This is a genomic window from Microbacterium resistens, from assembly GCF_031456305.1.
In the GTDB taxonomy this organism is placed as follows: Bacteria; Actinomycetota; Actinomycetes; order Actinomycetales; family Microbacteriaceae; genus Microbacterium; species Microbacterium resistens_A.
Window position 1 is genome coordinate 1 of record NZ_JAVDUM010000006.1, and the last position, 113,257, is coordinate 113,257.

General features: G+C 71.1%; 100 protein-coding genes and 1 tRNA gene (1 of these 101 cut by a window edge). 59 read left to right on the plus strand and 42 right to left on the minus strand.

The features are described from left to right. Positions 1–203 precede the first annotated feature (203 nt). On the plus strand, positions 204–1,040 hold the full coding sequence (locus tag J2Y69_RS07920; protein WP_310019330.1) for a TrmH family RNA methyltransferase: 837 nt from the start codon (positions 204–206) through the stop codon (positions 1,038–1,040). A 164-nt stretch (positions 1,041–1,204) separates the two neighbouring features. Further along, positions 1,205–1,789 (plus strand): TetR/AcrR family transcriptional regulator, encoded by a 585-nt coding sequence (locus J2Y69_RS07925; RefSeq protein WP_310019332.1) that lies wholly within the window; start codon positions 1,205–1,207, stop codon positions 1,787–1,789. Positions 1,790–2,061: 272 nt separating this feature from the next. On the opposite strand, the gene J2Y69_RS07930 is transcribed toward J2Y69_RS07925, so the two are convergent. Further along, positions 2,062–2,949 carry an aldo/keto reductase gene (locus J2Y69_RS07930; protein WP_310019334.1) on the minus strand — a complete coding sequence of 296 codons (888 nt, stop codon included), beginning with the start codon at positions 2,947–2,949 and terminating at the stop codon, positions 2,062–2,064. Positions 2,950–3,004: 55 nt separating this feature from the next. Between J2Y69_RS07930 and J2Y69_RS07935 the strand changes: the two genes are divergently transcribed. Continuing rightward, positions 3,005–3,385 carry a MerR family transcriptional regulator gene (locus J2Y69_RS07935; RefSeq protein ID WP_310019336.1) on the plus strand — a complete coding sequence of 127 codons (381 nt, stop codon included), beginning with the start codon at positions 3,005–3,007 and terminating at the stop codon, positions 3,383–3,385. 34 nt (positions 3,386–3,419) lie between these two features. Then, entirely contained in the window at positions 3,420–3,854 is a 435-nt protein-coding gene (locus J2Y69_RS07940; RefSeq protein ID WP_310019338.1) for a YkvA family protein, read from the plus strand. A 117-nt stretch (positions 3,855–3,971) separates the two neighbouring features. Here the strand turns inward: J2Y69_RS07940 and J2Y69_RS07945 are convergent. Both J2Y69_RS07945 and J2Y69_RS07950 read right to left on the minus strand, forming a co-directional pair. Further along, positions 3,972–4,045 (minus strand) — tRNA-Gly (locus tag J2Y69_RS07945). 112 nt (positions 4,046–4,157) lie between these two features. Beyond that, positions 4,158–5,033: an AraC family transcriptional regulator gene (locus J2Y69_RS07950; RefSeq protein ID WP_310019340.1), complete on the minus strand. Its 876-nt coding sequence runs from the start codon at positions 5,031–5,033 to the stop codon at positions 4,158–4,160. Positions 5,034–5,254: 221 nt separating this feature from the next. On the opposite strand from J2Y69_RS07950, the gene dcd reads away from it, so the two are divergent. The 3 genes from dcd (at position 5,255) to J2Y69_RS07965 (ending at position 7,934) form a co-directional block, all read left to right on the plus strand. Next, positions 5,255–5,860 carry a dCTP deaminase gene (dcd, locus tag J2Y69_RS07955; protein WP_310019342.1) on the plus strand — a complete coding sequence of 202 codons (606 nt, stop codon included), beginning with the start codon at positions 5,255–5,257 and terminating at the stop codon, positions 5,858–5,860. A gap of 5 nt (positions 5,861–5,865) precedes the next feature. Then, on the plus strand, positions 5,866–6,651 hold the full coding sequence (locus J2Y69_RS07960) for a hypothetical protein (RefSeq protein ID WP_310019344.1): 786 nt from the start codon (positions 5,866–5,868) through the stop codon (positions 6,649–6,651). 95 nt (positions 6,652–6,746) lie between these two features. Next, positions 6,747–7,934 (plus strand): MFS transporter, encoded by a 1,188-nt coding sequence (locus J2Y69_RS07965; protein WP_310019346.1) that lies wholly within the window; start codon positions 6,747–6,749, stop codon positions 7,932–7,934. 251 nt (positions 7,935–8,185) lie between these two features. On the opposite strand, the gene J2Y69_RS07970 is transcribed toward J2Y69_RS07965, so the two are convergent. Together J2Y69_RS07970 and J2Y69_RS07975 are read right to left on the minus strand one after the other, a co-directional pair. Beyond that, the gene (locus tag J2Y69_RS07970) at positions 8,186–9,127 is read right to left on the minus strand and encodes a helix-turn-helix transcriptional regulator (protein ID WP_310019348.1); all 942 of its coding nucleotides are present in this window, start codon (positions 9,125–9,127) and stop codon (positions 8,186–8,188) included. Between the two features lie 223 nt (positions 9,128–9,350). Next, positions 9,351–10,142: a MarR family winged helix-turn-helix transcriptional regulator gene (locus J2Y69_RS07975; RefSeq protein ID WP_310019351.1), complete on the minus strand. Its 792-nt coding sequence runs from the start codon at positions 10,140–10,142 to the stop codon at positions 9,351–9,353. A gap of 87 nt (positions 10,143–10,229) precedes the next feature. On the opposite strand from J2Y69_RS07975, the gene J2Y69_RS07980 reads away from it, so the two are divergent. Then, on the plus strand, positions 10,230–10,874 hold the full coding sequence (locus J2Y69_RS07980; protein WP_310019353.1) for a MarR family winged helix-turn-helix transcriptional regulator: 645 nt from the start codon (positions 10,230–10,232) through the stop codon (positions 10,872–10,874). Between the two features lie 700 nt (positions 10,875–11,574). On the opposite strand, the gene J2Y69_RS07985 is transcribed toward J2Y69_RS07980, so the two are convergent. Both J2Y69_RS07985 and J2Y69_RS07990 read right to left on the minus strand, forming a co-directional pair. Then, complete coding sequence (locus J2Y69_RS07985; protein ID WP_310019355.1) at positions 11,575–12,993, minus strand: MFS transporter; 1,419 nt, start codon at positions 12,991–12,993, stop codon at positions 11,575–11,577. A 29-nt stretch (positions 12,994–13,022) separates the two neighbouring features. Beyond that, positions 13,023–14,570, minus strand: a complete 1,548-nt coding sequence (locus J2Y69_RS07990; protein ID WP_310019357.1) for a nucleobase:cation symporter-2 family protein — start codon at positions 14,568–14,570, stop codon at positions 13,023–13,025. A gap of 431 nt (positions 14,571–15,001) precedes the next feature. On the opposite strand from J2Y69_RS07990, the gene J2Y69_RS07995 reads away from it, so the two are divergent. The 3 genes from J2Y69_RS07995 to J2Y69_RS08005 all read left to right on the plus strand — a co-directional run bounded on the left by J2Y69_RS07995 (position 15,002) and on the right by J2Y69_RS08005 (position 17,673). Further along, entirely contained in the window at positions 15,002–15,877 is an 876-nt protein-coding gene (locus J2Y69_RS07995; RefSeq protein ID WP_310019359.1) for a hypothetical protein, read from the plus strand. Between the two features lie 234 nt (positions 15,878–16,111). Then, positions 16,112–17,050 (plus strand): helix-turn-helix domain-containing protein, encoded by a 939-nt coding sequence (locus tag J2Y69_RS08000; RefSeq protein ID WP_310019362.1) that lies wholly within the window; start codon positions 16,112–16,114, stop codon positions 17,048–17,050. Between the two features lie 62 nt (positions 17,051–17,112). Beyond that, positions 17,113–17,673 (plus strand): ATP-dependent endonuclease, encoded by a 561-nt coding sequence (locus J2Y69_RS08005; protein ID WP_310019364.1) that lies wholly within the window; start codon positions 17,113–17,115, stop codon positions 17,671–17,673. Between the two features lie 21 nt (positions 17,674–17,694). On the opposite strand, the gene J2Y69_RS08010 is transcribed toward J2Y69_RS08005, so the two are convergent. Next, the gene (locus J2Y69_RS08010; RefSeq protein WP_310019366.1) at positions 17,695–18,669 is read right to left on the minus strand and encodes a serine protein kinase RIO; all 975 of its coding nucleotides are present in this window, start codon (positions 18,667–18,669) and stop codon (positions 17,695–17,697) included. A gap of 426 nt (positions 18,670–19,095) precedes the next feature. On the opposite strand from J2Y69_RS08010, the gene J2Y69_RS08015 reads away from it, so the two are divergent. The 12 genes from J2Y69_RS08015 to J2Y69_RS08070 all read left to right on the plus strand — a co-directional run bounded on the left by J2Y69_RS08015 (position 19,096) and on the right by J2Y69_RS08070 (position 33,027). Continuing rightward, positions 19,096–19,557: a DUF3817 domain-containing protein gene (locus J2Y69_RS08015; protein WP_310019367.1), complete on the plus strand. Its 462-nt coding sequence runs from the start codon at positions 19,096–19,098 to the stop codon at positions 19,555–19,557. A 186-nt stretch (positions 19,558–19,743) separates the two neighbouring features. After that, on the plus strand, positions 19,744–21,609 hold the full coding sequence (gene dnaK / locus J2Y69_RS08020; RefSeq protein ID WP_310019369.1) for a molecular chaperone DnaK: 1,866 nt from the start codon (positions 19,744–19,746) through the stop codon (positions 21,607–21,609). Then, complete coding sequence (locus tag J2Y69_RS08025) at positions 21,609–22,214, plus strand: nucleotide exchange factor GrpE (RefSeq protein WP_310019372.1); 606 nt, start codon at positions 21,609–21,611, stop codon at positions 22,212–22,214. The genes dnaK and J2Y69_RS08025 overlap by 1 nt, the downstream gene beginning before the upstream one ends. Before the next feature lie 8 nt (positions 22,215–22,222). After that, positions 22,223–23,203, plus strand: coding sequence for a DnaJ C-terminal domain-containing protein (locus J2Y69_RS08030; protein WP_310019374.1), 981 nt, complete (start codon positions 22,223–22,225; stop codon positions 23,201–23,203). A gap of 124 nt (positions 23,204–23,327) precedes the next feature. Further along, positions 23,328–23,786, plus strand: coding sequence for a heat shock protein transcriptional repressor HspR (locus J2Y69_RS08035; protein ID WP_310019376.1), 459 nt, complete (start codon positions 23,328–23,330; stop codon positions 23,784–23,786). A gap of 514 nt (positions 23,787–24,300) precedes the next feature. Beyond that, positions 24,301–25,680 carry an ABC transporter substrate-binding protein gene (locus J2Y69_RS08040; RefSeq protein ID WP_310019378.1) on the plus strand — a complete coding sequence of 460 codons (1,380 nt, stop codon included), beginning with the start codon at positions 24,301–24,303 and terminating at the stop codon, positions 25,678–25,680. A gap of 82 nt (positions 25,681–25,762) precedes the next feature. Continuing rightward, positions 25,763–26,689, plus strand: coding sequence for a carbohydrate ABC transporter permease (locus J2Y69_RS08045; protein ID WP_310019380.1), 927 nt, complete (start codon positions 25,763–25,765; stop codon positions 26,687–26,689). Continuing rightward, positions 26,689–27,582, plus strand: a complete 894-nt coding sequence (locus J2Y69_RS08050) for a carbohydrate ABC transporter permease (RefSeq protein ID WP_310019383.1) — start codon at positions 26,689–26,691, stop codon at positions 27,580–27,582. Before J2Y69_RS08045 ends, J2Y69_RS08050 begins: the two co-directional genes overlap by 1 nt. 53 nt (positions 27,583–27,635) lie before the next feature. Next, positions 27,636–28,754, plus strand: a complete 1,119-nt coding sequence (locus J2Y69_RS08055) for a DUF4185 domain-containing protein (protein ID WP_310019385.1) — start codon at positions 27,636–27,638, stop codon at positions 28,752–28,754. Positions 28,755–28,903: 149 nt separating this feature from the next. Further along, on the plus strand, positions 28,904–30,622 hold the full coding sequence (locus tag J2Y69_RS08060; protein WP_310019387.1) for an ABC transporter ATP-binding protein: 1,719 nt from the start codon (positions 28,904–28,906) through the stop codon (positions 30,620–30,622). Further along, positions 30,619–32,397 (plus strand): ABC transporter ATP-binding protein, encoded by a 1,779-nt coding sequence (locus tag J2Y69_RS08065; protein WP_310019389.1) that lies wholly within the window; start codon positions 30,619–30,621, stop codon positions 32,395–32,397. The genes J2Y69_RS08060 and J2Y69_RS08065 overlap by 4 nt, the downstream gene beginning before the upstream one ends. Positions 32,398–32,589: 192 nt before the next feature. Continuing rightward, positions 32,590–33,027, plus strand: coding sequence for a DoxX family protein (locus J2Y69_RS08070; protein ID WP_310019391.1), 438 nt, complete (start codon positions 32,590–32,592; stop codon positions 33,025–33,027). A 121-nt stretch (positions 33,028–33,148) separates the two neighbouring features. On the opposite strand, the gene J2Y69_RS08075 is transcribed toward J2Y69_RS08070, so the two are convergent. Then, positions 33,149–34,282: a glycoside hydrolase family 172 protein gene (locus J2Y69_RS08075; RefSeq protein WP_310019393.1), complete on the minus strand. Its 1,134-nt coding sequence runs from the start codon at positions 34,280–34,282 to the stop codon at positions 33,149–33,151. Between the two features lie 164 nt (positions 34,283–34,446). Between J2Y69_RS08075 and J2Y69_RS08080 the strand changes: the two genes are divergently transcribed. Further along, positions 34,447–35,424: a LacI family DNA-binding transcriptional regulator gene (locus tag J2Y69_RS08080; RefSeq protein ID WP_310019395.1), complete on the plus strand. Its 978-nt coding sequence runs from the start codon at positions 34,447–34,449 to the stop codon at positions 35,422–35,424. 51 nt (positions 35,425–35,475) lie between these two features. Here J2Y69_RS08080 and J2Y69_RS08085 read toward each other — a convergent pair whose 3' ends face one another. Together J2Y69_RS08085 and J2Y69_RS08090 are read right to left on the minus strand one after the other, a co-directional pair. Beyond that, entirely contained in the window at positions 35,476–35,973 is a 498-nt protein-coding gene (locus tag J2Y69_RS08085; RefSeq protein ID WP_310019396.1) for a hypothetical protein, read from the minus strand. Between the two features lie 224 nt (positions 35,974–36,197). Beyond that, positions 36,198–36,530: a hypothetical protein gene (locus J2Y69_RS08090; RefSeq protein WP_310019398.1), complete on the minus strand. Its 333-nt coding sequence runs from the start codon at positions 36,528–36,530 to the stop codon at positions 36,198–36,200. 235 nt (positions 36,531–36,765) lie between these two features. Here J2Y69_RS08090 and J2Y69_RS08095 point away from each other — a divergent pair, with 235 nt between their 5' ends. The 3 genes from J2Y69_RS08095 (at position 36,766) to J2Y69_RS08105 (ending at position 42,627) form a co-directional block, all read left to right on the plus strand. Then, on the plus strand, positions 36,766–38,337 hold the full coding sequence (locus J2Y69_RS08095; protein ID WP_310019400.1) for an FGGY-family carbohydrate kinase: 1,572 nt from the start codon (positions 36,766–36,768) through the stop codon (positions 38,335–38,337). Next, the gene (locus tag J2Y69_RS08100; protein ID WP_310019401.1) at positions 38,334–40,928 is read left to right on the plus strand and encodes a GH116 family glycosyl-hydrolase; all 2,595 of its coding nucleotides are present in this window, start codon (positions 38,334–38,336) and stop codon (positions 40,926–40,928) included. Before J2Y69_RS08095 ends, J2Y69_RS08100 begins: the two co-directional genes overlap by 4 nt. Positions 40,929–40,995: 67 nt before the next feature. Further along, the gene (locus J2Y69_RS08105) at positions 40,996–42,627 is read left to right on the plus strand and encodes a fucose isomerase (RefSeq protein ID WP_310019403.1); all 1,632 of its coding nucleotides are present in this window, start codon (positions 40,996–40,998) and stop codon (positions 42,625–42,627) included. 220 nt (positions 42,628–42,847) lie between these two features. Here J2Y69_RS08105 and J2Y69_RS08110 read toward each other — a convergent pair whose 3' ends face one another. After that, the gene (locus tag J2Y69_RS08110) at positions 42,848–43,423 is read right to left on the minus strand and encodes a TetR/AcrR family transcriptional regulator (protein ID WP_310019405.1); all 576 of its coding nucleotides are present in this window, start codon (positions 43,421–43,423) and stop codon (positions 42,848–42,850) included. A gap of 72 nt (positions 43,424–43,495) precedes the next feature. Here J2Y69_RS08110 and J2Y69_RS08115 point away from each other — a divergent pair, with 72 nt between their 5' ends. Continuing rightward, entirely contained in the window at positions 43,496–44,065 is a 570-nt protein-coding gene (locus tag J2Y69_RS08115; protein WP_310019406.1) for a dihydrofolate reductase family protein, read from the plus strand. Between the two features lie 124 nt (positions 44,066–44,189). On the opposite strand, the gene J2Y69_RS08120 is transcribed toward J2Y69_RS08115, so the two are convergent. Further along, positions 44,190–44,780 (minus strand): hypothetical protein, encoded by a 591-nt coding sequence (locus J2Y69_RS08120; protein ID WP_310019408.1) that lies wholly within the window; start codon positions 44,778–44,780, stop codon positions 44,190–44,192. Positions 44,781–44,957: 177 nt separating this feature from the next. On the opposite strand from J2Y69_RS08120, the gene J2Y69_RS08125 reads away from it, so the two are divergent. Both J2Y69_RS08125 and J2Y69_RS08130 read left to right on the plus strand, forming a co-directional pair. Then, positions 44,958–46,184: a glycosyltransferase gene (locus tag J2Y69_RS08125; RefSeq protein ID WP_396653060.1), complete on the plus strand. Its 1,227-nt coding sequence runs from the start codon at positions 44,958–44,960 to the stop codon at positions 46,182–46,184. 2 nt (positions 46,185–46,186) lie between these two features. After that, the gene (locus J2Y69_RS08130; RefSeq protein WP_310019411.1) at positions 46,187–47,413 is read left to right on the plus strand and encodes a glycosyltransferase family 4 protein; all 1,227 of its coding nucleotides are present in this window, start codon (positions 46,187–46,189) and stop codon (positions 47,411–47,413) included. Here J2Y69_RS08130 and J2Y69_RS08135 read toward each other — a convergent pair. Then, positions 47,389–47,547: a hypothetical protein gene (locus J2Y69_RS08135; protein WP_310019413.1), complete on the minus strand. Its 159-nt coding sequence runs from the start codon at positions 47,545–47,547 to the stop codon at positions 47,389–47,391. The two genes, J2Y69_RS08130 and J2Y69_RS08135, sit on opposite strands and share 25 nt — an antisense overlap. A gap of 110 nt (positions 47,548–47,657) precedes the next feature. On the opposite strand from J2Y69_RS08135, the gene J2Y69_RS08140 reads away from it, so the two are divergent. Next, positions 47,658–48,635, plus strand: coding sequence for a GlxA family transcriptional regulator (locus tag J2Y69_RS08140; protein WP_310019416.1), 978 nt, complete (start codon positions 47,658–47,660; stop codon positions 48,633–48,635). 312 nt (positions 48,636–48,947) lie between these two features. Here the strand turns inward: J2Y69_RS08140 and J2Y69_RS08145 are convergent, their stop codons facing one another. Then, positions 48,948–49,652 (minus strand): NRDE family protein, encoded by a 705-nt coding sequence (locus J2Y69_RS08145; protein ID WP_310019418.1) that lies wholly within the window; start codon positions 49,650–49,652, stop codon positions 48,948–48,950. Positions 49,653–49,867: 215 nt separating this feature from the next. On the opposite strand from J2Y69_RS08145, the gene coaBC reads away from it, so the two are divergent. Next, positions 49,868–51,106 carry a bifunctional phosphopantothenoylcysteine decarboxylase/phosphopantothenate--cysteine ligase CoaBC gene (gene coaBC, locus J2Y69_RS08150; RefSeq protein WP_310019421.1) on the plus strand — a complete coding sequence of 413 codons (1,239 nt, stop codon included), beginning with the start codon at positions 49,868–49,870 and terminating at the stop codon, positions 51,104–51,106. A 549-nt stretch (positions 51,107–51,655) separates the two neighbouring features. Next, complete coding sequence (locus J2Y69_RS08155) at positions 51,656–53,836, plus strand: ATP-dependent Clp protease ATP-binding subunit (protein ID WP_310019423.1); 2,181 nt, start codon at positions 51,656–51,658, stop codon at positions 53,834–53,836. A gap of 217 nt (positions 53,837–54,053) precedes the next feature. Here J2Y69_RS08155 and J2Y69_RS08160 read toward each other — a convergent pair whose 3' ends face one another. The 3 genes from J2Y69_RS08160 to J2Y69_RS08170 form a co-directional block, all read right to left on the minus strand. Then, entirely contained in the window at positions 54,054–55,571 is a 1,518-nt protein-coding gene (locus tag J2Y69_RS08160; protein ID WP_310019425.1) for an APC family permease, read from the minus strand. A gap of 38 nt (positions 55,572–55,609) precedes the next feature. Beyond that, positions 55,610–57,493, minus strand: coding sequence for a hypothetical protein (locus J2Y69_RS08165; RefSeq protein ID WP_310019427.1), 1,884 nt, complete (start codon positions 57,491–57,493; stop codon positions 55,610–55,612). A gap of 81 nt (positions 57,494–57,574) precedes the next feature. After that, positions 57,575–58,165, minus strand: coding sequence for a nitroreductase family protein (locus J2Y69_RS08170; protein WP_310019429.1), 591 nt, complete (start codon positions 58,163–58,165; stop codon positions 57,575–57,577). 200 nt (positions 58,166–58,365) lie between these two features. Here J2Y69_RS08170 and J2Y69_RS08175 point away from each other — a divergent pair, with 200 nt between their 5' ends. Next, entirely contained in the window at positions 58,366–58,719 is a 354-nt protein-coding gene (locus J2Y69_RS08175; RefSeq protein ID WP_310019432.1) for a hypothetical protein, read from the plus strand. A 60-nt stretch (positions 58,720–58,779) separates the two neighbouring features. Here the strand turns inward: J2Y69_RS08175 and J2Y69_RS08180 are convergent, their stop codons facing one another. From J2Y69_RS08180 to J2Y69_RS08200, 5 genes are all read right to left on the minus strand, one after another. Continuing rightward, positions 58,780–59,853, minus strand: a complete 1,074-nt coding sequence (locus J2Y69_RS08180; protein ID WP_310019719.1) for an ABC transporter permease — start codon at positions 59,851–59,853, stop codon at positions 58,780–58,782. 38 nt (positions 59,854–59,891) lie between these two features. After that, positions 59,892–60,788, minus strand: coding sequence for an ABC transporter ATP-binding protein (locus J2Y69_RS08185; RefSeq protein ID WP_310019434.1), 897 nt, complete (start codon positions 60,786–60,788; stop codon positions 59,892–59,894). 278 nt (positions 60,789–61,066) lie between these two features. Then, positions 61,067–62,245 carry a benzoate/H(+) symporter BenE family transporter gene (locus J2Y69_RS08190; RefSeq protein WP_310019436.1) on the minus strand — a complete coding sequence of 393 codons (1,179 nt, stop codon included), beginning with the start codon at positions 62,243–62,245 and terminating at the stop codon, positions 61,067–61,069. A gap of 66 nt (positions 62,246–62,311) precedes the next feature. Beyond that, a complete protein-coding gene (locus tag J2Y69_RS08195; RefSeq protein ID WP_310019438.1) occupies positions 62,312–63,145 on the minus strand; it encodes a response regulator transcription factor in 834 nt (277 codons plus the stop codon). Further along, positions 63,142–64,416, minus strand: coding sequence for a sensor histidine kinase (locus J2Y69_RS08200; protein WP_310019440.1), 1,275 nt, complete (start codon positions 64,414–64,416; stop codon positions 63,142–63,144). Before J2Y69_RS08200 ends, J2Y69_RS08195 begins: the two co-directional genes overlap by 4 nt. A gap of 584 nt (positions 64,417–65,000) precedes the next feature. Between J2Y69_RS08200 and J2Y69_RS08205 the strand changes: the two genes are divergently transcribed. Both J2Y69_RS08205 and J2Y69_RS08210 read left to right on the plus strand, forming a co-directional pair. Then, complete coding sequence (locus tag J2Y69_RS08205) at positions 65,001–65,453, plus strand: VOC family protein (protein WP_310019721.1); 453 nt, start codon at positions 65,001–65,003, stop codon at positions 65,451–65,453. A gap of 1 nt (position 65,454) precedes the next feature. Next, positions 65,455–66,138, plus strand: coding sequence for a winged helix-turn-helix transcriptional regulator (locus J2Y69_RS08210; RefSeq protein WP_310019442.1), 684 nt, complete (start codon positions 65,455–65,457; stop codon positions 66,136–66,138). Between the two features lie 190 nt (positions 66,139–66,328). On the opposite strand, the gene J2Y69_RS08215 is transcribed toward J2Y69_RS08210, so the two are convergent. Together J2Y69_RS08215 and J2Y69_RS08220 are read right to left on the minus strand one after the other, a co-directional pair. Next, positions 66,329–67,153, minus strand: coding sequence for an HAD family hydrolase (locus J2Y69_RS08215; protein ID WP_310019444.1), 825 nt, complete (start codon positions 67,151–67,153; stop codon positions 66,329–66,331). 1 nt (position 67,154) lies between these two features. Beyond that, on the minus strand, positions 67,155–68,003 hold the full coding sequence (locus J2Y69_RS08220; RefSeq protein WP_310019446.1) for an exodeoxyribonuclease III: 849 nt from the start codon (positions 68,001–68,003) through the stop codon (positions 67,155–67,157). Positions 68,004–68,117: 114 nt separating this feature from the next. Between J2Y69_RS08220 and J2Y69_RS08225 the strand changes: the two genes are divergently transcribed. Then, positions 68,118–69,155: a DUF389 domain-containing protein gene (locus J2Y69_RS08225; protein WP_310019448.1), complete on the plus strand. Its 1,038-nt coding sequence runs from the start codon at positions 68,118–68,120 to the stop codon at positions 69,153–69,155. Between the two features lie 133 nt (positions 69,156–69,288). Continuing rightward, positions 69,289–69,741 carry a DUF6611 family protein gene (locus tag J2Y69_RS08230; protein ID WP_310019451.1) on the plus strand — a complete coding sequence of 151 codons (453 nt, stop codon included), beginning with the start codon at positions 69,289–69,291 and terminating at the stop codon, positions 69,739–69,741. Between the two features lie 414 nt (positions 69,742–70,155). Here J2Y69_RS08230 and J2Y69_RS08235 read toward each other — a convergent pair whose 3' ends face one another. Beyond that, entirely contained in the window at positions 70,156–70,698 is a 543-nt protein-coding gene (locus tag J2Y69_RS08235; RefSeq protein WP_310019453.1) for a YbhB/YbcL family Raf kinase inhibitor-like protein, read from the minus strand. Between the two features lie 259 nt (positions 70,699–70,957). Between J2Y69_RS08235 and pyrE the strand changes: the two genes are divergently transcribed. Both pyrE and J2Y69_RS08245 read left to right on the plus strand, forming a co-directional pair. Beyond that, on the plus strand, positions 70,958–71,473 hold the full coding sequence (gene pyrE, locus J2Y69_RS08240) for an orotate phosphoribosyltransferase (protein ID WP_310019723.1): 516 nt from the start codon (positions 70,958–70,960) through the stop codon (positions 71,471–71,473). 154 nt (positions 71,474–71,627) lie between these two features. Further along, complete coding sequence (locus J2Y69_RS08245; protein ID WP_310019455.1) at positions 71,628–72,557, plus strand: ROK family protein; 930 nt, start codon at positions 71,628–71,630, stop codon at positions 72,555–72,557. A gap of 861 nt (positions 72,558–73,418) precedes the next feature. On the opposite strand, the gene J2Y69_RS08250 is transcribed toward J2Y69_RS08245, so the two are convergent. The 4 genes from J2Y69_RS08250 to J2Y69_RS08265 are packed head-to-tail and all read right to left on the minus strand — an operon-like array spanning position 73,419 to position 75,874. Further along, positions 73,419–73,574, minus strand: coding sequence for a hypothetical protein (locus J2Y69_RS08250; RefSeq protein ID WP_310019457.1), 156 nt, complete (start codon positions 73,572–73,574; stop codon positions 73,419–73,421). Next, complete coding sequence (locus J2Y69_RS08255; RefSeq protein WP_310019459.1) at positions 73,571–74,143, minus strand: YdeI/OmpD-associated family protein; 573 nt, start codon at positions 74,141–74,143, stop codon at positions 73,571–73,573. The genes J2Y69_RS08250 and J2Y69_RS08255 overlap by 4 nt, the downstream gene beginning before the upstream one ends. 1 nt (position 74,144) lies before the next feature. Then, positions 74,145–74,999, minus strand: a complete 855-nt coding sequence (locus J2Y69_RS08260; RefSeq protein WP_310019461.1) for an HAD-IIA family hydrolase — start codon at positions 74,997–74,999, stop codon at positions 74,145–74,147. A 44-nt stretch (positions 75,000–75,043) separates the two neighbouring features. Then, complete coding sequence (locus tag J2Y69_RS08265; protein WP_310019463.1) at positions 75,044–75,874, minus strand: alpha/beta fold hydrolase; 831 nt, start codon at positions 75,872–75,874, stop codon at positions 75,044–75,046. 62 nt (positions 75,875–75,936) lie between these two features. Between J2Y69_RS08265 and J2Y69_RS08270 the strand changes: the two genes are divergently transcribed. After that, positions 75,937–76,674, plus strand: a complete 738-nt coding sequence (locus J2Y69_RS08270; protein ID WP_310019465.1) for a response regulator transcription factor — start codon at positions 75,937–75,939, stop codon at positions 76,672–76,674. Positions 76,675–76,687: 13 nt separating this feature from the next. After that, entirely contained in the window at positions 76,688–78,178 is a 1,491-nt protein-coding gene (locus J2Y69_RS08275) for a sensor histidine kinase (RefSeq protein ID WP_310019467.1), read from the plus strand. A gap of 15 nt (positions 78,179–78,193) precedes the next feature. On the opposite strand, the gene J2Y69_RS08280 is transcribed toward J2Y69_RS08275, so the two are convergent. Further along, complete coding sequence (locus tag J2Y69_RS08280) at positions 78,194–79,399, minus strand: alpha/beta hydrolase (RefSeq protein WP_310019469.1); 1,206 nt, start codon at positions 79,397–79,399, stop codon at positions 78,194–78,196. 240 nt (positions 79,400–79,639) lie between these two features. On the opposite strand from J2Y69_RS08280, the gene lysX reads away from it, so the two are divergent. Beyond that, entirely contained in the window at positions 79,640–83,026 is a 3,387-nt protein-coding gene (gene lysX / locus J2Y69_RS08285) for a bifunctional lysylphosphatidylglycerol synthetase/lysine--tRNA ligase LysX (protein ID WP_310019471.1), read from the plus strand. Here lysX and J2Y69_RS08290 read toward each other — a convergent pair. Both J2Y69_RS08290 and J2Y69_RS08295 read right to left on the minus strand, forming a co-directional pair. After that, the gene (locus tag J2Y69_RS08290; RefSeq protein WP_310019473.1) at positions 82,977–84,308 is read right to left on the minus strand and encodes a heparan-alpha-glucosaminide N-acetyltransferase domain-containing protein; all 1,332 of its coding nucleotides are present in this window, start codon (positions 84,306–84,308) and stop codon (positions 82,977–82,979) included. The two genes, lysX and J2Y69_RS08290, sit on opposite strands and share 50 nt — an antisense overlap. Further along, complete coding sequence (locus J2Y69_RS08295; RefSeq protein WP_310019475.1) at positions 84,305–85,120, minus strand: DUF998 domain-containing protein; 816 nt, start codon at positions 85,118–85,120, stop codon at positions 84,305–84,307. The genes J2Y69_RS08290 and J2Y69_RS08295 overlap by 4 nt, the downstream gene beginning before the upstream one ends. A gap of 520 nt (positions 85,121–85,640) precedes the next feature. On the opposite strand from J2Y69_RS08295, the gene J2Y69_RS08300 reads away from it, so the two are divergent. Continuing rightward, entirely contained in the window at positions 85,641–86,525 is an 885-nt protein-coding gene (locus tag J2Y69_RS08300; protein WP_310019477.1) for an alpha/beta fold hydrolase, read from the plus strand. A 202-nt stretch (positions 86,526–86,727) separates the two neighbouring features. Next, positions 86,728–87,903, plus strand: a complete 1,176-nt coding sequence (locus J2Y69_RS08305) for a low temperature requirement protein A (protein ID WP_310019480.1) — start codon at positions 86,728–86,730, stop codon at positions 87,901–87,903. Between the two features lie 65 nt (positions 87,904–87,968). Here the strand turns inward: J2Y69_RS08305 and J2Y69_RS08310 are convergent, their stop codons facing one another. The 4 genes from J2Y69_RS08310 to J2Y69_RS08325 form a co-directional block, all read right to left on the minus strand. Then, positions 87,969–88,202 carry a hypothetical protein gene (locus J2Y69_RS08310; RefSeq protein ID WP_310019482.1) on the minus strand — a complete coding sequence of 78 codons (234 nt, stop codon included), beginning with the start codon at positions 88,200–88,202 and terminating at the stop codon, positions 87,969–87,971. A 73-nt stretch (positions 88,203–88,275) separates the two neighbouring features. Next, positions 88,276–88,908: a metal-dependent transcriptional regulator gene (locus tag J2Y69_RS08315; protein ID WP_310019485.1), complete on the minus strand. Its 633-nt coding sequence runs from the start codon at positions 88,906–88,908 to the stop codon at positions 88,276–88,278. Between the two features lie 526 nt (positions 88,909–89,434). Then, positions 89,435–89,785: a hypothetical protein gene (locus tag J2Y69_RS08320; protein WP_310019488.1), complete on the minus strand. Its 351-nt coding sequence runs from the start codon at positions 89,783–89,785 to the stop codon at positions 89,435–89,437. Positions 89,786–89,837: 52 nt separating this feature from the next. Continuing rightward, on the minus strand, positions 89,838–91,259 hold the full coding sequence (locus J2Y69_RS08325) for an Nramp family divalent metal transporter (protein ID WP_310019490.1): 1,422 nt from the start codon (positions 91,257–91,259) through the stop codon (positions 89,838–89,840). 126 nt (positions 91,260–91,385) lie between these two features. On the opposite strand from J2Y69_RS08325, the gene J2Y69_RS08330 reads away from it, so the two are divergent. Beyond that, positions 91,386–92,018 carry a TrmH family RNA methyltransferase gene (locus J2Y69_RS08330; RefSeq protein ID WP_310019492.1) on the plus strand — a complete coding sequence of 211 codons (633 nt, stop codon included), beginning with the start codon at positions 91,386–91,388 and terminating at the stop codon, positions 92,016–92,018. A 465-nt stretch (positions 92,019–92,483) separates the two neighbouring features. Here the strand turns inward: J2Y69_RS08330 and J2Y69_RS08335 are convergent, their stop codons facing one another. Genes J2Y69_RS08335 through J2Y69_RS08345 form a run of 3 tightly spaced genes read right to left on the minus strand, consistent with a single transcriptional unit; the run spans position 92,484 to position 95,844 of the window. Further along, positions 92,484–93,506 carry a Gfo/Idh/MocA family protein gene (locus J2Y69_RS08335; protein ID WP_310019495.1) on the minus strand — a complete coding sequence of 341 codons (1,023 nt, stop codon included), beginning with the start codon at positions 93,504–93,506 and terminating at the stop codon, positions 92,484–92,486. Beyond that, the gene (locus J2Y69_RS08340; RefSeq protein WP_310019497.1) at positions 93,503–94,636 is read right to left on the minus strand and encodes a Gfo/Idh/MocA family protein; all 1,134 of its coding nucleotides are present in this window, start codon (positions 94,634–94,636) and stop codon (positions 93,503–93,505) included. The genes J2Y69_RS08335 and J2Y69_RS08340 overlap by 4 nt, the downstream gene beginning before the upstream one ends. Continuing rightward, on the minus strand, positions 94,633–95,844 hold the full coding sequence (locus tag J2Y69_RS08345) for an ROK family transcriptional regulator (RefSeq protein WP_310019499.1): 1,212 nt from the start codon (positions 95,842–95,844) through the stop codon (positions 94,633–94,635). The genes J2Y69_RS08340 and J2Y69_RS08345 overlap by 4 nt, the downstream gene beginning before the upstream one ends. A 202-nt stretch (positions 95,845–96,046) precedes the next feature. Between J2Y69_RS08345 and J2Y69_RS08350 the strand changes: the two genes are divergently transcribed. From J2Y69_RS08350 to J2Y69_RS08385, 8 genes are all read left to right on the plus strand, one after another. After that, a complete protein-coding gene (locus J2Y69_RS08350; RefSeq protein ID WP_310019504.1) occupies positions 96,047–97,291 on the plus strand; it encodes an ABC transporter substrate-binding protein in 1,245 nt (414 codons plus the stop codon). Between the two features lie 53 nt (positions 97,292–97,344). Continuing rightward, positions 97,345–98,247, plus strand: coding sequence for a carbohydrate ABC transporter permease (locus J2Y69_RS08355; RefSeq protein WP_310019507.1), 903 nt, complete (start codon positions 97,345–97,347; stop codon positions 98,245–98,247). Next, positions 98,244–99,116: a carbohydrate ABC transporter permease gene (locus J2Y69_RS08360; protein WP_310019510.1), complete on the plus strand. Its 873-nt coding sequence runs from the start codon at positions 98,244–98,246 to the stop codon at positions 99,114–99,116. Before J2Y69_RS08355 ends, J2Y69_RS08360 begins: the two co-directional genes overlap by 4 nt. Positions 99,117–99,182: 66 nt before the next feature. Beyond that, entirely contained in the window at positions 99,183–100,217 is a 1,035-nt protein-coding gene (locus J2Y69_RS08365; RefSeq protein ID WP_310019512.1) for an NAD-dependent epimerase/dehydratase family protein, read from the plus strand. Continuing rightward, positions 100,217–101,281, plus strand: coding sequence for a dihydrodipicolinate synthase family protein (locus J2Y69_RS08370; RefSeq protein ID WP_310019514.1), 1,065 nt, complete (start codon positions 100,217–100,219; stop codon positions 101,279–101,281). The genes J2Y69_RS08365 and J2Y69_RS08370 overlap by 1 nt, the downstream gene beginning before the upstream one ends. Continuing rightward, complete coding sequence (locus J2Y69_RS08375; RefSeq protein WP_310019517.1) at positions 101,278–102,282, plus strand: hydroxyacid dehydrogenase; 1,005 nt, start codon at positions 101,278–101,280, stop codon at positions 102,280–102,282. Before J2Y69_RS08370 ends, J2Y69_RS08375 begins: the two co-directional genes overlap by 4 nt. A gap of 2 nt (positions 102,283–102,284) precedes the next feature. Continuing rightward, positions 102,285–103,232 (plus strand): Gfo/Idh/MocA family oxidoreductase, encoded by a 948-nt coding sequence (locus J2Y69_RS08380; RefSeq protein WP_310019520.1) that lies wholly within the window; start codon positions 102,285–102,287, stop codon positions 103,230–103,232. A gap of 92 nt (positions 103,233–103,324) precedes the next feature. After that, entirely contained in the window at positions 103,325–105,478 is a 2,154-nt protein-coding gene (locus J2Y69_RS08385; protein WP_310019522.1) for a peptidase C14, read from the plus strand. Between the two features lie 34 nt (positions 105,479–105,512). On the opposite strand, the gene J2Y69_RS08390 is transcribed toward J2Y69_RS08385, so the two are convergent. After that, positions 105,513–106,247 (minus strand): GntR family transcriptional regulator, encoded by a 735-nt coding sequence (locus J2Y69_RS08390; protein WP_310019525.1) that lies wholly within the window; start codon positions 106,245–106,247, stop codon positions 105,513–105,515. Between the two features lie 286 nt (positions 106,248–106,533). Here J2Y69_RS08390 and J2Y69_RS08395 point away from each other — a divergent pair, with 286 nt between their 5' ends. Beyond that, the gene (locus J2Y69_RS08395) at positions 106,534–107,865 is read left to right on the plus strand and encodes an MFS transporter (protein WP_310019528.1); all 1,332 of its coding nucleotides are present in this window, start codon (positions 106,534–106,536) and stop codon (positions 107,863–107,865) included. A gap of 150 nt (positions 107,866–108,015) precedes the next feature. Here the strand turns inward: J2Y69_RS08395 and J2Y69_RS08400 are convergent, their stop codons facing one another. After that, on the minus strand, positions 108,016–108,873 hold the full coding sequence (locus tag J2Y69_RS08400; RefSeq protein ID WP_310019531.1) for a PaaX family transcriptional regulator C-terminal domain-containing protein: 858 nt from the start codon (positions 108,871–108,873) through the stop codon (positions 108,016–108,018). A 103-nt stretch (positions 108,874–108,976) separates the two neighbouring features. On the opposite strand from J2Y69_RS08400, the gene J2Y69_RS08405 reads away from it, so the two are divergent. From J2Y69_RS08405 to J2Y69_RS08420, 4 genes are all read left to right on the plus strand, one after another. Further along, a complete protein-coding gene (locus J2Y69_RS08405; protein ID WP_310019536.1) occupies positions 108,977–110,254 on the plus strand; it encodes an MFS transporter in 1,278 nt (425 codons plus the stop codon). A 54-nt stretch (positions 110,255–110,308) separates the two neighbouring features. Beyond that, positions 110,309–111,589, plus strand: a complete 1,281-nt coding sequence (locus J2Y69_RS08410) for a Gfo/Idh/MocA family protein (RefSeq protein ID WP_310019537.1) — start codon at positions 110,309–110,311, stop codon at positions 111,587–111,589. Next, positions 111,586–112,455 (plus strand): SMP-30/gluconolactonase/LRE family protein, encoded by an 870-nt coding sequence (locus tag J2Y69_RS08415; RefSeq protein ID WP_310019539.1) that lies wholly within the window; start codon positions 111,586–111,588, stop codon positions 112,453–112,455. Before J2Y69_RS08410 ends, J2Y69_RS08415 begins: the two co-directional genes overlap by 4 nt. Positions 112,456–112,701: 246 nt before the next feature. Continuing rightward, positions 112,702–113,257, plus strand: partial view of a hypothetical protein gene (locus J2Y69_RS08420; RefSeq protein ID WP_310019541.1) — the start only. Its footprint extends 908 nt past the window's final position; only the first 556 of its 1,464 coding nucleotides appear in the window; it begins with the start codon at positions 112,702–112,704; its stop codon lies off the right edge, out of view.

Sequence of the window (113,257 nt, forward strand, 5' to 3'; positions counted from 1 at the left end):
CCCGCGCGCCGGCCCCGGGATGCGGCCGGGTTGGGCCCGGCCCTGTTACCCCCGCCCCCGGCCCAAATGGGCCGGCGCCCCACGCCGGGGCGCGCCACTTTCCGCGACCGGAAGGCCGATGCCGGCCGGATCAAGGCGGACCGGGCCGAGGTCGCGGCGGGCCGGGCCCCGGGGAGGGGCGACCGGCGGTCTACGCTGGGTGTGTGCCTCAAGGAACCGATCGACAGCCCGTGTCCGACGGTCGGGAGCAGCCCGGCGGCACGACCATCGACAGCGTCCGCCACCCCGCCGTCCGGCGGGTCGCCGACGTCCTGCGCACGGTCTCGGCCCATCCGCGCACGCTCCTCATCGACGACGAGGAGAACATCGAGCAGGCGATCGCGGCGGGCGTCTCGATCGACGCGCTGTATGCGACGCCCGGGATGGCCGACGTGGCCGAGCAGCTGCGGGAGAGGGCCGGGGCTGCGCTCCACATCGTCGCCGACGACGTCACGAAAGCGCTGTTCAAGGCCGAGAAGCGCACGCGCGTCTTCGCCCTGGCGAAGGCGCCGAGGCCGGCGGCCTGGCAGGACGTCGCCGCACGCCGCGGGGACATCGTGGTCCTGGACGGAGTGCGGATCGCCGGCAACATCGGCGCGATCATCCGCTCGGCCTGCGCGTTCGACGCCGCAGGCGTGGTGCTCCTCGACAGCGGGCTGACCACCGCCTTCGACCGGCGCCTGATCCGCGCCAGTCGCGGGCTCACCTTCGCGATCCCGCTCCTCCTCGCCACGGGCGCCGAGCTCGCCGCCTTCCTCCGCGAGCAGGGCATCCCCCTCGCGAGCCTCGCTGCCGATGCCGACTCGCCGCTCCGGACCATCGGCGAGGTCGACGGGCGCCTGGCGATCCTGATGGGCTCCGAGCGCACCGGAGCGTCCGAGGAGCTCGACGGCATGGCCGGGCGGCGCTACTCGGTGCCGATGATGCCCGGAGTCGAGTCGCTGAACGTCTCGGTCGCGGCCGGCATCGCCCTGTACGAGCGCCGACGCCTCTCGTCCTAGCGCCGTCCCGTCGGCCCTGCGCGCCCGCCCCGCCCGTTCCCGTCGCAAAAAGTGCCGCTCGGACGGCCGAACGGCGGCACTTTTCGCGACGGGAAGGGTTTGGCGACCGGGCGTCACCTGTCGAAACGCGAGCGCGGAGCCTCCGCCCACGTTATGGTTACGGCGTGCAGAGTAATCAGATCGGCAGGCCGTACGTGCCTGGCATCACGGAGGCGCTCCTGCACGCCGCCGAGCGCATCATGGTCTCGGAGGGATTCTCCGCCCTCACCGTGGACCGTCTCGTCACCGAGATCGGGTCCACGAGGCCGACCTTCTACCGGCGTTTCCCCAACATCGCCCACCTCGCGCTGGAGGTCGTTCGCAAGCGATTCGGGACCGGGACCCCGGTGGACACGGGCTCGCTGGCCGAAGACCTGCTCATCCTGCAGAGGGAGGAGATCGCGATGTTCGCGTCGCCCCTCCTCCGCAACAACCTCCCGGGTCTTCTGGACGCCGCCCGCACCGACGCCTCGGTGCGCACGCTCTACGAGACGGAGTTCATCGGACCCCGTCGAGCCAATGTGGCGAGGGTGATCGCCGCCGGCGTCGAGCGGGGCGAGGTGCCCGAGGTCGACGACATCGACTACGTCTGCGACTTGCTGTTCGGGCCGGTCATCGTCCGGGCGCTGCTGCCCGTGGGCGCCGCGCTCGACGACCGGCTCGCGCGGGAGACCAGGGACTCCGCGATGGAGCGGCTCCGCAGGAGCTGACGGCTCGCGGCGTCAGCTCCTGCGCCGCTTGTCCGGCCCGCTCCGGTCCCGACAAGTGCCGCCCGGACGCCCGGCCAGCGGCACTTGTCGCGACCGGAAGGGTTTGGCGTTGGCCCGGAGGTGCGGGCCATGCGTCCCGTCGCAAAAAGTGCCGTCCGGACGCGGTGCGGACGGCAGATTTCGCGACCGGAACGGTCTGAGCGGCGGGAGGCAAGCCGGGCCGGGCAGGCGCGGCAGCGGGAGACGGGGCGGGTGACCGGAGCCGCCTGCCGTCATGCAAGGAGTCGGAGGTGCTCGGTGGAGAGGCGCACGGTCTGAGCCGCTGTGTTCTCTTCCAGATGCGCGATCGACGATGTTCCCGGGATCGGGATGACGTTCTCGTTTCGGTGGAGGAGCCACGCCAGCGCGACCTGTGAGCGCGGCACACCCAGCTCTCGGGCAACGATGTCGACAGTGCTGCCGGTGCGAGCGAGCTCCCCGATCGCCAGCGGGAAGTACGGCAGGAAGGCGATGCCCCTGTCGGCCGCGTGATCGATCACGGGGTCGTGCTCACGATCGGCGAGGCTGTAGCGGTTCTGCACCGCGGCGATGAGGGTGACCCGCCTCGCCTCGTCCAGTTCCCCAACGGTCACTTCGGAGAGGCCGATGTGCCGGATCTTCCCCTGTTCCCGGAGCTCCGCCATCGCACCGACCTGATCGGCGATGGAGTACGTCGGGTCGAGACGGTGCAGCTGCAGCAGGTCTATCGAGTCGACCCGTAGCCTGCGCAGACTGAGCTCGACCTGCTGCTTCAGATAGTCAGGGTGGCCGTGGGGGACCCACGTGGTCGGCGTCGGTCGGAGGAGCCCGACCTTCGTCGCGACGACCACACCATCGGGATAGGGGTGCAGTGCTTTGGCGATGAGCTCCTCGTTCCCGCCGAGCGCATATGCGTCGGCGGTGTCGAAGAGCTGCACGCCGAGGTCGACGGCACGCCGCAGAACGGCGATCGCATCCGCGGCATCGGCGCTCGCCCTCCAGATCTGCGCTCCCGCCTGAGTGCCGTCTCCGCTCGCATCGGTCAGGCGCATCGTCCCGAAGCCGACTCGCCTGACGGGCAGGTCGCCGCCGATCAGGAAGGATCCGTGGTCCGACGAGGTTTCACCATCGTGAGTACTCATGAGACGACGCTATGAGGTGACGCTAGCGTCACCTGCAAGTCAGTGGAGGCATCGCATGGAGCAGGGGCTCGGACGTCAGGCCACGATCGGTATCGGTGAGCTCTCCGCGCGCACGGGAACGAGCGTGCGTGCGCTGCGGTACTACGAGCAGCATCGACTGCTCCAGGCCACCCGCACCGCCTCCGGGCACCGAAGGTTCGGCCAGGATGCCGTAACGGTCGTGCAGCGGATCCGGATGCTCTTGGATGCCGGGCTGCCGCTCAAGACGGTCGGCAGCGTGCTCGTCTGCTTCGAAGGAGGCACGGCGCTGCATCCCTGCGTCACGACGTATCTTCGCGATCACGAGGCGGTGATCACCACCCGCGTGGCCGCCCTCGAACGACAGGGCGAGGCGCTCCGACATGTTCAGAGCCTTGTGTCCAGCTCTCCGGCATGAGTGGAATGGTTGAGCACGAGCAGGAGGGAGTGCGATGCCTGAATGGCTGATCGTCCTGCTCAGCGTGCTCGGCGGGATCGTCCTGTTGTGGGCGGTGTTGGTCGGGTTGCTCTGGGTGCAGCAGCGGCGCACGGGAACCGCTGTCGACTGGCGCGCGATGATGCGACTGGTGCCCGACGTGATCCGATTGGTGAAGCGGCTTGCCACCGATCCATCGGTGCCGCGAGCGGCTCGGTGGTGGTTGCTGGGGCTGCTGGGCTATCTGTTGCTGCCGTTCGATCTCGTGCCGGATTTCATCCCGGTGCTCGGCTTCGCCGATGACGCTGTCGTGGTGGCCATCGTGCTGAGGTTCGCGATCCGCCACGCGGGGATGAGCGCGGTCGAGCATCACTGGCCGGGCAGCCCGGAGGGGCTCAAGAGCGTGCTGACGCTTGCCGGGCTGCCCTTCGAGCGCTCCGCCGAGCGTTGACTAGCCTCCCCCTGGAAGGAGGCGCGGGGATGACCGCTGATGAGCTTGCGGGCACAGCGGGCATATCCCGAACGACGCTGCACTCTATCGAGCACGGCAGCGCCAGCACGTCACATGTGGAGGGGCTGACGGGAATCGAACCCGCGTCATCTGCTTGGGAAGCAGAGGCTTTGCCATTAAGCTACAGCCCCGTACTCGTCCTGCACGAGTGGAGTCGTGCCGGGACGGGCATCGCAAGCCTACCGGGCGGGTGGGGATGGGGCAAACGGGCCGAAGCTCCCCACACCGGCCCCGGGGCAGGCCTCAGGCCGCGCGGTCGCGGCGGAGCCGGCGCGGGGTGGACAGGTTCTCCCGGGCGAAGCCGCCGCGCATCGCGGTGGCATCGGTGAACCCGGAGTGCTGCCCGATCTGGTCCAGCGTGAGGGAGTCGTAGTCCGGATCCCGAAGCATCGTGAGCGCGAGCTCGACCCGGACCCGTCGGAGGAACCCTCGGGGCGTCACATCGCGCCCCGAGAACGCCCGCTGCAGATGGCGCTCGGAGACGCCGAGCTCGGTCGCGAGCGTCGCGACCGTGTAGCGGGGGTCGGTCGCGTTCACGCGGATCAGGTGCTGCGCCCGCTCGAAGAGGGTGCGGTGCGGTGCGGTCCTCTGGACGACGTCGGTGGCCTCGATCACGAGCCCCCACATGCCCTCCAGCAGGAGGCGTTCGAGGATGTACATCGAGACCGGGGCGGGCGTCGATTCCCGCAGGCCCTCGACGACGGCGCCGAGGAGCGAGCGGAACGTGCGCGTGAGCATCGTCTCCGGGATGCGGTCGGGGAGTGCGATGTCGTGTCCGGCGAGCTCACGGATCGCGTTCCGGGGGAACCAGACCACGGTGCCGACTCCCGGCCCGATCTCGCCGGGCCTGCCCCGCCCGTCCACGGCGAAGAGCGGGGACGTCACCGGACGCTCGGATCCCTCCTCGAGGACCGCGGGACCTTCGACGTCCGGGAGCACGAGAGCGGAGCAGGGGCCTGCTCCTTCGGGCAGATCGGCGATGCGCCCTTCGTCATCGAGGTCCTGCCACGAGATGCGGCGGAGCGTGAGGCTCCGGCACCGCAGGGTCTGAGCCGTGCCGGGGCGCGGTCCGCGGGGTGCGCCGTTTCGTGCCCAGGTCGGCGGGATGTCGTTTTCCATTCGTTGCCCCCAAGTCGTCCGCGTACAGGATCGGAGCCTGTACGGAAGAAGAAGACGCGCGACGTGGGGAGAGCGGGGGCACGACGCGGCCGTCTCTACGGTTTCTAGCAGGAACAGGGAATCCGACCCTCTGTGACTATGTGCAATCCCGTAGAGTGCGCGGAATCCGACCTCCGAGAGTGGGTGAACACGACTTCCAGGGACGCGGATAGGCTGTTCCCGTGCTGCTCTCCGATCGGGATATCCGCGCTGGACTCGATGAGGGAAGGATCGGTCTCGATCCGTTCGAACCCTCGATGATCCAGCCGTCGAGCATCGACGTGCGCCTGGACCGCTACTTCCGTCTCTTCGACAACCACAAGTACCCGTTCATCGATCCCTCCGAGGACCAGCCGGAGCTCACCCGGCTCATCGAGGTCGCTCCCGACGAGCCGTTCATCCTGCACCCGGGCGAGTTCGCCCTCGGCGCCACCTTCGAGCGCGTCACGCTGCCCGACGACATCGCCGCGCGCCTGGAGGGGAAGTCCTCGCTGGGGCGTCTCGGCCTCATCACCCACTCCACGGCCGGCTTCATCGACCCCGGGTTCACCGGACACGTCACCCTCGAGCTGGCGAACGTCGCGACACTGCCGATCAAGCTCTGGCCGGGGATGAAGATCGGGCAGCTGTGCTTCTTCCAGCTTTCCTCGCCCGCAGAGAGCCCGTACGGCTCCGGCCCCTACGGCAACCGCTACCAGGGGCAGCGCGGGCCGACCGCCTCGCGGTCGTTCCTCAACTTCCATCGCACGGATGTCGGCACGACCGACGTGGGCGCGCACGGGGGCTGAGCTCCGTGAGCCTCTACGACGACGATCCGTCGACCGTCTACGACCCGCCGCCTCCGCCGCCGTCGAGCGTCCCGCAGGTCGGGACCGATGACGCCCCTCCCGGGCCCAGCGCCGACGAGCTGAGGACGAAGCGCCGCAGCAGGGCGATCGTCATCACCGTCATCGCGGTCTGCGCGACCCTCCTGATCGGGGCGATCCTGACGATCGTCCTGCTCACATCGGGACTGGTCTCGATGATCGCCGATCGGCCGGCTCCGGCGCCCGCGCCCGTCGCCCAGACCGCCGAGCCGACATCGGATCCCGAGCCGAGCCCGACGCCGACCAGCGCGCCGCCGACACGGGCGAGCGGCGAGGGGTGCAGTGCGCTCTGCACCTCGCTCGAGTCCGAGGCGGGCGGATCCGTGGGCTCCTGGACGCAGGAGATCGCCTGGGCGAACGCCGCGCCCGAGGTCGGAGCGCAGGACGCGGCGACCACCGTCTACTCCTCCGCGGCGGGGCGCGTGACCTTCACGGTGCTGCAGTTCCCGGACGACGAGGCGGCCGCCGCGGCCGCCATCGCGCTGCGCACGCGGCTCGGCGACCCGAGCTTCGACACCTCGCTGTTCACGGACGGCACCGGCAGGCGCTACGACTACGACGGGACGCTGGTGAGCCGCGTCCTCTGGCACGCCGACGCGCAGTCGGAGGCGCACACGCCGGGACGGCTGTACCTCACGGAGTCCTCCGCCATCGAGAGCGACGACTTCGCCGCGCAGCCGGCCTTCCTCCTCTACAGCGCGCTCCCCATCTGACGGGCGGCTCTGACCAGCGGCTCTGGCGGACGATCCGTCGGAATCGGCGGACGTGCGGTCGGGCGCGGAGCGGCGAGAGGCGCGAGCCTGGAACCATGACCACGACCGCGCCCGTCCCCATCGCTGAAGCCTCCACGAGATCACGCCTCCCCTACGGCGCTCTCCTCGCGATGATGGGGATGAGCTTTCTGCTGGTCACCGCGGAGTTCCTGCCCAATGGGATGCTGACCGAGATCGCAGGATCCGTCGGTGTCACGCCGGGGCAGGCCGGGCAGATGGTCACCGTCACGGCCCTCGTCGGACTCGTCGTCGCCCCGACGATCGGCCTCGCGCTGCCGCGTCTGGACCGTCGGTCCCTCCTCGTATGGATGGCGGTGTTGGCGACGATCTCCAACGCCGTCGTCGCGATCGCGCCGAACCTGCCCCTGCTCCTGCTCGCGCGGGTGCTGCTGGGCGCCGCGATCTCCGGATTCTGGACCATGTCGATCACCGTCGCCGCGCGGATCGCGGGCCCCGAGCGCCTGGGCCGTGCCGTGATGTTCACGACGGCCGGCCTGTCGCTCGCGACCGTCGCGGGCGTGCCGATCGGCGTCATGATCAGCGAGGTGCTGGACTGGCGCAGCGTCTTCGGCATCGCCGCGGTCGCCACCGCGGTCCTCGCCGTCCTGCTCCGGGTCCTGCTGCCCACCGTGCCGGCCGAGAACGCGGCGAAGCTGTCGGTCCTGGTCGAGACGGCGCGGCGGCCCGGCATCGGACTCGGTCTCGGCGGGCACATCCTCGTGGTGCTCGGGCACTTCCTCGCCTACACCTACATCCGGCTGTCGCTGGACCGGGTGGAGGGGGTCGACGCCGGCACGGTGATCCTGCTGCTCGCGCTGTTCGGCCTCGGCGGCTTCTTCGGGAACCTCGTGATCGGCGTGATCATCGACCGCACGTACCGCGTGTTCGCCGTCGTCTCGCCGGTCGTGATCGCGGTGATGATCCTGCTGATGCTCGTCGGGTCGGGCTCCGTGTGGGCGATCGGCGCCGTCACCGTCGTCTGGGGCTTCTTCTTCTCCTCCTGGCTGCTGATCGTCAACACCTGGGTCGGGCACCGGCTGCCGGACCGGCTCGAGGCGGGCGGCAGCATCATCGTCGTCGGGTTCCAGGCCGCGATCACGATCGCCGCCGGGGTGGGCGGAGTCCTGGTGGACGGGGTCGGCATCGTCACCGTCTACCTGGTCGGCGCGGTCACCCTGGTCGTCGGGGCGGCGCTGTTCGGCCTCGCCAATCGCGCCCGCTGATCGGGGCTGGGGCCGCTCCATCAGGTCGGACCGATCCACTTCTGTCGGCCCGGATGTGCTGATCGGTCCGGCGCAGGTGCGTCTGCCCGACGCGGCGACCAGGTCGACGGCGCGGGGCGGGCCTTCCGCCGGGTCTGTGCAGGGAAGGATCGATCCACTCCTGTCGGACCGAATGCCCCGATCGATCCGACAGGAGTGCATCGATCCGACAGGAGCGCATTGAGCCGAGCTGAAGCGGCGGAGGCGCGGGGTCAGGCGCGGGAGGTTCGCCAGGCGCTCGGGGTCATCCCGGTGTGCCGGCGGAAGGCGCGGCTGAAGCCCTCGTCCGAGGAGTATCCGAGCTCGCGCGACACCGCGCTCACGCCCAGGCCCCGGCGCAGGAGCTCCTGCGCCGAACGCATGCGGACCTCCGCGACGTAGCCCAGGGGCGAGCGGCCGAGGGCCGTGCGGAAGCGCTCGGCGAAGACTGAGCGCGACATGGCGCCGACGGCGGCCAGTCCCTCCACCGACCAGTCCCGGCCGGGTTCGGCGTGGATCGCGTCCACGACCCGATCCAGATACGGATCGTTCGACACCGACGGCCAGCCGACCGGTGCGCAGCCGTTGGCGGACCACGCGCGGATGGCCGACAGCAGCACTGTTCTGGCCATCGTCCGGCAGATCACCTCGTCGCCGCGTCGTTCGGGAACCTCGGCCGCCTCGCGATCGATGCCCATGTGCTCGGCGAGCGCGGCGGCCGCCGGCTCCAGCACCGAGAAGCCGCGGACGTTCGCGAGGTCGGGGAGCAGATCAGCCACGTGCGCGGCGGCGTCGGCGAGATCCAGGGTCGACATCAGCACCGTGGCCCCCGGCGATGCATGCACGGAGATCGCGCGTCGCCCTGCGGAGAGCAGGACATCGCCGGCGGTGAAGATCGAGAGGGATGCCGCGGAGGACGGTGGACGGACCTCTTCACGGCCGGGCACGGTGCAGGAGGTCCCGAGTCCGTGTTCGACCCGTACGATCCCGGCGATCACGTAGATCAGGGTGACCGCGCGGGCGGGGACGGCAAGGATCTCCTGCTCCCGCGTGGTGATCCGCTGCTGTCGCCGGATCCGGACATCGACGGCGGAGAGGAGCTTCTCGATGGCTTCGCCCGTCCGCTCGTCCTGCGCGCGGGCGGGCGCTGGGGCGGGCGGGGCGATTGCGCTCATGGAGAACAGAACCGGATCGCGTCTCCCGCTATTCCGGTGCGGTGCTTCCGGCGACGCGCGATGCCCTCCGACCGGGTCGGGTGGCGCCGTGGATGTGCGTCGGGGGATGTGCGTGGAGAGGTGCATGACGGAAGTGACTGGCCGGAGGCGGGTGGCCAGGGACAGGCCGGCGCCCGCCCGGCCGCGAGGGTCGAGACGGGCGCCGGGCGGTTACGCGGCACGCTCAGCCGCGCAGGTGGATGTGGATCGGGCGGCCGCGGTGGCCCCAGCCCGCTGCGGGCCCCGGGCGGTGGTGCCCCTGTCGGTCCGGGTGCTCCTGACGATCCCCGCGGGGGACGTCGTATCCGCGGCGGTCCTGCTCGCGGTGCCCGCGGTGGTCCTGCTCGTGCCGGTGTCCGTCGAAGGCGTCGCGCCCGCGACGGTCCTGCCCGCAACGACCGTGCCCATGGGGGCCGTGCCTGTGGAAGCCGTGCTCGTGGTCGTGCTCCTGGCCGCGCTCTCCGTGCGTGCGGGGATCGTGGCCGCGGTCGTGCTCGGGGCGTCCGGCGAAGGGGTGCCTCCGTCCGCGGTCGGAGCGCGGGAGCCGGGTGCCCTCGTGCCAGCCGAGCTCGCGGGCGATCTTCTCGAGGGCGGTCGCCATCGCGGCGAACTCCTCCGGATCGACCGCCGACGCCACGCGGGCGCGGATGGTGTCGACGATCGTGGCGAGGCGCTCCTTGGCCGCGCGGCCCTCGTCGGTCAGTGTCCAGTCCTCGCCCTCTCGGGCGACCCAGCCGAGCTGAACGATGCGGCGGAGCTTGCCGCCGCGCAGGGGGCGATCGGACGGGACGGTGCCGTCGACGAGGTTGAGCAGCCTCCAGTCGCGGCGGGTGATCCCCTCGCGATCGAAGGCGGCGGCGAGCTCGGCGGCCATCAGCCGGTCGACCGCGGTGATCCAGTAGCCGAACGGGCGACCCGGAGTGGGCGCGGGCTCGGTGGTGGGCAGAGATTCTGGTGTCGTGTCATCGGTGTTCATGGGTGTTTCCTTTACTTGTCATGTTGCATGTACATGCAGTGTGACATGCGATTCAATCGCATGTCAAGTCACATGTAAAATTGCGGGATGAGCTCACAGGATTCCGGACGGTCGGAGCGGGAGAACGCCGATCCCGTCGATGCGATCACCGCCGCGCTCGCCCGGCTGCGCGGTCGTGGCGGCCGCCGGTTCGGGCCCCACGAGCACCCGGATCCGGAGGGGCACGGCGGGCACGGCCCTCGGCATGCGGATCGCCATGACGGGTTCCCCGGGGGGCCGTGGGGAGGGCATCGGGGGCGCCGGGGGCATGACCCGCACGATCTGCACGATGGCGATGAGGGTCGTCGGGGGCGCGGCGGGCGGCCGGGCATGCCGTGGGCGGGGGACCTTGCGGGGCGGCACGGCGCGCCGGCGGTGTTCCGGATGCTGGAGGCGCTCGCGGGCGGGGAGCTCAGCGTCAGCGCGATCGGCGAGGCGATCGGCGTCGATCAGCCGCGGGCGTCCCGCCTCGTGCAGCAGGGTGCCGAGCGCGGCTGGGTGCGCCGTGAGGCCGATCCTGATGACGCGCGCCGCACGCGGATCGTCCTCACCGACGAGGGGCGCGCCCTGATCCGCGGCATGCGGGGGCAGCGTCGGGAGATGGTCGCCCAGGCGCTGGAGGAGATGTCGCCGGAGGAGCGCGCCGAGCTCGCGCGCCTGCTCACCAAGCTCGCCGACAACTGGCCCGGCTGAGCCGGACGGCCTCGTCGGGGTTCATTCCATCGGGTTCATTCCGTCGGGTGGATCCACTTCCGTCGGATGGATCGACTTCTGTCGGATGGATGGGCTGATTTGGGCCGACGGCGGTGCGATTGGCCGACCGGATGTGTCTGCCCTGGGGGCGGGAGAGTCTGCCCGCCCAAGCGGGTGTGTCGCCATTTCATGCGCTCGGATCCGATCCATCTCTGCGGACTTGCCGAGTGGTTCATCCTGTCGGATGGATTGAACTCTGTCGGATGGATGGGGTGATTTGGGCCGACGGTGGTGCATTCGGCCGACCGGATGTGTGGGCCTGGGGCGGGAGGGCCTGCCGGGCCGGACTGGATGTGTCTACCTGGTGGGCATCTTCATCTGGTCGGGCTGGTCTTGCCCGGTTGGGCGTGCGGCGGTTCATTCCGTCGGATGGATCGAACTCTGTCGGATGGATGCGGTGGTTTGGGCCGACGAGGGTGCGATCGGCCGACCAGGTGTGTGCCCTGGGGTGGAGAGGCTGACCGCCCAAGCGGATCCGATCCATCTCTGCCGACCATGCTGGGCGGTTCGTCCCGTCGGATGGATCGAACTCTGTCGGATGGATGCGATGGTTTAGGCCGACGAGGGTGCGATCGGCCGACGGATGTGCCTGCCGGGCCGACCGAACGCGCCGCCACCGGCCGGAGGGCGCTGGCCGGGGTCAGGCCACCCGCTCGCGCACCGGCAGGAGAAGGAGGAAGCCGACCAGCAGGACCAGGATGATCCCGACGATGCCGAAGGCCGTTGCGCTCGTCGCCGCGATGAGCAGGGTCCAGGCGCCGGAGGCCATCCAGCTGGCGGCTCGGCCCGTCGTCGCATAGAGGCCGAAGATCTCGCCCTCCCGCCCCGCCGGGGTCACGCGCGCCAGGAAGGAGCGGGCCGCCGACTGCGCGGGGCCGACGAAGCCGCAGAGCACCAGACCCCCGACCCAGAACACCGCCTTGCCCGCGTCCACGAGGAGGAACACCGCGGTGCCGGCGACGACCATCGCGGCGAGCGAGACGAGGATGACGCGCTTCGGGCCGAACCTGTCGTCGAAGCGGCCGGCGATGATGGTGGACACGCCGGCGATCAGGTTCGCCGCGACCCCGAAGAGGACGAGCTCCATGAACTCGAAGTGGAACACGGTCCTGGCGATGACCGCGCCGAACGTGAACACCCCGGCCAGGCCGTCGCGGAAGACGGCGCTGGAGAGCAGGAACCAGAACGTCGGGCGGGTGCTCGGGTCGCGGTAGAGGCCCACGATGTCCTTCACCAGCACCGCATAGGACGCGAAGAAGCCCACCCGCCGCTCGGGACGGCCGAGCGAGGGCTCCGGCACGTTGAGGAAGATCGGGATGGAGAAGACGATCGCCCAGACCGCGCAGCCCACCGCGATGAGGCGGAAGGGGAGCCCGCCCTCCTCCGGCAGTCCGAACCAGCCGGAGGCGTAGAAGACGATCACGATCACGAGGGCGACGATGCCGCCGAGGTAGCCGAAGCCCCAGCCGAGACCCGAGATCCGGCCGACCGTGCGCGGCGAGGCGATGCCGATGAGCATCGCGTTGGAGTTGACCGCCGCGATCTCCCCGAACACGGCGCCGGCGGAGATGAGCGCGACGCCCAGCCAGAACAGGGTGGGAGCCGGCTCCACGAACCACAGCCCGAGCATGCACGCGACGAGCGCGGCGGTGCCGATCCCGAGCCAGAGTTTCTGCCGGCCCGCCGCGTCCGCGCGCTGGCCGAGCACGGGGGCGAGCGCCAGGATCGCAAGGCCCGCGATCGTGGAGCCCAGTCCCAGCCCGCTGGTGAGGTCGGCGATCGCCGCCTCCTTCACCGGGTCGGCGTCGTCGAGGGCGGCGACCGCGGGCGGGAGGAAGGCGTCGGTGGTGAGGTACAGCGCGGTGAAGATGAACGTCAGGATGACGGTGTTGAACGGCTGCGTCGCCCAGTCCCAGAGCGCCCAGGAGTAGATCTGCTTCCGGGAGGCCGGCTCGTCCCCGCGGAGCTCGAGGCCGACCACGGCCACCGCCCCGCTCGTGGCCGTCGCCGGCGGCTGCGGGTCGGCGGGGCCGTCGGCCGGCCGCTCGGGCGTCGTCATGCTCGAAGTCTGGTCGCGCCGGGTGAACGTCAGGTAGCGGCGCGCCGGTCCTCCTGCACGCCGCCTTCGTCCCCGGAGGCGGGATCCGTCTGGACCGCGATGGTGCCCGTCGGCACGATCGGCACCTCGGTGCCGCCGGCGTCGATGAGCTTCCCGCCGACGAAGTAGTCGCCGTCCTCCAGAGCGCCGACCACGTCCTCCGGTACGGAGCGCCCTGCCGCCGCGACGAAGACGCTCCGGTCGCCGCGGGTGTTGGAGCGGCGGACCAGGTGGTTGAACACGATGTTCAACAGGATCGCCATGATCGTCGTCGAGCTGATCGCCGAGTGGAAGATCACGGTGAACCAGTCCGGGAAGCCGTCGTAGATGGCGGGCTGGACTAGCGGGAGCAAGCCGAAGCCCAGAGACACGGCGACGATGATCAGGTTGAGGTTGTTGCGGTAGTCGACCTTCGACAGCGTGGAGATCCCGCTGGCCGCGACCGTCCCGAACAGCACGATCCCCACCCCACCGAGCACCGGCGACGGGATCGCGGCGACGACGCGGCCGAGCACCGGGAGGACGCCGAGGACGACCAGGATCACGCCGCCGGCGGCGACGACGAACCGGCTCTTGACCCCGGTGATGGCGACGAGCCCGACATTCTGCGCGAAGGCGCTCTGGGTGAAGGAGTTGAAGACGGGGGAGACGGCGCTGGAGAGCATGTCCGCCCGCAGGCCCGCAGCGATCCGCTTCGAGTCGACCTTGGACCCCACGACCTCGCCGACCGCGAGGATGTCGGCGGTGGTCTCCGTGAAGGTCACGAGGATCACGATCACCATCGAGATGATCGCGGCGATGTCGAAGGTCGGCATCCCGAACGCGAAGGGCGTCGGCGGTGCGAAGATCGGCCCGTCGCCGACCGAGGAGAAGTCCGCGGCGCCGACGGCGACCGCGAGCAGCGTGCCGATGAGCAGCGAGGCGAGGATGCTCAGCCGCGCGATGGCCGGCGTCCCGAACTTGGTGAGCAGGATGACGAGGAGGAGGGTCGCCGCGGCGAGGCCCAGATTCGGGACGGAGCCGTAGTCCGCGGCCTTCGCGTCCCCGCCCATCGCCCACCCGGCGGCGACGGGGAGGAGCGAGAGGCCGATCGAGGTGATGACCGCACCCGTGACGACCGGAGGGAAGAAGCGCACGATCATCGCGAAGGCGGGGGCGACGATGAGGCCGATCAGCGAGGCGACGATCACCGCGCCGAAGACCGCGGTGATCCCGCCGCTGCTCTGGATCGCGAGCATCGTCGCGATGCCCGAGAACGACACCCCCTGCACGAGCGGGAGGCGGGAGCCGAAGAACGGCAGGCCGATCGTCTGCAGGATGGTGGCGAGCCCGCCGATGAACAGGGCGCAGGCGACGAGCATGCCGATCTCGCCCTGCGACAGCCCTCCCGCCTGCCCCATGACGAGCGGTGGCGCGATGATGCCGCCGTACATCGTCAGCACGTGCTGGAGGCCGTAGGCGAAGGTCGGCCCGATGCCGAGCCTCTCGTCCTCGGGCCGGCGCGCGGCGGTCGTGGGGGTGGCCTGCTTCCTCGCCATGGGCCGTTCCTCTCGTCTTCGTCGATCGAGGCGGTGGTTCATCATGCGGAAGAGAATTTCCGTATTACGGATGAATGGTACGCGGGGTGAGGGAGCGAGGTCAACCCTCGGTCCCTTGACGACATCGTGGACGCACCCTCGGCGTCGTCAACGATGTCGACATCGTCCGCCCGGTCTCGCCTCGTCCTCCCCGCGCCCTTTCCTCGGGACGGAGCGGCATAAGGGGTATCCACTACGGGGTATCCCTCAGTCCAAAGGGGGCTCGGCGAGGCGTCGGAGAGTCGTTCGCGATGTAGCCGCCAGATTGCAGGCGATACGCGACATTCGGCTGGTGGCGCTCGCCGCGAGAGCCCAAGGATGGCTTCTCGGGGAGGGCGCAGTCTCGGACGAGATGCCCTCGAACATCCGTCAAGACGAAGAGAGAAACAAACGTGAACAACGAACAGACCACGGCGCCCAAGGGCATCGACCGCCGATCGCTCGTCAAGGGAGCCGCCTGGTCCCTTCCCGTGATCGCCGCGGCGTCCGCGCTCCCGATGGCCTCGGCGAGCGTGAACTGTCCGACGCCGACCCAGCCCTGGGACATCGGAATCACCGGTGGCTGCATGATCGACTTCTGGGGCGCCGGACGCGCGCTCCCGGGCTTCACGGTCACCGCGGCCGGACCCAAGGACGCCAACGGCTGCTGCCTCTACACCACGCCCACGAGCCCGCTGACGATCACCGAGTCGGCAAAGGGCAACTGGTACATCGAGATCCCCGACCTCGGCGGCCTCCTCTACGCCGCGTGGACCGTCGCGCCCGCCGGTGGCGTCATCCTTTCCGCTCCGTTCATCGCCTGGGCGTTCGCCTACGCGACCGCCCTCGTCGGCGCGCTTGTCATCCCCGCGACGCTGGCCGGCTACGGCCCCCACATCAACGGGCCGCTCTGGCTGGCACCGGCGAGCATCGGCGACTTCCTGAACTTCAGCGTCACGCCGCAGGTGGTCGGCAGCGGGTTCGGCCGGAAGCTGCGGGTGAACGTCACCTTCACGCTGAACCGCACGCTGACCCTCACGAACATGCCCTCGTGCTCGGAGACCGGCTGGGGCTACCTCGGGGGCATCACGCCGCCGAGCCCGACTGACAACGACGCCTGGCAGGCGCTCATCTCGATCCCGCTCTTCGGCGCGGCGATCTCCAGCGCGGCCGGCACCATCACCCCGGACCTCACCCTCACCGCGACCGGGAACTGGGCGGACGCCAACAACGGCAACAACGTCGGCACGATCGGCAACCAGGTCCTGGCTGCCAACGCCTGCGACTGACGCAGAGGCGGCGGAGGCTCTCCCTGGCTGCCCCCACCGGGAGCGCCTCCGCGGATCAGTATGGTCGATGCCATCGGCGGAGCCGGTCTCTGAGAGCCGGCTCGCGTCCCCTCGCCACCCGAACGGGCGACGGGCCGCACCGCGGAGACGGCATCTGAATCATGCCCTCCTCAGTGCCGATCGGAGTGCCTCCCCTGGCCTCCGATCGGCACTGCTCGCAGGGCAGGGGGCTTCATGGATTTCACTGTTTCATCGTTGGCGGTCCGCTTCGGCAAAGAGGCGCGGTCGCGGACGCGGATCGTGCTGGCACGGCAATGGAAGAGCGTCCTCATCGGACATGTGTCCTGGGACGCGTCGACGACGTGGGAGTGGGGCGGCGAGGCGTCCGACGGGCTTCTCGCCCTCGTGCTCCCGGGCGGCGTCCCGGCCAGGCTCGGCGGCGACGACGCGACCGTGACGGCGCCGTTCTTCCTGATGGACGGGCGCAGCGAGCTCGTCACCTGGGCCGATGCCGGCGCCTGCACGATGCTCTGGCTCCCGCGGCAGGCGATCATCGAGCTGGCGGGGCAGGACTTCGCCGTGCCGCGCGCGATCGTGGAGACGGATCTGACCCAGGGGCTGCGTGCGCTCGTCGACGTCCTGAGCCGCGCGCCCCAGACGGTCGTCACCTCTCCGGTCGGCAAGTACGTCCTCGAGAACCTCCTGATCGAGAGCGTGTGGGGCTTCATCCTGGAATCGACGGATGTCGTGCGCCGCACCGGACGGCGGGGGAGCCTGTACGAGCGGGCGCGGTCCCTGATCTTCCTGAACGCGTCGAGCCCGTCGTACACCGTCACCACCATGGCGACCGATCTCGCGGTCTCCGCCCGGCAGCTGCAGCGGGCGTTCGCGGCCCGCGGTGCCACGCCTCGGGCATCGCTCCGCCAGGCGCGGGTCCAGCTGGCGCTGTCGATGCTCAAGGATCCCGGCTACGACGATCTGCTGTCGCTGGATCAGATCGCACGGCACTCCGGGTTCGCCGACGCCGGCACGCTCCGCATCGCCCTCTCCCGGGAGGGCCTTCCCTCGCCGCGCCGCCTCCGGCAGCGAGGGGCGGTGGACGCCCCCGTCCGGGAGCGGATCCCGGGCCCGGCGGCGCGTCCCGTCGAGGCGGAGCTGCTCCCTCGCGCCTGACGTCCTTGGGCCTGACGTCCTTGGGCCTGACATCCTCGAGACGGGCGCGATAGCGTCGGGGCATGTCCGCGGTCGTGCTGGTGGAGGGGGAGAGCGACCGCCGCGCGCTCGATGCCGCCGCGCGCGTGCGCGGAGTCGTCGTCGAGGCGGAACGGATCGTGCTCGGCGGGATCACGAACCTCCGGAGCGCGCTCGAATCTCCGCGGCTCTCCGGGCGCCCCGTCCTCGGCCTCTACGACACGGCGGAGCGGCGCTACGTCCTCGGCGCGCTCGCCGCGGTCGGCCGAGACCCCTCTCCCGGGTCGGGCGATCGGGGAGAGGAGGCGGCGCTGGAGGCGATCGGCTTCTTCGGCTGCGACCGCGATCTGGAGGACGAGGCGATCCGCGCGGCCGGCGCCGAGCTCGTGCTGCGGACCCTGCGCGACCGATCCGAGCTGGCGCTCTTCCGCGTCTTCCAGGGGCAGCCGGCGCAGCGCGACCGTCCCCTCGACGCGCAGCTGCACCGCTTCGCGGGGACGGCGAGCGGGCGCAAGGTCCGTTTCGCGGCCGACGTGATCGCCGCCCTGCAGCCGGACGAGCTGCCGGGGCCACTCGACCGGCTGCTCGACGCGCTCACGGCCTGAGGTCGGCCTGAGGTCGGGCGATCAGCCGAAGGCCTCGGCGACGAGCTCTGCGAAGAGCTCCTCGGCGTCGCAGTCGACCCGGTGTCTGCCGAACCAGTCGCACACGTTCACGCAGTCCCGGTGCAGCAGGTCCAGACCCTGGGGGTTCGCGACGGTGTCGACGATCTGGGGCAGGTCGATCACCACCACGCGTCCGTGGTGGACGAGCAGGTTGTACGGCGAGAGGTCGCCGTGGGCGAGTCCGGCGCGGGCGAAGATCCGCATGATCTCGACCACCTGCGCGAAGCAGTCCGCGAGCATCTCCGGATCGTGCCGGACCTGGGCGAGTCGGGGCGCTGCGCCCGTGGCGTCGCCGACGAACTCCATGAGCACCTCCGTCCCGCTCACCTGCACGGGATAGGGGACGGGCGCTCCGAGCTCCCACATCCGGCGGAGGGCGGCGAACTCGGCGAACGACCACTGCGCGGCGGCGACCTCGCGTCCGTGGGTGCTCTTCCTCGCCATCGCCCGCGCGTCGCGGGAGTTCCGGGTCCTGCGCCCCTCGGTGTAGACGGCGGAGCGGTGGAAGCTCCTGTGCTCGGAGCTCCGGTAGCGCTTGGCCGCGAGGAGCGAGCGCTGGGAGGGGTCCCCGGGGACGGCGCGTTCGAGGAGGAAGACGTCGGCCTCCTTGCCGCTCTTGAGGATGCCGAGCTCGGTGTCGATCGCTCCGGCCGAGGTCACCACCCAGTCGGGTCGCGGCTCGGGGCCGCGTTCGGTCGGGGTCGTCGCCGGCCAGGTCGACCAGCGCTGCCCCTCCGCCGCGAGCTCCACATCGGCGAAGGCGAGACCCTCGGTGCCGGTGCCGGTGCCGGTGCCGAGGTCAGGGCCGAGGTCAGGGCCAGGGCCAGCGTTGGTGCTGCTGGTGTCGGTGTCGAGGTCGGTGTTGGGCCTCGGGTCGGTGGTCGAAGGGAGGATCGGGAAGGAGGACGCGTCCGAGGACGCGGGGAGAGGTGTCACGAGTGGAAGCTCCGGGTTTCGGAGGCCGCTCGGTTCGGAGGCGGCCTCAGTGAAGGGGGTCGGCGAGGGGCGCGACAAAGACGATGTCCATCGGTCGCTCCTTCCCTCGGATCCCCGGGCGCATCCCGGTGTCCGACGATCCTAGCCGCTGCGCCTCACTCGCTGTCCCCTCCCGTCGCGAAATCTGCCGTCGGATCGGCCCGCGGGCGGCAGATTTCGCGACGGGAGCGAGGTTTGGACGGGGCGACGGGCGGGATGACGGACGGACGGGCAGGACGGACGGCGGGGTGGACGGCGGGGTAGACGGGGCGACGGACGGACGGACGGGCGGGACGGGCGGGACGGACGGGGCGCGGCGGAGGGCGGTGGCGGTCGCTCATAGGTGCCGGCCGTACGGTGGGGGCAGTCGATCCCCGAGGAGCCTCCGTGTTCACGTCACCCGCCCGTCTCTTCCGCGTGCTCGCGATCGCCGAGGCGATCACCTGGACCCTGCTCATCGGCGCGCTCGTCGCCCGGGCGGTCGGATCGGCCCCGGTCCTCGTGACGATCGCGGGCGGGATCCACGGATTCGTCTTCCTCTCCTACGGCGCGACCGCGGTGCTCCTCGCCTTCAACCAGCGCTGGCATCCCGGCGTCGCCATCGTCGCCATCGCGAGCGCGATCGTGCCGTATGCGACGATCCCGGCCGAGATCTGGCTGCATCGCACGGGTCGTCTCGACGGCGCCTGGCGCCTGGTGGAGACCGAGGACCCGCGTGATCGCGCCTGGTACGACCGGACGATGCGCTGGTTCCTGCGACGCCCCTGGGTCCTTGCGCTGTTGATCCTCCTCCTCGTCGCCCTGATCTTCGTCGTGCTCCTCCTCGTCGGGCCGCCCGGCGGACGCTGATCAGCCGGGCCTACCGCACCAGCCCCCGCACTCGAACTTGAGTCGAGCTGCCTCAACTTTCTTGACAGGCGGAGGGGTGGGGCATATCCTTGAGTCATCGCGACTCAGGTTTCCCCGCGACGGGGTGGATCCGAGGCGCAGCCCAGAACTTCCGAATCTACGAACAACCTCATGAAGGAGTAACACATGGCACGTGCTGTCGGTATCGACCTCGGGACGACGAACTCGGTCGTCAGCGTCCTGGAGGGCGGCGAGCCCAAGGTCATCGCCAACGCCGAGGGCTTCCGCACCACCCCCTCGGTGGTCGCGTACACCAAGGACGGGGAGGTGCTCGTCGGCGAGACCGCGAAGCGCCAGGCCGTCACCAACGTCGACCGCACGATCGCCTCGGTCAAGCGCCACATGGGCACCGACTGGACGTTCGACGTCGACGGCAAGAAGTGGACGCCGCAGGAGATCTCCGCGCGCATCCTCCAGAAGCTGAAGCGCGACGCCGAGTCCTACCTCGGCGACACCGTCACCGACGCCGTCATCACCGTGCCCGCGTACTTCAACGACGCCGAGCGCCAGGCCACGAAGGAGGCCGGTGAGATCGCGGGCCTCAACGTCCTGCGCATCATCAACGAGCCCACCGCCGCCGCCCTCGCCTACGGCCTCGACAAGGGCAAGGAGGACGAGCTCATCCTCGTCTTCGACCTCGGTGGCGGAACCTTCGACGTCTCCCTCCTCGAGGTGGGCAAGGACGACGACTTCTCCACCATCCAGGTGCGCTCCACGGCCGGTGACAACCGCCTCGGCGGTGACGACTGGGACCAGCGTCTCGTGGACTACTTCATCAAGCAGTTCAAGGACTCCACCGGCGTCGACGTCTCGAGCGACAAGATCGCGCTGCAGCGGCTGAAGGAGGCCGCGGAGCAGGCCAAGAAGGAGCTCTCCTCCTCGACCTCGACCAGCGTGAACCTGCCCTACCTCTCGCTCACCGAGAACGGGCCGGTCTCGCTCTCCGAGACGATCACCCGCGCGAAGTTCGAGGACCTCACCAAGGACCTCCTCGACCGCACCAAGAAGCCGTTCGAGGACGTCATCCGCGAGGCGGGCATCAAGGTCGCCGACATCGCGCACGTCGTGCTCGTCGGCGGGTCCACCCGTATGCCCGCCGTCGCCGAGCTCGTCAAGCGCGAGGCCGGCAAGGAGGCCAACAAGGGCGTGAACCCGGATGAGGTCGTCGCCGTCGGTGCCGCGCTCCAGGCCGGTGTCCTGAAGGGCGAGCGCAAGGACGTCCTCCTCATCGACGTCACCCCCCTGAGCCTCGGCATCGAGACCAAGGGCGGCATGATGACCAAGCTCATCGAGCGCAACACGGCCATCCCGACCAAGCGCAGCGAGACCTTCACCACGGCCGACGACAACCAGCCGTCCGTGGCGATCCAGGTCTTCCAGGGCGAGCGCGAGTTCACCCGCGACAACAAGCCGCTGGGCACCTTCGAGCTCACCGGCATCGCCCCGGCGCCGCGCGGGATCCCGCAGGTCGAGGTCACCTTCGACATCGACGCGAACGGCATCGTGCACGTGTCCGCCAAGGACAAGGGCACCGGCAAGGAGCAGTCGATGACGATCACGGGCGGCTCGTCGCTGTCCAAGGACGACATCGAGCGCATGGTGCGCGAGGCCGAGGAGCACGCCGCCGAGGACAAGAAGCGCCGTGAGTCCGCCGAGGTCCGCAACCAGGCCGAGACCCTGTCCTACTCGATCGAGAAGCTCATCTCGGAGAACGAGGACAAGCTCCCTGAGGACGTCAAGACCGAGGTGAAGGCCGACGTCGACGCTCTCAAGACGGCGCTGGCGGGCGAGGACGACGAGGCCGTGAAGACCGCGTTCGACAAGCTCAACCAGTCCCAGACCAAGCTCGGCGAGGCCATCTACGCCCAGTCCCAGGCCGAGGCGTCCGCGCCTTCCGCCCCCGCGGACGGCGGCGAGCAGAGCACGTCGGCTCCTGAAGAGGACGTCGTCGACGCCGAGGTCGTCGAGGACGAGGACGAGAAGAAGAAGTGATGGCCGACAAGGACTTCGACGAGAACGGCGACGTTCCCGCTGACGGTTCGGGCGAGGGGTCGGAGACGAACGTCTCCGGCCCCGCGCCGCAGGGGGAGGGCGCCGCGGGCGAGGAGCTCACGGTCGACGACATCCTGAACGCGGCCCAGAGCGCGGACGCCGCCGCGGGCGATGACCCCGTGGTGGACGCCGAGAACGCCCTGGTCCACGACCTCAAGCGGCTGCAGGCCGAGTACGCCAACTACCGTCGGCGCACCGAGGAGCAGCGCGGTGTGGAGATCGAGCGCGCCAAGGGCGAGGCGGCCAAGGGCCTCCTGCCGGTGCTCGACGACCTCGCGCGCGCCGAGCAGCACGGCGACCTGGTGGAGGGCACACCCTTCGCCGTGATCGCCGAGAAGGTGCGCGGCGTCGTGGAGAAGCTCGGCGTGGTGGCCTTCGGCGCCGCCGGCGACGAGTTCGATCCGCAGGAGCACGAGGCGATCTTCCAGCAGCCCACGCCCGGCGTCGACAAGACGACGATCCTCGAGGTCGTCGAGGTGGGCTACCGTCTCGGCGAGGTCGAGCTGCGGCCGGCCAAGGTCGTCGTCGCCGTCCCCGCGGAGTGAGGTGATCGATGGCTAGCCAGGACTGGTTCGACAAGGACTTCTACAAGGTCCTCGGCGTCTCGAAGGACGTCTCCGAGGCCGATCTGAAGAAGACCTATCGCAAGCTCGCGCGGAAGCACCATCCGGACTCCAACCCGGGTGACGCGGCCGCCGAGGCGACCTTCAAGGAGGTCAGCGAGGCGTACGCGGTGCTGAGCGACAAGGAGCAGCGCGCGGAGTACGACCAGATCCGGGCGATGGGCTCCGGTGCCCGCTTCACCGCGAGCGGGCAGGGCAACAACGCCGGCTTCGAGGACGTGTTCAGCGCGTTCAACAGGGGCCGGGGGCAGACCGCCGACTTCGACGACATCTTCTCGATGTTCAACCAGGGCGGCGGGTCCTTCGGGTCCGGCCGCTTCGGCCAACCGTCCGGCGGGTACCGTGGCGCCGGCGGCCCGCAGCGCGGCGCCGACGTCACGGCGCGCACGACCCTGGACTTCACCACGGCCGTGAAGGGCGACACGATCACCCTCCAGGGCGAGGACGGCAAGCCGTTCAAGGTGAAGATCCCGGCCGGCGTCTCCGACGGGCAGAAGATCCGTCTGCGGGGACGGGGACGGCCGTCGCCGGACGGCGGAGAGCGCGGCGACATCGTGATCTCGGTCACGGTGCGCCCGCATCCCGTGTTCACTCGCGACGGCCTCAACCTGCGGATCACGGTCCCGGTGACCTTCACCGAGGCCGTGCTCGGCGCCACGATCGAGGTCCCGACGCTCGGCGGGGACCCCGTCAAGCTCAAGGTCGCCCCCGGCACCCCGTCCGGTCGCGTGCTGAGGGTCAAGGGCCGGGGCGTGACGACGTCGAAGGGCACGGGCGACCTGCTCGCCCAGCTCGAGGTCGCCGTCCCCGCGCATCTCGACGAGGTCGCGAAGGAGGCGCTCGCACGCTTCCAGGAGCTCGAGCCCAAGGAGAACCCGCGCGCTGACCTCCTGTCGAAGGCCCGAGGCTGACCATGCCCCGCATCCCCTTCACGGCCCCGTGTCCCACTTTCTGTCGTTGCAGCGCGTCTGAACGACAGAAAGTGGGACACGGAGCAGTGGGGCATGGGGCAGCGGGAGATGGGGCGGTGATCCCATGACCGACGGACGGATGGATGCCGACACCCCGGTGTTCGCGATCGCCGTCGCCGCGGAGCTCGCGGGCATGCACCCGCAGACCCTGCGGCAGTACGACCGCATCGGGCTCGTGGTCCCCGGCCGTACGCGCGGCGGGTCGCGGCGGTACTCGACGCGGAACATCGAGCAGCTGCGCGAAGTGGCCCAGCTCTCGAGCGAGGGGATGAGCCTGCCGGCGATCGCCCGGCTGCTCGATCTGGAGGACGAGGCGAGGCGTCTCCGGCGCAAGGTCGCCGCACTCGAGGCGGAGCTGCGCATCGAGCGCGCCACCCGACCTGGCGTGCGGATCTTCGCCGCAGGGGCGTCGGGCCAGGTCGTCACCGTCCCCTCCGGGCGCCGCATCCGCCGCTCGACCGAGGTGGTGCTGTGGCATCCGCGGATCGATCCCTCCGGCGACCCCGACGACACCGACCGCTGACCCGCCGGTCTGTCCCTTCGAGCCCGAACCCGCGAACCCGGACACGCGAACTCGAACCCGAGAACCCGAACCCTCGAGCCCGGACCCTCCGAACCCGACCCCCGAACCCGAGCTCGGGCCCGCGAACCCGAACCCCAATCCCGCCCCGGACCTCCGACGCTCGTTCCCGCGAGACTGCAACTGCGTTCCGAGACTGCGGGAAAATCGCGCAGTCTCGCGACGCAGATGCAGTCTCGTGGATCGGGGCATGATGAAATCGGTTTCTTATCGGAGCGCTCGGGTCGCAAGCGAAGGGTAAAGGGAGCGCGTGACTCGCGGAGCGGCCCGACGATGTGAGCGTCCGTCCGTGCCGCCGTCTCCGGCGAATGCCGAAGAAACGCTTGAATCTGAAATCGATTTCGTCTAACCTGACCTCAATCCGGTCGACGCCGACCCCCTGCGCGCGGCCGAACTCTCGGCGTTCGCCGAGCACAGCATCGACTCGATGACGAGTCACGTTCCTGAGGAGGAGCTCATGAGGACGAAGACAACACGGGCCCGACGGCTGACGCTCGCCGCGCTCGGTGCCGCCACGGCCGTGGGAATGCTCGCCGGCTGCGGATCCGGCACGCCGGGCGAGGCGGCGGGCAGCGGCGGAGGCGGCGCCGACGGCAAGACCACCATCCAGTTCTGGCACCGCACCTTCACGCCGGTGGAGAACGAGTGGTACGCCGACATCGTGAAGAAGTTCAACGCATCGCAGGACAAGGTCACGGTCGTCGACACGGAGGTGCCGGCCGACGCCTGGGACCAGAAGATGAAGGCCGCCCAGGCCGCGGGCAAGGCCCCCGACATCTACACGTTCTCCGGCAGCATCCAGGACGCCGTCAACGCCGGGCAGCTGTACGACCTCGGGAAGGTCGTCGACAAGTCCAAGCTCGAGGAGATCCTCGACACCGCCAAGCCCGTCTCCGAGATCGACGGCACCTACTACGCCTATCCGCTGCTCCTCGAGCCCCAGTCCGTCCTGTTCTGGAACAAGGACCTCCTGTCCGCCGCGGGCGTGAGCACCGACAAGGGACCGTCCTCCTGGTCGGACCTGATGGAGGCGTGCGCCAAGATCCAGCCCACGCTGGCCGACGGCCAGTACTGCATCTCTCCCGCGCCGGACGCCGCGACCTTCGCCTGGTCCACCGTCGGCCAGCAGTACAACTTCGCAGGCCACACGGCCCTCAACGACGGCTGGACGGCGCCGGACATCGACGACGCCGGCTACCGCGACCTCATGGCCCAGTACAAGGAGCTGTGGGACAAGGGCTACATGCCGAAGCAGGCGCTCGGCGCCTATGTCGAGGGCAAGGACTTCGGCGAGGGCAAGGTCGCGTTCAAGGTGTCCGGATCGTGGATGATGTCCGAGATCGGATCCGACTACCCCGACCTGCTCGACAAGACCGGGATCGGCGCCTTCCCGAGCGCTCCGGGCGCCAATGGGCGCGGGACGACCACGCTCGGCAACTTCAAGTGGGTCATCGACGCCAAGGCCAATGAGAAGAACGCCGAGGGCGCGGGTGCCTTCCTGGAGTGGGCGCTCGCGGGCGACCCGCAGAACCTCGTCCCCTTCTTCACCGGGACCCAGTTCACCAAGGTCCCGGTCAGGCAGTCCGTGCTGGACGCCGTCGCCGGCGACGAGGCCGCGGCGAAGGCCCCGTGGTCGAAGGTGATCGTCGACGACATCATCCCGAACGCCATCCCCGAGCCGACCTACCCCTGGGACGTCTCGCTCGCCGTCGGCACCGCGATGGAGACCGTGATGAAGGGGGCCGCCTCCCCGGACGACGCCATCAAGACCGCGAACGACGCGATCAAGAAGGTCATCGAGCGCGACGGGCTCGCCGCGAAGGCGCCCAAGAAGTGACGGCACGCGCGGCCCGGGGAGCGCACGCCGCGTCCCCCGGGCCGCGCCGGAGCGATGGCGGGAAGACGATGACGGGAAGACGATGACGACTGAAGCGATCACGACCGGGCGGCCGCGAGAGCGCCGCCGCGATCATGGGCGGTACCGGGACACGAAGCTCGCGTATCTGATGCTGGCGCCGGTGGTGCTGCTGCTGGGGGTCTTCGTGGCCTGGCCCGCGGTGTACGCCGGGTTCCTGTCCTTCCAGGACTGGAGCTTCTACAAGGATCCGGCGTTCGTCGGCGTGCGCAACTACGTCAACGTCCTCACCGACCCGTTGTTCCTGGCGACCATCTGGCGCGGCTTCGCCTTCGTGCTGATGACCGTTCCGGTGATGCTCCTGCTCGCCTTCCTCTTCGCGAGCCTCGTGGTCAGCGTCTCGAAGCGCTTCGCAGCGACGCTGAAGGTGACCATCTACATCCCGACGATCATCTCCGGCGTCATCGCGTCGATCATCTTCTTCGTGATCTACAACTACTCCGGTGGTCTGCTCAACGCCGCCCTCGGCGTCTTCGGGGTGGACCCCGTCGCCTGGATCGGAGACCCGGCGTGGGCGCTCATCGCGGTCGCGGTCCCCGCCATCTGGCTCGGGATGGGACTGACCTCCCTGATCATGGTCGCCGCGATGGTCGACATCCCGACCGAGTACTACGAGGCCGCCGCGATGGAGGGCGCCGGCTGGTGGCAGAAGACCCGGTACATCACGCTGCCCCAGATGAAGAACGTGACCCTCTACCTGCTGATCACCGGCTTCGTCGCGGCGATCCAGCAGTTCGAGCTCCCCCTGGTGATGACCCAGGGCGGGCCGCTCGACTCGACGACCCTCCCGAACCTCTTCATCTTCAACCACTTCCGCAACGACGTGAACGTGGGCTACTCGATCGCGGCCGCCCTGCTCCTGTTCGTGGTGCTCGGCTCGGTGTCGGCGATCGTGTTCAAGTTCGTCAACTCCGAGAGGCTGGTCGACTGATGGTCGCGATGCAGGAGACCACCAGGATCGTGCTCGCGGGCAAGGAGCAGCGCCGCGCCCGGATGCCCCGCACGGCGGGCGGCTGGGCGACGCTGATCGCGAAGGCGCTCGCGGGGGCCGTGTTCATCCTCGCCGCGCTGTTCCCCCTGGCCTGGATGGTGATCGCCGGGTTCAAGTCCAAGACCGAGGTGGTCTCCACCCCCTTCCAGTTCTTCCCCGAGGTCTGGCGCTGGGAGAACTACGTCCAGATCCTCACCGACCCGACGTTCCTGCGCACCCTCGGCTGGACGTTCCTCGGCGCGGTCCTGTTCACCCTCCTGAGCCTCGCCGTCAACTCCCTCGCCGCCTACGCGTTCGCGCGGCTGGAGTTCCGGTTCAAGCGGACCCTGTGGGTCGCGGTCATCACGACGATGTTCATCCCCGGGATGACGATCCTCCTCACGAGCTTCATCGTCGTGACGAAGCTGTCGATGCTGGACACGCTGGCCGTGCTGGTGATCCCGGGAGCGGCGAGCGCCGCATCGGTGTTCTTCATCCGGCAGTTCTACCTGAACATCCCCGCGAGCCTGGAGGAGGCGGCGATGCTGGACGGCTGCGGCCGGTTCGGCATCTTCTGGCGGATCTTCCTGCCGCTCTCGAAGCCCCCGTTCGTCGTCATGGGCATCACCGCGTTCCTCGGCTACTGGAACTCCTACGTGTGGCCGATCATGACGATCACGACGCCGGACAGGTTCGTGCTGCAGCAGTACCTCGCGACCTTCCGCTCCGAGCGCAGCACGGAGCTGGGCCTGCTGATGGCGGGATCCGTGCTGGCGGCCGCGCCCGTGGTGATCCTGTTCCTCATCTTCCAGCGCCAGATCATCGGGAACATCAAGATGGCGGGTCTCAAGTAGGCCCGGAGAACGTCCTCATCCGATCCACGAAGAAGTCGATGACAGGAGAAGACATGTCCGAAGAGCAGAACGAAGAGCAGAGGAAGCCCCTCGGAGGGCGGGTCGCCCGCAGGACGGTGCTGCGGGGCGCCGTCGCCCTCGGCGCGGCCTTCGGGGCATCGGCCCTCGCGGCTCCCGCGGCCTCGGCCGCACCCCTCACGGTGACGCGCCTGAAGGTGCTGGCGGGGACGCAGAGCCCGGTCCAGTACGGCATCGGCGCGACGGACCTCGGAATCCCCGCGCGCACGCCCGACGGGCGGCTGCTGTTCATGTTCGGCGACACCTGGGCCGATCACGTCGGCGGGACGGACTGGCGCTCTCCCGTGGCGCTGTACTCCTCGACCACGGACCTGAACGCGGGCGTCGTCTTCAACGGCTCCGCCGGCGCGGGCGCGAACACCCAGGGCCCGGCGTCCCAGCTCTGGTACTACCCGCACGACGCCTACTTCACCACCGTCATCCCCTCCGACGTCATCACGGTGGGCTCGCGGATGTACCTGCACGCGATCGTGAACGGGCCGGCGTTCGGCGCGGTGCGCTGGACCGAGCTCTGGAAGTCGGACGACTCGGGGGCGACCTGGCAGCACACAGGGGTGCAGTTCCCCGCGGACATGGCCGGCGGCCGGTTCCAGTGCATCACCTGGGGCCTGGGCAGCGACGGCTACGTGTACATCTACGGCACGGGGTTCCAGCGGGACAAGGGGATCGTGCTCTACCGCGTCGCCTCCGGCAGCATGACCCAGCTCTCCGCCTACGAGCCGTGGGGGTTCGCCAACGGCTCCTGGGGCTGGGGGAAGCCCGCCACGGAGGTGCTCGGCGGGAAGTTCGGCGAGATGTGCCTGCGCCCGCTCGGCGGGAAGTGGATCCTCACCTGGTTCAACTCCGGTGCCTACCGGATCGATGCGATGGTGGTGAACACCCCGACGGACAACCTCTACACGGCGACCAAGACCACGCTGCTGACCGGCAGCGAGTGGAACGCGGAGGACTCCTCCCACGTCGCGCAGCTCTACGGCGGCTACATCATCCCCGGCTCCACCCTCTCGGACCTCCATCTGAGCGTGAGCCAGTGGAACACGGGGAACAACAGCGTGTACCACTCGGAGCAGTTCCGCATCAGAGGGCTGGTCTGACCTCTTGATATCGATTTCGTTCCTGCAGTAGGGTCTCTCCATGCGCAAGTGACACCGGACCCCGTCGCCCCTCCGGGGGCGGACCCGTCGTCGGCCCCCGAGCGGGCCGACGACACCTCCTGTGTTCATGAGCGAAAGGACGCGCACCGATGCGCACCCTCCCCGAACCGTATGTCGCGCCGCCGGTCGGCGTCACCCCGGCGGGCTTCCTCGCGTGGCTTGTGCGGATGCAGTGGACGACCGTCCTGCAGGGAATCGTCTGCGACGTCGTCTGGCTCCTCGGACTCGCGCTCACGCCGTGGGCGATCGGGCGGGCGGTCGATGAAGGGCTGGTCGCCGGGGACTACGGCGCGTTCCTGGGCTGGCTGGGCGTGGTGGTGTGGCTGCAGCTGCAGCACTCCCTCATCCAGGGGCTCAGGGACCGCGCCGGATCCGTCAACTACGAGCGCGGGGTGTCGCGCGTCGATCAGGTGATCGTGCACACCGCGACCCGCATCACGGTGGCCGCCGACCGGAAGCTCGGCTCGGGATCGGTCGTCACGATGGCGTCCAACGATGCGTGGTGGTTCGGGTTCGTCCCGATCAACGTCGGCACGCTGGTCTCGGCGCTCGCGTCCTTCATCACGGTCGCGGTGCTGCTGCTGCGCGACTCGGTCCTGCTCGGGCTGATCGTGATCATCGCCGTGCCGTCCTTCTCGATGCTGCAGGTCTTCCTGGTCGGGGTGCTGCGGTCGCGCCAGAGCGTCGCGCGCGAGGCCACGCGGGAGATGAACGCCGTCGCCACGGACAGCGTGCGCGGGCTGCGCGTGATCCGCGGGATCGGCGGGGAGGACTGGTTCCTCGACCGGTTCCGCGTCCGCTCCGACCGCGCGAGGGACGCGCAGAAGTCGGTCGCCTGGCCGGTGTCGATCGCCGATGCGCTCGGCGTCCTCATCTCCGGCGTGCTCGTCGTCGGGCTGACGTGGATCGGGGCGGCGATGGTCGCCCGGGGCGAGCTGCGCGTCGGGGAGCTGGTCGCGTTCTACGGGTACGCGGGCTTCCTCGTGCTCCCGGTCACCCTGTTCAACCAGGTGATCAGGGTGGTCGTCCGGGGCATGATCGCGGCGCGCGCGATCGTCGAGCTGCTCGATGTCGAGCCGCTCTGGCCCGCGTCGGGGGCCGAGGCGCGCAGCGTCGGCGAGGGGCCGGTGCTCCACGATGTGCGGATGGGTCTCGTGGTGCACGAGCACGAGCTGCTGGCGGTCGTCGTGACGGACTCGCAGGAGGCCGGGGCGCTCGTGGACCGGCTCGCGCGCCTGGAATCGGACGGCCCCGACGCGGTGCTGCTGCACGGCAGGCCGATGGCGGCACTGGCCCTTCGGGACGTGCGCGATCGCGTCGTGGTCTCGGATCCGGTGCCGTTCCTGTTCAGCGGCACGCTGCGAGAGCTCCTCGACCCGTGGCGGGCGCACGCGGATGAGGAGATCCTCCGCGCGGTGACCGCGGCGGCCGGCGACGACATCCTCGAGCCCTTGGAGGAGGGCCTCGACGCCCTGGTGGGGGAGCGGGGCGTCGAGTTCTCCGGTGGGCAGCGGCAGCGGCTGGGCGCGGCGCGCGCGTTGCTCGCCGATGCGCCGATCCTGGTGCTGCACGATCCCACGTCGGCGGTCGACGCGGCGACCGAGGAGCGCATGGCGCAGGGGATCCGCGCGCACCGTGCCGGGGCGACCACGGTCATCCTCACGACCAGTCCGCTCGTGCTCGGCGGCGCGGACCGGGTCGTCGTCGTGGACGAGACCGGGGTCCGTGCCGAGGGGACGCATGAGGAGCTCGTCGGCCGGGACCTCGGCTATCGCAGGATCGTGCTGAGGGCGGAGGGCGTGGCATGACCGATCGGACGCTGCCGCGGGCGAGTGCGGCGAGGGTGCGCGCGGAGCTCCGCGCGATCTGGCGCGCGCACCGTTCCCGGTTCCTGCTGGTGATCGTGCTGAACGGCGCGGCCGCGGGCGCATCGCTCATCCCGCCACGGCTCATCGGCCTCCTGCTGGACCGTCTGAACGCCGGTGCCGACGTCGCCGAGGTCGCGCTCTACGGCGCCGTCATGCTCGGCGGCGTCATCGCACAGAGCCTGTTCGTGCTGGCCGCGGCGCGGAGCGCGTGGCGGCTCGGCGAGGACGTGTTCGCCACGCTCCGCCTCGCGTTCCTCTCCGACGCCTTGGCCGTGCCGATGGGCGTCGTCGAGGCGGCGGGCACCGGCGAGCTGGTGACCCGGACGACGCAGGACATCAACACCGTCGCCGAGACGGTGCGCTGGGCGCTGCCGGGGTACCTGATCTCCGGCCTCACGGTCCTGCTCACGATCGTCGCCGCGGTCGTCGCATCGCCGCTCATCACCCCGGTGTACCTCCTGGCCCTTCCCCTGCTGGTCGTCATGATGCGCTGGTACATGAGGCGCGCGCCCGAGGTCTACCAGCGGCTGGGGGACAGCTTCGGTCCGGTCTTCGCCTCCCTCGACGAGACCGCGAACGGCTCCAGGACGATCGAGGCGCTCGGGCTCCAGGACGCCAGGCAGCGGTCGATGGGCGCAGCGCTCGCCGCGCACTGGGCGGCCGCGGTCGGTCGGATCCGCCTGCGGCAGACGATGCTGCCGTGGTCGAACCTCGCGTTCGCGATCCCGGTCTTCTCGTCGCTGGCCTGGGGCGGCTGGCTGACGGTGCACGGCGATGTCAGCGTCGGCACGGTCGTGACCGTGACCCTGTACGCCGCAGCCCTGGTCGCGCCGCTGGAGTCGCTCATCGACTGGACCGACGAGTTGCAGCGCAGCGTCGTCTCCTTCGCGCGGATCCTCGGCGTGGCCGAGGCCGTCGACCGCCCGACCGGCCAGGCGGCGACCCCCGCGCCGAATCCTGCGCCCACTCCCGCTCCCTCGTCCACGGAGGTCGAGCTGCGCGGGGTGAGCTTCGCGTACCGGACCGGGCACGAGGTCGTGCATGACGTGTCGCTGCGGATCGTGCCGGGGGAGCGCCTCGCGATCGTCGGCTCGTCCGGTGCCGGCAAGTCGACCCTGGCCCGGCTGCTCGCCGGGATCGACCGGCCGACGTCGGGACGCGCGACCGTCGGCGGGGCCGACGCCGCCGCCATCCCCCTCGCGCAGCGCCGCGGCCACGTGCTGCTCGTCGCGCAGGAGAGCCATGTCTTCGCGGCGACCGTGCTGGAGAACGTCAGGCTCGGGCGCATCGATGCGCCGGAGCCGGATGTGCGGGACGCGCTCGTCAGGATCGGAGCCGCGGGATGGGTGGACGGGCTGGAGGACGGATGGCACACGGCCGTCGGCTCCGGCGGGCACCCGCTCACCGGGGCACAGGAGCAGCAGCTCGCGCTCGCGCGTGTGCTGCTCGCGGACCCGCACACGATCATCCTCGACGAGGCCACCTCGGCGATGGATCCGAGCGCCGCGCGTGATCTGGAGGCAGCGCTCGCCGCGACCGTGCAGGGCCGCACCGTGATCGGCATCGCCCATCGGCTCTACACGGCCTATGACGCGGATCGGATCGCGGTCGTGGAGGGCGGCCGGATCGTCGAGCTGGGCTCGCACGAGGAGCTGGTCGCGACCGGCGGGGTCTATGCGCGGCTCTGGGCGCTGTGGCGGGACGACGTGGCGTAGGCGCGGTCCCGCCACAGCGCGCGCCGGTCTATGGCATTCCTCTTCATCGTCCATCCCCCGTACTCGCGTCGAGCGTCATATTCGGACCGCGTTCAGAAAAATCAAAAGATCCTTTTCGTACGGTAGCGGCCCGGGGCGTCCGCTCCCGAGCCGCGCCCGGCGCGGTGTCCTGCCACGAAGGAGACGGTCCTCATGACGAACACCACCACCGGGCGACCCACCACGTCGTTCGGCCTGCTCATCCTCCGCGTCGTCGTCGGCGCGGTCTTCGCCGCTCATGGCGCGCAGAAGGTCTTCGAGTTCACGATCCCGGGGACCGTCCAGGCCTTCGCCGGGATGGGCGCGCCGCTGCCCGAGATCGTCGGTCCGGGGATCGCCTTCCTCGAGCTGATCGGCGGGATCCTGCTCATCCTCGGCCTGCTCACCCGTCCGGTCGCCGCGCTGCTCGCGATCGACATGATCGGCGCGATCGTCCTCGTGCACCTCTCCGCCGGCCTCTGGGTCGGCGAGGGCGGATACGAGTTCGTCGCGGTGCTCGGGGCCGGGGCGCTGGCGCTCGCCTTCACGGGCGCCGGAGCCTTCGCCGTGGACCGGGTGCTGCTCCGGGGGCGCGCACGCGTCTTCGCCTGAGAGACGTGAAAGACGGAGGAGGAGCGGATCGGGCGAATGCCCGCGATCCGCTCCTCCTCCCGTGCGCGGGGTGCGCACGGGGCGACCGGGTCTCCGAGGGGGGCGGAGCGCCGGCCGCGGCTCAGCTTCGGGGCTCGCGCGGCGGCGTCGCTCCGATGTCGGGCACGGGGGCGGTGCCTAGGTGCACCTCCATGTCGTCCGCCGACGGGCTCTTCGGCCGGCGGGCGGTCGGTCGGTCGAGGTAGAACATCGCGGTCGAGGCGATGTCGTCGCGGAGCGGCAGGTAGCGCCACCCGCTGCGCCACCCGAGCGCCTGGATGTCCACCTTGGGCAGACCGGTGCGGAAGTGGATCGGGTCGAGCAGATGCCAGCGGTACATGCCGAAGCGCTGCTGCGAGACGTACAGGCCGTCGGGGCGGATCACCTGCGGCATCCCGAGGTACGGGGTGGAGAAGGCCGTATAGCCCTCGCCGGGGACGTCGAAGTTCCACGCCCCGCCGAAGTAGTCCTCCGTGCCGGTGCCGCAGATGGTCGGGTAGTCGGTGTCGTCGTCGAGGTAGAACTTGATCTCCCCCTCGCCCCACCAGCCGTTGGAGTTCACGCCCCAGGCGATGTAGGTGCCGACGTACTGGCCCTGACCCTCGATCCCCTCCAGGATCGTGTGCGGGACGAGCTCCTCGAGCGGGTTCGACCGGCGCCACTGGGCGTGGAAGTAGCCGTCCGCCGCGTGATCGCCGCCCACCTCGTAGGTGATCTGGTAGTAGACGCGCACGTCCACGGTCGAGGTGTTCTCCAGGGTCAGGCGGGCGCCGGTGCGGAACGGCATGGGCCAGTAGGAGTTGAAGCCGCCGTGCGGGTTCGCGGCGATCGTCTGCGAGGTGACCTGCGCGAACACGCCCCAGCCGTTGCAGAAGAAGTCGCCATAGGGCACCTCCACCGCGGGCTCGGCCGCGCCGTCCCAGTAGGCGCGGAGGATGAGGGTGCGCCAGTTGTCGGTGTGGGTCGTGATCCAGATGTGCGTGATCTTGCCCGCACCGTCGATGGCCGCGAGATCCAGGGTCTCGCCGGCCTTGACGTCGACGCTGGGGGAGATCTTCCAGCCGGGCCCGAGATCCCGGGCGCAGTCCGCGCCGGTGCCCTCCGTCGCGCGACCGCCGCCACCGACGGACCCGTCGAAGTTCTCGGGGGAGATCGATCGCGTCTGCACGGGACGAAGGGCGGCGAGGGAGGAGAGGTCGGAAGGGGGAATGCTCATGTCGGGCGTCCACGTCCTCGTGTCGGGGTTCTTTCCGGCAGCGCGCCGGCGCGGATCGACGACCCGCTCGTCCGGCCACTGTAGCGGCTCCCGCTCCTCTTTTGCAATCGATTTCAACGCGATAGGGTGTCCTGACGGCGCATGAGCGCCGGTGAGGCGGGGACATGGCGACGATCTACGACGTGGCGCGGATGGCGGGTGTGTCGCCTGCCACGGTGTCGCGGGTGTTCAACGGCGTCGGCGTCTCCGTCGCGAAGGTCGCCGCGGTGCGCCAGGCCGCCGAGCAGCTGAACTTCACGCCCAATCGCACGGCGCGGACGCTCCGGAGGCAGAGCTCCGAGGTCATCGCGCTCGTCATCCCCGACATCGAGAACCCCTACTTCACCGAGATGGCGCGGGGAGTGGAGGACGTCGCCTCGGAGGCGGGCTACTCGGTCGTGCTGTGCAACTCGGATGCGCAGGTGGAGAAGGAGTCCACGTACCTGCGGATCGCGATCGCCGAGCACATGTCCGGCGTGATCGTCGCCGCGGCGTCGGACCGCACGAACCTCGATGAGCTGCTCGGCACGGGCAGGCCGGTCGTCGCCGTGGACCGGAGCACCGGTCACGACATCGACGGGGTGGTCATGGCCAACCGCGATGCCGGGCTCTCGGCGACGGAGAACCTCATCGAGAGCGGCTATCGACGCATCGCCCATATCGCCGGCCCGGAGCACATCGAGACCGCCGCGGAGCGTGCCGAGGGGTGGCGTCGCGCGCTCGCGGCGCATGACCTGCCATCGGAGGGGCTGCTCCGGTTCTCCTCGTTCCGCGTCGACGGCGGTCGCGAGGTGATGGAGGAGCTGCTCGCGCTCCCGGAACCCCCCGACGCCGTGGTCGCCGGGAACAACCTCATCGGGGTCGGCGCGATCCAGGTGCTCACCGAGCGCGGTCTCACCCCGCCCCTGGTTGGTGTCGCCGTGATCGGCTCGCTCCCGTTCACCACCCTCTCGCCCAGCCTCGTCACGGTCGTGCGACTGCCCGCACGCCACATGGGCGTCATGGCCGCAAGGATGCTCCTGGACCGGATCAGCGGCGACGATCAGCCCGCAAGGACCGTGGTGCTCCGCAACGAACTGCTGCCCGCGAGCGTCTCCCGATAGCCGGCGGTCCGCGCTCCGGCCGGCATTCTCCGGCCGGTGGCGGCTGATTGTTCAGGCGGGTCGGCGGGGTCTCGTGGCGAGGCCCGCGGCGCCCTGGTCGAACCCCGCGACCGTGTCCTCGACGCGGATCAGGCGGGTGTCGATGTCGTTGGTCTTCCCTTCGACCCGGATCAGGCGGGTGTCGATGTCGTCGGTCTTCCCTTCGACCCGGATCAGGCGGGTGTCGATGTCGTCGACCTTGCCTTCGACGCGGGTCAGGCGAGAGCCGATTTCGTCGACGGTGCCCTCGACGCCGGTCAATCGCGTGTCGATGCTGCTGACCTGACCCTGCAGTCCCTCGACCTGGCCCTGCAGCCCGGTCAGCTGGCCCTGCAGTCCTTCGATCTGCCCGCTGACCTGGGTGCCGAGGATGTCTATCCTGCTGTTGACCTGAATGCCGAGGATCTCGATCCGGCCGTCGACCTGGGCACCGAGTGCGTCGATGCGAGCGTTCACCCCCGAGATCTCCGCGCGCAGCACGCGGCTGAACTGCGTGGTGATGAGCGTCATCCCCCCGAGCACGGCCGCGGCGAACACCCCGATGATCGTCCACACCTGCGGATCGCTCATGCCCATTCCCCCATCCTGCGTCGTTGCACCGAGGATGTCACGGGTTTTCGCGGCGGAATGACGTGGTTTCAGGATCGGTGGAGAAGCTCCGTGAAACCGATCCTGTGGAGGACGATGCTGTCTCGAGGGCGACAACGGCGGGCCCTTGGTGCTCGCGCCTCGCGCTACGGGCCGACGTCGTTCGGTGGCGGGAATGCGGAGTACTCGTCGGCCGACCTCGCGACCGGCGGGGAACTGGTCCGCCCCAGATACAGGTCATTGATGGGCTCGCCGACGTCTTCCAGGTCCTCCCGCTCGTGAGACCCTCCGGAGAGGAGCGCGCGCACCAGGAAACCCAGGGCGATGAACGCTGCCGGGGCCCACGTGATCGCCATTCCGACCCCCGTGCCCAACGAAGTCCAGTCGAAGATCTTGGCGAGCATGTACACCAGCAGGCCGGCCGGGACCAGGGCGACAGCGGCCACTCCCAGCGCTCGCCTCCACAGATATCGTTTCACCGTCCGCCCCTCGCAGCACTCAGACAGGTCCTGATATCACTATTCCGCTGTCCGGCACCTTGGGGAAGACCAACACATCGACCGACCGGTGGCCATGTCGCGGGATCGCGAGTTTCTTCGGTCGCTGAAACCGGTGGCCGCCACCTCCGGCGACCGGGGTGCATTGCTCTTGAAATCGATTTCGCGTAGAGTGATCGCCGTCCACGGTGGAGTGGTCTCTCAGCGATCGAGGAGGATGCGCGTGCGGTGCACCATCGGCGTCGACATCGGAACGTCCAGCAGCAAGGGCGTGCTGGTGGACGAGAGCGGCGCGATCCTCGCGCAGGCCGTGCGTGCCCATGAGGTGAGCCGCCCGCATGCCGGATGGGTCGAGATGGACGCGGCGGTGTGGTGGGACGAGTTCGTCTCGATCTCCCGCGACCTCCTCGCCGCGGGAGCCGCCGTGCGATCGGGCGAGGAGGGCGACGGTATCGATGAGATCGATATCGTCGCGGTCGGCGTCAGCGGCATGGGACCCTGCGTGCTGCTCGCCGACGAGGACGATGCGCCCGTCCGTCCTGCGATCCTCTACGGCGTCGACACGCGCGCCACGGCACAGATCGCCCGGATGACCGAGGAGCTCGGCCTGGAGGCGATCACGCGGGTGGGGGGATCGGTGCTCACCTCGCAGGCCGCCGGGGCGAAGATCGCCTGGGTGCGGGAGGAGGAGCCGCAGGAGTGGGCGCGGGCCCGCCGGCTGTACATGCCCGCGTCCTGGCTCGTCCGCCGGCTCACCGGCGCCTACGTGCTCGACCACCAGTCCGCGAGCCAGGTCTCGCCGCTCTACGACATCGAGGGCGAGTGCTGGCACGCCGCCTGGTGGCAGCGCTACGCGTCCTCGGTCGAGCAGCCCGCGCTGCGATGGGCGGGAGAGATCGCGGGCACTGTGACCGCCGAAGCCTCCGCGGCCACGGGCATCCCCGTGGGAACCCCCGTGATCACGGGGAGCGTCGACGCGTGGACGGAGGCGGTCAGCGCGGGTGCGCACGGCCTCGGCGACCTCATGCTGATGTACGGGACCACCATGTTCCTCGTCGCCACGGTCGCCGAGACCCTCCGCACGCCGTCGATGTGGACGACGGCAGGGGCGTTCGCCGGGACGCGGAGCCTCGCCGGAGGACTGGCGACCTCCGGGGCGCTCACCGCGTGGCTCCGAGACCTCACGGCGACCGACTATCCCGAGCTCCTGGCCGAGGCGGAGGCCTCAGGCCCCGGCGCCCGCGGGCTGCTGATGCTGCCCTACTTCGCGGGGGAGCGGACGCCGATCCAGGATCCGGACGCCCGCGGCGTGATCGCCGGGCTCACGCTGTCGCACGGACGCGGCGACCTCTACCGCGCGGCCCTCGAGGCGACGGCGCTCGCGGTCCGCCACAACGTCGAGACCATGCGCGCGGCCGGCGCCGACATCCGCCGGATCGTCGCGGTCGGCGGGGGCACGCAGGGGCGGCTGTGGATGCAGGTCGTGTCGGATGCGACCGGTCTGACCCAGGAGGTCCCCGAGACGACCATCGGCGCGAGCTACGGCGCCGCGTTCCTCGCCGCCGGCGCCGCGGCGACGGGCCGCGCGCCGGACATCGGCGACTGGAACCCGGTCGCCGAGCGGATCGTGCCCGATCCGGAGGCGACGGCACGGTACGACGTGATCTTCGACCGCTACGTGCGGCTCTACGCCGGGTCCAAGGACGTCGTGCACGAGCTCGCCGCCGAGCAGCGGGCGAGAACGACGACGAGCGCGACCGGAACGACGATGAAGGAGGACCGATCGTGAGCCGTCGCGCACGACCCATCCCGCACACCGCCGAGCGGGCGGCCTTCCCGCTGGGCGGGATCGGCACCGGCACCGTGTCGATCGGCGCCAGGGGAGAGCTCCGCGACTGGGAGCTCGAGAACCTCCCGGACAAGGGCCGCGCGAACCCCCGCACGTTCTTCGCGATCCACGCGGCTCCCGAGGACGGGACGGCGGTGACCCGCGTCCTGGAGGCCAGGGTCACGGGCCGGCGCGACTGGGACGCCGGGTACTCCTTCGACGATCTCGCCGGGCTCCCGCGGCTGGATGCGGCGACCATGCACGGCGAGTACCCCGTCGTGGACGTGGACTTCGCGGACGCCGTGCTCCCCGTCGAGGTCTCCCTGCACGCCTTCACCCCGCTCGTCCCGCTGGACGCCGACGCCTCGGGAATCCCCGCGGCCGTGCTGCGCTACCGCGTGACCAACCCCGGCTGGGTGCCGGTCGCCGTCACCGTCGTCGGCAGCGTCTCGCACACGGCCGGTCGCGGGACGCCCGGCCCCGACGCGCCGTGGGGGATGCGGGCGACGCAGAGCGTGCGCTGGCGGGAGGAGGGCGACGTCCGGGGCCTCGACTTCGGCATCGATCTCCCCGAGGACGACCCGGGGTACGGGACGCTGAGCCTCACGACCGGCGATCGGTCGACCACCGTCAAGCCGCAGTGGGTCACGAGCTACTGGCCCGACGGCGCCCGCCTGTTCTGGGACGACCTGACCGCCGACGGCCGGCTCGACCCCGAGCCGCGGCTGACCCTCGAGGACAGACCGCGCGGCCTGTTCGCGGAGCGGGACGCCGACCCCGACGCCCCCGCGCTCACGGAGGAGGAGATGCTCGCCAAGCTCCCCCGTGTGCGCACGGGCTCCCTCGGGATCGTGCACACGCTCGCGTCGGGGGAGTCGAGGGACTTCGAGTTCGTCCTGTCCTGGAGCTTCCCGAACCGCCGACGTGGATGGTTCGGCCACATCATCCTCGACGACCCCCGCGGCGACGAGATCGTACGGAACCGCTACGCGTCCCTCTGGCCGGACGCGTGGGCGGCCGGCGCCCATCTGCACGCCAGCCTGCCCGAGCTGGAGAGCGCGACCGACGCGTTCGTCGACGCGCTCTACGGCGGGACGCTGGACCCTGTGATCGCCGACGCGGTCGGGGCGAACATCGCCGCCGTCCGCTCCACCACCTGTTTCGTGCTGGAGTCGCCGACCCCCGAGCTCGGGGATGGCCCGGTCTTCGCCGCCTGGGAGGGGTCCTTCGACCACGGCGGATCCTGCGAGGGGACCTGCACGCACGTGTGGTCCTACGCGCAGACGGTGGCCTGGCTGTTCCCCTCGCTGGAGCGCAGCGCGCGACGGGCGGAGTACCTGTTGGAGACCGACGACGCCGGCGCGCAGCGGTTCCGCGGCAACCGCCTTTTCGGATCCCCCGCGTGGTACATCGGTCCCGCCGTGGACGGACAGCTCGGCACGTTCCTGCGGCTGCACCGCGAGTGGCGCTTCTCCGGCGACGACGACTTCCTGCGCGAGCTGTGGCCGGCGGCCGTCCGCACACTGGAGTACGCGGCCCGGGAATGGGACCGCGACGGCGACGGGCTGCTCGACGGTGAGCTGCACAACACCTACGACATCGAGTTCCACGGGATCGATCCGCTGGCCAACGGGATGTACCTCGCCGCGCTCCGGGCGGGAGCGCGCATGGCCGCGCACCTCGGGGACGAGGCCAGGGCGCGGTCGTGGGGCGCGCGTGCGGATCACGTCGCCGCGGCGATCGACGGCGTGCTCTGGAACGGCTCGTACTACCGGCAGGTGATCGAGGAGGTGGACGCCCACCGCTACCAGTACGGCGACGGCGTGCTCTCGGACCAGCTGCTCGGCCAGTTCCACGCGTTCCTCGGCGGCCTCGGGCACATCCTTCCCCCCGCGCACGTCGATGCGGCGCTCGCCGCGATCGTGGAGCACAACCACCGGGAGGACCTCTCGGCGCACGAGAGCACCCAGCGCGTCTACGCGGTGAACGACGAGGGCGGGCTGCTGCTCGCCTCCTGGCCCGAGGGCGGACGCCCGGCGATCCCGTTCGTCTACTCCGACGAGGTGTGGACGGGCGTCGAGCACCAGGTGGCAGCGACCCTGCTCTTCGCCGGTCGCACCGAGGACGCCCTGCGGGTCGAGAGCACCCTGCGCGCCCGCTACGACGGGGTCCACCGCAATCCCTGGAACGAGATCGAGTGCGGCAACCACTACGCCCGCTCGCTCGCCTCCTGGGCGCTGCTCCTCGCCGCGAGCGGGGCGCAGTGGGATGCGCCGACCAGGACGCTGTCCTTCGCACCTGCGCCCGCGCCCGCGTCCGGATCCGCGCCCGCATCCGGATCCGCGTCCGGGGAGGGCGCCGGGCGGGAGGCGTTCCGGAGCCTGTTCACCACGGGGACGGGCTGGGGCCGCGTGGAGATCGACGACCGCGGCCTCGTGCTCCACCTGGAGGGCGGCGCCCTCGACCTCGCCGAGCTGCGGCTGGACGATGCCGTGATCGCGCGGGGGGTCCGCCTCCGCGCCGGGGAGTCCCATGTCGCCGCCATCCCCTGACACTGTGCGCGCCGAAGACACCGTGCGCACTGACGCGACCCGCTCCATCCATCAACCGGAGGTTTCCATGACCTATGCATTCCCCGCGCCGACCGTGCGCCCTGCTTCCGCGCCGAAGACGGCCTACCTCATCACCTCCGGCGACCTGCGGGAGTCGGCCAACGTGGCGGGATGGGCGGTGCAGGCGGCGACCGAGGCGGCCGTCACCGCGGCGTTCGCGGATCTCGGCTGGAGCGTGGTGCGCCCGTTCGGCGTCGATCCCGAGACCGGGCACGGCTACATCTCCAGCCAGCGCATGGGCATGGAGGTGTTCAAGGACATCCCCGAGGACGCGCCGCTCGTGGTCGCGACGGCCAACTGGCAGTACTCCCACCACGTCCTCGCCGGTCTCCGCACGCACCGGGGCCCGATCCTCACGACCGCGAACTTCGCGCCGGACTGGCCCGGTCTGGTCGGTCTCCTCGGCCTGAACGCCGGGCTGACGAAGATGGGGACGCCCTATTCGACGATCTGGTCGGTCGACTTCACGGACGACTGGTTCCGTGCGGGGCTGGCCGAGTGGACCAGCACCGGCGTCATCACGCACGACGCCTCGCACGTTCGTGCGCTCCCCGCGCTCCCCGACTCGCCCGAGAAGCAGCTCGGCGAGGCGCTCGCCGCGCAGATCCTCGCCGACAAGGCGATCATCGGCGTCTTCGACGAGGGCTGCATGGGGATGTACAACGCGATCTTCGACGACGAGCTGCTCAACGCCACGGGCATCTACAAGGAGCGGCTCTCGCAGTCCGCGCTGTACGCCGAGATGCTGACGGTGACCGACGCCGACGCCGACGCCGCCTACGACTGGCTGATCGGGCGGGGGATGACCTTCCGCTACGGGCAGGATGCGACGACCGAGCTCACGCGCGAGCAGGTGCAGTGGCAGCTGAAGATGTACATCGCCGCGCTGCGCATCGCCGACGACTTCGGTCTCGATGCGGTCGGCATCCAGTATCAGCAGGGGCTGAAGGACCTGGTCCCGGCGTCTGACCTCGCCGAGGGGCTGCTCAACTCCACCGACCGTCCGCCGGTGACCTCGCGCGACGGCGCGCGGATCCTGCACGAGGGCCACGCCTTCCCGCACTTCAACGAGGCGGACGAGGGGGTCGCGCTGGACGCGTTGGTGACCGACCGCGTGTGGCGCGCGATGGGGCTTGAGCCCGACAACACGCTGCACGACGTGCGCTGGGGCGAGGAGGTCGACGGCCGGTTCGTCTGGGTCTACGAGATCTCCGGGTCCGTTCCCGGCTCGCACCTGGGCGGATGGCAGAACGCCGAGGGCTGGCGCCAGGGGCATGTGTTCTTCCCGGCGGGGGGCGCGACGATCAACGGCGTCTCCAAGCCGGGGGAGATCGTGCTTTCGCGGGTCTTCATCGCCGACGGGATCCTCCAGGCCGATCTCTTCCGCGGGTCGGTCGTGGAGCTCTCCGAGGAGGAGACGCGTCGGCGCAAGGAGGCGACCAACCCCGAGTGGCCGATCGCGCACGTGGTGCTGCACGGGCAGACGCGCGACCAGTTCATGGCGCGTCACAAGGCCAACCACGCCCAGCTCGTCTACGCGCCGGACGCGGAGACCGCGGACAAGGCCTTGGTGGCGAAGGCCGCGATGCTCGCCGGGATGGGGATCGCGGTCAACCTCGCCGGCGACGTGAACATCTGACCCGTCGGGCGGAGGCCCTGCGCGGTGGTGGGCCGCGGTGCGTTGCCGTGCGCAAGTTCTGCCCCGCCGTGGCACATCTTGTGGGTTGAGCATGTCCTCAACCCGCAGAAAGTGCCACGGCGGGGCAGAAACGGGCCGGGCCAGGGCAGGAACGAGCCCGCGCAGGGTGCACCTCCAGCCTGCTTAGGCAGGCGGAGGGGAGAAGGAAGGGATGCCCGGGTCAGGGTGAGGGTGGGAGGAGGCCTGCAACGAGGGACTCGACGACATCGTCCGTCGAGGTGTCCGGATCGATCGGAGACGTGAGTCGGTCGAGGAGCAGGCCGTCGACCGCGTAGTGGAAGAGCGCGATCTCCGCGCGCCCCCCGGGAAGCCCCGCGGCCTCGTTGAAGGCGACGTCGCCGTCGAACCCGGAGCGCAGCCAGGACGACAGTGATGCTGCGAGCTCCGGGCGGCGGGCGGACTCCAGCCGCAGCTCGAAGAGGGCGAGCGTGACGTCGCGCTCCGTGGTGAGCCGGCGCACGATGTCGCGGAGGTAGTCGGCGAAGAGCGCTCTGCTCGGCGGGCGGTCGGCGCGCGCGGCGAGGTCCTCCGGCGTCGGCGCGAGTCGTTCTCCGATGCGCTCGAACACGCCGGAGATCAGCGCCTCGCGCGAGCGGAAGTAGTTCGACGCCGTCCCGATCGGCGCATTCGCCTCCTCGTCGATCGCGCGATGGGTCAACCCCCTGGATCCCTCCCGCGCCAGGACCGCGATCCCGGCATCGGCCAGCATCCGCCGACGCGCATCGTTCTTCGCCATGCGTTCAGACTAGCGCGACCACTGCACCTGTTGTAGTCTCCAATCACTGCACCTGTTGTGATTGGAGATCCGATGCGAGAGCTCACCTACTACGTCGCCGTCAGTCTCGACGGCTTCATCGCCGGACCCGGCGGCGAGTTCGACGCCTTCCTCGCGGAGGGCGACCACATGTCGGCGATCAACGAGCGCTACTCCGACACCGTCGCGTCCCACGCCGCCGAGATGTACGGCGTCGTGCCCGACGGGCGCATGTTCGACACCGTGCTGATGGGGTGGAACACGTATGCGGTCGGGCTGCCCTTCGGAGTCTCGAGCCCCTACCGGCATCTTCGCCAGGTCGTCCTCACGAGCCGTTCCCCTGATCCGGCGGACGGCGTCGAGTTCACCGATCGCGACGCCGTTCAGGTCGTGCGAGAGCTCAAGTCGGAGGCGGGCGCCGGGATCTGGCTCTGCGGAGGGGGAGCGCTGGCAGCATCCCTCGCCGATGAGATCGATCACCTCGTGCTGAAGGTCAACCCGGTGCTCTTCGGCGACGGCGTGCGCCTGTTCGGCCCGCGCGGCTACGCGCCGGCGGCGTTCACCAGGACGGGCGCCGAGGCCTTCGAATCGGGAGTCGTGCTCGTCGAGTACCGCCGAAGCTGACCCGGGCCCGCCCCGCGCACCCGGCCGCCGAGACTGCATCTGCGTCTCGAAACAGCGCGAATTTCGCGCAGTCTCGGAACGCAGATGCAGTCTCGCGGTCAGAGCGGCCCGCCGGCCCCCGGGACTACGCCGGCGGGAGGCGGAGGACCGTGCCGGACTCGCCGACGGTGAGGTCGTCGGCGGTGCGCAGGGTGCGCGCCAGATCGTCGACCGCGCCGATCACCGTGCCGAAACGCTCGCGGTCCGCGCATACGGCCTGCAGGGTGACCAGGTGCGTGCCGGTGTCCCAGGTGTAGGTGGCGAACGGCGGCGTCTGCGGGGACGGCGGGATGGCCACCACGAGCTTCTCGCCCGCGCCGAGGTACGGATTGCGGAAGTCCTCGGTGTCGTCGTACTCCATCGGCATCATCGCGCGGGCCGTGCGGACCTGCGGCGTGAGCTCCTGCGCCGACGCCATCGCCACGATCAGCTCGGGATCCGCCTTCCAGGTCCACACGAGCACACGGCCGTCGGCCTTGCGCATGAGGAACGGGGCGGCCTGGCTCATCGCCCAGGCGGCGAAGCCTGATCCGGGCCTCGCCTCGGCTCCGGTCAGCGCGTTGGTCTGCCCAAGGAGCATCCGGATCGCGGCCTTGCGATGGCGGCGCCCCTTGAACCCGAGGGATCCGGTCACGGGGATCCAGCTGGCGGGGTCGGCGTCGGCGGTCAGGCGCATGGCCACACGCTATCGGGGGATCTTGGGAATGCGCCGACCGGTCGCCGCGCGAGACCCCGCGAGGCGAGACCCCGCGAGCCGGAGCGGCACCGTGGACGTCCGGACGTGCTCGGGTAGAGTGGCCAGCGCCCGACCCCGGCGACAACCCCTGTCCGAGGCCAAGAAAAGGCAGCACACGTGACTTCTCCCGACGACCATCCGACCGCGGCCGAATCCGGCTCCCGGGCCGTCCCCACCGAGCCGCTGACCATCCTCATCGGCTGCGACACGTTCTCGCCGGACATCAACGGCGCGGCGCGCTTCGCCGAGCGTCTGGCCGCCGGCCTCGTCCAGCGCGGACACGACGTGCACGTCATGGCGCCGAACCAGGTGTACCGCACCGCCCGCGCCCGCACCGAGGTCATCGAGGGCGAGGCCATGACCCTGCACCGGCTGCCGTCGGTGCGCTGGGCCCCGCACGACTGGCTGCGCTTCGTCTGGCCCTGGCGTTCGAAGCACTACGCCCGGAAGGTGCTCGACGAGGTCCGCCCCGACGTCGTCCACATCCAGTCGCACATCGTGATCGGTCGCGGGCTCTCCCGGATCGCGGCGAAGCGGGGCATCCCCGTGATCGCCACCAACCACGTGATGGCCGAGAACATCCTCGACCACACCGCCCTCCCGGCGTTCCTGGACCGGCTGATCGTCAAGCTCGCCTGGGACGACGCCGAGCGTACGTTCGCCCTCACCCGGGCGGTGACGACGCCGACCCGCAAGGCCGCGGACTTCCTGGAGCGCACGATCGACGTCGGCGCGGTCATCCCGATCAGCTGCGGCATCGACCGCTCCAACTACGATCCGGTGGTCGGCCCGCGGGAGAAGAACCGCATCATCTTCGTCGGCCGGCTGACGGCTGAGAAGCAGATCGACGTGATCCTCCGCGCGATCACCCTGCTCGACCCCGCGCTCGACGTCTCGTTCGATGTCGTGGGCGGCGGAGACCAGCGCAAGAACCTCGAGAACCTGACCCGCGAGCTGGGCATCGATGACCGGGTCGTCTTCCACGGCCGCATCCCGGACGCGCAGCTGCGCGCCCTGTACTCGCGGGCCTCGGTCTTCGCGATCGCCTCGATCGCCGAGCTGCAGTCGATCGCGACGATGGAGGCGATGGCCTCGGCCCTGCCCGTGGTCGCCGCCGACGCGGTGGCCCTGCCGCACCTGGTCCACGACGGTGAGAACGGCTACCTCTTCCCGCCCGGAGACGTCGAGGCGGTCGCTGCGCGTCTCACCGACGTCCTCACCGCCGATCCTGCCCAGTACGAGAGCATGCAGAAGGCGTCGCTCGCCGGCGTCGCGGTGCACGACATCAACCGCACCCTCGACACGTTCGAGGCGCTGTACCGCGGCGAACCACTGCCGGAGTAGCCGTGCACATCGTCTTCTTCGGCGATCAGCACCTCGAGTCCCTCGGCGGCGCGCAGGTGTCGATGCGCCTGCAACGGCGGTACCTGGAGCGCGCCGGGCACACGGTCACGGTCGTCGCCCCGCGGATGCACGGTCCGCGGCTCGCGGAGCTCCGGAGGACGGAGCCCGCCGATCCCGCGTATCTGGATCTGCCGTCCCTGCCGATCACGCTCGATCGCGAGTACGCGATGACGTGGCCGGGCCGCCGGGCCGACCGCCTCCTCGACCGGGCGCTCGCATCGAGGCCGCCCGTGGACCTGGTGCACGTGCAGGCCGACTTCTGGGGCGCGTTCATCGGGCATCGTTTCGCGCACCGGCACGGGATCCCCGCCGTGCACACGATGCACAACCGGGTGGACGTGGGCATCGCCGCGGTCACGCCGCTGCACCGTCCCGTGCTCGCCGCACTCAACTCCTGGCGGCGCAGGGCGCTACGGGGCATCGGGGATCAGCCGGCCGACGGCGGGGGCTGGGGCTATCTCCGCGGGATCGCCGCCGAGTCGCTCGCGGTGACCGCCCCGTCGGGGCACTTCGCGCGGCGTCTGGAGGAGCACGGGGTGTTCCGTCCCGTCGACGTGGTCTGGAACGGCATCGACGACGACGTGCTCGCGGAGGTGCTCTCGGCCGCGCCGGCGGAGCGGTCGCCCGGTCGCCCACGGTTCGTCTGGCTGGGCCGGATGAGCCCGGAGAAGCGTCTGCTCCCGTTCCTGGAGGCGGTCGTCGCCTCCGATGTGGATGCGGAGGTGCAGATCGTCGGCGGGGGAGGGCAGCTCCGTGCCGCCGAGCGGATCGCCGCCCGCGCCGTGCGGCCGGGCATCCGCTTCCTCGGCCGTCTGCCGTACGCCGGGGTGCTCGCGAGGATGGCGGACGCCGATGCGGTCGTGCAGACCTCGATCGGCTTCGAGACCCAGGGGATGACCCCGTTCGAGGCCGCGACGCTGGGCACGCCGACCGTCGTGAGCGATCCCGACATCGCGGGAGAGCTCCGCGGCGGGCTGTGGGCGGTGCCGGACGCCGAGGGCTCCGAGGAGGCCAGGATCGCGGCGCTCGCCCGGACCCTGCGCGTCGCGGCGGACGACATCGCGAACGGGACGGCTCCGGCGCCGGATCCGGAGGTCGCCGCGATGTTCCGGCAGTCCTCCCGGACGGCGGCGATGATCGAGGTCTACGAGCGGGTTCTGCGGCGCTGACCGCGCCCGGCGGGGTCGCCGGGCAGCCGGGCCCAGTCGGTCGGGATGGCACGGTGGCCGTCTCGGCGGAGTTCGACGATGGTCGCGACCCCGCCCCAGATCGCGACGGCGGCGATGAGGATGACGATGAACATGGCAGAAACGCTACGGTTGCGCTGATTCCGCCACGAGTGGCAGGATGGACAGTGTTCGCAGGAAAAGTGCCAACCTCGCCCGCCGCGAGGAATGGCGGACAGGGGTGTCGATGAAGACCATCGCATGCATCATCCAGCCGGGGTTCTCACCCTTCGAGTTCGGCATCGCCTGCGAGGTCTTCGGACTGGACCGCACCGACGACGGCGTTCCGAACTTCGACTTCCGGGTCGTGTCCGCCGACGCGGGTGACGTGCCATCGAAGCTGGGCTTCACGGTGGGCGGGGTCGGCGACCTCTCGTTCGTCGCGGAGGCGGACGTCGTGGTCGTCTGTCCCTTCCCGCAGGAGAGCTGGGTGGCGGTCGATCCGCGGCTGATCGCGGCGATCCAGGGGGCGGCCGCGCGCGGCGCCTGGATGATCAGCGAGTGCAGCGGCGTCTTCGCGCTGGCGGCGGCGGGCGTCCTCGACGGGCGGAAGGTCACCACGCACTGGATGTACGCCGACGTGCTCGCGCGCATGTATCCGCAGATCGAGGTCGACCCCGATGTGCTGTTCGTGCACGATGGACGGTTCATCACCAGCGCGGGGACGGCGGCGGGGATCGATGCGTGCCTGTCGCTGCTGCGGATCGAGCTCGGCGCGGAGCTGACGAACAAGGTCGCGCGACGGATGGTGGTGCCGCCGCAGCGCGATGGAGGCCAGGCGCAGTACATCGACCGCCCGATCCCCGTCGTCACCGGCGCGTCTCTTGCCGAGCTCACCGAATGGGCGATGGACAATCTGCGCGGCGACCTCTCGGTCGAGCGCCTCGCCGCCCACGCGCACATGTCGCCGCGCACGTTCGCCCGGCGGTTCAAGGCCGAGCACGGCATGTCGCCCGCGGCCTGGCTCACCCGTCAGCGTGTGATCCACGCGCAACGGCTGCTGGAGGGGACCGACCTGGGCGTCGACCGGATCGCCGAGGAGTGCGGATTCGGGTCGGCTGCCGTGCTGCGGCAGAACTTCGCCCGCGTGCTCGGCACGAACCCCACGGCGTACCGGGCCACTTTCAGCTGCCTGGCGGCCGAGATGGAGCCCGTCCTCGCCTGAGGGTGGGTGGGTGAGGTGCAGCGGTTGGCGTGTTGCAGGACGTTTGCACATCTGTCGGACGATTCAGCCGAATCGGTCCGACAGGGTGTTCTTGATCCGACGGGGTGACAGGGTTCCCTCGTTGGATCGCAGCATGCCCGTCGGAGAAGCCCCGGCGTGGCAGTTCTTGTGGGTTGAGAGGGTCCTGAACCCACAAGAACTGCCACCTCGGGGCATAAAGAAGGCGGGCCCAAGAAGGCGGGCACAGAGGGTGGCCGCAGAAAGCGGGCGCAGGAGGCGAGGCCCGCCCGGGCGGGGAGCCCTAAGGCCGGATCAGGAGAGCCAGTGGCCGGGGCGGGGCAGGGTCTCGTCGCGGATCTCGATGCCGTCGGAGGAGACGTCGGCGAGGCAGAAGAGCAGCGACTGCGTCGGGTAGCCGTGCGGACGGTTGTCGCGGATGATCGCGCGATCATCCGCGGGGTCGAGCTCGGCGGTCTCGGCGAGGAGGTCCAGCCAGGCTCCCGGCCACGGGGCATCCCCGCCGACCCGCTCGCGGAACGCGGGGAGCCAGCGGGCGATCCGCGCGGTGTCGGGATCGTCCAGGTCGTCGTGCGCGATCATGTGGACGCCGGGCGGGACCGCGGTCTCGCGTAGCGTCGAGCCGTCCCAGGACAGCACGCGCGCGCCGGTCGGCGTGACCTCCAGCAGGTTGAAGCCGTGCGTGCGGAGGGCGCCGTCCGCCGTCGACGGAGAGCGACCAGCGACGGATTCGAGCACGATCCCGCCGCGGGAGAGCACCTGATCCTCGGGGAGGCCCAGAACGTCGGCACGATTCAGGAGGACGGCCAGGCGTCGGGTCTCGGGGTCGGCCGCGAGCCAGGCGCCGCCGGCCCGTCGATCGCGGATCCCGATCACGCGGGGATGCTGCTCGGGCCACCACGGGCCGAGCGCGTCCCACTCCCGCATCGGATCCTCGTCCCGGACCGCGAGCAGCCGCGACGAGCCTCCTGCGCCGACCTCGATGACAACAGTGCACACGCCGGCAAGTCTAGGTCGGGCGCGATGCCTCGGGCCGCCCGCGCGGGAGGCGGGTGCGGGGGAGACGGGGCCGGAGACGAGAGCAGCGGCGATGGGACGGCGACCGGAGGCAGCGGCGACGGAAGCGGCGGAAGAAGGCGGCAGGGACGACGGCCGGCGCGAGCGGGTCGGATCCCGGAGCGCCGATGCGGGCGGCCGTCGGGCAGAATCGAGGGGTGGACATCGTCGTGGGAGTCTCCGGAGGCATCGCCGCATACAAGACGGTCCAGGCGGTGCGCCTGCTGGTCAAGGCGGGGCACGCTGTCACCGTGGTCCCGACCGAGGACGCGCTGCGCTTCGTCGGCGCGCCGACCTGGGAGGCGATCAGCCGCCACCCCGTCACGACCAGCGTCCACGACGATGTGGCTCGCGTGCGGCATGTCGCGCTCGGGCAGGGCGCTGACCTGGTGATCGTCGCGCCGGCGACGGCGAACACGATCGCGCGGATGGCGGCCGGTATCGCGGACAACCTCCTCGGCACGACGCTCCTGGCCACCGAGGCCCCGGTCGTGATCGCCCCGGCGATGCACGCGGAGATGTGGCGTCATCCGGCCACGCAGGCCAACATCGCGACTCTCCGCGCACGCGGCGTCGTGATCGTCGGACCGGAGGACGGAGAGCTCGCCGGCGGGGACAGCGGACCGGGCCGGATGAGCGAGCCGGAGAGCATCGTCGAGCGTGCGCTCGCGGTCGTCGCCCCGCAGGATCTCGCGGGACTGCGGGTCGCCGTCTCGGCGGGCGGTACGCGGGAGCCGATCGATCCGGTGCGCTTCCTCGGGAACCGGTCGAGCGGTCGCCAGGGCGTCGCAGTGGCTCATGAGGCCGCGGACCGCGGGGCGGATGTCGTGCTGGTCGCCGCGAACGTCGGCGCCGACGTGCTGACCGCGGCGCTCCATCCTCGTATCCGCATCCGGCCCGTCGGCACCGCCGCGGAGCTCGGCGCCGCGATGAAGGAGGAGGCGGAAGTGTCGGACGTGGTGGTGATGGCCGCCGCCGTGGCCGACTACCGGCCCGCGACGGCTTCGGATCAGAAGCTGACCAAGGAGGGCGGCCGGCTGGAGCGGATCGAGCTGGTCGAGAACGAGGACGTGCTCGCGGCGCTCGCCGCATCCCGGGCCGCGGGGTCGGCGCCCGCGCGGCAGGTGCTCGTCGGGTTCGCGGCCGAGACGCTGACCGACCCGGCGGCGCGTCGCGTGCGGGCGCGCCGCAAGCGGGAGCGCAAGGGCGCTGACCTCCTCGCCGTCAATCTCGCCGATGCCGAGCACGGGTTCGAGCGCGCGGACAACGCCGTCGAGATCGTGGGACCCGACGGGACGATCGTCGCCGAGGCCGTGGGGGCCAAGCAGGATGTCGCTGCCGCCCTGTGGGACGCCGTGGCGACGCTCCGGGGTCCGGCGAGCTCCGAGGGCCAGTGATCTGAGCGAGGCGGGCTCAGGTCTCGGTCGGGGTCGGGGTCGCGGCCTGGGGCGGGGTGCGGGTGCGCGTTTGTCGGATGGATGCACCCTGATCGAACCGTATGTCCGGATCGGTCCTTCAAAGTTGGATCGGTCCTTCGGAACTGGATCGAGTTGCCGGGGGTCAGTCCGGCGAGGCGTGCACTCACGCGGTCGGATGGATGCACTTTGGTCGGATCATTCCCGCGGATCGGTCCTTCAAAGTTGGATCAAGCCTTCAAGGTTGGATGGATCCTTCGCGGTTGGAATGCGCCGACGGGGTTGGCGGGGCCGGCCCAGCAGCGCGTTTGTCGGATGGATGCACCCTGGTCGGACCGTATGTCCGGATCGGTCCTTCAAAGTTGGATCGGGCCGACAAAACCGACCCACGGCGCCGGGCGAGGAAACCGTGCCGGTGTGCGGTTCCGCCCTGGCGCTCGATCAGCCCTCCTGATAAACTTGAGCCAACAGAACTCAAGTTTGGATCGGGATCGATCCACGCAGGATCAGAAGGAGAGACCAGGAGGACGGATGACCACGCCCGCGAATGAAGACCAGCAGAGCGCCCTCGAGCAGTTCGGCATCAACCTGACCGATCGAGCGAGGCAGGGCAAGCTCGACCCCGTGATCGGCCGGGACGGCGAGATCCGGCGGGTGAGCCAGGTGCTCACACGTCGCACCAAGAACAACCCGGTGCTGATCGGCGAGCCCGGCGTCGGCAAGACGGCGGTCGTCGAGGGGCTGGCGCAGCGCATCGTCGCCGGCGACGTCGCCGAGTCGCTGAAGGGCAAGGAGCTCGTCGCGCTGGACATCTCCGCTCTCGTGGCGGGCGCCATGTACCGCGGGCAGTTCGAGGAGCGGCTGAAGAGCGTGCTCAAGGAGATCACCGAGTCCGACGGCCAGGTCATCACCTTCATCGACGAGCTGCACGTGCTCATGGGCGCAGGCGGCGGCGAGGGGTCTGTCGCGGCCTCCAACATGCTCAAGCCCATGCTCGCCCGAGGCGAGCTGCGGCTGATCGGCGCCACGACGCTCAACGAGTACCGGGAGTTCATCGAGAAGGACGCGGCGCTGGAGCGCCGGTTCCAGCAGGTCTACGTCGGCGAGCCGAGCGTCGAGGACACGATCGCGATCCTCCGCGGTCTCAAGGAGCGCTACGAGGCGCACCACAAGGTGGCGATCTCGGACGGGGCGCTGGTCGCCGCGGCCGGGCTCTCCCACCGCTACATCCCGAGCCGTCAGCTGCCGGACAAGGCGATCGACCTGATCGACGAGGCGGCCTCCCGGCTTCGGATGGAGATCGACTCGGCCCCGCTCGAGATCGATGAGCTGCGCCGTCACGTCGATCGGCTGAAGCTGGAGGAGCTGGCGCTGAAGAGGGAGAAGGACGCCGCGTCGAAGGAGCGCCTTGCGAAGCTCCGCGACGACCTCGCCTCCGAGCAGGCCCGCCTCGATGAGCTGCAGGCGCGCTGGGAGCAGGAGCGTTCGACGCTGAACCGGGTGGGCGATCTGAAGACCCGTCTCGACGCGGCGCGGATCGAGGCGGAGCGCGCGCAGCGCGAGGGGAACCTGGAGAAGGCCTCGCGCCTCCTCTACGCCGAGATCCCCGCGCTGGAGCGCGAGCTGCACGATGCCGAGCGCGCCGAGGGCGACGAGGAGCGGATGGTCGGCGACCAGGTCACCGAGGAGGACATCGCCAGTGTCATCTCCGCCTGGACGGGAATCCCCGTCGGGCGCCTGATGCAGGGCGAGACCGAGAAGCTGCTGCACCTGGAGAGCGAGCTCGGCCGACGACTCATCGGGCAGAAGGAGGCGGTGAAGGCCGTCTCCGACGCCGTCCGCCGCTCCCGCGCCGGGATCAGCGACCCCGGGCGGCCCACCGGATCCTTCCTCTTCCTGGGCCCCACCGGTGTCGGCAAGACGGAACTGGCCAAGGCGCTGGCGGAGTTCCTCTTCGACGACGAGCACGCCATGGTGCGCATCGACATGTCCGAGTACGGGGAGAAGCACTCCGTGTCACGGCTGGTCGGGGCCCCTCCCGGGTACGTCGGCTACGAGCAGGGCGGTCAGCTCACCGAGGCGGTGCGCCGCCGTCCGTACGGCGTCGTCCTGCTGGACGAGGTGGAGAAGGCGCACCCCGAGGTGTTCGACGTGCTGCTGCAGGTGCTCGACGACGGGCGCCTCACCGACGGCCAGGGGCGGACGGTCGACTTCACGAACGTCATCCTGATCCTCACCAGCAACATCGGCTCGCCGATCCTGATCGACCCGACGATGTCGCCCGACGACAAGCGGGACGCGGTGATGGCGCTCGTGCGGCAGTCGTTCCGTCCGGAGTTCCTCAACCGGCTCGACGACATCGTGATGTTCCAGGCGCTGAGCGAGGACGACCTGGCGCAGATCGTCGAGCTCGCCGTCGACCAGCTGCAGAAGCGGCTGCGCGACCGGCGGCTCACGCTGGCGGTCACCCCGGATGCGCGGTCGTGGCTGGCCGAGCGCGGGTACGACCCGGTGTTCGGTGCGCGTCCGCTGCGTCGCCTCATCCAGACCGAGGTGCAGAACCGCCTGGCCACCGCGCTGCTGTCCGGCACGGTGCGGGACGGCGACGTCGTGCGGGTCGACGTGTCCGTGGACGGATCGGGGCTCGTCCTCACCAGCACGGGCCCCGCGCCGGAGGGCGATGTGGTCATCGAGGCCGAGCTGTTGGACTGAGAGCCGGGGTCGGGGTCCGGCCTCGCCTCGGGTCCGAGCCTTGTGTCCCACTTTCCGTGGCCCGTGTCCCACTTTCTGTTGGATTGAGGGCCTATAGGCCACCGAAAGTGGGACACAGGCCGCCAGAAGTGGGACACGGCCCGCCAGAAGTGGGACACGGCCCCCCAGAAGTGGGACACGGGGCCCCCTAGCGGGACACGGGCTGGAGAACCCCCGCTCAGCGGCCGGGATCGCCGAGAGTGCGGGCCCCGGACTTCATGTCGGCGGCGAGCTCCTGACCGATGATCGAGTGCCGTCGTGAATATCCGAAGTACACGATCAGCCCGAGGGCGAGCCAGATGGCGAACCGCAGCCAGGTCTCGGTGCTGAGGTTGAGCATGAGCCAGAAGCAGGCGAGCGCCGCGATCCAGGGGAGCCACGGCGAGAACGGCACCATGAACGGGCGCTGCAGGTCGGGGCGTGTGCGACGGAGGATCGGCACGCCGATGCAGACCAGCACGAACGCCGAGAGCGTCCCGATGTTGATCATGTCGCCGAGTACCTGGACGTCGGTGAAGCCGGCGATGATCGCGATGATGACGCCGACGATCAGCTGGATCCGCACCGGGGTCCCGCGCTTCGGGTCGGTCACGCTCAGCCCGCGGGGGAGCAGCCCGTCCCGGCTCATCGCGAACACGACGCGGGCGAGGCCGAGGAGCAGCACCATCACGACGGTCGTGAGGCCGACGAGACTGCCGATCGAGATCACCTGCGCGGCCCAGGTCGCCCCGACGAGCTCGAACGCGCTCGCCAGCGACGGCGCCTCCAGTTTCGCGAGCTCGGTGTAGGAGACCATCCCGGTGATGACGATCGTGACCAGCACGTACAGCACGGTCACGATGGCGAGACCCAGCAGGATGCCTCGCGGCACGGTCCGCTTGGGGTCCTTCGCCTCCTCGGCGCTGGTCGCGACGACGTCGAAGCCGATGAAGGCGAAGAACACGAGCGCCGCGCCGCTGAGGATCCCGAACACGCCGTAGACCGAGGGCGAAGCCCCGGTCATGAACGAGAAGAGTGACTGCGTCCACGCGCTGTCGGCGGCGGGGCCGGGCCGTGCCGGCGGGACGAAGGGGGAGAAGTTCGCCGGGTTCAGGAAGAAGAAGCCGACGACGATGACGAACAGCACGATCGCGACCTTGATGATCGTGAACACCGCGTTGACCCGGCTCGACAGCCGCGTGCCGAGCGCGAGGAGCAGCGAGAAGATCGCCACGATCACCACGGGCCCCCAGTCGAACGACAGCGGGCCGATCGGGATGGTCATCGGGATCTCGAGGTCGAACAGGGACACCGAGGTGCCGAGGTAGACGCCCCAGTACTTGGCGATCACCGCCGAGGCCATCAGCATCTCGAGGATCAGGTCCCACCCGATGATCCAGGCGAGGAACTCCCCGAGCGTGGAGTAGGTGAACGTGTAGGCGGACCCGGCGACCGGGATGGACGACGCGAACTCGGCGTAGCAGAGGATCGCGAGCCCGCAGACGGTCGCGGCGATCAGGAACGACACGATCACGGCGGGGCCCGCATGATGCGCGGACGCCTCCGCCCCGACGGAGAAGATCCCCGCCCCCACGGCGACCGCCACCCCCATGACGGCCAGATCGCCCGTGCGCAGCGAGCGCCGGAGCGACCGACGTTCCTCCTGCGTCTCGGCGATCGACTGCTCGACGCTCTTCACCCTCCGAGGCATACCCATGGGCCCCGATCCTAGGGGGCGGGGGCGCAGCGGCGCGGTCATTCCGGCGGTGTCGCGGATTGCCGGAGGGGCGGGAACGCTGGGCCGCTCTCCATCGGGGGAGGGCCTTCGGCATCGGGCGGACGGAGGCGGCCGAGCGGATGAGGGTGGTCGAGCGGATGGGGGCGGCCGGGCGGATGGGGGTGGTCGAGGAGGTGGGGGTGGAAGGATCGGCTGGTCGGGGCTGGAAGGACGGCGTGGACGGTCTGCGTGATCGCACGGTAGCGGGGGCTCTCATTCCCGGACTCCTCGACGACGCCGACCCGGTTGAGCCGACGACGCCACTGAACTGCGGTGCGGTGTCGGGTGGCACTCATGGCCGCATCGACCGCGGCGGTGAGCAGGAGTCCCGAACGGGTCGGCCGGGAGGACACGGCGAGGACCGTGCACGCCAGGAGCATCGCGTAGCCGCCCCACAGCGCCGGCGAGGTCGTGTCCCCGCCCAGCAGCACCCCGGCGACGGTGAGCAGCGCGAGAACGAGGAGTACCCCCGCGCTGACGAGGAGGCGCAACCCCCACCGGGACCATCGGACGACGGCGAGGAGCGGGAGGCCGAGGAGGATCAGCGCGCCGGACACGGCGCCGGCGGGATGGGAGAAGCCGTAGGGGACGACGGACAGAGTCGAGACCGCGAGCAGGAATCCGAGGGAGGCCGCGACCCTGTCTCCCTGTCGCCGAGGCGGGGGCGGGAGGAGCGATGCTCGGCGGATCACCGCACCGGACGTTGCGGCGGGGATTCCCGCCGCGTCGAGCACGCGGACGATCAGGAGCACCAGGAGGAGGGCGAGCACGCCGAGGCCCCACCAGCCGAGGTCATCCCGTCCGGTCGAGGAGGCGAGGGACGCCACGGCGGAACCGTAGGGGATGCCGAGGACGGCGAGGGGGAGGAACGCGAAGATCGTCACGGTGAGGTATCGCCCCGGCCCGAACTCCGTCAGGGCCTCACGTGCCGCTCCGGCGGCCGCCATGGCGATCCCGGCGAGGCCGACCATGACGAGCGCGACGACGATCCCGTCGCCGTCCTCGTTCTCGGTGGTGAAGACGCCGATGGTGGCCCCGACCGCCGCGATACCGAGCAGACGCCGGGCGAACAGGGTGATCGTGCGCAGAACAGAGGGGCTGGCCAGCCGGTTCAGCCTGTCGGCTATCTGCTCGGGGATCGGCTCCAGTTGCAGTTGCTGGAGCGAGACGAGAGCCATGAGGAAGCGGATCGACTCGATGATCAGGAAGCCGGTGAGGAGACCGGCGGCGATGGAGAGCACCTGAAGGCCGGCAAGGGCGAGGGAAGCGGTGGTGATCAACGCGAAAGCCGCCGAGAGCAGGGGCAGCATGAGCTCCACGAAGGTCACCGCCTGTGCGGCGGACCGTCGGCGCAGCCATTCGAGGGCTGGATCCTCGTCTCGGAGCGGGGGCGAGACCTCGCGCGCCCGGACCGGGGAGTGCGGGCCGGGATCGAGGGCGGGCTGACTCGTGCGCAGGAGCTCGAGCTGCCGGACGGCGCCGCCGAGCGCGACGACGGAGGCGATCGCGATGGCGCCGAACCCGCCGAGGAGCCCGATGGCGATGCTCGGATCCGCCGCAGAGGCGGGGGCGGGGGCCGGCGTCGGTGCGGACGTCGGTGCCGGGGCCGGGGCGGGCGTCGACTCGGGGGGCGGGTCCGATCCGACGACGAGGCCGATCTGTTCGCCGAACAGGGTGAGTCGATGGGGGAGATCGAAGACGCGGCTGTCGGCGTCGAAGAGACTCAGCCAGAGGAACCCCATGGTGGCGGTGAGGAAGAGCGTCACCAGGGTCGCAGCGCCGAGGTCGCTTCGTCCCCGGCGGATAGCGCTGTTCGTCTGCTGTGGTGTGGGAGCGCGCAGGCTCCGTTCATGTTCCCCCATGCGGACACGGTACCGACACGGGTCCCCGGGGAACGCCCGAGCCCCCGGCCGACGGGGCGACCGGGGGCTCGGGTGGTCGAATCAGGCGCTGGCGACGATCGTCTCGTCGAGCGCGCGGCGGACGCGAGGAGCGGCCTCGCGCTCCTGAAGTGCCTCGGGGAGGAGGGCCGCGGCGTCGCCGAGGTCGCCGACGGCGATCACGGTCGTGGGGGCGAAGCGCTCGTCGAGATCGACGAGCTGGCGGATCTGGTCGGGCACGAATCCGGCCATCTGGTGCACGACGAGACCGTCGTGGTGGGCCTGCACCGAGAAGTGCGCGACGGCCTGGCCGAGGTCGTAGGCGGCGTGCGTGTAGGGCGCGCCCTCCGCGTTCGCGGTCTCGGCGATCGCGACGATCAGCACGGCGGCGTTCCCGGCCCACGCCTGGTTGAAGCCCATGAGGGCGGCCTGGATGCCGTCGTGCAGCTCGGTGCCGCGACGGGCGACGACGAAGCGCCAGGGCTGGGAGTTGTTGGCGGACGGCGACCAGCGAGCGGCCTCGAGCGCGGAGGCGAGCTTGGACTCGTCGATCGGCGTCTGCGGGTCGAAGGCGCGGGGGCTCCAGCGATCGGCGAGGACGTCGAGGACGGGGTGCTCGGTGGGGGCGGTGCGGTCGAGGACGGGAGTGCTCATTGCGGGTACGGCCTTTCGGTTCGTTCGTTTCCTCCGGACCTCTTCGTCCGCGTCCCCACCGTCAACCGATTCATGCGCATGCATATTCCCGATCGCGAAATGCGTCGCAGGATTACTCGGCCACCGGCTTCGCATGGTTCCATGGGCCGTCGGATCGATCCGACGGCATGCGGCGGGTGCGGCAGGGGAGGGGTGTGACGATGATCGAGCGCACCCGGCCCGCGCGCGCAGGGCGTCTCCGTCGTCTCGACCGGTCGGACATCGGCTTCTTCGCCTGCTTCGTCGGCCCGCTCGGCGTCGGGGTGCTGCTGAACGGCCTGGTGCGGCCCTCGCTCGCGCACGACCTCGACGGCATCAGGCATGCGCACGGGGCGTCCGTCCGCGGCAGTGACGTGTACTGGGAGTTCGACGCGGCGACGCAGGCCGCGCACCCGTTCCTCACCGGGTTCCTGGAGACCAGCGACGGGGTGGTGGGCATGTGCGCGCTCGGGCTCGTCGTCGTGCTCCTCCTCGGGCGCTGGGCGCTGCGGCGCCTTCGCTCCCGGCCCGAATGACGGATGCCGCGACCGGCAACCCGGTCGCGGCATCCGCGTGTCACGCTGGTGCGCTGCGGCTCAGCCGCGCAGCGCCTCCGCCAGCGTGACGCGCGCCCCCATGCGCAGCAGGGAGTTCTCGTAGATCTTCGCGGCGATCGCGATCGCCGCGATGCACGAGGCGATCAGGATCAGCAGCGACAGCAGCGGCTCCCACCACTGCGCGTCGCCGAGGAACAGGCGCATCGGCATCCCGACCGGCGCTGAGAACGGCACGTACGACATGATCGCCATCACCAGCGGGTTGTCGTTGAAGACGATCACCAGCACGTACGGCGCCATCACGAGCATCGTGATCGGCATCGTGGTGGAGCCGATGTCCTCCTGCCGGGAGACCATCGCGGCGGCCGCGGCGAACAGCGAGGCCAGCAGGATGAACCCGAACAGGAAGAAGATCGCGAACCACAGGATGGGAGCCCCGATCCCGCTGAGCAGGGCGTTCTGCCCGGTGACCATGAGCCCGACCACGGCTATCGCGGCGAGGGCGAGGATCTGGGCCATCGCCAGGATCGTGTTGCCGATCACCTTCCCGGCCAGCAGCGCCCTGGTCGGGATCGCCGAGATGAGGAGCTCGACGACGCGCGTCTGCTTCTCCTCGACGACGCTCTGCGCGATCGTGCCGCCGAACGTCGATGCGGCCATGAGGAACACGACGCCGAACCCGATGGCGATGAAGTAGCGCAGGGCCGCGTTGGTCTTGGACGGTTCGAGGATCTCGACCTGAGGCGTCTTCGCGAGGGACATCACGAGCGAGTTCGGCGCGTTCTCCAGCGCCACCACCTTGTATCCGAAGGTGGGGTCCGAGCTCGGCACGATGGCGGCCTCCACGGTGCCGTCGCGGACGAGCTTCTCGGCCTCCGCGGCGTCGGCCGCCTGCGTGGGCTTGAGGCTCTCGTTGCCCTGAACGGCCGCCGCCGTCTCGCTCGTCACCGCGATCGCGGTCTGGGAGGGCGCCTTGCTGGTGAAGCCGCCGATCAGCACGCCGGCGAGGGCGATCAGCAGCAGGATGCCGGTGGAGATCAGGAACGCCTTGCTGCGGAGCTTCGACGAGATCTCGCGCTCCGCGACGAGCCAGATGGCGCCGCCCGCGCTCATCGAGCCGGAGGACCGCCGTGCGGTCGGGGACGAAACGGTCACTGGATGACCTCCTTGAAGATCTGGGCGAGAGAGGGTTGCTGCGGGGCGAAGGCGCGCACGGCGCCCTGGTCGAGCGCGCTGCGCAGGATCCGCTGCGCCGTCTCGGGGGAGTCGGCGTCGAACACGGCGTTCCCGCGTTCGAAGTCGACGACGGTGACGCCCGGCTCGGTCCGGAGCCATCCGGCGTCGCCCGCCGTGGCCAGCTCGTAGCGGAGGGTGGAATGCTGCGCGCGGAGCTCCTCGCGGGATCCGGCCGCTCGCACGGTGCCGCCGGCGATGATCACGAGGTCGTCGCAGAGGCGCTCGACGACGTCGAGCTGGTGCGAGGAGAACAGGATCGACGATCCTTGTGCCGCGCGGGTCTGCAGCACGCCGGCGACCACGTCGACCGCGAGGGGGTCAAGGCCCGAGAAGGGCTCGTCCAGGATCAGGACCTCCGGGTCGTGGACGAGGGCCGCGGCGATCTGGGCGCGCTGCTGGTTTCCCAGGGAGAGCGACTCGATCTTGTCGTCGAGGCGCTCGCCGAGGCCGAGCTCCGTCAGCAGCGCGGTCGCCCGGTCGGTCGCCTCGATCTTGCCGAAGCCGTGGAGTCGCGCCAGGTAGACGACCTGCTCCAGGACCTTCATCTTCGGGTAGAGGCCGCGCTCCTCGGGCATGTACCCGAAGCGGCGGCGGTCGCCGGTGGTGACCGGCCGGCCGTCGAGCGCGACCGTCCCGCCGTCGGCGGCGAGCACGCCGAGGATGATCCGCATGGTGGTGGTCTTGCCCGCGCCGTTGCCGCCGACGAAACCGGTGAGCCGGCCGGGGGCGACCCGGAAGGAGACGTCGTCGAGCACGCGTCGGGAGCCGTAGCTCTTGGCGATGCCGGTGAGGTCGAGGAGGCCTGTGGTCATGCCTCCACGCTAGGGAGCGCCCGGCCGGCGGACATCCCCCTTGAGGCGGACCGCGCCCCTCCGTCGCCCGGGGGATCGGGGTGGGTGGGTGTGCGGGTGGGGCCCGGATGGTGGGGTGCCTTCAGGGTGACGGTGCTGCCCCGGCGTGGCACCTTCTGTGGGTTGAAGCGACCGCGAACCCGCCAGAACTGCCACGGCGGGGCAGTTCTGGCGCCGGACGAGTCCACGGCGAGACGAATCATGGCGAGACACGGGGCGAGCCCATCGCCGAGGGGCGGTCAGCGACGGCCGGCGTGGAGGACGCCGCGCACGAGGAGTCCTGCAAGCAGCGCCCAGAATGCCGCGCTGATCCCCCAGGGGGCGACGCCGGACGCGGCGACGAGGAGGGTCACGACGGCCGGGATCCGCTCGCCCGGATCGTCGATGGCCTGCTGCACGGCGGCGCCGAACGCGCCGAGCAGCGCGAGGCCCGCGACGGCGGGGATCACCGCGTCCGGAGCGAGGAGGACGAGCGTCGCGAAGGCCGCGGAGAACCCGCCGAGCACGAGGTAGGCGACGCCCGTGGAGGCGCCGGCCACCCAGCGCCGCCGTGCGTCGGGGTCCGCGTCCGGTGAGGCGGCGAGGGCTGCGCTGATGGCGGCGAGGTTGATCGCGTGACCGCCGGCGGGCGCGGCGAGCGCCGTGCCGAGCCCGGTGACCAGCATCGACGGACGCCAGGGGACCTCGTAGCCGAAGCTGCGCATGACGGCGACCCCGGGGACGTTCTGCGAGGCCATCGTCACCACGAACAGCGGCAGCGCGATCCCCACGATCCCGCCGACGGTGAAGGTCGGGGCAGTGAGTTCCACGTGCGGCAGCAGCATGCCGGGATCGACCGAGGCGCCGCCGGTCACGACGCCGATGGCGATCACGATCGTCGCCACGGCGAAGGCGACGGGGACGGCCCATCGCGGCGCGAGCCGCGCGCACACCAGCCAGGCGAGGAGGACCGGGATCACTCCCCAGGGGTTCGCGACCGCGCCCGTGACCGGCGCCAGGCAGAGCGGCAGCAGCACGCCGGCGAGCATCGCCTGGGCGATCGAGGGCGGGATCGCACCGATGAGGGCGCCGATCCGGGGGACCAGCGCGGTCAGGAGGATGAGGGCCGCGACGACCAGGAACGCGCCGACGGCCGCCGGCCAGCCACCGTCGACCGCGCCCGTCGCGAGCAGCGCGGCGCCTGGTGTGGACCACGCGGCGGTGATGGGCATCCGGTAGCGGACCGCGAGCACGATGCAGGCGACGCCCATCGCGATGCTCAGCGCCAGCAGGCCGCTCGCGGCCTGCCCGGGCGTTGCGCCGACGGCCGTCAGTCCGGTGAGGACCACGGCGAAGGAGCTCGTGAAGCCGACGAGCGCCGTGACGATGCCGGCGATGATCGGCCGCGACAACGGGGCGGGGCGGACGTCGTCGGTCATCGGGCCTCGGGATCGGTGTCGGGCGCCGGCGGGCTCCCGGACGCGAAGTGGCGGACGGAACCGAGGCTACCGCGAGGGGTGATCGGATGTGGGGTGACTGGGCACGGGGTGACTGGATGCGGGCCGATCGGATGCATCCGGCGCGGGAGAGGTCAGGCCCCGGCGATGGGCGAGGACGACAGCCTGCACCCGGTCCCGCGCTCCGAGCTTCTGCAGGACGCGGGACACATGCGTCTTCACCGTCGCCTCACCGATGAACAGCGCCGCGGCGATCTCGGCGTTGCTCCACGCCTCGGCGACGAGACGGAGCACCTCGGCCTCGCGATCGGTGAGGGGGTCGGTCAGGTCCGAGGCCGGGAGCGCGGTGACCGGGAGGGACGTGGCCGGGAGGGATGTGGCCGGGAGGGGCGCCGGTCCCGTACCGGAGGCCGACCCCGTACCGGAGGCCGGTACGGGACCGGGCGTCGCGGGGTCGGCGAACCGGCGGAGCACCCGACGGGTCACCTCGGGGGAGAGCATCCCGTCTCCGGCGGCGAGGGCCCGCACGGCGGCGATCAGCTCCTCAGGGCCGGTGTTCTTCAGGAGGAAGCCGCTGGCCCCGGCATCGAGCGCGGCGAAGAGGTAGTCGTCCCGGTCGAACGTCGTGATGATCACGATGGATGCGCCCAGTCCCGGGTCTGCGGCGATCAGCCGGGTCGCGTCCAGGCCATCCATGTCGGGCATCTGCACGTCCATGGTGATGACATCAGGACGGAGGGCGGCGGCCTTCGCGACGGCTTCCGTCCCTGTTGCGGCCTCGCCCACGACGACGATGTCGGGCTGGAGATCGAGCACCGTGCGGAACCCGGCGCGCAGCATGGCGTGATCGTCGACGAGGAGGACGCGGATGGGGTCGGTCATCGATGGGCTCCTGTGGTGGTGCCGGGGTGGCCGGCGAGCGGGACGGACACGCGGACCCGGAAGCCGCCGGTGCGCCGCGGGGTGAGCTCGATCGTGCCGCCGGAGGCGAGCGCGCGCTCGCGCATGCCTAGCTGGCCGAGCCCTGGCCGGAGCCCTGTGACGATCCGGCCGGTGTTGACCACCTCGAGCTCGACGGCGGATCCCGTGTAGCGCACGCGCACGTCGGCCAGGGCGTCCGGACCCGCGTGCCGTCGTGCGTTGGTCAGCGACTCCTGGGCGATCCGGTACAGGTTCACGGCGGTCACCGACGGGACGGCGACCGGCTCACCGATCACGGTGTAGTCGGTGGGGAGGCCCGCGGAGGAGGAGGACGCCGCGAGGGCGCCGATGTCCTCCACGGTGACGGTGGACGGGGAATCGTCGCTCTCGTTCCCCGGGGCGCGCAGGGTCTCCAGGATCCGGCGGAAGTCGTCGATCGCCTCGCGGGCGGACTCCTCGACGCCCGCCATGGTCCGCTTCGCGGCCTCGGAGTCTTGGTCGATCGTCAGTCGCGCGGCGCCCGCCTGCACGCCCATCACCGACACGTGATGGGCGACGACGTCGTGCAGCTCGCGCGCGATCCGCACCCGGTCCAGCGCCACGGCCTGGGCGGCGGTGACCTCCCGCTCGTTCTCCAGCTCCGAGGTGCGCTGCTCGAGCGCCGCCCGCTGCGCCGCGGCGTTCCAGGTGCGCTCGCCGAAGTAGTAGGCGCCGCCGAAGTAGAGGACGTTGAGCAGGATCTGCAGCATCATGTACGCGAGGAACGGGGACAGGGCGCCCGCGGCGACATCGGCCTTGTCGGCCTCGTCGATCGCATTCCGGTACATCACGATCAGCAGCCAGACGGCCATCCCGACGATGATCCCGACGCGGACCAGGAACGCGCGGCGGCGGTCGCCCATCCAGGCGCCGACGGTGTAGAGCGCGATGAACATCGAGATGTTGCCGACGTAGACCTCGGGGATGCGCAGAGTGACGCCGACGAAGTACGCCAGGGCGACGAGCACAGCGACGGTTCCGGGCCAGCGGCGGCGCAGCGCGAGCGGTGCCGCCGTGAAGAGGGTGTAGACCAGAGCGGTCCACAGGGGCGCCTGCTCGTCGCCGTAGATCTGCGCGATCGAGGACAGCGCGGCGCTGAGGATCGAGCCGACGAACATCGCGAGCGCCAGCCAGAGGTCGTTGCGGCGCTCGCCCTCGGTCGGGGTGCGCGCGAACGGCGCGATGGGCGGCATGCCACCACCGTATGCGCCCCGGTCCTCGCCCGGCATCCCCCGCACGGCGGATCGCGGGCGTGGCGGGCTGGGGGTGGGCCCCGTCCCAGTTCTCGGCGAGTGTGTCCCAGTTCTGGGCGACCGTGTCCCACTTTCTGTGGTCTCCGGGGCCCTGCGCAACAGAAAGTGGGACATGAACATTGAGGCGGGCATGGGCATGGGCATGGGCATGGAGGCGGAGCGGGCGCGGATGCGGAGGTGGGGCGCGGAGGCTAGGCCGAGCCCGTTGGGGAGCTCAGTTGGCTTGCCGCCTCGGCCTGGGGTCGCCGTGTCCCACTTCTCGGCGACTGTGTCCCAGTTCTTGTCGTTCCGGAGGCGACCTGCAACCAAAAGTGGGACACGGGCGTCGGAGGGGCGCGGGGTTGGTGCTTGCTATTGACAAGTGTTGTTGTTTTTTTGCAAGTATCAATCTGTCGGCGGGGCGAGGGGCTCCGATCCGGCGGGAGCGGTCCACAAGGACCGTCCCCGGAAAGAACGAGTCCATGAAGTGCCCGCGGACACGAGAGAGTCGACGGGCGCAGGGGCCATCCACGGACAAAGGAGCCATCGTGACCAAGATCTTCGTCAACCTGCCCACCGCCGACCTCGACCGCAGCAAGGCGTTCTACACCGCGCTCGGCTGTGACATCAACCCGCTGTTCACCGACGAGAACGCCGCGTGCATCGTCTGGAGCGACGACGTGTTCTTCATGGTCCTGACCAGGGAGTTCTTCGGGAGCTTCACGGACAAGACCGTCGTCGATCCCGCTGAGGCCGCCCAGGTGCTCGTCGCCCTCTCCCGCGACTCCCGCGAGGACGTCGACGGCGTGCTCGCCAGGGGGATCGCCGCGGGCGGGGTCGAGCCGCGGCCGGCGCAGGATCTCGGCTTCATGTACTCGCGCGACCTGGAGGACCCGGACGGCAACGTGCTCGAGTTCGTCTACATGTCCGAGCAGGCCGCCGAGCAGGGACCCGACGCCTACCTCGCCGAGCAGGGCGGCGCCCCGGCGTCCGCCTGACATGGCCGCGCGCAGCTACGGCCAGTACTGCGGAGTGACGACGGCCGTCGAGCTGGTCGGGGAACGATGGGCGCTGCTCATCATCCGCGACCTGCTCGTCGGGCCCCGGCGTTACACCGATCTCAAGCAGGGCCTGCGGCGCATCCCCACCAACATCCTGTCCACTCGTCTCAAGGAGCTGCAGGAGGGCGGGGTCGTCCGGCGGGTGCCGCTCATGAACTGCGGCCTCGTCTACGAGCTCACCCCCTACGGCCGGGCGCTGGAACCGGTCGTCCTCGCGCTCGGGCGCTGGGGCTTCCAGGCGATGGGGGACCCCGAGGAGGGCGATGAGGTCACGCCCGACTCGCTGACGATGGCCCTGCGCACCTCCTTCCGGCACGACGAGGCGCAGGATCTCGACGTCGAGCTGCACGTCGGAGACGTCGTGCTGCGGGTCCGCGTACGAGGCGGCGTTCTCGACGTCGCCCAGCTCGCGCCGCCGGCGCCGCCGGTGAGCGGGGCCCTTCCCGAGGGCGTCGCCGAGGCGGTGATCGTCGCGGGGCCGGGGATCCGGCTGCTGATCTCCGGCGAGGTGTCTCCCGCGGAGGCGCTCGCCCAGGACCTCCTCGCCGTCGTGCGCGGCGACGAGTCGGTGCTCGACGGCTTCGCGCGCACCTTCCACATCGATCCGGTCGTCGTCGCCTGACCCGCCCGCCTGGTCCCGTCCCTGACCCAGACCCAGCCCGCGAGACTGCAACTGCGTTCCCAGACTGCGCGATTTTCGTGCGGTCTCGTGACGCAGTTGCAGTCTCGCGGTCAGGCGGACCCCGGCGGGACGGCGGACCCCCGGCGGGACGGCGGGCGCCTGGACGGGACGGCAGCCCGAGGCCCGCGCCTCAGACGAGGAGGCGCTCGATCGTGACGGCGACGCCGTCCTCGTCGTTGGGCGGGGCGATCTCGTCGGCGGCGTCGCGCAGCACGTCGATCGCGTTGGCGACCGCGACCCCGCGTCCCGCCCATCGCAGCATCTCGAGGTCGTTGAGTCCGTCGCCGAAGGCCACGACCTCCTCTCGCCCGATCCCGAGGTGTGCGCACAGCTGCGCGAGCCCGCTGGCCTTGGTGACGCCTTCGGCCATCACCTCCACGAACGGTGCGCCGGACAGCGTCGCCTCGAATCCGGCGAGCCCCAGCCCCTGCAGCGTGCCGAAGATCTCATCGAGGGTGGCGTCGGGATGGCGGATCACGAGCTTCAGGCTGGGTTCGGCGACCACCTCCGCGAGCGGTGCGCCGCCCATGGTCCGTGGATCGCGCTTGTGGTCGCTGAGCCGGGCGAGCGCGGCGTAGCCCTCCTGCGCGACGAAGCGCTCGCCGGCGTGGCGCACGCTGGCGAACAGCACGCCGGGGAGGGCCACGGTCAGGGCATCGGCGATCTCGCGTTGCACGACGGCGGGGATCTCCTGCGCAAAGAGCAGGTCGCCGGTGGTCAGGTGGATCCCGAACGCGCCGTTGCCGCACAGCGCCCAGCCCTCGAACGCGGCGCCGGCGGCGACCTCGCGCAGCCCGATCGGCTGCCGCGCCGTCACGGGGACGACGAGGATCCCGGCAGTGCGCGCGGCATCGAGCGCGGCTCGCGTCCGCGGAGTGACGACCCCGTCGGCGGAGAGGAGCGTGTGATCGAGGTCGGTCGCGATGAGGCGGGGCAGCGCCGGAGTCGCGGGCATGTCAGGAGAAGATCATCGGCAGATCGTCGTCGTCCTCCGCGCCGCTCGCCGGATCGAACTCGACGACGACGGGCACATGATCGCTCGGCTGCTCGCCCTTGCGCTCCTCGCGGTGGATGGAGGCGCCGGTGACCGCGTCCGCGAACGCCGGCGAGCCCAGGACGAAGTCGATCCGGATGCCCTCGTTCCGCGGGAACTTCAGCCGCTGATAGTCCCAGTAGGTGTAGCCCTGCGGAAGGATCGGGCGCACCACGTCGGTGAGGCCGGCTCCCTCCAACGCGAAGAACGCCGCGCGCTCCTCGGGGGAGACGTGCGTGGACCGGCCGACGACGATGTCGGGGTCGCCGTTGTCGTCGTCGAACGGGATGATGTTGAAGTCGCCGACCAGCGCCAGCGGTCGGGCGGGGCTGGCGGCGATCTCGGCCGCGGTGGCCGTGCGCAGGGCGTCGAGCCAGTGCAGCTTGTAGACGAGATGCGGGTCGTCGAGCGAGCGGCCGTTGGGCACGTACAGGCTCCAGACGCGGACGCCGCCGATGGTCGCGCCGAGCGCACGCGCCTCGAGCGGGGCGTCGGGACCCTCATGTCCCTTCGCGAACCCGGGCATCCCGGCGAAGGACGTCGCGACGTCGGTCATCGGCTCACGGCTCGCGATCGCGACGCCGTTCCACTGATTGAGGCCGTGCACCTCCACGTGATAGCCGGCCTCCGCGAAGGGTCCATAGGGGAACTGCTCCGGCTTGCACTTGATCTCCTGCATGGCCAGCACGTCGATGTCCTCGCGGACGGCGAACTCGACGGTGCGGGCGACACGGGTGCGGATGGAGTTGACGTTCCAGGTGGCCAAGCGCATGCCTCCAGCCTACGGTCGGCCGCCGACACGTGCGTCGCGTCCGAACGGGCGCGACACGCGTGGCCTCATGAGTCCGATCCGGCGCCGCGGCCCGTCCGGCGAGATGATGGCGGCATGCTGTCCGTGCGCGTCACCGCCCCCCGCGAGCTCAGCCGCTCGCTCCGCGACCGGCTCTCGGAGGAGCCGACGGTCTGCGATCTCGTCGTGATCCCCGATGCCGCCCTCGACGGACGGGGCGACGTCCTCGTGTTCGAGATGGCGCGGGAGAACGCGAACAACATCATGCGCCTGCTGCGTCACTCCGGCGTTCCGGCGCAGGGGAGCATCGTGGTGTCGGAGCCGCTCACGGTGGTCTCCGACGCCGCCATGGCCGCCGAGGAGGCGGCGCCGGGACATCCGTCGGACGGGGTGCTCTGGGCGCAGCTGGCCGACAGGTCCCGCGAGGACGCCCGCCCATCGGTCTCCTTCTTCGTCTTCCTGCTCCTGGCCACGCTGATCGCCGGGATCGGACGCCTCCTGGACCAGCCGATCCTCATCATCGGCGCCATGGTCGTCGGCCCGGAGTTCGCCCCGATCGCGGCGATCTGCTACGCCGTCGTCCGTCGTCGGCGCGGGATCGCGGGATCGGCGCTCGGGACGCTGGTCGGTGGCTTCGTCGCGTGCGCGCTCATCGCCTGGGGCGTGTGGGCCGCCGCCTTCGGGCTCGGCCTCATCACCGTCGAGCAGGCGACGACGGGGCCCGCGACCGAGTTCATCGTGTCGCCCGACATCTGGTCGTTCATCATCGCGCTCCTCGCGGGCATCGCGGGGGTACTGTCCCTGACGACGGCGAAGTCGTCGGCGCTCGTCGGGGTGTTCATCTCGATCACCACGGTCCCCGCCGTCGGCACCATCGGGCTGACCCTCGCGGTCGGCGCATGGGATGAGGCCCTCGGCTCGGCGGTCCAGCTCCTGGTGAACATCGCAGGCCTCCTCATCGCCGGGGTGGTGACGCTGTTCGTCCAACTGCACCTCGGCCGATGGATCGGGCGACGGGCGCCGCGGCGACGCCGTCCGAGGCCGCAGGAGGCGGAACGTCGTCCCGGGGCGCCGGACGTGGAGCGCGCGGACGTGGACGGCACGGACGTCACGGGCGTCGTCGGCTCGGCCTGACAAGGCGCAGCAGGCGGGAATCGAGGACCGGTTCGCAGGGAATCCGTGAGCTTCCGGTCCGTACCGGGCCTTCGGCGCATGCGTTCCGTGAGAGACGGTGCCGTGCTCATGCGCTCGGGCGCAGAGTGCTCCTATGGCAATCGATCAGCGATCCGGCGGTGTGTCCTCGCGGCGAGCGCACGCGTCGGCCGGTCCTCTTCCGCGGTGGGGCTACGTCTCACGGACGGCCGGACGGTATGGCACGGTGTCCTCGCGCCTCGTCGTCTATCCGCCCGGCGCGACGGACGAGCAGAGGTTCGCGGCGGACCTCGCGCATCGATATGCGCCGATCGCGGTCATGGGAGGCGTGCTGGGGTGGGCGATCCTCTCGGGCCTTGGATGGTCTCCGGAGGGGGCGGCGGTGCTCATGGCGCTCGCCACGATCCCCGCTGGCGTTTTCCTCGCGGTCAGGGCGGCGCCCGTCCGCCGTCGCACGATGGCGCTCGCGACGTGCTGTTTCGCGGCCCGGCCGCAGGATCGCGACCTCGCGGAGCTGAACCGGTTCGAGGCCTTGGCGGGGGCGATCGAGGGCGCGGCGGATGCGTGACGCTCCGGGGCGATCGACGACGAGGCGTTCCTCGGGGTCTGGCGGGCCGTGTACGCGGAGGTGGATGCGCGTTCCACCGCGCTCTCCCTCCCGCGGAGCCCGTCTGCTCGGTCTGTTCCGTCTGTTCCCTCTGCACCGCCTGCGGCCTCTGCACCGCCTGTTCCCTCTGCTCGATCTGCGGCCTCTGTACCGTTCCTTCCGTCCGCGCTGTCGAATCCTGCGGACGCGGCGAGAAGAAGCGCCGCGTCCGCAGGAAAGCGCAGCGCATCGGCAGGAAAGAGCAGCGCAGATCAGGGATGAGCAGCGCAGGCCGGGATGAGCAGCGGGTCAGCGATCAGACGAGTTAGCGGCCGGACGAGTCACCGGTCGGACGGGTCAGCGGTCGGGCAGGTCAGCGATCAGACGGGCAAGCGGTCAGCGGTCGGACGGGTCGGCGGTGCCGGTGAGGACGCCGCGGGCCAGCGTGTGGAAGTGCCGGTTGAAGCCGAGGATCGCCGGGGTCTCGTCGCCGGACAGCCCGAGGGACTCCACGTCCAGCGCGTCGACGACGAAGATGTAGCGGTGCGCCCCGGTGCCGGCAGGCGGCGCCGCCCCCACGAATCGCGGGAGGCGAGCCTCGTTGGGCAGGGTCAGGGCAGGGGCGGGGAGCGATCCGGGCTCGCCGTCGCCCGCGCCCGCGGCGAGGGAGCGGACATCGGCGGGGATGTCGCACACCGCCCAGTGCCAGTAGCCCGATCCGGTCGGCGCGTCCGGGTCGAGGCAGGAGACGGCGAAGCTCTTCGTCCCCTCCGGCGGCTCGCCCCAGGACAGGGCGGGGGAGCGGTCGGCTCCGCCCCGGGACGACGACCAGGCCGTGACCGGGAGCGGACCGCCGTCGGTGAGGTCGGCGCTCGTCAGCGCCAGCGGGGCGAACGGGCGCAGACGCGCAAGCGCGGCATAGGGATCGACATCGAGCACGACGGCCTCCTCGGACGGGACAGGACGGAACGGGATGCCGTCATCCTCGCATCAGGGATCGTGTCTGGCCAGCCCTGCAGGGACGTCGGCTCGGTTCGTCCCTCTCGCTCCGCTCCTGCCCGGCAGAGTGTCCGAGATCGTGACCGGAGGATGCCTGCCGCGCGATCTCGATCGTGTCGGAGCTGCGTCCTAGACTGGCTGCGTGACGCTCAGCACCCCCGAACTCGACGCAGACCGCCAGGCGCTCATCGCGCTGATCATGGACGAGGCGGTGTTCCACGGGGACTTCACGCTCTCCAGCGGCAAGAAGGCCACCTACTACGTCGACATGCGCCGTCTGACGCTCGACCACCGCGCGGCTCCGGCGATCGGGCGGATCATGCTCGACCTGGTGGGCGATCTCGACATCGTCGCGGTCGGCGGCCTCACGCTCGGAGCGGATCCGATCGCGAACGCCGTCATGCACGCCTCGGTCGGGACCGACCGTCCGCTCGATGCGTTCGTCGTGCGTAAGGAGCCGAAGGACCACGGCCGCGGTCGTCAGATCGAGGGCGCCGATGTCGCCGGTCGCCGTGTCGTCGTGCTGGAGGACACCTCCACCACCGGGCAGTCCGCGCTGAAGGCCGTCGAGGCGCTGCGTCGTGAGGGCGCGGACGTCGTCGCCGTCGCGGTGATCGTGGACCGGAAGACGGGCGCGCAGGCCGCCATCGAGGCCGAGGGGCTGGAGTGGCGGGCCGCGATCGACCTCGACGACCTCGGGCTCGATCCGCAGTGACCGTGAGCCGGATTGGTTCCGTGAGCCCGATTGGTTCCATGAGCCCGATCACCGGCACGACCGGGGCACACCTGCACGATCAGATCGACGATCTGGTCGTGCAGACGTACCGGGGTCGTGCATCCGTCCGCGTCGAGGCCGAGGAGACCGTCCGATGACCGATGCCGCCGCTCCGGGGCACCCGCAGACAGGGCTCGCCCTCGCCGTCGATGTCGGCGGCACCAAGCTCGAAGCGGCGCTCGTCGCAGCGGACGGCCGGGTCGTCCCCTCGTCGCGCAGCCGTCGCCCGACCGGTCCGGATGCGACGCCGGAGTCCCTGCGCCTCGCCGTCGCCGAGGTCGTGGCCCACGCGCTCGCCGCGCGGGACGGCGACGCCGTGCTCGTCGGTGCGGGAGTCGGCAGCGCCGGTCCGATCGATCGTGAGCGCGGCCTGATCCACCCGGTCAACATGCCCCACGCGCGGGGGTTCGACCTTCGCGCCGCCGTCGCCGACGGTGCGGTCGCGGCCGGCGCTTCGATCTCGACCGTCCTCGCGCACGACGGCGGATGCCTCGCGCTCGCCGAGTCCTGGCTCGGCGCGACGCAGGGCGCCCATACCTCCCTCTCGATCGTGGTGTCCACGGGCGTCGGCGGCGGGTTCGTCGTGGACGGCCGGTACCTTCCGGGCGCGAGTGGCAACGCCGGGCACCTCGGTCAGGTGCACGCCGACGGCGCCCTGACGCTGGAACAGGTGGCATCCGGCCCCGCCAGCGTCGCCTGGGCGCGCACGCAGGGCTGGTCGGGGGAGCGCGGGGAGGACCTCGCGCGCGACGCCGCGGCCGGCGACCGCATCGCCAGAGCGGCGATCGAGCGCTCGGCACGGGCCGTGGGCGAGGCGCTCGCGGACGCGTCGACCCTCGTGGACCTCGAGGTCGTCGCGATCGGCGGCGGCTTCTCGCGCGTCGCCGACGACTACGTCGAGCTCGTTCAGGAGGCGCTCACCGCCACTGCCGTGCACGACTACTCCCGGCGGACCCGCGTGGTCCGCTCCGGCCTCGGCGACGAGGGCCCCCTGATCGGGGCGGCGGCACTCGTCCTGCGCTGATTCCTCGTCCGGGCAGGTCCCGGCGGGGTGTGTCCGGGCGAGCGTGTCCGGATCCCTGTGTGTCCCGGTCCCTGTGTGTCCCGATTTTGGTTGTTCATGGGCGAATGAGCGACCAGAAGTGGGACATGCACCCGCAGAAGTGGGACACGGGCCGGCAGAAACGGGACATGGAGCGGCCTGTGGTGGCTGGGGCCAGCGGCGTCGACGCGGTGTGTCCCGATTTTGGTTGTTCATGGGCGAAGGAATGACCAGAAGTGGGACATGTACCCGCAGAAGTGGGACACGGCCCGGCAGGCAGGCAGGCGGACAGGGTGGTGGGTGGATTGCCGTCGACATGACCATGTCCCACTTTTGGTTGTTCAGGGGCGAAGGAACGACCAGAAGTGGGACATGCACCCGCAGGAGTGGGACGCGGCCGGGCAGACAGACAGGCAGACAGGCAGACAGGCAGACAGGCAGACAGGCAGGGTGGTGGGTGGATTGCCGTCGACATGACCATGTCCCGAATTTGGTTGCCCAGGGGTGGTGGAACGACCAGAAGTGGGACACGGGCCGGCAGAAGTGGGACACGGAGTGGTCCGTGGTGGCCGGGGTCAGCGGCGCCGACGCGGTGTGTCCCGATCCCGGTGTTCCGAATTGAGTGTGTCCCGATTTTGGTGTGTTCTGGCGGGTATCTCCCGATCCTGGTCTCCCGATCTCGGTCTCCTGATCCCGGTGTGTCCCACTTTTGGTTGCTCCGGGGTGGCGGAACGACCAGAAGTGGGACATACACCCGCAGGAGTGGGACACGGGCCCGGGGACAGAGGCAGGACCGGGGGCAGGAGCAGGGTCGGGGACGAAGACAGGGCGCCGGACCGGGGGTCAGCGGCGGGGGTCGTCCTCGTCCCAGGGGCCTTCCCACCAGCCCCGCTGCTCGCCGGAACCACGGCGGGAACGGACGAACTGCACGATCCACACGGTGAGCGTCGTGACCCCGATCAGGAGCATCACCCACAGCAGCACGGTGCTCTGGTTCATGGTCTGCGCCCTTCTGCCGCCTCGGCGACGATGCCCGCGATGCGCTTCGCCCGCGTCTCGGGACGCTTGGCCATCGCGATGTTCGTGAGCCCGAGCTTCCTCGCCGAGGATGGGAAGCCGTCCCAGGCCGCGCGGGCGGCGGGGACCGCGTCGAGGGCGGCGGCGAGGTCGTCCGGCTCGATCCCGGCCTCCGGGCCGTCCAGCACCGTCCAGGCGCCGTTCGCCTTGGCCGCCTCGATCACGCGGATCCCGGCCGGGGCGAGGAGGCCTGCGGCCTCCAGCTCCGCGACGCGGGCCTTGTTCGTCGCCGCCCACCCGCTGGACGCACGGCGCGGGGCGAACCACAGTCCGCCGACGCTCTCGTCGAACGTGCGGGTCGGACCGTCGACCCACCCGAAGCACAGGGCGTGCCGGACCGCGTCCTCGTAGTCGACGAAGACGCCGTCGGCTCCGGGGCGTGCGCGCAGGAGCCAGGCGCCCGCGGAACGGGCGTGGTTCTCCTCCAGCCAGGCGCGCCAGAACGCGGCGTCGGGCGCAGCGATCCGCTCGCCGTCGTCGAGGGCGCCCATCTCAGTCCGCCGAGACGCCCGAGACGCCCGCGTCGGACCCCGCGCCCGCGTCGGACCCCGTATCCGGGCCGTCGAACCCATGGCGCGGCAGGAGGTCGATCACTCCGCCGACCACCTCGTCGGGGCGGAACGGGTACTTCTTCAGCTCCGCGCGGTCGCTGATGCCGGTCATCACGAGGACCGTGTGGAGCCCCGCCTCGATGCCGGCGACGATGTCGGTGTCCATGCGGTCGCCGATCATGCCGGTCTTCTCGGAATGCGCGCCGATCTTGTTCAGCGCCGAGCGGAACATCATCGGGTTCGGCTTGCCGACGACGTAGGGCTCGCGGCCGGTCGCCTTCGTGATGAGGGCGGCGATCGCGCCGGTGGCCGGCAGCGGGCCGTCGGCGCTGGGGCCGGTCGCGTCGGGATTGGTGACGATGAACCGCGAGCCGCCGGCGATGAGCCGGATGGCCTTGGTGATCGCCTCGAACGAGTAGTTGCGCGTCTCGCCGACGACCACGAAGTCCGGGTCGGTCTCGGTCATGATGAATCCGGCCTCGTGGAGGGCGGTGAGGATGCCCGCCTCGCCGATGACGAAGGCGGAGCCGCCGGGCTGCTGCTGGCGGAGGAAGTCGGCCGTCGCGAGCGCCGAGGTCCAGATCCGCTCCTCCGGCACGACGAGACCGCTCGCGCGGAGGCGGGCGCTGAGGTCGCGCGCCGTGAAGATCGAGTTGTTCGTGAGCACCAGATAGGGGATGCCGTCGCGCTCCCAGCCGGCGAGGAGATCCGCGGCGCCGGGCAGGGCGTCGTTCTCGTGGACCAGCACACCGTCCATGTCGGTGAGCCAGCATTCGATCTCGGTACGTTCGGCCATGACCACAGCCTAGAGGCGACGGCTGTCGGGCGGGTGAGGGCTTCTCAGGGATGCGCCGTGAAGAACGCCGCCGCCCGCGCGGGCCAGGTGCGGATCGCCGCGACGTCCTCGGCGACGACGGCCTGCGCGTCGGGCAGCAGCTCCGCGAGGCGCTCGGTGGTCGACACGGGGTGGCCCGGATCGGTCGCCCAGGCGAGGAGGAGAGCGGGCACGCGGATCCGCGCCACCTCGGTCGGGTCGGGGAGGTCGCTCGTGCCCGCGCCGCGGAGGACGGAGGGGAGGAGCGCATGATCGATGTCGGGCAGCGGCGGAACGGCCCCCTCCTCCGCGAAGATCGGCGGCAGAGGGGCCGCGGCCGCGATGACGGCGAGCTCGGCGGGCGTCTTCGTCTCCGCGTCGGCGGCTGCCGCCGCGTACACCCGCTGCTGCGGCGCCCTGGTCTCCCAGGCGGTGGGAGGCGCTGCCAGCGCGACCGACCGGAACCGCTCAGGACGACGGGTCAGCGCGTGCAGGATCGTCCCCGTCCCCATCGATGTGCCGATCGCGTGCACCGGCTCGTCCGGCGAGAGCAGGTCCGCGAGCGCGAGGAGGTCCCCGGCAAGCGAGGACCAGCGATAGTCCTCCGGGACGGCGCGGCCGGAGGAGTGCCCGTGCCCGCGGGCGTCGTAGGCGACCACCCGGAACCCGGAGCCGGCGAGGTCGTCCCAGGGGGTGAGCCCCTGCTCGCGCTCTCTGGCGCGGCTCATGGTCAGTCCGTGGGCGACGATCACGAGCGGCCCCGACCCAGTCGCCGGCCCGGTTGCCGACCCGGTCCCCGATCCAGCCACCGACCAGGCGAGGCGGGCGCCGTCGACCTCGATGTAGCGGTCTTCCATGCCTCCAGCCTGGCACGCGCCGCGCTTATCCTGCGCACAGGAACGCCGGGCACAGTGGAGTCATGGGCGAGGGCACGGTGCGGGGCGAGAGCCCGATCAGGGTGCTGATCGTCGATGACGAGCCGAACCTGCGTCACCTGCTCGCCGCGGTGCTTACCCGTCAGGGCTGGGCGGTCGAGACGGCGGCCACCGGGCAGGCCGCGATCGACGCCGCCCTGGGGCTGCGCCCGCACCTCATCGTGCTGGACATCGTCCTCCCCGACATCGACGGGATCCAGGTGCTGCGCACGATCCGGGCCGACCTGCCGGACACGATGGTGCTGTTCCTCACCGCGAACGGCACCGTGGCCGGTCGCATCACCGGCATCTCCGCGGGCGGGGACGACTACGTCGCCAAGCCCTTCAGCATCGAGGAGGTCGTGGTGCGGCTGCGGGGTCTCCTCCGCCGCAGCCCCATGCTCGCGGCGGGCGCGCCGACCCCGCTCCTGGAGGTCGGGGATCTGGAGCTCAACGAGGACAGCCACCGGGTGAGCCGCGCGGGCGAGGACATCGTCCTCACCGCGACGGAGTTCGCGCTGCTGCGGTTCCTGATGCTGAACGCCGACCGGGTGCTGAGCAAGGACCAGATCCTGGACCGGGTGTGGAACTACGACTTCGGGCGCGAGTCCAACATCGTCGAGCTCTACGTCTCCTACCTGCGCAAGAAGATCGATCGAGGGCGCGACCCGATGATCCACACGATCCGCCGCGTCGGCTACGTGCTGCGGGCGGCCGTCGTCCGGGAGGTGCGGCCCCGGTGATGAGGACCCGGTGATGAGGCTCCGCGAGCGTGCCGCGCTGCGGGAGGGGCTCCGGCCCCGCACCCTCCGCAGCCGGCTGCTGCTGATCGTCTCCGGCCTGCTGCTGGCGGCGCTGGCCGTGTTCGCCGCCGTATCGATCGCGATCCTGCGGCAGAACCTCGTCGCGCAGGCCGAGACCGCGCTGTACCTCTCGGCTGAGAACACCGCGACGCAGCTCATGGATGCGCTGGATGCCGACGGACGGGTGCCCGTCTACGGCGCGGAGTACGGGCCCACGCTGTCCCCGGACGCGTTCTCCGTGGTGGTCGGAGCGGACGGGGGCATCACCTCCACCTACCTGAGCCGGGACTACGACATCCGCCCGCTCACCGCCGACGAGGTCGCGCTTCTCCGTGCCGCGGCGGAGGATCCGAAGGGCCGGGAGACGGTCGTGTTCGAGAGCATCGGGGAGTTCGTGATCTCGTCGATGACGATCGAGACGGAGGGGGCGTCCCCCGTCCTGCTGATCAGCGGCGTCGGGCTCAACGAGGCCGACGCCGTGGTCGGCGTCTACGGCTTCTGGATGGGCGCGCTCGGCGTCGGGGTCGCCCTGCTCGCGGTGCTCGTCGGGCACCGGATCGTGCAGAGCGCGCTGCGTCCGCTCGAACGCGTCGCCGCCGTCGCCGACCGCGTCGCGCAGACGCCGCTGGACTCCGGCGAGGTCGCGCGGCAGGGCCGGGTCCCGCGCGATGCGCGCCACGCCGGCTCCGAGGCCGACCGGGTCGCCGAGACGCTCAACCGCCTGCTCGACCACGTCGAGTCCTCCCTGAACACCCGCCATCGCACCGAGGAGTCGATGCGCCGGTTCATCGCCGAGGCGAGCCATGAGCTGCGCAACCCGCTGGCCTCGATCCGCGGCTATGCGGACTTCTATGCGCAGCCCGGCGCGGACGCCGCCGAGACTGCGGGCGCGCTGGGCCGGATCGGCGCGGAGGCGCGGAGGATGAGCGGTCTCGTGGACGACCTGCTGCTGCTGGCGAAGCTCGACGCCGATCCTCAGGTGCGGCACGAGGAGGTGGAGCTGTCGCGCCTCGTGGTCGAGGCGGTCGCCGACGCCCGGTTCGCCCATCCGGACCATGTCTGGCGCCTCGGCCTCCGCGCGGACGCCGCCGAGGTGATCGGCGACGAGGACGCCATCCGGCAGATGCTGCTGAACCTCATCGCGAACGCGGGGCACCACACGCCGCCCGGCACCGAGGTGGCCGTCCTCCTCACAGAGACGGACGATGGCACCGAGCTCTCGGTCTCGGACAACGGCCCTGGGATCCCGAAGGCTGCCCTGCCGACGCTGTTCGACCGCTTCACGCAGGTGGAGGACACCACCGAGCACGGCACCCGCGAGCGCACCACCGTCGGGCTCGGCCTCGCGATCGTCCGCGCGCTCGCCGACGCGTCCGGCTACCGCGTGACGGTCGACACGAGCGCGGCGGGGACCCGGTTCACGGTCGTCATCCCGCGCACCTGACGGCCCGCCGCGTCCTCAGGGAGTCTGCCAGCCCAGCTGCTGCGCGACCCACACCAGCCCGTACGGCATGACCGTGCGCGCCGTCGTCCAGGTGTGCCCGAGCCCCGGCAGCACGCGGAGGGTGGTGACGTCCCCCTGGGCGCGCAGGGCGTCGCGGATCTGGGTCGACTCCGCGGCGGGCTCGCCGTCGCCCTGTCCCAAGAAGATCCGCTGACCGGACGCCGCCCCGCGCGCCGCGATCACGTCGAGCGGGGTGTTGCGCCGCCTGGCCGCCTCGTCCGCGACGATCTCCTTCGTGTACGGGACGTTGTACGGCATGATCGAGATCGCGCCGCCGAACACCGCGGGGCTGTGCAGCGCGTAGAGGAGCGAGCCGAGGCCCCCGGCCGACATCCCCGCGACGACGCGGTGCTGTGCGTCGGGGATCGTCCGCAGCCGCGCATCCGCCCAGGAGACGACGTCCTTCGTCACGAAGGTCTCCAGCTGGGGGCCGCCGGGCAGGTCCAGCGGCTCGCCGTCGAGCCGCTCCGCCCCCGAGTTGAGGTCGGGGGAGACCAGGATCACCGGCGGGATCCGCTTCTGCGTGATCAGTACGTCGAGGTAGTAGTCGATGCGCCCGCCGGCGAACCAGTCGGCCGCGCTTCCCGGCGCGCCGTGCAGCGTGTAGATCACGGGGTAGCGGGCGGTGTTCCCCGGGGCGTCGTAGTCCGGGGGCAGGTAGACCCAGGCGCCGCGGTCCGTCACCCCTGCGGAGGTGGAGGGGAGGCCCGCGAGGTACGCGTGGCCGCGGTCGGAGGAGGTCACGCGCTCGCCCGGCCTGGCTGCGGGGTCCGTCCCGATCGCGGCGTCCTTTCCGATCGCGGTCTTCGGGGAGGTGGTCACCGGATCCCGCAGCTTGTCGTCGAGCCATCGGCTGAGGGCGCTGGCGGAGGGGAAGTAGCCGACCCAGGTGTTCACGCCCAGGGCCAGCGAGACGACGAGGAGGACGGCGGTCGGCACCGACCACGCGGTCGCGAGGAGGGCCCGCCGTCGCCTCGTCATGCCCCGTCGCGTCCCGCCCCGTCGCGTCCTGTCCCGTCGCCGCGCCGTGCGCACGACGAGCACGACCCCCAGCGCGCCCAGCAGCAGGGCGCCCGCCGCGGGCCAGTAGGTCGAGAGCAGGTCGGTCCCCGGGTCCTGCGAGATCGTCGCGGGCAGGTCGATGGGCGCGTCGGGATCCATGGCCGTTCCTCTCCTCGTCCGCGGGTGCTCGTCCGTGCCCTGCGGGCGCGCGGAGCGCCTCTCATCGGGCCGTCCTGTCAGCGTAGGAGCGCCGTCGGCGGCCGGACGGCGTTTCCGGACGGAGTCATAACTGGCGCTTAGGAAGGCGCGGGACGATCGGACCGTCCCCACCGCCGACGCCCGTCCCGGGCGGGCGATGACCGCCCGTCGAGCGGGCGCGGCGAGGAGAGGAGCAGACGGATGACGACAGCGATCGCGCAGCACCCCGCCGAGAGACGGCAGCGGGAGCAGGCCGCAGGCCGCGTGCTCCCCCGTCGACTGTTGTCGGGGGTGCCGCTGTGGACCGGCCGCATCCTGCAGGTGGTGGCGATCACGCTCGTCGTCAGTGTGCTGTGGGACGCCGTGCTGCCGGATGGCGTGTACTGGGCCGCGTCCTACTTCGCGGTCTACGGCCTCACCCCGCAGCCCTTCCTCTTCAACGCCGTGCTGCTCTTCATCGCCGGGAGCGCGGCGAAGCGGCGGATTCGCGGCGCACTGATCTTCCTCGTCCTGTTCGAGCTGCCGACCATCCTGCTGCCGGTCGCGAACGTCGTCCTCGGCGGGGGGACGATCCCCGCACCCGAGACGATCGAGGATCTGGTCGCGGCGCTCATCGCCGCCGCACTGGTGACGCTGCTGCTCGTCGCGCGCCGGGAGTTCTCGGCGCGTCTGGAGCGCGTCTCCTACCTGAAGGCCGCCGCGGTCCTCGTCGGCGGCCTGGTCTTCGCGGTCCTCGTCGGCGGTGTCCTCGCCCGGCTCCATCCCGGCGATGCCGATGCCGGGGCGGAGAGCTGGATGTGGGCGTTCACCGCGGCGATCGGGATCTATCCGAGCTGGTGGATGATCCACGGCGAGGGCGCGGTGCTGCATCCGGTCGTGGCGCTGCTCGTCACCTCGATCGCGGCGGTGTCACTGTTGGCGGCGCTGACCATGATCCTCCGCAGCGCCCGCGCCCGTCGCCTGCTCAGCGCGACCGATGAGCTGCACGTGCGGCGGATCCTCGCCGGGAGCCGCACCGACGACTCCCTCGGCTACTTCGCCACCCGCCGGGACAAGTCGGTCGTCTTCTCCCCGGACGGGACGTCGGCGGTGTCCTACCGCGTCGTGGGCGGGGTGGCGCTGGCGAGCGGCGATCCGCTCGGCCCGGAGCGGGCGTGGAGCGGGGCGACCGGCGCCTTTCTCGACCTCGCCAGGACCCGCGGGTGGCGTCCGGCCGTGCTGGCGGCGACCGAGCAGGGCGCCGAGCACTATGCCAGGCAGGGGATGCGGGGCCTGCTCCTCGGCGACGAGGCCGTGCTGCACGTCGATGACGCGCGGGCGCGCCTCCTCCTCCGCAGCCCGCAGATCGCCGCCGTCCGGCGTCGGGCGGCGCGGGCGGGCGTCACGGTGCGCCTGCGCAGGCAGCGGGACTGCGACGAGGCGGAGCTCCGGGAGATCGCCGCCCTCGCCGATCGCTGGCGTGCCGACGATGAGGAGCGCGGATACTCGATGGCGCTCTCGCGCACCGGAGACCCGGCCGATCCCTCCTCGCTCATCGCCACGGCCCACGGCCGTGACGGCGAGACCGTCGCCCTGCTCGTGTTCGTGCCGTGGAACGCCGACGGGCTCTCGCTGGACCTGATGCGCCGCAGCCCCGACGCGGTGAACGGCGTCGTCGAGCACCTGGTGGCGACCCTGGTGTCCGAGGCGAAGGCGTTCGGGGTGCGGCGGATCTCGCTGAACTTCGCCGTGTTCCGCGACATCCTGGTCCGCGGTGCGCGGGTCGGCGCCGGTCCTCTCCTGCGCGTGAAGCGGAGCGCGCTCCTGCTCCTCTCGCGCAAGTGGCAGCTGGACTCGCTCCGCCGGGCGAACGAGAAGTACGCCCCGGAGTGGCGCCGCCGCTACCTGATGCGCGACCGTGGCACGTCCTTCGGGGCCGTGGTGCTCGCCGCCGCCAGGGCGGAGAAGTTCATCGGGGGCTGGCCGCGCGCCGCGCGCCCGCCGGTCACGCTGCGCTCCGACGCCTATCCCCAGCTGGTCGCCGAGCTCGAGGCGGAGGCGGCGTCCGAGGCGGCATCGGCGGCGGCGGCGGTCGCGGCGTCGGGGTCGGCATCGCGGCCGGGGTCGTGCCGCAGCGCGCGCACCCTGCGGGCGGCCATGCTCGCGGAGCGCGGTGTGGCGCTCTACCCGCCGCACGCGCCGCGGACCCACGGCGTCGAGGAGACCATCGCCGACCTCCGTGCGGCGGTGGGCGCTGCCCACGCCGCCCCTGCCGGTCACGCTGTTCACGCCGCTCCTGCCGTTCTTGACGTCCGGTCGGTCGCGGGGCGGGTCGTCGCGCGCCGTCACCACGGGGGGATCGTGTTCGTCGACATCGTGGAGGAGCACGCGCGGATCCAGCTCATCGCCACGAGGGAGGACACGGCGGACTTCGCCCTCCTGCGCCTGCTCCAGCTCGGCGACCTCGTCTCGGCGACCGGGACCCCTGGACGCAGTCGTGCCGGGGAGCCCAGCATCGCCGTCGCGTCGTGGACGCTGGCCGCGAAGTCCCTCCAGCAGCCGCCGGACAAGCGCGCCGGACTCCGAGACCCGGAGGCCCAGGTGCGGCTGCGTCATGTGCATCTGGCGACGGCTCCCAAGGCGGCCGCGCTGCTGCGCGCCCGGTCCCTGGCCGTCCGTGCGCTCCGCGAGGGGTTGCAGGCCGACGGGTACCTGGAGGTGGAGACGCCGATCCTCCAGCGCGTGCACGGTGGCGCCAACGCGCGTCCGTTCGCGACGCACATCAATGCCTACGATCGCGATCTGAGCCTGCGGATCGCTCCGGAGCTCGCGCTGAAGCGGCTGGTCGTGGGCGGTTTCGGGCGGGTGTTCGAGATCGGGCGCAACTTCCGCAACGAGGGGGTCGATGCCACGCACAACCCCGAGTTCACCGCGATGGAGGCCTACCGCGCCTACGCCGACTACGACGACATGCGGGTGCTGGCGGAGGGGCTCGTGAAGCGGATGGCTGTCGCGGTCACGGGAGAGGCGACGATGATCGCCCCCGACGGCAGCCGCGTCGACGTCTCCGCCCCCTGGCGCGCCATCCCGGTGTGCGAGGCGCTCTCGGAGCGGATCGGGACGCACATCGGGGTGGACCTCGGTGTCGACGGGCTCGGGGAGATCGCCCGCGCGTACGGCGTTCGGGTGGCCCCCTCGGACACGGCGGGCGCGATCGTCGAGGCCCTGTACGAGGAGCTCGTCGAGCCGAACACGACCCTCCCCACCTTCTACCTCGACTTCCCCTCGGACACCTCGCCGCTGGCGCGGCCGCACCGCCGGGTCGACGGGCTGTCCGAGCGGTGGGACCTGGTCGCCTTCGGGATGGAGCTCGGCACCGCCTACTCCGAGCTGAACGACCCCGTGGAGCAGCGCCGACGGCTCGTCGCCCAGTCGCTGCAGGCGGCGCTCGGCGATCCGGAGGCGATGGAGGTGGACGAGGACTTCCTGCGTGCGCTCGAGTACGGGATGCCGCCGACCGGGGGCATCGGGCTCGGGATCGACCGCATCGTGATGTCGCTCACCGGCGGGACGATCCGCCAGACGCTCGCCTTCCCGTTCGTACGATGAGCGCGCTCGTCCGCGCCAGCAGCTCCTCGATCGGGCCGCGGCGGAACCGCGCGAGCCACAGGGCCGCGAACGCCACGAGGGCGGCTGTGAACGCGAGGAGCATCCAGACGCTCTGCGCGCCGCGGAAGCTGTGGCCGGTGACCGCCGTGATGACCGCCATCGCGACGATGTGCGCCGCGTAGACCGACAGCACCATCGCGCCGCTCGCGGCCACCGCGCGCAGGGGGATCCGGAGGATGCGGGGGATGCGTGGGACGCGGGCGACGCGGAGGGAGCCGGTGTCGGTGCCGGTACTGGTCGGTGTCGAGAGCCGGTCGCCGAGCGGCAGCAGCACCGCGAGGAGCAGGGCGGCGACGCCGAGGCAGCCGAGCACGTCGGCCCAACTGCCGGAGTGCGGGGCAGGGGTGAGCAGCCACAGCCACGATCCGGTGTCGGTGACGCCGGACTCGCGGAAGAAGATCCGGGCGAACTGCTGGGCGGTGTCCAGGCCGTCGGCGGGGACGATGCTCTGTTGCAGCAGTGCGCTGCCGCCGGTGGCGAGGAAGAGCGCCGATCCGCCGTAGGCGAGGGTGGCGAGCCCCGCCCCGACCGCGCCGAGCCGGACTCTGATGCGTGCGGAGGACAGGTCGAGCCGCCCCGTGGCGAGTCCTGCGAGCACGAACGGCATCCACGTCAGCGCCGGGTAGTCGCCGCTCACGAGTCCGCTCCAGAGCAGCTCGCCAGCGTCGGTGACCGGGCCTGTGATCGGGCCGGCGACCGGGCCGGCGACCGGGCCTGCGTTGGTGAAGGGGCCGGCGGCGGGCAGGGTGCTGCGCAGGACGAAGGAGAGGGGAGGGCCGAGCACCGCCCAGGCGCCCGCGATGAGGAACAGGGGTCGCGCGCCGAGCCGGAGGAAGGGCGTGACGAGCGCGAACCAGAGGCCGAAGGAGGCCAGGATCACCACGACCGGCGTGCCGAGGGCGGTGAGGAGCCCGCCGCACGCTGCGAGCAGCGCCGCTCGGACCAGCGTGGGGGCGACCGGGGATGTGGGGTCTGCGGTCGTGCGGCCGCCGGACCGGGCGCCGAGGGTGGCGCGGTCGTTGCTGGACCGGCCGCCGAGGGTGAGGGAGAGGCCGGCGGCGAAGGCGAACATCGCCGGCATCCGGGAGTGGAAGACCTCCCACTGCCAGTGCACGGTCCCGAGACCGTCGCCGGCGGTCCAGGCGGCCGGGCCGACGTGCGCGACGAGCATGCCGAACACGGCGATGGCCCGGAACAGGTCCAGGCCCACCAGGCGGGTCATCCCGCGCTCTCGGGGCGCCGTCGGATCGTGTCCTGCAGGACTGTGCTGTGCGAGATCGCGTCCTGAGGGGTTGCCGGGGGCTGAGTCGCAGGGCGCTGAGCCGCAGGAGGCTGAGTCGCAGGGTGCTGAGGCGTGTGGTGTCGTCGGATCGCCCGGGAGACCGGGACGAGGGCGGCCAGGTATGCGGCGATGAGGAGCGTCTGCACGCGCTGGACGTAGCCTGCGCCCGCCGGTAGCGTGCCGTCGGCCGCACTGGCGAGGGCGATGACACTGATCGCGACGGTCGAGGCGATCAGGAGCACCGTCCCGATCGCGAGCACGACCCCGAGCGCCGACGGACGGGGAGGCGTGCTCCACACCAGCAGGACGAGCACGATCGCGGAGACGACGACGGCGGTGAGCGCGACGACGCTGGTGACGGTGTGGATCTGGTGCGACAGCCCCAGGGCGCCCGCCGCATCGGCTCGGGCGCAGGCGGCGCTCGCCGAGGTGGCGCAGGCCATCGGGAAGACCACGTCGGCGAGGGTCCCGAGGCCGAAGACCGCGACGGCCGCGGCGACCGTCCGCCCCGGCCACCGCGGATGCGTGGCGATCAGCAGGATCGCGGCGATCGCGGCGAGGAGCCCGGCCGCGCCGTCCGCGAGACGGAACGAGAGGCTGAGCGGCTGGTCCTCGGCGGCGAGCTCCGACAGGTAGGACCGGGCCGGGTCGAGCGGGAACCCCGCCGCCGCCTCGTAGGGCAGTCCGAGGTAGAGGAGGGCCGCGATGAGGAGCAGCACCGAGGCGACGGTCTCACAGCGGGCGCGGGGCATGAGGCGCAGACTAGGCGCCCCCGCTAAGCGCCGGATAAGCGCCCCGTTCTGCGCTGCTGTTCCTCTCTCGCGCTGCTCTTTCCTGTTCCGTTGGCGGTTCGCGCTGTCGTTCCCCGCTCGCGCTGCGGATATCTGTGCAGCGTGGGCAGGGAAGTGCAGCGTGTTCGAGAAGTGCAGCGCGGTAGGGAAGCGCAGTGCGGCTTGGCTTGGCCGTCGTTCTGCGCTGCTGTTCCTCTCTCGCGCTGCTCTTTCCTGTTCCGTTGGCGGTTCGCGCTGTCGTTCCCTGCTTGCGCTGCGGATATCTGTGCAGCGTGGGCAGGGAAGTGCAGCGCGGTCGGAAAGTGCAGCGCGGTCGAGAAGTGCAGCGCGGTCGAGAAGTGCAGCGCGAGCGGGCGTGTGGCGCGGCGGATGGCGCAGTGCGTCCGGGGGTGGGTGACACGGGGATGCGCGGGGAGAGGGGCAGCCAGCCGGATCATGGAATCGGGGCGTAGGCTCGGCGCTTTGCGGGCGGAGGCGGGAATTGGGCGGACTGGCGTTCACGGACATTCGGCCGCCGGCGACTGCTGGGCACGGCGCGGGGCCCGGCCCCGAACTGGGCGCCGTCCCGGCAACCACGCCCGGCGCCACGAGCATCGCGCCGAACGCCACCCCGGGCGGGCACCCGACGGAGCCCGTGCCGCTGGTGTTCCTCCACGGCGCGGGCTGGGCCGGCGTGTCCTGGCATCGGCAGGTCGCCGAGTTCCGGCACGAGCGGCGCTGCATCGTCATCGATCTGCCCGGTCACGGTGCGAGCCGCGACATCCCGTGGACGACATTCGATGATGTCGCGGATCAGGTCGCCGACGTGATCGCGGAGCAGGTCGGCAGTCCGGTCGACCTCGTCGGCTTCTCGCTCGGCGGGGACATCGGGATCCGTCTGCTGGCCCGGCACCCCGCCCTCATCCGGACGGCGATGCTCACCGGCGTCAGCACGTCGGCCGTCCCGCGCGCGGAGCGGCTGTTCGAAGCGCTCACCTGGCCGTTCGTGGCGACGCCGCTCGTGCACCGGATCCTCACGGACGCGATGAAGCTGGATGCGGGGACCCGTCGCAGGCACCTCCGCGAGACCGCGCCGCTGCGGATCGCCGACTACCGGCTCCTCAGCGCGCAGGTGCTGCACGGGGCCGACGTCTCGGATCTGTCCGGGGTCGAGACCCCCGTGCTCGTGCTCGCCGGGGCGTGCGAGTCCGGCCACGCCCGCCGCTCCGCGCCCGATCTCGCCGCGCACCTCCCGCGGGCCGTCTGGGCCGAGGTGTCCGGCGCCGGGCATTCCTGGCACGTGCAGCGGCCGGATGTCTTCAACCTCGCCCTCCGGCAATGGCTGGCAGACCCCGGCACAGTCCCTCGGGTGCTGCGCACGAGCTGAGCCGCCGAGCTCCCGCCGCCGAGCTCCCGACGCCGAGCTCCGGACGCCGAACACGAACGCCAAGCGCCAACGCCAAGCACGAACGTCGGAGGCCCCCGGGTACAGTGGGCAGGCTGCACAGGGGAGGCGTCGTCCGCATCGGGGGCGCAGCGTCGTCGGGCATGGGCCGGCGGCGCGCGAGGATCGGCAGCGGGGGGTTGTCTTGGCGAGCGCGAAAAGACTGACGACGACGGATCGGGATCCGTCCCGCGTGCAGTGGATGGAGCTGTTCTTCGATCTGATCTTCGTCGCGCTCGTCGCGCAGCTGGCCCACGGGCTCCAGACGCATCCGTCCGTGGAGTCGCTCCTGATCTTCGTGGCCCTGTTCGCCTCGGTGTGGTGGTCGTGGGTGAACCTCACGTTCATCGTCAACGTCTCCACCTGGCTGACGCGTCGCCAGCTCTCGCTCTTCATGCTCGCGGCGATGCTCGCGGTCGGTGCGATCGCGGTCGCCGCGGGAGAGGCGACAGGGGACCGCGCTTGGCTCTTCGCCGTCGGGAACGCCGGGCTCCGGCTCCTGCTGCTGGGCCTCTGGGGGCTGAACGGCTGGCGGAGCGGGATCGCGACCCGCGTGAGGGTGATCACCTACAACGGGATCACGGCGATGCTCTGGCTCGTGTCGGTCTGGCTCCCGGAGCCGTGGCGGTACGTGCTCTGGGGCGGCGCGATCGTCGTCGAGGTGGCGCTGCTGATCGGGAGCACCCGCTCCTGGGCCGCCCGCGTGCTCCCGCAGCTCAACGCCGAGCACCTCGCCGAGCGCTTCGGCCTTCTCGTGGTGATCGTCCTCGGCGAATCGGTGCTCTCCGGCGTCAACGCCCTCAGCGCGAACTGGTCGCCACCCTCGGCTCTCGCCGCCCTCCTCGGTCTCGCCGTCGTCGCGATGCTCGCCTGGGGCTTCTTCCTCTACGGCACCACGGCGATGCAGCAGGGCATCGAGGAGTTCGCCGAGCACGGCGACTTCCGTGCGATCAGGGACACGGTCGGCTTCCTCGCCTTCTTCGTGGTGCTCGGGATCACGGCGGTGTCCGGGGCGATCGCGGTGGCGATCCATGAGCCCGGGGCGCCCCTGCCGTTCGCCTCGGGCATCGCCCTGTGCGGCGGTATCGCCCTCTTCTACGCCACGAACGCCCTCGTGTCCGTCCGGTTCGGGCGTCCCGTCCGGCAGGTGCTCCGCTGGGCGATCCCCGCGCTCGTGCTCCTCGCGATCGTCGGGCTCGCCGCCACCGTGCTGGATGCGTCGGCGACCCTCGGGACGGCCGTGCTCGCGCTCGCCGCGATCACCGCGCTCGCCGAGCTGGGCGCCCGTCGGGCGGCCAGGACGGAGCGCGCGGCGGTATAACGCCGGAGTCCTGCGCTGGAGCCCTGCACAGGAGTCCTGCGCTGGAGCCCGGCGCTGGAGCCCGGCTACTCCGGCTGCTCGTCGTTGGCGACGGCCTCGACCCAGTCCACCACCGCGTCGGCGAGGGTCGAGGGGTCATCGGGGTCGAAGAGCCCGGAGCCGGCCGGGGCGTCCTGACCCTGCCGGCCCGCGGCGAGGACGCGCTCCCGGAGATCCGGCGCGAGGGGCTCGCCGTTGTGGGCGATGAGGTGGTCGCGATCGGCTTCGGAGAGAGCAGCCCACCACTGTGCGAGGTTCATGTCGCTCACGATATCCCTCGGAGTCCGCTCCGGGGAGACCATCGTCGAGGTCGCCTCGCCCTTGTCCGGAGGCTCAGGCCGCCATCCAGACGATGGACGAGGAATCACCGGGGAGGGGCACGTCGGATCCGCCGAAGCGCAGTCCGCCGGGCACCACGGTCGCCTCGATGCCGATCGAGAGCCCGAGGGACTCGAGCGCGCGCAGGAGCTCCGGGTCGCGGTCGTCCACGCGCAGCACCCGTCCGGTGTGTCCCACCGGCGCATCGGCCAGCAGCACGAACGGCTCGCGGTCGATCCTGCCCTCGGCATCCGGGATTGCGTCGCCGTGGGGGTCGAAGCGCGGGCGTCCGAGGCGTTCGTCGATGCCCTCCAGCAGGCGGTCGCTGATCGTGTGCTCCAGCACCTCCGCCTCGTCGTGCACCTCGTCCCAGGCATAGCCGAAGTCGCGGACGAGCCAGGTCTCGATGAGGCGATGCCGGCGGAGCATCGCGAGGGCCCGCTGCTCGCCGTCGGCCGTGAGGCGCACGGCTCCGTATGGCACGTGGGAGACGAGTCCCGCCGCCGCGAGTTTCTTGACCATCTCGGTCACGCTCGACGGCGCGATCCCGAGCTTGCCGGCCAGCTGCGAGGGGGTGATCGGCGCGGTCTGCCACTCGGTGTGCGCGTACACGGTCTTCAGATAGTCATCGGCTGCGGGGGAGGCCACGGGACCAGCCTACCGACGCCGCGCTCCGCGGTCTGTGCGGTCAGTCCGATCTGTGCGATCTGTTCGTGCTGCGCGGTCTGTTCTCGTGCTGCTCGGCTTGTGGATCTGTTCGCGCTGCCTGTCCCTGGCGCTGCTCATTTCTGCCTACGCTGCTTTTGTTCTGGGCTTGCGCTGCTCATTTCTGGTGACGCTGCGGGAACTTCTGCCGCGTAGGCAGATTTCTGCAGCGCGAGCTCTGGGCTCAGGTTTCAAGTCTCATGGGTCCTATGTCCGGCCTCGGGTCTTCATCCAGGGACCCGATGGGCGCTTCGCGCTGCTCATTTCCGTCGGCGCTGCTTTGTTCTGGCCCTGCGCTGCTCATCTCTGCCTGCGCTGCGAGGTTTTCTGCCGCGTATGCAGGATTCAGCAGCGCCAGCCGAGCGCGCACCGACAAGAGCGCCAGCCGAGCGCGCACCGACAACAGCGCCAGCCGAGCGCGCACCGCGGGCGCACCGCACACGCACCGCGAGGGTGCCCGGGCGGGACGCTAGGAGCCGAGGGAGGACAGGACGCCGAAGGCGACCTGTCCCGCGAAGAAGATGACGGCGAAGCCGGCGAGTGCGGCGAGGAGGGAGAGGCGCCCGTCGAAGTCCTCGATCCCGCGCATCCCGATAGCCCTCGCGCGGAACGCGAGGATCAGCGTGATCACGCCCAGCGCGAGCTGAACCCACGGTCCGCCGACCGGTAGAAGCTTCGGCAGAGCGACGAGGAGGACGCCGAGCGCGGCGGTGCCGAGCGCAAACCACGTGCAGATCCGGACGGCACGGCGGGCCGACTCCTCGGCCTCGCGGCGGGCGGCTGCGCCTCCGGAAGGGCGGCGGGCGGCGGATTCGGGCATGCTCCGAGCCTACCTGCGGCCCCTCCGGAGCCTGGCACCCGAAACCCGTCCGTCATCCGGCGCCGGTCAGCACGAGCCACAGCAGCGCAGCGTTGAGCGCGATCAGCAGGACGGAGGCGATGACGCCCGCGGCCGTCGTCCAGACCCGGTTCGCGAAGCCGCCGAGCGTCCGGCGCTGAGCGGTCAGCGCGACGAGCGGGATCAGGGCGAAAGGAATGCCGAACGACAGCACCACCTGGCTCAGCACCAGCGCGAAGGTCGGATCCACGCCGAGGCCGAGGATCGCGAGAGCGGGGATCAGAGTCACCAGCCGACGGGCGAGCAGCGGGACGCGGATCCGCAGCAGGCCCTGCATGATCTCGGCTCCGGCGTACGCGCCCACCGCGGTCGAGGCGAGCCCCGAGGCGAGGAGGCCGACCGCGAAGAGCACGGCCACGACGGGGCCGAGCGTCTGGGTGAGTGCGGCGTGGGCGCCCTCCAGCGAGTCCGTGCCGTCGACTCCGGCGAGGTTCGCCGCCGCGAGGAGGAGGATCCCGAGGTTCACCGATCCGGCGATGATCATCGCGATCGACACGTCCCACCGCGTCGCCCGGATCAGGGTCCGGATCGAGGGGCGCGGCTCCACGTCAGGCCCTGGCGTCCGTGTCCCGGCTTCTTCTTCGACCTGCAGGAGGGAGAGGCTCTGGTGTCCCGAAGCCAGGTCTCCTTCCGAGGGGGAGTCAGCGAACGCGGGCGTCGTCGCGCGAACCGGAATGGTCACACCACCCGGACCGGTCCCACCACCTGCGCCGGTCCCGCCGCCCGTGCGCGTCCCGGACGGCACGGCGAATCGGTCCCGGGCCAGGGCGGAGTGCGCGTAGATCGCATGCGGCATGATCGTCGCGCCCAAGATCGACGCGGCCAGCAGGACGGATCCGGTGTCGGCGAAGCGCGGGAGCAGTCCGCTCGCGACGCTCGCCGCATCCGGGGGCGCGACGAACAGCCCGGCCGTGAAGCCCAGGACGATGATGATCATGAGCCCGATGATCGCGAACTCGAACGGTCGCGCCCCGCGTCGGCTCTGCACCATGAGCAGCGCGATCGACACGGCTCCGGTGATGGCGCCGCCGAGGATCAGAGGCAGTCCGAAGAGCAGCTGCAGCGCGACGGCGCCGCCGATCACCTCGGCGATGTCGGTCGCCATCGCGACGAGCTCCGCCTGCAGCCAGTACGCGCGGCGCGCCCATCGGCTGCGGATGCGCTCGCCGAGGAGCTCGGGAAGGCTCCGCCCCGTGACGACGCCGAGCTTGGCCGAGAGGTACTGGATGAGCCACGCCATCACGTTCCCGGCGATCACGACCCACACGAGCAGATAGCCGTAGCGGGCGCCCGCGGTCATGTTGCTCGCGACGTTCCCCGGATCGAGGTACGCGACGCCGGCGACGAGTGCGGGGCCCAGAAGGAGGAGGCCTCTCCCCGGACGAGTTTTAGGCATGCCGAAAACCTATCAAGGTTTCGGTGTCCCGAAAACCTTGAGGGATGCGGGTGTGGGGCGAGGGCGTGCGGTTCAGGAGGGAGGAGACCCGGGCTCCGGACGAGGCCGCGCGGATAGGCTGGCGGGATGTCGTCCGAACCGACCCCCGAGCTCACCACGCACGGCGTCGGCCCGTGGCCGGGCGGGTCCGAATCCTGGCCGGACGGCGAGGAGTACGACCCCGAACTCCTCGCGCACGGCGACACCAGGAACGTGATCGATCGGTACCGTTACTGGCGGATGGAGGCGATCGTCGCCGATCTCGACACCCGGCGTCACCCGTTCCACGTCGCGATCGAGAACTGGCAGCACGACATGAACATCGGCTCGATCGTGCGCAGCGCCAACGCGTTCCTCGCCGACACCGTGCACATCGTCGGGCGGCGCCGATGGAACAAGCGCGGCGCGATGGTCACGGACCGCTACCAGCACGTCGTCCACCACGACGACATCTCCGCCTTCGCGGAGTGGGCGCGGTCGGAGGGGATCCCGATCATCGCGGTGGACAACGTCGACGGCGCCGTGCCCGTCGACCGCGCGGAGCTCCCCGAGCGCTGCGTCCTGCTCTTCGGGCAGGAGGGGCCGGGGCTGACCGCGGAGGCGATCGCTGCGGCGGCCGGGCACATCGAGATCACGCAGTACGGCTCGACGCGGTCGATCAACGCGAGCGCCGCGGCCGCGGTCATCATGTACGAGTGGTGCCGGAGGCACGCGGGCTGATCCGGATCCGCGGGGGCCGGGCTCGAGGGGTCCTGTATGTCGTTCCGGGCAGGCTCGTGTCCCACTTCTGGCAGCCCGTGTCCCGATTTATGCGGGCCGTGTCCCGATTCCTGTTCGAAACTGCGGCTCGAAGGACCAAAAGCGGGACATGGAGGCGGGGTCTGGGGGCGCTCTGTCGGGGGTGGTGGGGGTCCGCCCTAACCCAGTGAGTCCGCCGTTGCCGGCGGCCCCGTGTCCCAAATTCTGTTGAGAACGGTGGCCTGGAGGACCAGAAGTGGGACACACGGCGCCAGAAGTGGGACACGGGGCGCCGAAAGTGGGACACGGGGTGGAGTGGGCTCCCGGGGTGGAGTGGGCTCCCGGGGTCCGGGGTCGGCCGGGACCGGGTCAGCGGGGTCCGGGACCGGGACCGGGTCAGCGGGGGCCGAAGGCCGGGCGAGAGCCGGGTCCTGCGGCCGGACGGGGTCAGCCGAGGGGCACGACGGCGCCGCCGTGTGCGGCGGAGGACTGGGCGGCCTTCACGATCTCGACCGTGCGGATGCCGACGGCGCCGTCCGGCTGCGGGGCGCGGCCCTCGCGCACCGCAGCGATGAACTCGGCGAGCAGCAGCGCGTCCAGGTCGGCGCCGACCGGATCCCAGGTCTCGCCCTCCGCATCGTGGCCGGCGACGCCCTTCGCGAAGGGGCTCACCGTGAGGGTGCCGCGCTCCGCGACGATCTGCAGGGTGAGGCCGCCCCAGGTGGGGGAGCTCATCGGCCAGCTCCACGAGCAGTCGATCGTCGCGACCACGCCGCTCGGGTACTGCAGCGTCACGAGCCCGCCGGTCTCCACCTCGAGGTCCCGCTGCGCATGCAGGAATCGGTTGGACACGGCGCGCACGGTCTGCGCGCGCTCGCCCAGGAGGTCGTCGAGCAGGTCGGCGCAGTGCACGACGTGGTCGACCAGCGCTCCGCCGCCCGCGAGCTCCGGATCGGTGAACCAAGCGCGGTCCTGCGGGAGCTTGCCGTTGTTGACGCCCGTGATCCCGAGCACCCGGCCGAGACGGCCGCTGCGGATCTGCGTGAGCGCATCGCGGAACGCCGGCGCGAACCGCACGGGGTAGGCCACCATGAGGACGACCCCGGCGCGGGCGCACGCCTCCTGCATCGCCACGGCGTCCTGGACCGTCGTCGCCAGCGGCTTCTCGCAGAGAACGTGCGCGCCTGCGGCGGCCGCACGCTCGACCAGCGCGCGGTGCCGGGAGTTCTCCGCGGCGACGACGACCGCATCAGGCCCCCACGCGAAGGCCTCGTCGTAGGTGTCGACGTAGTCCACGCCGAGCTCGGCGGCCAGCGCCGCGCCGCGGGGGGAGGCGTCCGGCGCCGATGCACCGTCGGGGTCGGCGGCGATCAGCTCGACTCCCGGCATGTCCTTCAGGGCGTGGACGTAGCTCAGCGCGTGGGTGTGCGCGAACGACAGGACGGCGACGCGGAGCGGGGCGGTGGTCATCGGGCGGCCTCCTCGGCCTCGGCAGACAGAGCAGCAGGCGGAGCAGCAGACGGAGCGGCAGGCGGAGCGGCAGGCGGGGTGGTGGGGTCCGCGAGCGTGATCGGCGCGCCGGCCGCGATGGAGGCGTACGCGGCCTCGGCGATCGCGACGGCCTCGACACCGTCGGCGGGGGAGATGCGCGCCTCCCCGCCATCACGGATCACGGCGACGAAGTCGGCGATCTCGGCGTAGTACGGGCTCTCCTGCGGCGACATCGGCGGCAGGTAGTCGGCGCTCCCCTCGGCCAGCACCGCGTCGGCGCGGAGGGCCGCCTCCTCGGCGCTGTCGTATCGAAGGCGTCCCTCGGAGCCTGCGACCTCGACGCTCGTGCGGAACGGCATGCCCTCGGCCACCCAGCTCGCGTGCAGGTGGCTGACGACGCTGCTGCGGTGGGTGAGGACGACGTGCGCGGTGACGGGCGCCGGCACGCGGTCATCGACCGTCGGCGGGTTCTGCACGGCGTACACGGAGGCCACGGGGCCGGCGAACCAGACCGCCTGGTCGATGTCGTGGACCATCAGATCCCGGATGACGCCGCCTCCCGTGCTCTCCGAGAAGAACCACGGCGTGCGGGGCGCGGACCCGGCGCGGCTGAACCGCTGCACGGCAACCGTCCCGATCCGGCCGGCGTCGATCGCGTCCTTGATGGCCTTGTACTCCCCGAAATAGCGGACGACGTGCGCCGGGAACAGGCGGACGCCGGCCTCCTCCGCCGCACGGACGACGGCCGCCGCATCCTCCGCGGTCGCGGCGAGGGGCTTCTCGCACACCACGTGCCGGCCCCGGCCGATCGCCCGCAGCGCGAAGTCCGCGTGCGTGCTGCTGGGGGTCACGATGTCGACCACGTCGACGAGTCCGATGAGCGCGTCCACATCGTCGACGGCCTCGAAGCCGTACTCCTCGGCGATCGCCGACGCGCCCTGCGCCGAGGTCACGTAGCCGATCGCCCCGAGGGCGCGCCAGGCGTCGGCGTGGACGCGGGAGATCCCTCCGGCGCCGATCAGGCCGACCCGCAGCCCCTCCGTGAGGGCCCGACCGACCGTGCTCTGACTGCCCGTGCTCTGGGTGTCCGTCTGGGGGCCGGTGCTCATGTGGTCTCCTCCTCGGTCCCGGCGCCGCGCGCGGCCTTCGGGACGACGATGGTGTCGGTCTGCGCTCCCCGCTCGCCCGGGGGGAGCGGGGTCACGGTCGGGACGGGCATGCCCTCGACGCCGTAGACGGCGTCGGCGTGGCGGCGGAAGGCGAGGACGAGGGCGCCGTGGGCGGCGGCGTCGGCGCCGAGGCGGGCCTCGACGAGCGGGACGTCGAACGGCAGGCGGATGTGCCGGGGGAGTGCCGCCCGCAGGGGGTCCAGGAGCCGTCCGTGCGCGCCGGACAGCCCGCCGCCGATGACCACCATGGCCGGGTCCACCGTCATCACGAGGGTGGCGATCCCGTGCGCAAGCTCGTCGACGAACGCGTCGAGCTCGCGGCGGGCGTCGGCGTCGCCGCTCTCGACGAGGGCGAAGACCTCGGCCGCGTCCGCCGCGGTGCGCCACGGGATCTGGCCCGTCTCGGCGTCGAGCCCGCGGAACGCGAGGCGCCCGATGTCGCCGGCCGCGTTGTGCACGCCGCGCCGCGGACGTCCGCCGAGGATGAGGCCCATCGCGATGCGGTTTCCGACGGAGAGGTAGACGACGTCGTCCACGAGCTGCGCCACGCCGAGGTGGTGCTCGGCGACGGCGGCGAGGCGCACGCCGTTGTCGACGGAGACCGGGCAGTCGAAGGCCTGCCGGAGCTGGGCGCCGATGTCGACGCCGGACCACTCCGGGATGACCACCGACGCGATCACGCGCCCCGCGTCGTCCACGATGCCGGGAAGCGAGACGCCGATCGCACGGATCCGGGAGGACGGCACGTCCGCGTCGGCGAGGGTCGCGCGGATGTCCGCCACGACGGCGCCGAGCGTCGCGGCGCCGTCGCTGCCGGCGACGATGCCCTCGAACCTGCGCTGCGTCCGCACGCGCCCTGCGAGGTCGGATACGAGGACGCGGACGCTCGCCACCCCCACGTCCACGCCGACGACGTGGCCGGCGTCGGCGTGGAAGGCGTAGCGCCTGGCCGGCCTGCCCGCGCGCCCGGCGGAGGCGGTGGGCGCCTCGACGATGAGGCCGGACTCGACGAGCGCGCCCATCGCGTTCTCCACGGAGGTGCGCGAGAGCTCCAGGGTATGGGCGATCTCGGTGACGGTGGCGCTGCCCGCCGCGCGCAGATGGACGGCGGAGCGTGCGGTGATCGACGGGGTTCCCGTTCCGGACATCGCCGCTCCTCCCTTCCGCATGCCTGGTCAGCGATCAAATTAGCACAGACCGATGGCGAAATTGAGACCCTCTTTGTCGATGCGCACAAGAGTGTCGGTGACTTTCAGGGATCCATCTCAGCACCACGGCTTGACGAATTATCACATCGTGGTGTCATAATGGGGCTCTCACCCCCATGCACGGTTCTAGCAAAGGAGCACCATGCGCGTCAGCAAGTTCACCGGGGTCGCGGCGGGCATCGCAGCGGCGGCCCTCCTGGCCGGCTGCTCGGCGGGAGGGGGACAGGCCGCTTCCGGCGACCAGCACGTCACCCTCTGGATGTACCCGGTCGTCCCCGACGAGGCGGCCAACAAGAGCTTCTGGGACGGCACGGTCGCCGCGTTCCAGAAGGAGCACGCCGACATCACCGTCGACTACGAGATCTTCCCGTGGGCGAACCGCGACGAGGCCCTCCAGACCGCGATCGCCGCGGGCAAGGGCCCCGACCTGGTCTATCTGGTCCCGGACCAGCTGGCCGCCTACCAGAAGTCGATCGCGCCGCTGAACGACCTCCTCAGCGCCGAGCGGCAGAAGGACCTGCTGCCGAACGTCAAGGACTCCGTGACGATCGGCGGAGACCTCCTGGGTGCGCCGGTGCTCACCAGTGCCCAGCCCCTCGTCTGCAACGCGGCGGTCTTCGAGCAGGCCGGCGTCACCGAGTACCCCCGGACCTGGAAGGACGTGGAGCGGCTGGCGCCGACCTTCGCCGCCAAGGGCCTCTACATGCTGAACTACCCGGCCTCGGCGGAGAACACCCTCAACCTGACCTACTACCCGCTGCTTTGGCAGGCCGGCGGCGAGGTCTACGACAAGGACGGCGAGGTCGGCTTCGACAGCAAGGAGGGCGAGAAGGCGCTCACCTTCCTCACCACCCTCGCGGAGCAGAAGGCGCTCGACCCGGAGGCGCTGACCACCAACGTCCCGCTGGAGCAGACTGCGATCGCGCAGGGGAAGGTCGCCTGCACGTTCAACAACGCCGTCACCGAGATCGAGCCCTTCTGGGGCGCGGAGAACGTCAAGGTCCTCGCGCCGCTGAAGGAGGAGAAGTCCATCGCCTACGGCACGGTCGGCTCCCTCGCGGTGCTGAAGGGGTCCAAGGCGCCGAAGGCGGCGGCGGCCTTCGCCGAGTTCGCCACCGGTGCGGACGTGGTCAAGCCCTTCCTGACGGCCGCCGGGTACTTCTCGGCGCTCGGCAGCACCGAGCCGCTCTACCCCGATAACCCGCTGCTCAGCGAGGTCGAGAAGTACGTGCCGGACACCACCGTCGGCCAGCTCGGGACGAGCTCCCGTGCGCTCATGGGCGTGCTCTCCCCGGAGATCCAGGCCGCCCTCCTCGGCCAGAAGTCGCCGGCCGACGCTCTGAAGGACGCGGCAGCCGCCGCCGCTCCGATCCTGAAGAAGAAGTGACCCGTTCCCGGGGGCGCGGCGCGCCCCCGGGACCCGTCCACGAGAGGCACGAGATGACGACGGCGACAGGCAAGAGGCCCGCGGGGCCGGTGGCACGGGTGCTCGCCCGCCGAGAGGCGAGGGTGGCGCTGCTGTTCGTGCTGCCCGCCTTCCTGCTCTTCCTGGCATTCCGGTTCGGGCCGAGCATCGCCGGCGTCGCGCTCAGCCTCTTCGACTACGACATCTCGGGCGAGATCGCCTGGCGGGGCCTGGACCACTTCCAGCGCCTCGTCGCCGATCCGCTCTTCTGGCGGGCGCTCGGGACGACCGTGGTCTACACCGTCTTCGCGGTGCCGATCTCGCTGGTGCTGTCCACGGTCATGGCCCTGGGCGTCCGCCGTGCCTTCCGCGGGTCCCGTTTCTTCCGCTCGATCTTCTTCCTCCCCGTCATCACGTCCCTGGTGCTGGCCGGATCGATCTTCGTCTGGATCTTCTCCGCGAACGGCCCCTGGTCGGCGCTGATGGCCCCGCTCGGCCTCGGCGGCTCGTGGCTCGGCAGCACGGTCCTGGTGATCCCCGCGATCATCGTGGTGGGCGTGTGGTCCCGCTTCGGCTACGGGATGATGATCCTCATCGCCGCGATGCAGGACGTGCCCCGTGAGCTCGAGGAGGCGGCGCTGGTGGACGGCGCGAACGGCTGGCAGCGGTTCCGGGCGATCATCCTCCCGCACCTGCGGCCCACCTTCTTCTTCCTGGCGGTGATCGAGACGACGGCCGCGTTCCAGGTCTTCGACGTCATCTACGTGATGACCCAGGGAGGGCCGGCGAACGCGAGCTACTCCCTCGTCTACCTCCTCTACGACCAGGGCTTCAAGTACTTCGACTACGGGTACGCCGCCGCCGTCGGGGTGGCGCTGTTCGCCATGACGCTCGTCGTCGCCCTCATCCAGCGCCTCGTGATCGGAAAGCAGAAATGACCGCCGTGACGCCCGCCCGCGCCCGCCGGCGCACGCGCTCCTACCGTGCGCTCGAGCCCACCGGCCTCGGAGTCGTGCTCCGCTGGGTCTGGCTGAGCATCGCCGCCGTCCTCAGCTTCTTCCCCTTCTACGCGATGGTGGTGCTGAGCCTGAAGCCGGGCAAGGTCGTCGAGCTCCCCGGCTCCCTCCTGCCCTGGAACCTCTCCACCGACTCCTACGCCCAGGTCCTCGGCGGGCAGAACCTGCTCGGCTGGCTCGGCAACACGCTCGTGTACTCGCTCGTGTCCGTCGTCGCCGTCCTCTTCCTCTCGGCGCTCGCCGGCTACGCCTTCGCCAAGAAGCGCTTCGCGGGCAAGGAGGTAATGTTCTGGTCGTTCCTCGCGATGGTCATGGTGCCGTTCCACGTCACCCTCATCCCGACGTTCATCCTGATGGCGAACCTCGGCGGCATCGACACCTACTGGGGGCTCATCCTTCCCACGCTCGCCAACGCGCAGGCGGTCTTCCTCATGCGGCAGTTCATCCAGGGGCTCCCGGACGAGCTGTTCGAGGCCGCGCGGATCGACGGCGCGGGCGAGTTTCGCATCTTCCTGCGGATCGTGCTGCCGCTGTGCAAGCCGATCCTCGCGACCCTCGGCATCTTCGTCTTCCTCTGGCACTGGAACGACTTCCTCTGGCCGCTGATCATCGGCAAGTCCAACGCGATGTTCACCCTCACGGTCGGCATCTCATCGCTGCAGCAGCAGAACGTCCCCCTGAGCACGATGCTCGCGGGGTCCGTCGTGGCGCTGCTGCCGATCTTCCTCGCCTACCTCGTGGCCCAGCGCTACGTGCAGGAGGGTGTGACCGGGACCGGCATCAAGGGCTGAGCCCCCGCGTTCGCCCCGAGCCGCCGCCGTCCGGCCGTCCTCGCATCTGAAAGAAAGGAACGCCTCGTGACATCCCAGGCATTCGCCTCCGAAGCCGAGCTCGAGGAGGCGCTGACCGCGCCCAGCCCCGGGCTCGTCGCCGACCTCACCCGCGGCGGCGGAGACCTCGTGATCCTCGGCGCGGGCGGGAAGATGGGCCCGACCCTCGCCGTGCTCGCGCGTCGCGGCCTCGACGCCGCCGGCCGCACGGGGGACACGGTGTACGCCGTCTCGCGGTTCGGCGATGCCGCCGTGCGCGAGCGCCTGGAGCGGGCGGGCGTGAAGGCGATCCCCTTCGATCTCATCGAGAACGACGACTTCTCCGCGCTCCCGGACGCGCCCAACGTCGTGTTCATGGTCGGGGCGAAGTTCGGCGCCGCCACGAGCCCGTCCTGGGCGTGGGAGGTCAACGCCGCGCTGCCCGACCGCGTCGCCCGGCGGTACCGCGACAGCGCGATCTCGGTGCTCTCCACCGGCAACGTGTACCCGTTCCTGCCCGCTTCGACCGGGGGAGCGACGGAGGACGTCGCCCCCGCCCCGGTCGGCGAGTACGCGCAGTCGTGTCTCGGACGCGAGCGCGTCTTCGAGTTCTCCGCCCAGCAGCGCGGGACGAGGATCGCGATCATCCGGCTGAACTACGCCGTCGACCTCCGCTACGGCGTCCTGGCCGACATCGCGAGCGCCGTCCACGCCGGGCAGCCGGTCTCGGTCGCGACCGCCACGGTGAACGTCGTCTGGCAGGGCTATGCGAACGAGGTCGTGCTGCGGAGCCTCGGACACGCCTCGGCCGAGGGGTTCACCGTCAACCTCACCGGGCCCGAGACCCTCGGCGTCGCCGCCGTCGCCCGCCGGTTCGGCGAGCTGCTCGGCCGCGACGTCGAGCTCGTCGACGAGCCGCAGCCGACCGCGCTCCTCAGCGACGCCCGTCGCTGCATGGCCCTGTTCGGCTACCCGGCGGTCCCCGCCGACACGCTGATCGCCTGGCAGTCGGCCTGGCTCACCGCGGGGCTCCCGCTCTCCGCCAAGCCCACCAAGTGGGCCGTCCGGGACGGGCGATTCTGATGTCCGAGGTCCCCGTCCTCCGCCGCGAGGCCGCCGAAACGCTCGCCCGCGGCGCGGTCATCCCCGCCCATCCCCTCGCCCTCACCGCGGGGCGGACGCTCGACGAGCGCCGCCAGCGCGCGCTCACCCGCTACTACCTCGCGGCGGGCGCGGGGGGAGTCGCCGTCGGCGTGCACACCACGCAGTTCGAGATCCGCGACCCCGAGCACGGCCTGTTCGAGCCGGTGCTCGCGCTCGCCGCGGAGGAGCTGGACGCGGCGGGCGACCCCGCGGTCGTGCGGATCGCCGGCGTCGCCGGGGACACCGCGCAGGCCGTCGCGGAGGCGGAGCTCGCCCGCGGCCTCGGGTACGACGCGGTGCTGGTCAGCCCGCGCGTCGACGGCGCGGACGAGCGCGTGCTCCTGGAGCGGGCGCGCGCGGTCGGCGAGGTGCTCCCGCTCGTGGGGTTCTACCTGCAGACCGCGATCGGCGGGCCCGTCCTGGACCGGGGGTTCTGGCAGGAGTTCGCCTCGATCCCCTCGGTGGTCGCCGTCAAGGCAGCGCCCTTCGACCGTTACCGCACGCTGGAGCTCGTCCGCGGGGTCGCGGCGTCCGGGCGCTCGGACGAGATCGCGCTGTACACGGGCAATGACGACGCGATCGTCCCCGACCTCCTCTCCGAGTTCCACGTCGACTCCCCGGGCGGCCCGCGCACGCTGCGGTTCGCGGGCGGGCTCCTGGGCCAGTGGGCGGTCGGCACCCGTGCCGCGGTGGGGATGCTGGAGACGGCGCACCGGGCGGCGGGCGGCGACGCCGCCGCGTTCCACGAGCTCGGCCGCGTCGCGTCCGACCTCGTCGACGTGAACCAGGCCGTGTTCGATCCGGGGAACGACTTCCGCGGCGTGATCGCCGGCGTGCACGAGATGCTCCGCCAGCAGGGTCTGCTCGACGGCGTCTGGTGCCTGGACCCGGAGGAAGGGCTCTCCCCGGGGCAGGCCGAGGAGATCGCGCGCGTGCGGCGGGCCTACCCGCACCTCAACGACGACGCCTTCATCGCCGAGCACCGGGAGGCGTGGCTGCGATGAGCGCGCCGACCGTCCTCGCCGTCGTCTCCGCCGCGCTGGCGGCGGAGTTCTTCTCGCCCGCCGACGAGGCGCGGCTGCGCGAGACCGCCGCGGCGCTGGGTGGCGGGTTCCTGCGCGTGGAGCGACTGGCCGACGCGGAGGACACGAGCGCCGTGCGCGTGCTCGTCACGAGCTGGGGAATCGATCGGCTCGACGAGGACGTGCTGGCGCGGTTCCCCCGCCTCGGGCTCGTCGCCCACACCGGGGCGACGGTCAAGCCCTTCGTGACGGATGCGCTCTTCGAGCGAGGGGTCGTGGTGACCCAGGCGGGCGCGGGCATGGCCCGGTCCGTGGGGGAGGTGTCGCTCGCGTTCACGCTCGCGCTCCTGCACCGCGTGCCCACGATGCACAACTCTCTCCGGGATGGCCCCGCCTGGCACGACGAAGGATCGGCTGGCGTCCAGCACGAGATCCTCGATGCGCCGATCGCGGTCATCGGGGCATCGCGCACCGGACGCGCCTACCTCGCGATGATCCGGGCGCTCGGCGCGCGCCCGCTGCTGGTCGACCCCACGATCGGCGCGGAGGAGGCGGCGGAGCTCGGCGCCGAGCCGGTGGGGCTCGATGAGGCGCTGCGGCGCGCGCTCGTGGTCGCCGTGCACGCGCCGACCCTCCCCGAGACGCATCACCTGATCGGCGCGCGGGAGCTCGCGCTCCTGCCGGACGGCGCGGGGCTGGTGAACACCGCGCGCTCGTGGCTCGTGGACGAGCAGGCGCTGCTGGCGGAGCTCCGCACGGGCCGCATCGCCGCGGGGATCGACGTGTTCGACGAGGAGCCGCTCGGCGCGGACTCGCCGTTCCGGCGGCTCCCGAACGTGCTGCTCACGCCGCACCGCGCGGCAGGGACCCGCGAGGGCCGTCTCCGGCAGGGGCGGATCGTCGCCGAAGAGGTCGAGGCGTTCGCGCTCGGCCGCCCGCTCGCGCACGCCGTCACGCGGTCGCAGCTGTCGACGATGGGCTGATCGTGCGCGTCGTCTTCGCCGGCCTCGCGCACTCGCATCCGTTCACGGACGCGGCGAACCTGCGCGCCATCGGCGGCGAGGTCGTCGGCGTCCACGATCCGGAGTCAGGAAGGGCGGAGGAGTTCGCCGAGAGGTTCGGCGGGGCGGTCGTCGCACGACCGGTCGACCTCCTGGGCCACCGCCCGGACCTGGTCATCGCCACCCCGCACCCGCGGGAGGCGATGGCGACGGCTCACGCCCTGGTCGGCACCGTGCCCGTGTTCGTCAACAAGGTCCTCGCCGCGACCGGCGCCCAGCTCGCCGCGTGGGACCGACTGGTCGCCGAGCGCCGAGGGGCCGGCGGTGACCCGCTCCTCGGCACCTCGTCCGTCCTCCGGTTCGCGCCGGCGCTGGACGCGCTCGCCGCCGACCTCGACGGCGAGCGGATCCTCTCGCTCCGGGTGCTCGCCCAGCATGACGCCGCGGCCTTCCGGTCGCCTGGCCGCGCGTGGCAGGACGATCCGGCCGAGGGCGGCGGCACCGCCGTCACCGTCGGCATCCACGCCTGGGAGATGATCGACCGGCTGCTGCCCGACGCGGTGGTCGAGACGGGCGCGGGATGGGTCAGGAGCTCGGCAGACGTCTCGGCACGCTCCGAGGACGTCGCGGGGTTCGGTGCGGTCCTGCGCGTCCCGCGCCGCGACGACCCCGTCCCGGTGCACGCCGTGATCGCCGGGGCACCGGGCGACGACGCCTACGAGGTCGAGGTCGTGACCGACCGCGGAGTGCGCACGGTGGCCCTCGACACGACCGACCCCGGCCGTTCGCTCGGCTTCGAGGGGCTGGTCCGACATCTGTCCGCCGACGTCGCGTCCGGGGGGATGACGGCGCCGTGGGCGCGGTCCCGGACGGTCGTGGCCAACAGCATCCGCGCGGCGGCCATCGCGCGCGGCGGCCGGCCGGCCCGATAGCCGAGCCACCCCCACCCCGTCGGTCCGATGGACCGCACACACGACACGCAACACACGACACGCGGCACCGATGCCGTGAGGAGAGGACGACGATGACGACGACGCATCGAGACGAGAAGGCGGCCCTGCGGAGCCGGCGGACGGTGCTGGCGGGGCTCGGCGCCGCGGCGATCGGGGGCGTCGCCGTGGTCGCGGCACCTGCCGCATCTGCCGCCTCTGCAGCCTCTGCCGTGGGGACGGGGATCCCGGCCGGGCGGGGCGTGGACGGCGTGGCCACGGTCCAGGACCTCGCCGGGCAGAAGGGCAAGCAGGACGACGTGATCGCCGTCGCCGGCCACACGACGCCAGGGGACGGCGGAGGCGGGCTGTTCCGCTGCGTGACCCGCGATGTCCCCGCCGTCGACGGCGGACGGGTGGTCGCGGGCAAGGGCGGCGCGGTCTGGGTCCGTCTGCACGACGGCGTGCTCGACTTCCGCGACTTCGGCGTCTTCGGCCCGGAGACCGCGGCCGACGATGCGCTGGACGCGATGGTCGCGGACCCGACCGTCGTCCGGATCGAGGCGCACAGCGATCTCAACTTCGTCCGCCGGCACACCTTCGCCCGTTCGGGTCTCGCCCTCGACTTCGGCGGGCACCTGATGACGACCGACGGCATCGAGCAGGCCCCGCCGAACGACCCGTTCTCCGCGGTCCTGTGCTTCCGCGGGGTCGTGACGGAGGACGTCCAGGAGGCGGCCCTCGGGGAGGATGTCCCGGACCTCGCGGACGTCCTCCCGGTCGCGGACTCGTCCTTCTTCGCGGTCGGTGCCTGGTACACGGTCGAGGTCAACGGCCGCAGCGGCCGGTGGGAGCGTGAGGTCCAGCGACTGGTGCAGGTCACCGGGATCGTGGACGGCGGACACATCCGCATCGCGTACAAGGTCGGCTGGCCCCTCGGCGCCGACCGGACGATGACCTGGCGCCGGATCGAGCCGGTGCAGGACGTCACCGTCTCCCGGCTCCGCTTCCGCGGCGGCGGGAGCGACGACAGGACCGGCTCGCATCCGCTCGCGTTCGAGTACGCCGTGCGCTGCGACGTGGACCGCATCGACGGGGAGCACACGTTCTGGCCGCTGGTGATGCGCCGGTGGAACACGCACTACGTCACGGAGGGCTGCACCCTGAGCAACCCGATCTCGGTGACGCTGGGCGGTGCGGGCTACCTCACCCAGCAGATCTCCTGCCTGTACGGCTACGTCGCCAACTGCCGCACGTCCAACGCGCGCCACCTCAACGACTTCACCGCCAGCGCGTACTGCCTCGTGGAGAACTGCCACGGCGACGGCGACGACCAGGGGCCGTTCGTGACGCACGGGCAGTACGAGCACGACCTCACCTACGTCGGCAACTCGGGACTGATGACGTTCGCGAACTCGGGCGCCGCGTGGGGCTCCGCCGCCAAGCGGATCACCGTGCGCGGGCACGTCTGCTCCTGGTTCGTCGCCCGCGTCCGCGTCACCGACCTCACGCTGGAGGACGTGCACGTCATCGGCAAGCCCGCGCTCGAAGGCTCGGGAATGCTCTGGATCAACGCCGACGGCGCCCAGCTGCGCGGCTGCACGGCGACGGGACCGCTCATCGTCACGCAGCAGTCCGACGCCTCGTCCCGGCCGACCGTCGTCGCGGACTCGAGGTTCTCCTTCCCCGCGCCCGGCGACCTCACGAACGACACGGTGACGACCCCGGTGACCCTCGTCGACACGGACCTCGCCGGAGTCGGCGGGATGCGGATCGGCGGCTCGGGCGCCGTCGCGTTCCGCGGCGGCGTGCTGACGGCGGGCGAGGACGCGGCGCCCGTCCGGATCAGCGCGGGCGACGTGCGGTTCGACGGGACGACGTTCGCCGGCGCCCGCCTCCGGGTCTCCGGCGCGGAGCCGCAGACGCTCCGTCTCTCCGGCGCCAGGATCCGGGGCGCAGAGGGGACAGGGGGCGCGTTCCTTTCCCGGGAGGGTGAGGCCGAGCTGCGGCTGGAGGTCGCGGACAGCACGTTCGCCGGCGTCGGCGCCCATCTGGAGCTCGGGACGGGCCGCAACGGCGTCCGCGTCATCGGCAACCGCTTCGACGGCGGTGCGCTCGTGCTCGCGCCCGAGGCGTTCGGCGAGGGCTCGACCCTGCTCCACTCCTCGAACGTGGAGAGCGGGACGACCAGGACCGCGATGCCGCCGGAGGGCCCGTCCGTGGTGCTCTCGGGCAACCTCGTGGTCTGAGGCCTCGGTGCCCCGCGGGGCGGGCGGGTGGGCGCTAGGCGGGGATCTCCGTGCCCGCCTTGGCGTCCGCCTCTTCGTCCGGGGCTGTGCCCGCCTCCGCGTCCGTGCCCGGGTTCGTGGAGGTGGTGAGCGGGGCGATGCGCTCGACCGCGCGGGTGACGTGCTCGGCGATGACCTCACGCACCGCGTCCGCGTCCCCGCTCGCGATGGCCTCCAGGATGATCCGGTGGCTGCGGACGTGCTCGGCCTGCTCCTCGGGAGGGAGCGCCGCGTTGGCGGCGTGGATGAACCCGGCGATCCGGCCGCGGAGCTGCGCGGTCAGCTCCCTCACGAACCGGTGCTCGGACAGGTCGGCGAGGGCCTCGTGGAACGCGCGGTCCTGGCGGAGGACCTCGGCCATGTCGCCGACGTCGGCGGCCTCCATCGCGTCGATGATGCCCTGCAGGCGCTCGGCGGATGCGGCGTTCCAGCGCTCCTGCACGCGCAGCGCCATGAACTGCTCCAGCACGATGCGCAGGCTCGAGATCTCCTCCAGGTCCTGTGCGGTGAGCTCGGCCACCCGTGCGCCGCGGCGCGGCTCCCGGACGACCAGGCGCTCCTCGGCGAGCCGGGTCAGCGCCTCGCGGACGGGGATGTGGCTGACGCCGAGGCGCTCGGCGAGCTTCCGCTCGACGAGGCGCTCGCCGGGCATCAGCTCGCCGGAGTGGATGGCGGCGCGCAGCTCGTCCGCGACCTGTTCCGCGATGTTCTGGTCGGACACGCTCCGCATGGTTTGACCCCTCCCGGCCGTCCGCCGGCGGCGGCGCGACGAACTGTTCAGACAGATGCTATGGCATCTGCTCGCCGGACCCGTTGCGCGCGTCGTCGCGCGGGCGTCCGCGTCGGCCGCGCGGAGCCGATCAGAAACTCGGACTGGACGTCGCTCCCATTTTGCTAGATGCTATAGCGAACTACCCGTTCGATGCATCCAATGGAGGAGGCACCATGTCACGTCGTCGTGCTCTGCGGCGCGGCCGGATCGTGGAGACCGGTTCGATGAAGGAGGAGTTCTCATCATGACGAATGACGGCGCAACGCTCGCGCAGGACGTCGGCGCGAGCGCGATGAGGAAGGCGATCTGGCGGCTGGGCCCGTTCCTGGGGCTGCTGTACCTCGTGGCCTACATCGACCGGAACAACGCCGGCTTCGCGAAGCTGGAGATGACCCAGGCGCTGCAGATGACCGAGGCCGCCTTCGGCCTCGCCGCCGGGATCTTCTTCATCGGCTACCTCCTGTTCGAGGTGCCGAGCAACCTCCTGCTGGAGAGGTTCGGCGCGCGCAAGTGGATCGCCCGGATCATGGTCTCCTGGGGGATCGTCGCGGCGCTGACCGCTTTCGTGCAGGACTCCACGCAGTTCACGATCGCCCGGTTCATCCTGGGGATCGCGGAGGCGGGGTTCTTCCCCGGTGTCCTGCTCTATCTCACCCTCTGGTTCCCGCGGCAGTACCGCACCCAGGTGCTCGCGGTGTTCGCGCTGTCCAACCCGCTGGCTAACGCCGTCGCCGCACCCCTGTCGGGGTGGATCATGGACCTCCACGGGATGTTCGGGCTCGAGGGGTGGCAGCTGGTGTTCCTCCTCGAAGGGATCCCGGCGGTGCTCCTGGCCTTCGTGGTCTTCTTCTGGCTGCCCGACCGCCCGCAGGACGCACGGTGGCTGACGTCCGCCGAGCAGCACTGGATCGCGGAGACCGTCGCGCGCGAGACCGAGGCGACCGAGCGGCGGCACGGCCGGGTGCGTCTGGCCGCCGTGTTCGGCAACGGGCGGCTGTGGACCCTGATCGCGCTGTTCTTCGGCGTCGTCTTCGGCGCCTACGGCCTCGGGCTGTGGCTGCCGACGATCATCAAGGGCATGGGGGACTTCTCGACGACGACCACGGGGTGGCTCGTCGCCCTCCCGAACATCTGCGCGGCGCTGCTCATGCTCCCGTGGGAGCGGGCGGCGCGGAAGCAGGGGAACATCCCGTTGCAGATCGGGATCACGCTGTCGATCACCGCGCTCTCCCTCGTCGGCGCCGTCGCCGCGAAGGACGTCCCCGTGCTCGCGCTCGGTGCGCTGTGCATCGGCATGTCGGCGCTGTTCTCCACGACCCCGCTGTTCTGGAGCCTGCCGCCGATGGTGCTCACCGGCACGGCGGCCGCAGCAGGCCTCGCGTTCATCAACTCCGTCGGCAACCTCGCCGGGTTCGCCGGGCCCTACGCGATCGGCTGGATCAGTCAGAGCACCGGGTCGGCGATCTGGGGTCTGCTGCTCATCGCGGCCCTCACGCTCCTCGGTGCGGTGATCGGCTTCGTCCTGAGTCGTCGTCCGGAGTTCACGACGCCCCCCGACGCCGCGCGCCTGCGCTGACGCCCTTCCGGCCCCGCCCTCCTCCCGCCCCGCCCGCCCCGCCCCTCCTGTCCGCGAGACTGCAACTGCGTCACGAGACTGCGCAAAAATCGCGCTGTCTCGGAACGCAGTTGCAGTCTCGCGGGAGGAGCGGCCGGGCCGGACCGGCGATCAGGCGGGGAGATCGGGGGCGTACTGGCGATAGAGGTCGATGTCCTCGGCGCTGTCGACGAGGCGGGCCCAGGCGCCGAGGAAGCGCTCGCGCACCCGGCGCGGCGGCCAGTCCGCGGGCAGGAGCTCTGCGGGGATGAGCGGGTCGTCGGCCAGGGCCTGGGCGAAGGGCTCGGACAGCAGGAGCGCGGCGGCCGCTCGAGCGACGGGGGATGTCGGGACCGGTGACGCCTCGGCGACGGCGATCGCCCGCTCGGCCTGTTCGTACGCCAGGGCGGCGGCCGGAAGGTCCCAGTAGCGCGCGAGGATGTCGGCTGGATCGGTGAGTCCCGCGATGTCGATCCGGGCGGCCTCCGCCACGATCATCACGTCGACGACCCGCGGATCGGGGAGGCCGCCGTACGCCAGGATCGGCGGACGCGGATCCGAGAACGACAGGTACAGCGCGGGGGAGATCGTGACGCCGCCGAAGCGGGCGAGCGCCGACCGCAGAGCATCGCGGTCGGCGCGACGCTCCTCGGGCAGGGAGAACGAGGTGAGCCGCCAGTGTCCGTCCCAGCCGTCGCCGACATGCTCCAGCGCGCGTGCCCGCCGGAGGCGTCCTGCTGTCACCGGATCCTTGCGCGGCCCCCGCGCGGTGCGGACGAGGGTTCCCGCTCGGCCTCGTCCCTCCTGGCGTGCGATCCCGGCCGCCTCGATCCGTCGGATCGCCAGACGCACGGGCTGGGCATCGATCCCGAGCGCCTCCGCGAGGTCGTACACGAAGCGGAGGGACGCCCGCCCCGCCGAGTCGAAGCAGGCCTCGACGACGGTTCGGGGCGCGGGGACGGGAAGGGCGTCCGGGGTTTCAGAGGGCACAGCGAGAGCCTACAAAACTATTGCTTGACTCAAGAAGGTGACATCATCGATAGTTAACCCGGATCGACGACGATCCATCCCGCACTCGATGAGGAGGCGATCCATGTCCGACACCGTCACCGCTCCGCAGCAGCCGCCTGCGGAGGATCAGAGCGGCACGCTGAGCCCGATCGCGGGGCGCCGGCTGCTGCCGTCGCTCACGATCGCCTGGTTCGTGCTGTTCGCCGCCTATCTCGGCCTCACCTCGGTCCTCCTGCCCAACCACATGGCCGGGATCGACGAGGGCAGCAAGGTCGCGAACTTCGCGATCGTGACGACGGTCGCCTCGATCGTGGCCATGTTCTCGCAGCCCATCGTCGGCGCCCTCTCGGACCGCACCCGCTCCCGGCTCGGCAGGCGGGCGCCCTGGATGCTCGGCGGCGCGCTGCTGGGCGCGCTGTCCCTTGTCGTGCTCGGCTCCCTCCGCGACCTCCTGTCCATCACGATCGTCTGGGCGGTGATGCTCATATCGCTCAATGCCCTGCAGGGGCCGCTCAGCGCGATCACCCCCGACCGCTTCCCCCGGTCGCGGCGGGGCGTCGCCTCGGCCGCGGTCGGGATCGGCACGCTCGCCGGAGCGACGCTGGGCGTGGTGCTCGCGGGGCGGATCGCCGCAGACGTAGGCGTGGGCTACACGGTCTTCGGCGGCGCGGTGTTCGTCGTCACCGTGGTCTTCCTGCTGGTGAACCGCGACCGCTCCAGCGCCGGGGCGACATTCGCCCCGTTCCGCTGGAGGACGTTCCTCGCCGGGTTCTGGGTGGACCCACGCCGCCATCCCGACTTCGCCTGGGCGTTCGTCGCTCGCTTCCTGTTCATCCTTGGCTACTTCCTGGTGTTCACCTACCAGCTGTTCATCCTCACCGACTTCGTGGGGATGCCGTTGGCCGAGGCCAATGTGCAGGTCGGGGTGCTCAGCATGGCGGCCTTCGCATCGACGTTCGTCTCGGTCCTGCTCGCCGGCTGGCTGAGCGACCGATTCACCCGCCGCAAGGCGTTCATCTATGTCGCCTCGGCGATCATGATGGCCGGGCTCCTCGTGCCCCTCTTCCTCTCTGACATGACCGGCATGCTCCTGATGTTCACGATCAAGGGGTTCGGCTACGGGCTCTACATGTCGTGCGACACCGCCCTCATGACCGAGGTCCTACCCGGTGGCGGGACGAGCGCGGCCAAAGATCTCGGGATCCTCAACATCGCCACGAACATCCCGCAGGCGCTGAGCCCGGCGGTCGCCGCCCTGATCATCGGAGGGCTCGGCGGCTATCCCGCGCTCTTCGTGGTCGCGGTCGTCTGCATCGGTCTCGCCGCTCTCGCCCTGATCCCCATCCGGGGTGTGCGCTGACCGTGCGCATCCCCATCCCTCCGCCCGCTCCTGGGCACGACGAAAGGCATATCCATGACAGAGCAGCGCACGATCCGCGTCGGCGTAGTCGGCATCGGACGAGGACTGGCGTTCATCGAGCAGAGCACGCAGGACGTCGGCCTCGAGCTCGTCGCCCTCTGCGACACCTGGGAGGAGCGTCTGGACGAGATCAACGCCGAGCACGGCGTCGCGACCTACACCGACTACGACGCCTTCCTCGCGCATGACATGGACGCCGTGGTGCTGGCGAACTACTTCCACCAGCACGCGCCGTTCGCCATCAAGGCGCTGCAGGCGGGCAAGCATGTGATGAGCGAGACCGCCGCCTGCATGACGATGGCGGAGGGTGTGGCGCTGGTGCGCGAGGTCGAACGGTCAGGGCTCGTCTACATGCTCGCCGAGCAGTACCCGTTCATGGCGTTCAACCAGGAGATGAAGCGTCTTTACGACGAGGGGGCCGTGGGGGAGTTCCGCTATGGCGAGGGCGAGTACATCCACGCGATGTCCGCGCAGTTCCTCAACAGCATCTCGCCCGGTGCCGACCACTGGCGCAACTGGCTGCCGGTCACCTATTACTGCTCGCACGCGCTGGCCCCGGTCATGCACATCACCGGGACCATGCCGCGGAGCGTCACCGGCTTCGTCGTCCCCTACGACGCGGACGACGCCGAGAAGGCGCGGACCGTCCGCCGGATGGACACCGCGGGCATGATCGTGCTGACGATGGACAACGGCGCGCTGGTGAAGCTGCTGCAGTACGATCTGCGCGGCGGCGGGCACTGGGTGCGGATCCACGGCAACCGCGGCCTCATGGAGAACACGAGGATCGGCGGCCATCACGGCCAGGATCGGGTCAGGGTGTGGCGCGAGCGCTGGGAGCGGGAGGAGGGCGTCCCCGAGGAGACGGTCTACCGCCCGGACTTCCCCGCGCACAACGACAAGGCCGCCGGCGGTACCCACTTCGGCGGCGACTTCTTCATGAACCTGCTCTTCGCCGAGGCGATCCGAACCGGGCGGCAGCCCTACTTCGACGTGCACCGCGGCGTCGCGATGGCCGCCGTCGGCATCCTCGCCTATCGCTCCGCGCTGGAGGGCGGGGTACCGATCGAGGTCCCCGATCTGCACGATGAGGAGCAGCGTCGCCGCTATGAGGACGACCACTGGTCGCCGGATCCGGCCGTCGCGGGGCCGGGCCAGCCGGCGCCGAGCGTGCTCGGGCACATCGAGCCTCCCGCCGCCGGGGTCGCGTACGCGCAGGAGGTCTGGGCGGACCAGGACGAGCTCATGTACGGCGGCAAGGTGTTCGGCGGATGATCGGCGCCCCCGTGCGTCTGAGGGCCGAGGCGGTGACCGACGCCGTCGCCCACCACGCGGAGGGGCCGGTGTGGTCGGTGGGCTGGGGCGGCCTGCGCTACGTCGACCTGGAGGCGGGATCGCTGCTGACCCTCCGCGGCGACCGGGTCGATCGGCTCGAGCTGGGAGAGCGCGTCGCGGCTTTCGTGCGGCCTCGCCGGAACGGCGGATACGTCGTCGCCGTCGAGCGGGGCATCGCGCTCGCCGATGCCCCGGACGCCCTGCCCGGCGCCCGGATCGAGCTGTGGGCCGACCGCTCCGTGCGGATGAACGATGGGACCGTCGACCCGGACGGTCGCCTCCTCGCCGGGGGCATGGCGTACGACGCCCGACCTGCGGGATCCGCCGTGTATCGGATCGATGCGCGGCTGCGGCCGCAGCTCGTGATCCCCGGGGTCGCCGTGTCGAACGGCGTCGGCTTCTCGCCGGATGGATCGCGCTGCTACTACGTCGACTCGATGGAGCGGCGGGTGGACGTTCTGGACTACCACGGGGGCGAGCTCGGCGGTCGTCGGCCGTTCGTCGACATCCCGGAGGCGGACGGACTGCCGGACGGTCTCACCGTGTCGGCCGACGGGTCGGTGTGGGTCGCGCTGTGGGGCGGCGGCGCAGTCCTTGGCTATGGGTCGGACGGAGTTCTGCACACGATCGTCGAGGTGCCCGTCGCCCAGGTGAGCGCGTGCGCGTTCGGCGGCGACGATCTGAACACGCTGTTCATCACGACCTCCCGCCAGGGTTTGGGGGCCGCCGCCGAGGCGCAGGCCGGCAGCGTGTTCGCAGTCCGGACGGCTCGTCGCGGGCTGCCGGTGACCGCCTTCGCCGGCTGATCGGGGTGGCCGCGGTATGTCGTAGCTCGTTGGGGCTCGGCTCGACGCGGTGTCGGATGGGTGCACTTCTGTCGGCCCGGATTCCCGAATCGGGCCGACAGAAGTGCAAGGGGCCGATAAAACGTTCCCCCGGCAAACGGTCCCATCCAGACAGGTCATTCCCCCCCGCCCGCCCACCCCGGCTGGAGTTCCCCTCCTTCCGGAGACTAGGATTTGCTATAGCAAAATGAGACGAGGAGGTCGGCGATGGTTCAGGCAGCAGGCAGGCCCGGTACGAAGATCGGCGACCGGATCCGGGTGCCCCGGACGGCCACCCGGATCGGCGTCGCCCGTCGCGACATCACCCCGCCGGTCGGGATCCGCGCGAAGAACTGGGGTCCGGCGGACTGGGAGCGCTCCGAGGGCGCCCATCGCCCCTTCACGCTCACGGCCCTCGCGCTGATCGGCGGCGACGGGCGGCCCCGGATCCTGCTCGCGGTCGACGGCACCTGGTGGCGTCGGGTCGCGGACGAGCAGGGGGTGCGCGGCGCGATCCTCGACGGCCTCGGCCTCGGCCTCGCCCCCGACCAGCTCATGCTCTCGCTCTCGCACACCCATGCCGGTGCCGTGCTCTGCGCCGCCGACGAGGGGCTCCCGGGCGGCGAGCTCATCCCCGGCTATCTCGACGCGCTCGCGGCGGCGGGCATCGCTGCCGGACGCGAGGCGTTGGACGGTGCGCGACCGGGGCTCATCGAGTGGACGGCCGGCCGATGCGAGCTCGCGGCGGACCGGGAGCTCGACCTCGACGGGCGGCCGCTCGTCG

Bases quoted from the DNA above. Each gene is read 5' to 3' on its own strand.
- J2Y69_RS07930 (WP_310019334.1), bottom strand. From the start codon at position 2,949: ATGAGTACTCACGATGGTGAAACCTCGTCGGACCACGGATCCTTCCTG.
- J2Y69_RS07935 (WP_310019336.1), top strand. From the start codon at position 3,005: ATGGAGCAGGGGCTCGGACGTCAGGCCACGATCGGTATCGGTGAGCTC.
- J2Y69_RS07940 (WP_310019338.1), top strand. From the start codon at position 3,420: ATGCCTGAATGGCTGATCGTCCTGCTCAGCGTGCTCGGCGGGATCGTC.
- J2Y69_RS07950 (WP_310019340.1), bottom strand. From the start codon at position 5,033: ATGGAAAACGACATCCCGCCGACCTGGGCACGAAACGGCGCACCCCGC.
- J2Y69_RS07965 (WP_310019346.1), top strand. From the start codon at position 6,747: ATGACCACGACCGCGCCCGTCCCCATCGCTGAAGCCTCCACGAGATCA.
- J2Y69_RS07970 (WP_310019348.1), bottom strand. From the start codon at position 9,127: ATGAGCGCAATCGCCCCGCCCGCCCCAGCGCCCGCCCGCGCGCAGGAC.
- J2Y69_RS07975 (WP_310019351.1), bottom strand. From the start codon at position 10,142: ATGAACACCGATGACACGACACCAGAATCTCTGCCCACCACCGAGCCC.
- J2Y69_RS07980 (WP_310019353.1), top strand. From the start codon at position 10,230: ATGAGCTCACAGGATTCCGGACGGTCGGAGCGGGAGAACGCCGATCCC.
- J2Y69_RS07985 (WP_310019355.1), bottom strand. From the start codon at position 12,993: ATGACGACGCCCGAGCGGCCGGCCGACGGCCCCGCCGACCCGCAGCCG.
- J2Y69_RS07990 (WP_310019357.1), bottom strand. From the start codon at position 14,570: ATGGCGAGGAAGCAGGCCACCCCCACGACCGCCGCGCGCCGGCCCGAG.
- J2Y69_RS08000 (WP_310019362.1), top strand. From the start codon at position 16,112: ATGGATTTCACTGTTTCATCGTTGGCGGTCCGCTTCGGCAAAGAGGCG.
- J2Y69_RS08005 (WP_310019364.1), top strand. From the start codon at position 17,113: ATGTCCGCGGTCGTGCTGGTGGAGGGGGAGAGCGACCGCCGCGCGCTC.
- dnaK (WP_310019369.1), top strand. From the start codon at position 19,744: ATGGCACGTGCTGTCGGTATCGACCTCGGGACGACGAACTCGGTCGTC.
- J2Y69_RS08025 (WP_310019372.1), top strand. From the start codon at position 21,609: ATGGCCGACAAGGACTTCGACGAGAACGGCGACGTTCCCGCTGACGGT.
- J2Y69_RS08030 (WP_310019374.1), top strand. From the start codon at position 22,223: ATGGCTAGCCAGGACTGGTTCGACAAGGACTTCTACAAGGTCCTCGGC.
- J2Y69_RS08035 (WP_310019376.1), top strand. From the start codon at position 23,328: ATGACCGACGGACGGATGGATGCCGACACCCCGGTGTTCGCGATCGCC.
- J2Y69_RS08040 (WP_310019378.1), top strand. From the start codon at position 24,301: ATGAGGACGAAGACAACACGGGCCCGACGGCTGACGCTCGCCGCGCTC.
- J2Y69_RS08045 (WP_310019380.1), top strand. From the start codon at position 25,763: ATGACGACTGAAGCGATCACGACCGGGCGGCCGCGAGAGCGCCGCCGC.
- J2Y69_RS08050 (WP_310019383.1), top strand. From the start codon at position 26,689: ATGGTCGCGATGCAGGAGACCACCAGGATCGTGCTCGCGGGCAAGGAG.
- J2Y69_RS08055 (WP_310019385.1), top strand. From the start codon at position 27,636: ATGTCCGAAGAGCAGAACGAAGAGCAGAGGAAGCCCCTCGGAGGGCGG.
- J2Y69_RS08060 (WP_310019387.1), top strand. From the start codon at position 28,904: ATGCGCACCCTCCCCGAACCGTATGTCGCGCCGCCGGTCGGCGTCACC.
- J2Y69_RS08065 (WP_310019389.1), top strand. From the start codon at position 30,619: ATGACCGATCGGACGCTGCCGCGGGCGAGTGCGGCGAGGGTGCGCGCG.
- J2Y69_RS08070 (WP_310019391.1), top strand. From the start codon at position 32,590: ATGACGAACACCACCACCGGGCGACCCACCACGTCGTTCGGCCTGCTC.
- J2Y69_RS08075 (WP_310019393.1), bottom strand. From the start codon at position 34,282: ATGAGCATTCCCCCTTCCGACCTCTCCTCCCTCGCCGCCCTTCGTCCC.
- J2Y69_RS08080 (WP_310019395.1), top strand. From the start codon at position 34,447: ATGGCGACGATCTACGACGTGGCGCGGATGGCGGGTGTGTCGCCTGCC.
- J2Y69_RS08085 (WP_310019396.1), bottom strand. From the start codon at position 35,973: ATGACGCTCATCACCACGCAGTTCAGCCGCGTGCTGCGCGCGGAGATC.
- J2Y69_RS08095 (WP_310019400.1), top strand. From the start codon at position 36,766: ATGCGCGTGCGGTGCACCATCGGCGTCGACATCGGAACGTCCAGCAGC.
- J2Y69_RS08105 (WP_310019403.1), top strand. From the start codon at position 40,996: ATGACCTATGCATTCCCCGCGCCGACCGTGCGCCCTGCTTCCGCGCCG.
- J2Y69_RS08110 (WP_310019405.1), bottom strand. From the start codon at position 43,423: ATGGCGAAGAACGATGCGCGTCGGCGGATGCTGGCCGATGCCGGGATC.
- J2Y69_RS08115 (WP_310019406.1), top strand. From the start codon at position 43,496: ATGCGAGAGCTCACCTACTACGTCGCCGTCAGTCTCGACGGCTTCATC.
- J2Y69_RS08120 (WP_310019408.1), bottom strand. From the start codon at position 44,780: ATGCGCCTGACCGCCGACGCCGACCCCGCCAGCTGGATCCCCGTGACC.
- J2Y69_RS08135 (WP_310019413.1), bottom strand. From the start codon at position 47,547: ATGTTCATCGTCATCCTCATCGCCGCCGTCGCGATCTGGGGCGGGGTC.
- J2Y69_RS08140 (WP_310019416.1), top strand. From the start codon at position 47,658: ATGAAGACCATCGCATGCATCATCCAGCCGGGGTTCTCACCCTTCGAG.
- J2Y69_RS08155 (WP_310019423.1), top strand. From the start codon at position 51,656: ATGACCACGCCCGCGAATGAAGACCAGCAGAGCGCCCTCGAGCAGTTC.
- J2Y69_RS08160 (WP_310019425.1), bottom strand. From the start codon at position 55,571: ATGGGTATGCCTCGGAGGGTGAAGAGCGTCGAGCAGTCGATCGCCGAG.
- J2Y69_RS08165 (WP_310019427.1), bottom strand. From the start codon at position 57,493: ATGGGGGAACATGAACGGAGCCTGCGCGCTCCCACACCACAGCAGACG.
- J2Y69_RS08170 (WP_310019429.1), bottom strand. From the start codon at position 58,165: ATGAGCACTCCCGTCCTCGACCGCACCGCCCCCACCGAGCACCCCGTC.
- J2Y69_RS08175 (WP_310019432.1), top strand. From the start codon at position 58,366: ATGATCGAGCGCACCCGGCCCGCGCGCGCAGGGCGTCTCCGTCGTCTC.
- J2Y69_RS08180 (WP_310019719.1), bottom strand. From the start codon at position 59,853: ATGAGCGCGGGCGGCGCCATCTGGCTCGTCGCGGAGCGCGAGATCTCG.
- J2Y69_RS08185 (WP_310019434.1), bottom strand. From the start codon at position 60,788: ATGACCACAGGCCTCCTCGACCTCACCGGCATCGCCAAGAGCTACGGC.
- J2Y69_RS08190 (WP_310019436.1), bottom strand. From the start codon at position 62,245: ATGACCGACGACGTCCGCCCCGCCCCGTTGTCGCGGCCGATCATCGCC.
- J2Y69_RS08195 (WP_310019438.1), bottom strand. From the start codon at position 63,145: ATGACCGACCCCATCCGCGTCCTCCTCGTCGACGATCACGCCATGCTG.
- J2Y69_RS08200 (WP_310019440.1), bottom strand. From the start codon at position 64,416: ATGCCGCCCATCGCGCCGTTCGCGCGCACCCCGACCGAGGGCGAGCGC.
- J2Y69_RS08210 (WP_310019442.1), top strand. From the start codon at position 65,455: ATGGCCGCGCGCAGCTACGGCCAGTACTGCGGAGTGACGACGGCCGTC.
- J2Y69_RS08215 (WP_310019444.1), bottom strand. From the start codon at position 67,153: ATGCCCGCGACTCCGGCGCTGCCCCGCCTCATCGCGACCGACCTCGAT.
- J2Y69_RS08220 (WP_310019446.1), bottom strand. From the start codon at position 68,003: ATGCGCTTGGCCACCTGGAACGTCAACTCCATCCGCACCCGTGTCGCC.
- J2Y69_RS08225 (WP_310019448.1), top strand. From the start codon at position 68,118: ATGCTGTCCGTGCGCGTCACCGCCCCCCGCGAGCTCAGCCGCTCGCTC.
- J2Y69_RS08230 (WP_310019451.1), top strand. From the start codon at position 69,289: ATGGCAATCGATCAGCGATCCGGCGGTGTGTCCTCGCGGCGAGCGCAC.
- pyrE (WP_310019723.1), top strand. From the start codon at position 70,958: ATGGACGAGGCGGTGTTCCACGGGGACTTCACGCTCTCCAGCGGCAAG.
- J2Y69_RS08245 (WP_310019455.1), top strand. From the start codon at position 71,628: ATGACCGATGCCGCCGCTCCGGGGCACCCGCAGACAGGGCTCGCCCTC.
- J2Y69_RS08250 (WP_310019457.1), bottom strand. From the start codon at position 73,574: ATGAACCAGAGCACCGTGCTGCTGTGGGTGATGCTCCTGATCGGGGTC.
- J2Y69_RS08255 (WP_310019459.1), bottom strand. From the start codon at position 74,143: ATGGGCGCCCTCGACGACGGCGAGCGGATCGCTGCGCCCGACGCCGCG.
- J2Y69_RS08260 (WP_310019461.1), bottom strand. From the start codon at position 74,999: ATGGCCGAACGTACCGAGATCGAATGCTGGCTCACCGACATGGACGGT.
- J2Y69_RS08265 (WP_310019463.1), bottom strand. From the start codon at position 75,874: ATGGAAGACCGCTACATCGAGGTCGACGGCGCCCGCCTCGCCTGGTCG.
- J2Y69_RS08270 (WP_310019465.1), top strand. From the start codon at position 75,937: ATGGGCGAGGGCACGGTGCGGGGCGAGAGCCCGATCAGGGTGCTGATC.
- J2Y69_RS08275 (WP_310019467.1), top strand. From the start codon at position 76,688: ATGAGGCTCCGCGAGCGTGCCGCGCTGCGGGAGGGGCTCCGGCCCCGC.
- J2Y69_RS08280 (WP_310019469.1), bottom strand. From the start codon at position 79,399: ATGGATCCCGACGCGCCCATCGACCTGCCCGCGACGATCTCGCAGGAC.
- lysX (WP_310019471.1), top strand. From the start codon at position 79,640: ATGACGACAGCGATCGCGCAGCACCCCGCCGAGAGACGGCAGCGGGAG.
- J2Y69_RS08290 (WP_310019473.1), bottom strand. From the start codon at position 84,308: ATGACCCGCCTGGTGGGCCTGGACCTGTTCCGGGCCATCGCCGTGTTC.
- J2Y69_RS08295 (WP_310019475.1), bottom strand. From the start codon at position 85,120: ATGCCCCGCGCCCGCTGTGAGACCGTCGCCTCGGTGCTGCTCCTCATC.
- J2Y69_RS08310 (WP_310019482.1), bottom strand. From the start codon at position 88,202: ATGAACCTCGCACAGTGGTGGGCTGCTCTCTCCGAAGCCGATCGCGAC.
- J2Y69_RS08320 (WP_310019488.1), bottom strand. From the start codon at position 89,785: ATGCCCGAATCCGCCGCCCGCCGCCCTTCCGGAGGCGCAGCCGCCCGC.
- J2Y69_RS08325 (WP_310019490.1), bottom strand. From the start codon at position 91,259: ATGCCTAAAACTCGTCCGGGGAGAGGCCTCCTCCTTCTGGGCCCCGCA.
- J2Y69_RS08330 (WP_310019492.1), top strand. From the start codon at position 91,386: ATGTCGTCCGAACCGACCCCCGAGCTCACCACGCACGGCGTCGGCCCG.
- J2Y69_RS08335 (WP_310019495.1), bottom strand. From the start codon at position 93,506: ATGACCACCGCCCCGCTCCGCGTCGCCGTCCTGTCGTTCGCGCACACC.
- J2Y69_RS08340 (WP_310019497.1), bottom strand. From the start codon at position 94,636: ATGAGCACCGGCCCCCAGACGGACACCCAGAGCACGGGCAGTCAGAGC.
- J2Y69_RS08345 (WP_310019499.1), bottom strand. From the start codon at position 95,844: ATGTCCGGAACGGGAACCCCGTCGATCACCGCACGCTCCGCCGTCCAT.
- J2Y69_RS08350 (WP_310019504.1), top strand. From the start codon at position 96,047: ATGCGCGTCAGCAAGTTCACCGGGGTCGCGGCGGGCATCGCAGCGGCG.
- J2Y69_RS08355 (WP_310019507.1), top strand. From the start codon at position 97,345: ATGACGACGGCGACAGGCAAGAGGCCCGCGGGGCCGGTGGCACGGGTG.
- J2Y69_RS08360 (WP_310019510.1), top strand. From the start codon at position 98,244: ATGACCGCCGTGACGCCCGCCCGCGCCCGCCGGCGCACGCGCTCCTAC.
- J2Y69_RS08370 (WP_310019514.1), top strand. From the start codon at position 100,217: ATGTCCGAGGTCCCCGTCCTCCGCCGCGAGGCCGCCGAAACGCTCGCC.
- J2Y69_RS08375 (WP_310019517.1), top strand. From the start codon at position 101,278: ATGAGCGCGCCGACCGTCCTCGCCGTCGTCTCCGCCGCGCTGGCGGCG.
- J2Y69_RS08385 (WP_310019522.1), top strand. From the start codon at position 103,325: ATGACGACGACGCATCGAGACGAGAAGGCGGCCCTGCGGAGCCGGCGG.
- J2Y69_RS08390 (WP_310019525.1), bottom strand. From the start codon at position 106,247: ATGCGGAGCGTGTCCGACCAGAACATCGCGGAACAGGTCGCGGACGAG.
- J2Y69_RS08395 (WP_310019528.1), top strand. From the start codon at position 106,534: ATGACGAATGACGGCGCAACGCTCGCGCAGGACGTCGGCGCGAGCGCG.
- J2Y69_RS08405 (WP_310019536.1), top strand. From the start codon at position 108,977: ATGTCCGACACCGTCACCGCTCCGCAGCAGCCGCCTGCGGAGGATCAG.
- J2Y69_RS08410 (WP_310019537.1), top strand. From the start codon at position 110,309: ATGACAGAGCAGCGCACGATCCGCGTCGGCGTAGTCGGCATCGGACGA.
- J2Y69_RS08415 (WP_310019539.1), top strand. From the start codon at position 111,586: ATGATCGGCGCCCCCGTGCGTCTGAGGGCCGAGGCGGTGACCGACGCC.